Origin of the sequence: Xanthomonas albilineans, assembly GCF_002939705.1 — a bacterium.
Classification (GTDB): domain Bacteria; phylum Pseudomonadota; class Gammaproteobacteria; order Xanthomonadales; family Xanthomonadaceae; genus Xanthomonas_A; species Xanthomonas_A albilineans.
This window is the reverse complement of record NZ_MDCB01000012.1, coordinates 2,711-118,053: the sequence shown is the minus strand read 5'-3', so window position 1 is coordinate 118,053 and position 115,343 is coordinate 2,711. Positions and strand designations below refer to the sequence as shown.

At 64.2% G+C, this 115,343-nt stretch carries 99 protein-coding genes, 2 tRNA genes, 2 other RNA genes and 3 pseudogenes (1 of these 106 cut by a window edge); 64 read left to right on the top strand and 42 right to left on the bottom strand.

Annotated features, from left to right (window positions below):
* Together XalbCFBP2523_RS11865 and XalbCFBP2523_RS11860 are read left to right on the top strand one after the other, a co-directional pair.
* Positions 1–3,458, top strand: the 3' portion of a protein-coding gene (locus tag XalbCFBP2523_RS11865) for a CHASE domain-containing hybrid sensor histidine kinase/response regulator (protein WP_045765949.1). Its footprint begins 661 nt before the window's first position; 3,458 of the gene's 4,119 nt are visible here — the last part of the coding sequence; its start codon lies beyond the left edge, outside the window; its stop codon occupies positions 3,456–3,458.
* Positions 3,459–3,503: 45 nt separating this feature from the next.
* Positions 3,504–4,547 (top strand): response regulator, encoded by a 1,044-nt coding sequence (locus tag XalbCFBP2523_RS11860; RefSeq protein ID WP_012916461.1) that lies wholly within the window; start codon positions 3,504–3,506, stop codon positions 4,545–4,547.
* A 21-nt stretch (positions 4,548–4,568) separates the two neighbouring features.
* Here the strand turns inward: XalbCFBP2523_RS11860 and rlmKL are convergent, their stop codons facing one another.
* The 5 genes from rlmKL to XalbCFBP2523_RS11835 all read right to left on the bottom strand — a co-directional run bounded on the left by rlmKL (position 4,569) and on the right by XalbCFBP2523_RS11835 (position 8,713).
* On the bottom strand, positions 4,569–6,749 hold the full coding sequence (gene rlmKL, locus XalbCFBP2523_RS11855) for a bifunctional 23S rRNA (guanine(2069)-N(7))-methyltransferase RlmK/23S rRNA (guanine(2445)-N(2))-methyltransferase RlmL (RefSeq protein WP_045766755.1): 2,181 nt from the start codon (positions 6,747–6,749) through the stop codon (positions 4,569–4,571).
* A gap of 205 nt (positions 6,750–6,954) precedes the next feature.
* Positions 6,955–7,030: non-coding RNA, sX9 sRNA (locus XalbCFBP2523_RS11850), on the bottom strand.
* A gap of 149 nt (positions 7,031–7,179) precedes the next feature.
* Positions 7,180–7,701: a GNAT family N-acetyltransferase gene (locus tag XalbCFBP2523_RS11845; RefSeq protein WP_045760819.1), complete on the bottom strand. Its 522-nt coding sequence runs from the start codon at positions 7,699–7,701 to the stop codon at positions 7,180–7,182.
* On the bottom strand, positions 7,698–8,225 hold the full coding sequence (locus XalbCFBP2523_RS11840; RefSeq protein WP_012916464.1) for a YqiA/YcfP family alpha/beta fold hydrolase: 528 nt from the start codon (positions 8,223–8,225) through the stop codon (positions 7,698–7,700). Before XalbCFBP2523_RS11840 ends, XalbCFBP2523_RS11845 begins: the two co-directional genes overlap by 4 nt.
* A complete protein-coding gene (locus XalbCFBP2523_RS11835) occupies positions 8,222–8,713 on the bottom strand; it encodes an MOSC domain-containing protein (protein ID WP_045765950.1) in 492 nt (163 codons plus the stop codon). The genes XalbCFBP2523_RS11840 and XalbCFBP2523_RS11835 overlap by 4 nt, the downstream gene beginning before the upstream one ends.
* Before the next feature lie 22 nt (positions 8,714–8,735).
* On the opposite strand from XalbCFBP2523_RS11835, the gene XalbCFBP2523_RS11830 reads away from it, so the two are divergent.
* Entirely contained in the window at positions 8,736–9,314 is a 579-nt protein-coding gene (locus XalbCFBP2523_RS11830; RefSeq protein ID WP_045765951.1) for an N-acetylmuramoyl-L-alanine amidase, read from the top strand.
* 78 nt (positions 9,315–9,392) lie between these two features.
* On the opposite strand, the gene XalbCFBP2523_RS11825 is transcribed toward XalbCFBP2523_RS11830, so the two are convergent.
* From XalbCFBP2523_RS11825 to XalbCFBP2523_RS11810, 4 genes are all read right to left on the bottom strand, one after another.
* Positions 9,393–10,331, bottom strand: coding sequence for a DUF1684 domain-containing protein (locus XalbCFBP2523_RS11825; RefSeq protein WP_045765952.1), 939 nt, complete (start codon positions 10,329–10,331; stop codon positions 9,393–9,395).
* Positions 10,332–10,404: 73 nt separating this feature from the next.
* Positions 10,405–11,286 carry a sulfurtransferase gene (locus tag XalbCFBP2523_RS11820; protein ID WP_045765953.1) on the bottom strand — a complete coding sequence of 294 codons (882 nt, stop codon included), beginning with the start codon at positions 11,284–11,286 and terminating at the stop codon, positions 10,405–10,407.
* Positions 11,283–12,083: a CoA pyrophosphatase gene (locus XalbCFBP2523_RS11815; RefSeq protein WP_045765954.1), complete on the bottom strand. Its 801-nt coding sequence runs from the start codon at positions 12,081–12,083 to the stop codon at positions 11,283–11,285. Before XalbCFBP2523_RS11815 ends, XalbCFBP2523_RS11820 begins: the two co-directional genes overlap by 4 nt.
* A gap of 114 nt (positions 12,084–12,197) precedes the next feature.
* A complete protein-coding gene (locus XalbCFBP2523_RS11810; protein WP_045760824.1) occupies positions 12,198–12,899 on the bottom strand; it encodes an FKBP-type peptidyl-prolyl cis-trans isomerase N-terminal domain-containing protein in 702 nt (233 codons plus the stop codon).
* Between the two features lie 161 nt (positions 12,900–13,060).
* On the opposite strand from XalbCFBP2523_RS11810, the gene XalbCFBP2523_RS11805 reads away from it, so the two are divergent.
* Genes XalbCFBP2523_RS11805 through nth form a run of 3 tightly spaced genes read left to right on the top strand, consistent with a single transcriptional unit; the run spans position 13,061 to position 14,922 of the window.
* A complete protein-coding gene (locus XalbCFBP2523_RS11805; RefSeq protein ID WP_045766756.1) occupies positions 13,061–13,843 on the top strand; it encodes an enoyl-CoA hydratase/isomerase family protein in 783 nt (260 codons plus the stop codon).
* Positions 13,844–13,855: 12 nt separating this feature from the next.
* Positions 13,856–14,236: a hypothetical protein gene (locus tag XalbCFBP2523_RS11800; protein ID WP_045765955.1), complete on the top strand. Its 381-nt coding sequence runs from the start codon at positions 13,856–13,858 to the stop codon at positions 14,234–14,236.
* Positions 14,233–14,922, top strand: a complete 690-nt coding sequence (nth, locus tag XalbCFBP2523_RS11795; RefSeq protein WP_045758207.1) for an endonuclease III — start codon at positions 14,233–14,235, stop codon at positions 14,920–14,922. The genes XalbCFBP2523_RS11800 and nth overlap by 4 nt, the downstream gene beginning before the upstream one ends.
* Positions 14,923–15,029: 107 nt before the next feature.
* Here nth and XalbCFBP2523_RS11790 read toward each other — a convergent pair whose 3' ends face one another.
* Entirely contained in the window at positions 15,030–16,280 is a 1,251-nt protein-coding gene (locus XalbCFBP2523_RS11790; RefSeq protein WP_045765956.1) for a porin, read from the bottom strand.
* 255 nt (positions 16,281–16,535) lie between these two features.
* Between XalbCFBP2523_RS11790 and pstS (XalbCFBP2523_RS11785) the strand changes: the two genes are divergently transcribed.
* The 10 genes from pstS (XalbCFBP2523_RS11785) to rnt all read left to right on the top strand — a co-directional run bounded on the left by pstS (XalbCFBP2523_RS11785) (position 16,536) and on the right by rnt (position 25,504).
* Positions 16,536–17,549 carry a phosphate ABC transporter substrate-binding protein PstS gene (gene pstS, locus XalbCFBP2523_RS11785; protein WP_045765957.1) on the top strand — a complete coding sequence of 338 codons (1,014 nt, stop codon included), beginning with the start codon at positions 16,536–16,538 and terminating at the stop codon, positions 17,547–17,549.
* A gap of 249 nt (positions 17,550–17,798) precedes the next feature.
* Positions 17,799–18,899, top strand: coding sequence for a phosphate ABC transporter substrate-binding protein PstS (gene pstS, locus XalbCFBP2523_RS11780; RefSeq protein ID WP_045765958.1), 1,101 nt, complete (start codon positions 17,799–17,801; stop codon positions 18,897–18,899).
* 232 nt (positions 18,900–19,131) lie between these two features.
* Complete coding sequence (gene pstC, locus XalbCFBP2523_RS11775) at positions 19,132–20,106, top strand: phosphate ABC transporter permease subunit PstC (RefSeq protein ID WP_045765959.1); 975 nt, start codon at positions 19,132–19,134, stop codon at positions 20,104–20,106.
* 1 nt (position 20,107) lies between these two features.
* Entirely contained in the window at positions 20,108–20,977 is an 870-nt protein-coding gene (gene pstA / locus XalbCFBP2523_RS11770) for a phosphate ABC transporter permease PstA (protein WP_012916478.1), read from the top strand.
* A gap of 19 nt (positions 20,978–20,996) precedes the next feature.
* Positions 20,997–21,824 carry a phosphate ABC transporter ATP-binding protein PstB gene (pstB, locus tag XalbCFBP2523_RS11765; protein ID WP_045757323.1) on the top strand — a complete coding sequence of 276 codons (828 nt, stop codon included), beginning with the start codon at positions 20,997–20,999 and terminating at the stop codon, positions 21,822–21,824.
* A 124-nt stretch (positions 21,825–21,948) separates the two neighbouring features.
* A complete protein-coding gene (phoU, locus tag XalbCFBP2523_RS11760; protein ID WP_012916480.1) occupies positions 21,949–22,659 on the top strand; it encodes a phosphate signaling complex protein PhoU in 711 nt (236 codons plus the stop codon).
* 180 nt (positions 22,660–22,839) lie between these two features.
* Positions 22,840–23,181 carry an HvfA family oxazolone/thioamide-modified RiPP metallophore gene (locus XalbCFBP2523_RS11755; protein ID WP_012916481.1) on the top strand — a complete coding sequence of 114 codons (342 nt, stop codon included), beginning with the start codon at positions 22,840–22,842 and terminating at the stop codon, positions 23,179–23,181.
* Between the two features lie 4 nt (positions 23,182–23,185).
* Complete coding sequence (locus tag XalbCFBP2523_RS11750) at positions 23,186–24,037, top strand: HvfB family MNIO-type RiPP peptide maturase (RefSeq protein ID WP_196297594.1); 852 nt, start codon at positions 23,186–23,188, stop codon at positions 24,035–24,037.
* The gene (locus tag XalbCFBP2523_RS11745; RefSeq protein WP_012916483.1) at positions 24,030–24,776 is read left to right on the top strand and encodes an HvfC family RiPP maturation protein; all 747 of its coding nucleotides are present in this window, start codon (positions 24,030–24,032) and stop codon (positions 24,774–24,776) included. The genes XalbCFBP2523_RS11750 and XalbCFBP2523_RS11745 overlap by 8 nt, the downstream gene beginning before the upstream one ends.
* 74 nt (positions 24,777–24,850) lie before the next feature.
* On the top strand, positions 24,851–25,504 hold the full coding sequence (rnt, locus tag XalbCFBP2523_RS11740; RefSeq protein ID WP_045765961.1) for a ribonuclease T: 654 nt from the start codon (positions 24,851–24,853) through the stop codon (positions 25,502–25,504).
* A 160-nt stretch (positions 25,505–25,664) separates the two neighbouring features.
* Here rnt and rlmB read toward each other — a convergent pair whose 3' ends face one another.
* The 3 genes from rlmB to XalbCFBP2523_RS11725 form a co-directional block, all read right to left on the bottom strand.
* Positions 25,665–26,411: a 23S rRNA (guanosine(2251)-2'-O)-methyltransferase RlmB gene (rlmB, locus tag XalbCFBP2523_RS11735; RefSeq protein ID WP_045765962.1), complete on the bottom strand. Its 747-nt coding sequence runs from the start codon at positions 26,409–26,411 to the stop codon at positions 25,665–25,667.
* Between the two features lie 188 nt (positions 26,412–26,599).
* Positions 26,600–28,921: a ribonuclease R gene (rnr, locus tag XalbCFBP2523_RS11730; RefSeq protein WP_045758829.1), complete on the bottom strand. Its 2,322-nt coding sequence runs from the start codon at positions 28,919–28,921 to the stop codon at positions 26,600–26,602.
* 248 nt (positions 28,922–29,169) lie between these two features.
* A tRNA-Leu gene (locus tag XalbCFBP2523_RS11725) sits at positions 29,170–29,254 on the bottom strand.
* Between the two features lie 356 nt (positions 29,255–29,610).
* Between XalbCFBP2523_RS11725 and XalbCFBP2523_RS11720 the strand changes: the two genes are divergently transcribed.
* Complete coding sequence (locus XalbCFBP2523_RS11720) at positions 29,611–30,048, top strand: VirK family protein (protein ID WP_012916487.1); 438 nt, start codon at positions 29,611–29,613, stop codon at positions 30,046–30,048.
* Positions 30,049–30,137: 89 nt separating this feature from the next.
* Positions 30,138–30,222 (top strand) — tRNA-Leu (locus XalbCFBP2523_RS11715).
* Positions 30,223–30,297: 75 nt separating this feature from the next.
* Here XalbCFBP2523_RS11715 and XalbCFBP2523_RS11710 read toward each other — a convergent pair.
* The gene (locus XalbCFBP2523_RS11710; RefSeq protein ID WP_012916488.1) at positions 30,298–30,495 is read right to left on the bottom strand and encodes a hypothetical protein; all 198 of its coding nucleotides are present in this window, start codon (positions 30,493–30,495) and stop codon (positions 30,298–30,300) included.
* A 250-nt stretch (positions 30,496–30,745) separates the two neighbouring features.
* Between XalbCFBP2523_RS11710 and XalbCFBP2523_RS11705 the strand changes: the two genes are divergently transcribed.
* On the top strand, positions 30,746–31,093 hold the full coding sequence (locus tag XalbCFBP2523_RS11705; protein ID WP_012916489.1) for a helix-turn-helix transcriptional regulator: 348 nt from the start codon (positions 30,746–30,748) through the stop codon (positions 31,091–31,093).
* 186 nt (positions 31,094–31,279) lie between these two features.
* Here XalbCFBP2523_RS11705 and XalbCFBP2523_RS11700 read toward each other — a convergent pair whose 3' ends face one another.
* The 6 genes and pseudogenes from XalbCFBP2523_RS11700 to XalbCFBP2523_RS11675 all read right to left on the bottom strand — a co-directional run.
* On the bottom strand, positions 31,280–32,797 hold the full coding sequence (locus XalbCFBP2523_RS11700) for a GDSL-type esterase/lipase family protein (RefSeq protein ID WP_045765964.1): 1,518 nt from the start codon (positions 32,795–32,797) through the stop codon (positions 31,280–31,282).
* A 212-nt stretch (positions 32,798–33,009) separates the two neighbouring features.
* Positions 33,010–34,584, bottom strand: coding sequence for a DHA2 family efflux MFS transporter permease subunit (locus tag XalbCFBP2523_RS11695; protein ID WP_045765965.1), 1,575 nt, complete (start codon positions 34,582–34,584; stop codon positions 33,010–33,012).
* Between the two features lie 7 nt (positions 34,585–34,591).
* Positions 34,592–35,773 (bottom strand): HlyD/EmrA/EmrK family protein, encoded by a 1,182-nt coding sequence (locus tag XalbCFBP2523_RS11690; RefSeq protein ID WP_045760832.1) that lies wholly within the window; start codon positions 35,771–35,773, stop codon positions 34,592–34,594.
* Positions 35,774–35,783: 10 nt separating this feature from the next.
* Positions 35,784–37,268 (bottom strand): efflux transporter outer membrane subunit, encoded by a 1,485-nt coding sequence (locus XalbCFBP2523_RS11685; RefSeq protein ID WP_407070981.1) that lies wholly within the window; start codon positions 37,266–37,268, stop codon positions 35,784–35,786.
* A gap of 8 nt (positions 37,269–37,276) precedes the next feature.
* Complete coding sequence (locus XalbCFBP2523_RS11680; RefSeq protein ID WP_045765967.1) at positions 37,277–37,723, bottom strand: MarR family winged helix-turn-helix transcriptional regulator; 447 nt, start codon at positions 37,721–37,723, stop codon at positions 37,277–37,279.
* A gap of 270 nt (positions 37,724–37,993) precedes the next feature.
* Positions 37,994–38,328 (bottom strand): annotated as a pseudogene (locus tag XalbCFBP2523_RS11675) (transposase); the annotation flags it as partial.
* A gap of 252 nt (positions 38,329–38,580) precedes the next feature.
* Between XalbCFBP2523_RS11675 and XalbCFBP2523_RS11670 the strand changes: the two are divergent.
* From XalbCFBP2523_RS11670 to XalbCFBP2523_RS11660, 3 genes are all read left to right on the top strand, one after another.
* Entirely contained in the window at positions 38,581–40,986 is a 2,406-nt protein-coding gene (locus XalbCFBP2523_RS11670; RefSeq protein ID WP_230599091.1) for a penicillin acylase family protein, read from the top strand.
* A gap of 327 nt (positions 40,987–41,313) precedes the next feature.
* Positions 41,314–43,557 carry a DNA topoisomerase IV subunit A gene (gene parC / locus XalbCFBP2523_RS11665; RefSeq protein ID WP_045765968.1) on the top strand — a complete coding sequence of 748 codons (2,244 nt, stop codon included), beginning with the start codon at positions 41,314–41,316 and terminating at the stop codon, positions 43,555–43,557.
* 61 nt (positions 43,558–43,618) lie between these two features.
* Positions 43,619–43,694, top strand: a non-coding RNA gene (locus tag XalbCFBP2523_RS11660) — sX9 sRNA.
* A 97-nt stretch (positions 43,695–43,791) separates the two neighbouring features.
* On the opposite strand, the gene bfr is transcribed toward XalbCFBP2523_RS11660, so the two are convergent.
* On the bottom strand, positions 43,792–44,283 hold the full coding sequence (gene bfr, locus XalbCFBP2523_RS11655) for a bacterioferritin (RefSeq protein WP_012916497.1): 492 nt from the start codon (positions 44,281–44,283) through the stop codon (positions 43,792–43,794).
* 315 nt (positions 44,284–44,598) lie between these two features.
* On the opposite strand from bfr, the gene XalbCFBP2523_RS11650 reads away from it, so the two are divergent.
* Positions 44,599–45,642 (top strand): right-handed parallel beta-helix repeat-containing protein, encoded by a 1,044-nt coding sequence (locus XalbCFBP2523_RS11650; RefSeq protein ID WP_045764544.1) that lies wholly within the window; start codon positions 44,599–44,601, stop codon positions 45,640–45,642.
* Positions 45,643–45,975: 333 nt separating this feature from the next.
* Here XalbCFBP2523_RS11650 and asnB read toward each other — a convergent pair whose 3' ends face one another.
* From asnB to map, 6 genes are all read right to left on the bottom strand, one after another.
* Positions 45,976–47,667: an asparagine synthase B gene (gene asnB, locus XalbCFBP2523_RS11645; RefSeq protein ID WP_045765969.1), complete on the bottom strand. Its 1,692-nt coding sequence runs from the start codon at positions 47,665–47,667 to the stop codon at positions 45,976–45,978.
* A gap of 280 nt (positions 47,668–47,947) precedes the next feature.
* Positions 47,948–49,078: a succinyl-diaminopimelate desuccinylase gene (gene dapE, locus XalbCFBP2523_RS11640; RefSeq protein ID WP_045765970.1), complete on the bottom strand. Its 1,131-nt coding sequence runs from the start codon at positions 49,076–49,078 to the stop codon at positions 47,948–47,950.
* Positions 49,079–49,257: 179 nt separating this feature from the next.
* A complete protein-coding gene (locus XalbCFBP2523_RS11635; RefSeq protein WP_045765971.1) occupies positions 49,258–49,614 on the bottom strand; it encodes a Spx/MgsR family RNA polymerase-binding regulatory protein in 357 nt (118 codons plus the stop codon).
* A 136-nt stretch (positions 49,615–49,750) separates the two neighbouring features.
* Entirely contained in the window at positions 49,751–50,731 is a 981-nt protein-coding gene (gene dapD / locus XalbCFBP2523_RS11630) for a 2,3,4,5-tetrahydropyridine-2,6-dicarboxylate N-succinyltransferase (RefSeq protein ID WP_045765972.1), read from the bottom strand.
* Positions 50,731–53,337 carry a [protein-PII] uridylyltransferase gene (locus XalbCFBP2523_RS11625; RefSeq protein WP_045766758.1) on the bottom strand — a complete coding sequence of 869 codons (2,607 nt, stop codon included), beginning with the start codon at positions 53,335–53,337 and terminating at the stop codon, positions 50,731–50,733. Before XalbCFBP2523_RS11625 ends, dapD begins: the two co-directional genes overlap by 1 nt.
* Positions 53,338–53,366: 29 nt before the next feature.
* Positions 53,367–54,143, bottom strand: coding sequence for a type I methionyl aminopeptidase (map, locus tag XalbCFBP2523_RS11620; protein ID WP_045758832.1), 777 nt, complete (start codon positions 54,141–54,143; stop codon positions 53,367–53,369).
* A 227-nt stretch (positions 54,144–54,370) separates the two neighbouring features.
* Between map and XalbCFBP2523_RS11615 the strand changes: the two genes are divergently transcribed.
* The 22 genes and pseudogenes from XalbCFBP2523_RS11615 (at position 54,371) to XalbCFBP2523_RS11510 (ending at position 80,318) form a co-directional block, all read left to right on the top strand.
* Positions 54,371–54,874 carry a Csu type fimbrial protein gene (locus tag XalbCFBP2523_RS11615; protein WP_045765973.1) on the top strand — a complete coding sequence of 168 codons (504 nt, stop codon included), beginning with the start codon at positions 54,371–54,373 and terminating at the stop codon, positions 54,872–54,874.
* Between the two features lie 32 nt (positions 54,875–54,906).
* Positions 54,907–55,647 (top strand): fimbrial biogenesis chaperone, encoded by a 741-nt coding sequence (locus XalbCFBP2523_RS11610; protein ID WP_052687946.1) that lies wholly within the window; start codon positions 54,907–54,909, stop codon positions 55,645–55,647.
* Positions 55,610–57,964 (top strand): fimbria/pilus outer membrane usher protein, encoded by a 2,355-nt coding sequence (locus tag XalbCFBP2523_RS11605; RefSeq protein WP_146084077.1) that lies wholly within the window; start codon positions 55,610–55,612, stop codon positions 57,962–57,964. The genes XalbCFBP2523_RS11610 and XalbCFBP2523_RS11605 overlap by 38 nt, the downstream gene beginning before the upstream one ends.
* On the top strand, positions 57,961–58,986 hold the full coding sequence (locus tag XalbCFBP2523_RS11600) for a Csu type fimbrial protein (protein WP_045765975.1): 1,026 nt from the start codon (positions 57,961–57,963) through the stop codon (positions 58,984–58,986). The genes XalbCFBP2523_RS11605 and XalbCFBP2523_RS11600 overlap by 4 nt, the downstream gene beginning before the upstream one ends.
* A 91-nt stretch (positions 58,987–59,077) precedes the next feature.
* Positions 59,078–59,401 carry a hypothetical protein gene (locus XalbCFBP2523_RS11595; RefSeq protein ID WP_045758221.1) on the top strand — a complete coding sequence of 108 codons (324 nt, stop codon included), beginning with the start codon at positions 59,078–59,080 and terminating at the stop codon, positions 59,399–59,401.
* Positions 59,401–60,120, top strand: a complete 720-nt coding sequence (locus XalbCFBP2523_RS11590) for a fimbrial biogenesis chaperone (protein ID WP_230597169.1) — start codon at positions 59,401–59,403, stop codon at positions 60,118–60,120. The genes XalbCFBP2523_RS11595 and XalbCFBP2523_RS11590 overlap by 1 nt, the downstream gene beginning before the upstream one ends.
* 286 nt (positions 60,121–60,406) lie before the next feature.
* Positions 60,407–61,204, top strand: coding sequence for a 30S ribosomal protein S2 (rpsB, locus tag XalbCFBP2523_RS11585; protein ID WP_045765976.1), 798 nt, complete (start codon positions 60,407–60,409; stop codon positions 61,202–61,204).
* Between the two features lie 147 nt (positions 61,205–61,351).
* Positions 61,352–62,230, top strand: coding sequence for a translation elongation factor Ts (tsf, locus tag XalbCFBP2523_RS11580; protein WP_045765977.1), 879 nt, complete (start codon positions 61,352–61,354; stop codon positions 62,228–62,230).
* 530 nt (positions 62,231–62,760) lie between these two features.
* On the top strand, positions 62,761–63,483 hold the full coding sequence (gene pyrH / locus XalbCFBP2523_RS11575; RefSeq protein ID WP_012916512.1) for a UMP kinase: 723 nt from the start codon (positions 62,761–62,763) through the stop codon (positions 63,481–63,483).
* 189 nt (positions 63,484–63,672) lie between these two features.
* Positions 63,673–64,230, top strand: a complete 558-nt coding sequence (gene frr / locus XalbCFBP2523_RS11570) for a ribosome recycling factor (protein WP_012916513.1) — start codon at positions 63,673–63,675, stop codon at positions 64,228–64,230.
* Positions 64,231–64,269: 39 nt separating this feature from the next.
* Positions 64,270–65,010 carry a polyprenyl diphosphate synthase gene (gene uppS, locus XalbCFBP2523_RS11565; RefSeq protein WP_045758226.1) on the top strand — a complete coding sequence of 247 codons (741 nt, stop codon included), beginning with the start codon at positions 64,270–64,272 and terminating at the stop codon, positions 65,008–65,010.
* Positions 65,007–65,831: a phosphatidate cytidylyltransferase gene (locus XalbCFBP2523_RS11560; RefSeq protein ID WP_045765978.1), complete on the top strand. Its 825-nt coding sequence runs from the start codon at positions 65,007–65,009 to the stop codon at positions 65,829–65,831. Before uppS ends, XalbCFBP2523_RS11560 begins: the two co-directional genes overlap by 4 nt.
* A gap of 1 nt (position 65,832) precedes the next feature.
* Positions 65,833–67,020: a 1-deoxy-D-xylulose-5-phosphate reductoisomerase gene (gene dxr, locus XalbCFBP2523_RS11555; RefSeq protein ID WP_045765979.1), complete on the top strand. Its 1,188-nt coding sequence runs from the start codon at positions 65,833–65,835 to the stop codon at positions 67,018–67,020.
* A 26-nt stretch (positions 67,021–67,046) separates the two neighbouring features.
* A complete protein-coding gene (gene rseP, locus XalbCFBP2523_RS11550; RefSeq protein WP_045765980.1) occupies positions 67,047–68,405 on the top strand; it encodes an RIP metalloprotease RseP in 1,359 nt (452 codons plus the stop codon).
* Between the two features lie 82 nt (positions 68,406–68,487).
* Entirely contained in the window at positions 68,488–70,893 is a 2,406-nt protein-coding gene (gene bamA, locus XalbCFBP2523_RS11545) for an outer membrane protein assembly factor BamA (RefSeq protein ID WP_012916518.1), read from the top strand.
* A 246-nt stretch (positions 70,894–71,139) separates the two neighbouring features.
* Positions 71,140–72,162, top strand: a complete 1,023-nt coding sequence (gene lpxD, locus XalbCFBP2523_RS11540) for a UDP-3-O-(3-hydroxymyristoyl)glucosamine N-acyltransferase (protein WP_045765981.1) — start codon at positions 71,140–71,142, stop codon at positions 72,160–72,162.
* A complete protein-coding gene (gene fabZ / locus XalbCFBP2523_RS11535) occupies positions 72,159–72,611 on the top strand; it encodes a 3-hydroxyacyl-ACP dehydratase FabZ (protein ID WP_012916520.1) in 453 nt (150 codons plus the stop codon). Before lpxD ends, fabZ begins: the two co-directional genes overlap by 4 nt.
* A gap of 22 nt (positions 72,612–72,633) precedes the next feature.
* Entirely contained in the window at positions 72,634–73,425 is a 792-nt protein-coding gene (gene lpxA, locus XalbCFBP2523_RS11530; RefSeq protein WP_012916521.1) for an acyl-ACP--UDP-N-acetylglucosamine O-acyltransferase, read from the top strand.
* Positions 73,422–74,755, top strand: a pseudogene (gene lpxB / locus XalbCFBP2523_RS11525) (lipid-A-disaccharide synthase); the annotation flags it as partial. The gene lpxA and the pseudogene lpxB, both read left to right, overlap by 4 nt.
* 24 nt (positions 74,756–74,779) lie before the next feature.
* Positions 74,780–75,439, top strand: a complete 660-nt coding sequence (rnhB, locus tag XalbCFBP2523_RS11520; RefSeq protein WP_012916523.1) for a ribonuclease HII — start codon at positions 74,780–74,782, stop codon at positions 75,437–75,439.
* A 168-nt stretch (positions 75,440–75,607) separates the two neighbouring features.
* Entirely contained in the window at positions 75,608–79,204 is a 3,597-nt protein-coding gene (gene dnaE, locus XalbCFBP2523_RS11515; protein WP_045765982.1) for a DNA polymerase III subunit alpha, read from the top strand.
* A 154-nt stretch (positions 79,205–79,358) separates the two neighbouring features.
* Complete coding sequence (locus XalbCFBP2523_RS11510; protein ID WP_012916525.1) at positions 79,359–80,318, top strand: acetyl-CoA carboxylase carboxyltransferase subunit alpha; 960 nt, start codon at positions 79,359–79,361, stop codon at positions 80,316–80,318.
* A gap of 211 nt (positions 80,319–80,529) precedes the next feature.
* Here the strand turns inward: XalbCFBP2523_RS11510 and XalbCFBP2523_RS11505 are convergent, their stop codons facing one another.
* Positions 80,530–80,982: a HemJ family protein gene (locus tag XalbCFBP2523_RS11505; protein WP_045765983.1), complete on the bottom strand. Its 453-nt coding sequence runs from the start codon at positions 80,980–80,982 to the stop codon at positions 80,530–80,532.
* Positions 80,983–81,062: 80 nt separating this feature from the next.
* Between XalbCFBP2523_RS11505 and XalbCFBP2523_RS11500 the strand changes: the two genes are divergently transcribed.
* The 3 genes from XalbCFBP2523_RS11500 (at position 81,063) to XalbCFBP2523_RS11490 (ending at position 84,080) form a co-directional block, all read left to right on the top strand.
* Complete coding sequence (locus tag XalbCFBP2523_RS11500) at positions 81,063–81,668, top strand: class I SAM-dependent DNA methyltransferase (RefSeq protein ID WP_045756926.1); 606 nt, start codon at positions 81,063–81,065, stop codon at positions 81,666–81,668.
* A 63-nt stretch (positions 81,669–81,731) separates the two neighbouring features.
* Positions 81,732–83,039 carry a polyhydroxyalkanoate depolymerase gene (locus tag XalbCFBP2523_RS11495; protein WP_045765984.1) on the top strand — a complete coding sequence of 436 codons (1,308 nt, stop codon included), beginning with the start codon at positions 81,732–81,734 and terminating at the stop codon, positions 83,037–83,039.
* A gap of 117 nt (positions 83,040–83,156) precedes the next feature.
* Positions 83,157–84,080, top strand: a complete 924-nt coding sequence (locus tag XalbCFBP2523_RS11490; RefSeq protein ID WP_045765985.1) for a peptidylprolyl isomerase — start codon at positions 83,157–83,159, stop codon at positions 84,078–84,080.
* Positions 84,081–84,231: 151 nt separating this feature from the next.
* Here XalbCFBP2523_RS11490 and XalbCFBP2523_RS16385 read toward each other — a convergent pair whose 3' ends face one another.
* Positions 84,232–84,447, bottom strand: a complete 216-nt coding sequence (locus XalbCFBP2523_RS16385; RefSeq protein WP_146084076.1) for a hypothetical protein — start codon at positions 84,445–84,447, stop codon at positions 84,232–84,234.
* 224 nt (positions 84,448–84,671) lie between these two features.
* Between XalbCFBP2523_RS16385 and XalbCFBP2523_RS11485 the strand changes: the two are divergent.
* Positions 84,672–85,274, top strand: a pseudogene (locus XalbCFBP2523_RS11485) (DUF2867 domain-containing protein); the annotation flags it as partial.
* A gap of 153 nt (positions 85,275–85,427) precedes the next feature.
* On the opposite strand, the gene XalbCFBP2523_RS11480 reads toward XalbCFBP2523_RS11485, so the two are convergent.
* The gene (locus XalbCFBP2523_RS11480; RefSeq protein ID WP_249027726.1) at positions 85,428–86,996 is read right to left on the bottom strand and encodes a serine hydrolase; all 1,569 of its coding nucleotides are present in this window, start codon (positions 86,994–86,996) and stop codon (positions 85,428–85,430) included.
* Positions 86,997–87,344: 348 nt separating this feature from the next.
* Here XalbCFBP2523_RS11480 and kdgT point away from each other — a divergent pair, with 348 nt between their 5' ends.
* Together kdgT and XalbCFBP2523_RS11470 are read left to right on the top strand one after the other, a co-directional pair.
* Positions 87,345–88,319: a 2-keto-3-deoxygluconate transporter gene (gene kdgT / locus XalbCFBP2523_RS11475; RefSeq protein WP_045765986.1), complete on the top strand. Its 975-nt coding sequence runs from the start codon at positions 87,345–87,347 to the stop codon at positions 88,317–88,319.
* 54 nt (positions 88,320–88,373) lie between these two features.
* The gene (locus XalbCFBP2523_RS11470) at positions 88,374–89,321 is read left to right on the top strand and encodes a DMT family transporter (protein ID WP_045765987.1); all 948 of its coding nucleotides are present in this window, start codon (positions 88,374–88,376) and stop codon (positions 89,319–89,321) included.
* A gap of 15 nt (positions 89,322–89,336) precedes the next feature.
* Here XalbCFBP2523_RS11470 and XalbCFBP2523_RS11465 read toward each other — a convergent pair whose 3' ends face one another.
* From XalbCFBP2523_RS11465 to XalbCFBP2523_RS11455, 3 genes are all read right to left on the bottom strand, one after another.
* A complete protein-coding gene (locus XalbCFBP2523_RS11465; RefSeq protein WP_045757331.1) occupies positions 89,337–90,404 on the bottom strand; it encodes a sensor domain-containing diguanylate cyclase in 1,068 nt (355 codons plus the stop codon).
* A gap of 84 nt (positions 90,405–90,488) precedes the next feature.
* On the bottom strand, positions 90,489–91,208 hold the full coding sequence (locus XalbCFBP2523_RS11460; RefSeq protein WP_045765988.1) for a pseudouridine synthase: 720 nt from the start codon (positions 91,206–91,208) through the stop codon (positions 90,489–90,491).
* Between the two features lie 131 nt (positions 91,209–91,339).
* Entirely contained in the window at positions 91,340–93,313 is a 1,974-nt protein-coding gene (locus tag XalbCFBP2523_RS11455) for a DEAD/DEAH box helicase (protein ID WP_012916536.1), read from the bottom strand.
* 220 nt (positions 93,314–93,533) lie between these two features.
* On the opposite strand from XalbCFBP2523_RS11455, the gene XalbCFBP2523_RS11450 reads away from it, so the two are divergent.
* On the top strand, positions 93,534–93,755 hold the full coding sequence (locus XalbCFBP2523_RS11450) for an RNA-binding S4 domain-containing protein (RefSeq protein ID WP_012916537.1): 222 nt from the start codon (positions 93,534–93,536) through the stop codon (positions 93,753–93,755).
* 296 nt (positions 93,756–94,051) lie between these two features.
* On the opposite strand, the gene XalbCFBP2523_RS11445 is transcribed toward XalbCFBP2523_RS11450, so the two are convergent.
* From XalbCFBP2523_RS11445 to XalbCFBP2523_RS11435, 3 genes are all read right to left on the bottom strand, one after another.
* Positions 94,052–94,441, bottom strand: a complete 390-nt coding sequence (locus XalbCFBP2523_RS11445; RefSeq protein WP_045757332.1) for an MAPEG family protein — start codon at positions 94,439–94,441, stop codon at positions 94,052–94,054.
* A gap of 39 nt (positions 94,442–94,480) precedes the next feature.
* Positions 94,481–94,993 carry a DUF4019 domain-containing protein gene (locus tag XalbCFBP2523_RS11440; RefSeq protein WP_052687947.1) on the bottom strand — a complete coding sequence of 171 codons (513 nt, stop codon included), beginning with the start codon at positions 94,991–94,993 and terminating at the stop codon, positions 94,481–94,483.
* 62 nt (positions 94,994–95,055) lie between these two features.
* A complete protein-coding gene (locus tag XalbCFBP2523_RS11435) occupies positions 95,056–95,319 on the bottom strand; it encodes a hypothetical protein (protein ID WP_045765989.1) in 264 nt (87 codons plus the stop codon).
* Positions 95,320–95,669: 350 nt separating this feature from the next.
* Here XalbCFBP2523_RS11435 and XalbCFBP2523_RS11430 point away from each other — a divergent pair, with 350 nt between their 5' ends.
* On the top strand, positions 95,670–96,206 hold the full coding sequence (locus tag XalbCFBP2523_RS11430; protein WP_045765990.1) for a methylated-DNA--[protein]-cysteine S-methyltransferase: 537 nt from the start codon (positions 95,670–95,672) through the stop codon (positions 96,204–96,206).
* 209 nt (positions 96,207–96,415) lie between these two features.
* Entirely contained in the window at positions 96,416–97,822 is a 1,407-nt protein-coding gene (locus XalbCFBP2523_RS11425) for a chloride channel protein (protein ID WP_045765991.1), read from the top strand.
* Positions 97,823–97,983: 161 nt separating this feature from the next.
* Here the strand turns inward: XalbCFBP2523_RS11425 and XalbCFBP2523_RS11420 are convergent, their stop codons facing one another.
* The 4 genes from XalbCFBP2523_RS11420 to gltX form a co-directional block, all read right to left on the bottom strand.
* Complete coding sequence (locus XalbCFBP2523_RS11420) at positions 97,984–98,169, bottom strand: 30S ribosomal protein THX (protein ID WP_012916543.1); 186 nt, start codon at positions 98,167–98,169, stop codon at positions 97,984–97,986.
* A gap of 112 nt (positions 98,170–98,281) precedes the next feature.
* A complete protein-coding gene (locus XalbCFBP2523_RS11415) occupies positions 98,282–98,695 on the bottom strand; it encodes a MerC domain-containing protein (RefSeq protein ID WP_012916544.1) in 414 nt (137 codons plus the stop codon).
* Between the two features lie 108 nt (positions 98,696–98,803).
* Positions 98,804–99,295, bottom strand: a complete 492-nt coding sequence (locus XalbCFBP2523_RS11410; protein ID WP_012916545.1) for a transcriptional repressor — start codon at positions 99,293–99,295, stop codon at positions 98,804–98,806.
* Positions 99,296–99,311: 16 nt separating this feature from the next.
* Entirely contained in the window at positions 99,312–100,718 is a 1,407-nt protein-coding gene (gltX, locus tag XalbCFBP2523_RS11405; RefSeq protein WP_045765992.1) for a glutamate--tRNA ligase, read from the bottom strand.
* A gap of 499 nt (positions 100,719–101,217) precedes the next feature.
* Here gltX and XalbCFBP2523_RS11400 point away from each other — a divergent pair, with 499 nt between their 5' ends.
* From XalbCFBP2523_RS11400 to mfd, 4 genes are all read left to right on the top strand, one after another.
* On the top strand, positions 101,218–102,042 hold the full coding sequence (locus XalbCFBP2523_RS11400) for a C1 family peptidase (RefSeq protein WP_012916547.1): 825 nt from the start codon (positions 101,218–101,220) through the stop codon (positions 102,040–102,042).
* A gap of 138 nt (positions 102,043–102,180) precedes the next feature.
* On the top strand, positions 102,181–103,038 hold the full coding sequence (locus XalbCFBP2523_RS11395) for a 23S rRNA (adenine(2030)-N(6))-methyltransferase RlmJ (RefSeq protein WP_012916548.1): 858 nt from the start codon (positions 102,181–102,183) through the stop codon (positions 103,036–103,038).
* 255 nt (positions 103,039–103,293) lie between these two features.
* Positions 103,294–103,836, top strand: a complete 543-nt coding sequence (locus XalbCFBP2523_RS11390; RefSeq protein WP_012916549.1) for a GNAT family N-acetyltransferase — start codon at positions 103,294–103,296, stop codon at positions 103,834–103,836.
* Between the two features lie 135 nt (positions 103,837–103,971).
* Positions 103,972–107,472 (top strand): transcription-repair coupling factor, encoded by a 3,501-nt coding sequence (gene mfd, locus XalbCFBP2523_RS11385; RefSeq protein ID WP_012916550.1) that lies wholly within the window; start codon positions 103,972–103,974, stop codon positions 107,470–107,472.
* A 268-nt stretch (positions 107,473–107,740) separates the two neighbouring features.
* Here mfd and gpmA read toward each other — a convergent pair whose 3' ends face one another.
* Positions 107,741–108,490, bottom strand: coding sequence for a 2,3-diphosphoglycerate-dependent phosphoglycerate mutase (gene gpmA / locus XalbCFBP2523_RS11380; protein ID WP_045766763.1), 750 nt, complete (start codon positions 108,488–108,490; stop codon positions 107,741–107,743).
* A gap of 170 nt (positions 108,491–108,660) precedes the next feature.
* Here gpmA and nfi point away from each other — a divergent pair, with 170 nt between their 5' ends.
* Both nfi and XalbCFBP2523_RS11370 read left to right on the top strand, forming a co-directional pair.
* On the top strand, positions 108,661–109,374 hold the full coding sequence (gene nfi, locus XalbCFBP2523_RS11375) for a deoxyribonuclease V (RefSeq protein ID WP_012916552.1): 714 nt from the start codon (positions 108,661–108,663) through the stop codon (positions 109,372–109,374).
* A gap of 235 nt (positions 109,375–109,609) precedes the next feature.
* A complete protein-coding gene (locus XalbCFBP2523_RS11370; RefSeq protein WP_045765993.1) occupies positions 109,610–110,080 on the top strand; it encodes a hypothetical protein in 471 nt (156 codons plus the stop codon).
* A gap of 60 nt (positions 110,081–110,140) precedes the next feature.
* Here XalbCFBP2523_RS11370 and XalbCFBP2523_RS11365 read toward each other — a convergent pair whose 3' ends face one another.
* Positions 110,141–111,001: a pirin family protein gene (locus tag XalbCFBP2523_RS11365; RefSeq protein ID WP_045765994.1), complete on the bottom strand. Its 861-nt coding sequence runs from the start codon at positions 110,999–111,001 to the stop codon at positions 110,141–110,143.
* A gap of 228 nt (positions 111,002–111,229) precedes the next feature.
* On the opposite strand from XalbCFBP2523_RS11365, the gene XalbCFBP2523_RS11355 reads away from it, so the two are divergent.
* The 4 genes from XalbCFBP2523_RS11355 to XalbCFBP2523_RS11340 form a co-directional block, all read left to right on the top strand.
* Complete coding sequence (locus XalbCFBP2523_RS11355; RefSeq protein WP_012916555.1) at positions 111,230–113,302, top strand: carbon starvation CstA family protein; 2,073 nt, start codon at positions 111,230–111,232, stop codon at positions 113,300–113,302.
* A complete protein-coding gene (locus XalbCFBP2523_RS11350) occupies positions 113,302–113,526 on the top strand; it encodes a YbdD/YjiX family protein (RefSeq protein WP_045765996.1) in 225 nt (74 codons plus the stop codon). The genes XalbCFBP2523_RS11355 and XalbCFBP2523_RS11350 overlap by 1 nt, the downstream gene beginning before the upstream one ends.
* Positions 113,527–113,771: 245 nt before the next feature.
* Positions 113,772–114,629 (top strand): hypothetical protein, encoded by an 858-nt coding sequence (locus XalbCFBP2523_RS11345; RefSeq protein ID WP_104629961.1) that lies wholly within the window; start codon positions 113,772–113,774, stop codon positions 114,627–114,629.
* Positions 114,626–115,343: Tle-like phospholipase domain-containing protein (locus XalbCFBP2523_RS11340; RefSeq protein ID WP_430523480.1), on the top strand; the 718-nt coding region annotated here is incomplete at its 3' end. The genes XalbCFBP2523_RS11345 and XalbCFBP2523_RS11340, both read left to right, overlap by 4 nt.

Sequence of the window (115,343 nt, the reverse complement as noted above, 5' to 3'; positions counted from 1 at the left end):
AGACCCCGCAACAGCGCTGGCAAGCCACCACGGGCTGGGCCTATGCGCCATTGAACATTGCCGAGATGCTGGCCTCCTCGCCCTATCACGGCAGCGACCTGTACCTGACAGTGGCAGACAGCCAGTCGCCCGACCAGCCGTTCTATCGCGGCGACAGTAGCGGACACGCCAGCCCTGCGGTGGGCGCCACCAACCTGCGCGCAGTGCGCAGTTTGCCCGTGTATGGTCGTCAATGGCGACTAACCATGCAGGCCACGCCGAGCTTCGTGCGCTCGCTCAACCAATCCTCGCCACTGCTCGATGGCGGACTGGTCGCTGGTGTCTCCATGCTGCTGGCCGCGCTGCTGTATCTGTCCCTGACCAACCGCCACCGTCGCGACCTGTTCCTGCGCGAGCAAAGCCAATTGGCCGCACTCGTTGGCAGCACCAGCGAGGCGATCGTTGCAGAAGACCTGCAGGGCCGTGTGACCCATTGGAATCCCGCCGCCACGCGCATCTTCGGTTACACCGCGGCGCAGGCCATCGGCCAGCCGCTGCACACGCTGCTCGGCTCACACCTGCGCGATGCCAGCAACGGCGACACGCAAGTCCGCGAACTGCATCATCGCAATGGCCAAACAGTCAACGTGCTAGCCAGCGTCTCGCCCATCATCGACGTCGACGGCAACACGATCGGCCACTCGCACCTGTTGCACGATGTGACCGAACGGGTGCGCGCCGAAGCGCGCGTATTGGAGCTCAACGCCACACTGGAACAACAGGTCGCGCAGCGCACCAGCGAACTGGTCACCTACTCGGCATTACAGCGCGCGATCCTGGCCCATGCCGGCTATGCAATCATCGCCACCGACCCGGAAGGCACCATCACCCTATTCAATCCGGCCGCCGAAACCCTGCTCGGCTATACGGCGCAGGCGATGATCGGACGTAAAGCTACCGGCTTATTCCTTGATCCGGAGCAACTGGCCGAACGTGCCGAGCGCATGACCATACAGTCCGGAATCAAGGTGCAACCCGCGTTCGAATCCATCGCCGCATTGTCCACGCTGGGCCGCAGCGATACCCGCGAATGGACCTACGTGAACAAAGATGGCCTCGCGTTGCCGGTGCTGCTCACCCTGAGCACGTTGCGCGACGACGACGAGCGGGTGATCGGCTATCTGGGCATCGCCGTCGACCTCACCGAGCAAATGCGCCGCGAGCGCGAGCTGCGCCTGGCAATCGACGCGGCAGAGACCGCTAATCAATCCAAGAGCGATTTCCTGGCCAATATGAGTCACGAAATCCGTACGCCGATGAATGCGATTCTGGGCATGCTCTACCTGCTGCAAAACAGCGAGTTGCCGCAAGCAGCCAAGGACATGATCCAGAAGACCGACATCTCCGCGCGCGCATTGCTGGACATCATCAACGACATCCTCGACTTCTCCAAGATCGAATCCGGGCGTATCGATCTGGAATCGGAACCGTTCGACCTGAGCCAGTTGTTGGAAAACATCGCCACTCTGATGACCACGGCGATCAGCGCCAAACCAGTGGAGATGATCGTCGAGCCGTTGCCCAAAGGTTGCCGTTGGCTGCGTGGCGATGCGCTGCGACTCAACCAAGTACTGGTCAATCTGGTCGGCAATGCCATCAAGTTCACCGAACAGGGCGAAGTGACGCTCTCCGTGCGCGCCTTCCCCAGCCCCGAGGTGGGCAAGATCAAATTGATGTTCTCGGTGCGCGATACCGGCATCGGTATTCCTCGGGAAAAACAGAGCCTGATCTTCTCGCCGTTTCTGCAGGCGGACACCTCAACCAGCCGTCGTTACGGCGGCAGCGGCCTGGGCCTGACCATCAGCCGACGCCTGGTGGAACTGATGGGCGGGCAGCTCGAGGTGCAGAGCACTCCCGATCGTGGCAGTGATTTTTATTTCGCCATCACCTTCGCGATGCTGCCAGCGCCGACCGCCGAACCGGAACTATCCGAACCGCCCAGAGTACTGATCGCCGACGACCATGACCTGGCCCGGCGCAACCTAACCACCATTGTCAGCGGCTTCGGCTGGCAGGTGGAGGCCGTCGCCAACGGCACCGCCGCGCTCGCAAGCGCAGCCGCGCCGGAACACGAGGACTTCGATGTGCTCCTGCTGGACTGGCACATGCCCGATCTGGACGGATTTAGCGTGGCGCACCGCATACGTGCGCAGACGACCTCGGACCGGCAACCGATCATCGTCATGGTCAGCGCTTACGAACGGCGTCTGCTCGAAGAACGCAACCAAGGGGCAATCGACGTGGACGTGGATGCGCTCATGACCAAACCAGTCACCGCCCCCACCCTCTACAGAACCATTGCCACGCTACTGGCGCGCCGCCGCGGCGAAGGCCCCACTCCGTTGCTCTGTGGCGACAGCACCTTGCGCCTGGCCGGTGCGCAGCTGCTGGTGGTCGACGACAGCCAGATCAACTGCGAGGTCGCGCAACGCATCCTCGAAGGCGAAGGCGCAATAGTGGAACTGGCCCACGATGGCGAACAAGCGCTGCAGCGGCTGCGGCAAGAGCCCAGCCGCTTCCAAGTGATCCTGATGGACGTACAGATGCCGAACATGGATGGCTACGAAGCCACCCGTCAATTACGGGCAGACCCGTGTCTGGCTGCCCTGCCGGTGATTGCACTGACCGCTGGCGCTTACCGTCAACAACAGGAACTCGCTCTATCCAGCGGTATGAACGGATTCATTGCCAAGCCTTTTCAGGTCGAAAACCTGATTGCGACCATCCGCAAATTCCTCCCCATTCCCATTCCAATGCCCATGACATCGCAACCGCTCGAACCGACGCGAGCGGCTACCAGTGCCACCTGGCCAGAAGCCGATCCGGCACTGCTCGACATCGCCCAGGCGCAGCAGCTCTGGGGCGAACGCGCGCCCTACCAGCGCTACCTGCTGAAACTGCTGCAGGAACATCCAGATCCAGCGGCAAGCGTGCAAGCATTTCTGGATGATCAGATGTTAGAGCAGGCCATCTTCCACGTGCACACACTGCGCGGATCGGCTGGATCGCTGGCGTTACCGGCCTTGACCGCAGCAAGCGCAGTGCTCGAGGAGCGGCTGTACACGGACCCGGCACGGGCCAATACCGAAATCGCGGCATTGGCAACGACCATGGCAGCCACTATCGCGGAAGTGCGGCGCTTCGTCGCCGCGATCGACGCCGAGACGGCAGCAGCGGCTGCACCGGCACCACCGCCTACCACCAGCGCGCCCCCACCGCCAGCGCCGCAGGAAACCTGGCAGTTGCTGCTGCAGGCGCTGGACAGCGACGATCTGGACCGTATCGAGCGCGCGACCCAACGCCTAGCCCCCTGGCTGTCAGAGCCCAGAGCCACGGAACTGAATCAACTCTTAGAGAATTTTTCCTTCCGCGAAGCCGAGGCTAAAGTCAGGCAATGGTTGGCCGATGCTAGTTCCTGAGCTGCACTTCAGGTGCGGTCTCGTTGCGCGCCGCCAAGGAACCCCATGTTCAAGCCAACCCTACTCTGCGTCGACGACGAGGCCAGCAATCTGGCGCTGATCCGCCAGATCCTACGCGAAGACTACACGCTGGTCTTCGCCAAGAACGGCACCGATGCGCTAAGCGGCGTCGCCAAGCATCATCCTGCGTTGATCCTGCTAGACGTCGAACTGCCCGACATGGACGGCTACAGCGTCGCACGCACGCTCAAGCTAGAACCGCGTAGTGCGTCGATCCCGATCATCTTCGTCAGCGCCAAGGACAATGAAACCGACGAAAGTATCGGCTTCGACGCCGGAGGTGTCGATTACATCACAAAGCCATACTCGCCCAGCATCCTGCGCGCGCGCGTGCGCACGCACCTGTCGCTGGTCAGCGACGCCAGCCTGGCCAACAGCCACCGCGACGCGATCAAGATGCTGGGCATGGCCGGCCACTACAGCGATACGGACACCGGCAACCATATCTGGCGAATGGCCGCCTACGCGCGGGCGCTGGCACTGGCCGCCGGATGGTCGCGCGAGGATGCCGAGCTGCTCGAACAGGCCGCACCGATGCACGACACCGGCAAAATCGGCATTCCCGATGCCGTGCTGAAAAAACCCGGACCGCTGGATCCCCAGGAATGGGAGGTAATGAAACAACATCCACAGATCGGCTACGACATCCTCAGCCGTAGCAACGCACCGCTGTTCCGGCTCGCCGCCGAGATCGCGTTGTGTCACCACGAACACTGGAACGGCAGCGGCTACCCGGCCGGCCTCTCCGGCGAACATATTCCCGAATCGGCCAGGATCGTCGCGCTCGCCGACGTCTTCGATGCGCTGACCTCGCACCGCGCGTACAAGCAACCCTGGTCGCTGGACAAGGTGATGGCCCTGTTCCAAGAACGCTCCGGCAACCAATTCGAGCCGCGCCTGGTGCAGCTATTCGGCACGATCCTGCCGCAGATCATGCAAATCCAGGAGCACTGGAACGAACACAAGCCGGACACCGCCGCCGCTCCGCATCCGCTCGTCGCACCGGTAGCGCTGACTACGCCGTGCTGACACGCGGCCACGCCGCCGGATTCAACGCCGTTGCAGACGCCAGGCGCGGTGAATGCGCGGGTTGCGTTCGAAATCCGGCGCGATGGTTTGCGCGCTGATCTCCTGGCAACTGGCGAATGCGGCCAGCGCATTTTCCTCCAGCTTGAACCGGCGGAAATTGTTAGAAAAGTACAACACGCCCTCCGGCGTGAGCCGCGTCACCGCTGCGCGTAACAACCGCACATGCTCGCGCTGGATGTCGAAATCCTCCGCGCGCGCGGAGTTGGAGAAGGTCGGCGGATCGCAGAAAATCACATCGTAACGGTTCTTCTCCGCCTCCAACCAGGTCAGCGCATCGGCTTGCACAAGACGATGCTGAGCGCCCCCTTTGCCGTTGAATGCCAGGTTGTCGGCACACCACTGCAAGTAGGTGCCGGACAAGTCCACGCTGGTGGTGGAATCGGCCCCGGCCACCGCCGCCTGCACACTGGCCACACCCGTGTAGCAGAACAGATTGAGGAAACGTTTACCGCGCGCCTGCTGTGCCATGGCGCCGCGCAACGGGCGGTGATCCAGGAACAGCCCGGTATCCAGATAATCGAACAGGTTGACCCGCAGCAGCGCATCGTGTTCGCGTACCACCAGGAACTCGCCACGCTGCTCGAAGCGGCCGTACTTGCTACCGCCCTTACCGCGCTCACGCGTCTTCAGCGCCACTTGCTCGGCCGGCACCGCGAACACCTCGCGCGCGGCGGCCAGCAGTTCGTTGCGACGGCGGCGCACGTCGGCATCGGGAATATTCTCCGGCGCCGCATATTCCTGCACATGCAAGAACGTGCGCGCCTGGCCAGCGTCTTCCTGGTACACGTCGATCGCCGCCGCGTACTCGGGCAGATCCGCGTCGTATGCGCGGAAGCAACTGACCTGCTCGCGCATACGCCAACTTTTGAACTTGCGCAGGTTCTTGCGCAGACGGTTCGCCACCATCTGCGCTCCATCGCTGAGCGCGTGCGACACCTCGGCACTTGCACGCGGCGCGACCGCGATTGGATCGCAAACGATCAACGGGCACTCCAGCGCACCGTTGAACATCTGGTATTTTTTTGCCGCACGCAGGCCGGTGGCATAGGCCAGATCCGCATTGCCGCACAGCACACTGGCACGCCATTGCGGCACCGTCCGCTTCAACGCCTCGCCCAGGCGCCGATACAGCGCGGCATCGGCAACCAGGCGTTCGTCGTAGGGGGGATTGCAAACCACCGTGCCCAGCGCCGACACAGGCGCACGCAGATCGGCGACGTCGCGCACCTCGAACGTGATTGCCACGGCGACCCCGGCCGCCTGCGCGTTCTCGCGCGCGGCACGAATCGCGTGTGGATCGATATCGCCACCGTACAGCACCGGACGCAGTGCAGCACGGCCGGCGGCCTCGCGCTGTCGCGCCTCCACCAGTAATTCGTCCCATGCCGTCAGGTCGAAGCCAAGCCAGCGACTCGGCGCGGCACTGGACGCCGTGGGCACAGCATCGCCGCGGTGCGCAGCGGCCAACGCGACACGCAACAGGCCCGGGGCGACATCGGCAGCCATCAGCGCCCCTTCGATCAGCAACGTACCGCTACCGCACATCGGATCGAGTAAACCGCCGCCCTGCGCATACAACGCCGGCCATTGTCCACGCAACAATAACGCCGCAGCCAAATTCTCTTTCAGCGGCGCCTCATTCTGCGCCTGACGCCAACCGCGCCGGTGCAGCGAGCCGCCGCCCAGATCCACCGACACGGTGGCGCGCCCCTTGCGCAGCGACAGGTTCAAACGCAGATCCGGATGCTCCACGTCCACCGACGGGCGTTCCAGACCGGCATTGCGCAGCGTGTCCACCACCGCGTCCTTGACCCGCTGCGCTGCATAGCGCGCATGGGTGATTCCGGTACCGGATACATGCGCGTCCACTGCCAAGGTGTGCTCGGGCGTTAGGTGCTCGCACCATGGCACGACGGCCACGCCGGCGTACAGCGCCGCCTCGTCGGGACACTCGAAGGCGTGCAGCGGCCACAGCACACGACTGGCCAGACGCGACCACAGCACTGCGCGCTGCGCATCGCGCAACGTGCCCTCGACATTGACCCCGGACACGGTGGCCGTCGCCTGCGCCACACCGAACGCAAGCAGTTCATCGACAAGCAGGTATTCCAGGCCCTTGGCGCAGGAGACGAAAAATTTCACGGCAATGCGGACCACAGCAGACATAAGAAGGGCGCGACCGGCGTCGCCCCGCCCTGCGCATGACAACGCCGCCGGTAACGGCCGAGGACAGCGGACGGGCGAGGCGGCAATGGTCGGCCATCGCGCCGCGTATTACCAGCCCAATCGAAAAGCACCGCACTCCCTCGAGCAGATCTCAGCATGCGCTGAAGTTCGCCTTAAGAGTGGCTAACGAAACCTCGCCAGTCGCTGTCGGGTGGGGGCGGACAGCACGCAGGAACCGAAGTGTACAGGGGGTACATGAGGATTCCGAACACTGCGCGCGCCTGTCCGGCGGCAACGCAGTCGTTTTGTTAGCCAATCTTAAGTGCAGCCGCTGCGGCGGCGACAGCATGCAGCGGCCAATCCCCTCTTGCATCGCTCAGAACGGGACTACGCGCCCACGCGATGCTCAAGCATCGGCTGCAAATGCCGGGTGATACGCCACCTCGGCCACCGGCAACAAACGATCGCCGAAGCACAGCGCCTGGAAGGCCTCCACTGGCACGCCCGGCAGGATCAACCCCGGCTCCTGGCGGAAGCCGAAGCGCGCGTAGAACGCTGGTTCGCCCAGCACCACGCAACCGGCCGCGCCCAGGGACTGCAACTGTGCCAGCGCCTCGCGCACCAGTCGCGCACCCAAGCCCTGTCGCTGATGCCCCGGCCCCACCGACAGGGGCCCTAGCGCGTACCAACCGCGACTGCCATCGGACAGGGTCACCGGGGACGCCGCGATGTGGCCGACGATGTAGCCCTCGTGTTCGATCACCAACGATACGATCAGCGCGGCGTCCGCACGCAGGCGTTCGATGACTCGCTGCTCATCGTGGCGGCTGTGCGCGACACGAAAGAACGCCACCAGGGTCAGCGCCTCGATTGCCGCCGTATCGGCCGCGCGCTCGGCGCGCAGCAACAGCTCTGGCGTATCGCTCACAGACCCGCCAGCAATTCGGCGAACGCCTGCGCCGCAGTATCAACGTGATCGTTCAAACGATGCGTGTCGTCGACCAATAGCAGCCGCGCCGCGCGTGCCTTTGCCCAGCCGATGACCTCGGCGGCGGGAATCAGTTCATCGCGCCAGGCATGCACGATCGAGATCGGCACCGCTGCCGCATCCAGCGGCGGCAACGGCCCCATCCGCGTCGGCGGCACCATCAGGAACAGCGCACGCACCGGCACCTGCAACGACACCTGCGCGGCGATATAAGCGCCGAGGCTTGAACCAGCCAGCACCAACGGCCCGCGCTGCGCCGCATGCTGGGCCCGTTCGAGCAGACGCCGCAGCCGCGCCGGCACATCGCCGAGTTGGCTGACCTCGCGGCGCGCATCCAGATCGGTGTAATCCGGGCGCTCGTGGCTCCAGCCCATGCGCTGTGCGACCTCGACCAGCGCACTCGCCTTGGCCGCCTGCGGCCCACTCTCGAAACCATGCGACACGATGCAGTGACCGCGACTCACAGCGCCACCACCGCATCACCCACGCGCAAGGTGCCGCCATGGACGATCCGCGCACACAGGCCGCCATGACCGCGCATCGCGTTGTAGCCGCCCGCGCCCAATGCCTGCTCCATGCGCGAGCACGGATCGCATGGCGCGATGCCTTCCAGTTCGACCTCGCCGATGCGGAAACGGCATCCTTTCAGTGCAATCAACGCAATGCCGGAGACCACCAGATTGCGCCGCAGCGTCGCTGGCGCAACCTCGGCCTGCCCGGCCAGCGCAGCGATCACCGGCAGATGTTCGGCCTGGATGAGGGTCACGCCACGCTTGCCGTTGCGCCCAACATAGCGGTCGCCGGACAGGCCGGCCGCCGCTTGTGCAACGACCTCGTTCACCGCGCGCATCGGCACGTCACGCGCCGGACGCAAGCCAATCCATTCCACGCGTCCGGCATGCGGGAAGGTGGACAACAGGGCCGCCAGCGGGCTTTCGGAATTCAGACTCATCGGCGAATGCTAGCATCCGCGCATGCCGCAAATCCCACCACCGTCCATCCACGATACACCCCTGCCCTATGTCGAGCGACTGGAAGCGCGTGCGCTGGACGCCATCGAACTGGCGGTGATCCACTGCACCGAACTGCCGGACCTGGCCAGCGCACGGGCCTACGGCGAACGCGTGCTGTATCCCTCGGGCACCGGCAATAGCGGCCATTTCTACATCGACCGCGACGGCAGCGTGTATCGCTACGTGCCGCTACAACGCGTCGCCCATCACGTGCGCGACTACAACCGGCAATCGCTTGGCATCGAACTGGTCAACCGCGGACGCTACCCGCACTGGCTGGACTCGCGCCACCAGGCGATGGAAGACCCTTATCCAGTGGCGCAGATCCAGGCGCTAATCGCACTTCTGTGGCAACTGCAAGCGGAGTTGCCGCAGTTGCGCCACATCGCCGGACACGAAACGCTGGACCTGAGCCTGGAACCAGCCAGCGACGACCCGCGTTTGCAGGTTCGACGCAAGCGCGATCCCGGGCCGCTCTTCCCGTGGACGCAAGTTCTGGCGGCGGTGGCGTTGACACCGTATGCACCGTCTGTTCAATGATCGGCAAGCGCGGCCTGCACGCTCAAATGACGATGCGCGGCCAGCCGCGCCGAGACAGCGCTCGGCCACGAGCGTGTATCAGCGTGGGCCCATATAGTTCTTCTCGCCTGCGGTCACCGCCATATCCATAAGATTTCCGAACGGCGCCAGGGGACACACCAAATGCGGCGTGAACGCGCAAGGCGGATTTTGCGCCAAATTGAAATCCAACACGATGTGACGACCCTGCGGCAATTCGACGAATAGATAGCGCGCGCCACCGTAGCTCTCGCGGCCGCTGGTACGATCGGAGAATGGAAAGAACAGACGTTTATCGCTCTCATCGCGCAAGGCCTGCAAGCGATAACGATGCCCCTGCAGCACGAACTCGGCGCTACCGGCCAAGACCAGCGGCTCTGGAGTTCCGATCGAGGTGAGCAACACGACCGCACGCGGCGTTGGCTGCGGATGCCATTCGGCGACCACGCGCCAGTGCGCATCGATCGGGAAGTAATCGATACCGGGAAACGCGTAGCGCGCGGCGGCGTGCGGATCGCGGAAACGCCAACCGAACAGATTGCCGGTGCGTACCACATAGAATTCCTGGGCCCCCAGGTCAAGGCGGGTTTCCGTATCATGCGCCGCATCGGTGTTCAGACGTCCGGCAACGAACGGGCGCCCCGCCACACGCACCGCCGCACCATCCTCCGCCTCGAAATACACCCCGTCCTGCGGGTCCACCCTCAGCATGCCAAGGTGCGCCGGACCGCCCGGCAACTGCACATCGTTGTCGGCCGCATTGCCAACACGGTGTACGCCATCGCTCAGGCGACCGGAGCCGATATAGCTGAGCCAGCCGGAGGACGCACGCAACAACGCCACACGTTGCGTTCGACGTTGCTGCACCAACGCACGGTAATCCGCGACCGCCTGCGCGTGGGGGGAGGCGTCGGCACCGATTGCACCGGACATATCCGCTCCACCGCAGGCCACCAGCGCCGACATCATGACTAGCGCATATGCTTCACGCCAACGCATTGTTTCGTCCCACTCTCGCCTTCTCCCTTGTCCTGTTGACCGCAACCGCGCTAGCGCCTCGCCACCACCCGTGCTATCGGCTGGCGCATGGCCGTGCCGGATCGGCAATCCAGCCGCTCCAGGAACCGGCATACACGCGCGCACCGTGCAAACCGGCATGTTCCAACGCCAATAGCAGATGGCAGGCGGTCACGCCGGAACCGCACATCACCACCACCTCGCGCGGATCGCGCCCGCACAACAGCGGCTCGAGTTCCGCACGCAATTCGTGCGCCGCACGCAAGCGCCCATCGCGCAGATTTTCGCCGAGCGGTCGATTGACCGCACCTGGGACGTGTCCGGCAACGCCATCGATCGGTTCGACCTCGCCACGAAAGCGCTCACCGGCGCGCGCATCCAGCAACCAGCCCGGGGCTTCATGCAGCCGCGCAAGCACCTCCTCGGCCGCGACGATACGGCTGACATCGAAACGCTGCGGATACGGCGCGAGCGGCGACGGCGATACAACCGCATCCGTCTCCGGCAAGCCCAGCCGGCGCCATTCGGCGAGTCCGCCATCGAGCACGGCAACGCGACGGTGACCAAGCAGACCCAGCATCCACCACAGCCGCGCGGCCGCCATGCTGCCGTCGGCCGCGTCGTAGACCACCACCTGGGTGTGCGGTGCGATGCCCCATCGCCCCAAGGTGCCCGCGAACACGGCATCCTCCGGCAGCGGATGCCGCCCCAGGCCGGGGCGGCGTAGATCGGAAAGATCGGTATTGAGATCGGCGTAAACCGCGCCGGGCAGATGCGCTTGCGCATACGCCTGGCGCATCACGTCCGCGGCACTCGGATCGAGCAACGCCGCCGGCGCAAAACGCGCATCGACGATGCGCAGGTCGGGGTGATCGAGCGCGGCGGCCAACGCCGGCGCGGCCACCAGGTGCTGCCATTCGGGCAACGGTGAATTCATGCAGTTTGCTCCAGTCGTCGACGCAAATTGAGCAGGATCGCCGCCGTCGCGCCCCAAATCCGCTGCTCGGGCCAAACATATTCCAGCACAACTCTCGACTGCCCACGGTCATCGATCTCGATGCCGCGTAGGTTTTCCGGCGCCATCAGGTAAACCAGCGGCACTTCGAACACCTCCGCCACCTCGTCCGGATGCGGCTGCGGCACGAACGCCGGGTCGATCGCCGCGACCACCGGCATCACCCGGAAACCGCTGATGGTGAGGAACGGATCCAGATACCCCAACGGTTCGACCTGACTGGCAGCCAGTGCGATCTCCTCATGACTTTCACGGATCGCCGCCGCCACCGCATCGGCGTCGCCGGGGTCGATACGACCACCGGGAAAACTGACCTGTCCACCGTGGTGGCGCAGACTGTCGGTGCGCCGGGTGAGCAGCACCCGGGTGCCATCGGCGCGCGGCACCAGCCCGACCAGCACCGCGGCCTCCACCGGCACTTGGACGGGTAGCAGATCCTGCAACTCATGCTGATTCCAACCCGGCCCGAGCGGTGGACGTTGCAGCGGATGCAGCGCGCACTGCAGTTGGGCGCATTCGGCCAGACGCTGCGCCGGCGACGGCAACCAACCGCGCGCAGGCAATACATCAAACATGTAACGGCGGCGTTCGGCGTCGCTCATGTCGCGCCAGCGCGCGATCTCCTCGCCGCTGCGCAGGCAGCCCACGCAATAACCGCCTGCATCGAGGCGACACAGACCGATACACGGCGTGAGCACGGCATGGGAGACAGGATCCATCGGATTGGACACCTTACAGCCTAGCGCGATTCACCACGCCGCCGCCGTTTGTCCGACAAAAAAATTGCGCCGGCATCGCTGCCGGCGCAATCATCTTACACTGAAGCGTCGCGCTTACTTGACGCTGACCAGCTTGATTTCGAACTGCACGGCCACGTTCGGCGGGAACGGGGTGCGCGGATCGGCACCGTAGGCCTTGTCAGGCGGCAGGGTCACTTCCCACTTGGAACCGACCGGCATCTGCAGCAGCGTCTCGCGCATGGCCTGCATCTCGACTTCGCTGACCTTGATCGCCGGAATCTGCTGCGGCGGACGCGCCTGCGGCGGACGCTGACCAAACGGATACGGACCAGACACTTCCAATTGCACGGTGCTGGCTTGGGTCGGCTTGGCCCCCTTGCCGGCTTCGATCACGCGGTACTGCACGCCGCTCGGCAGCGATTGCACACCCGCCTTGGCCTTGTTCTCAGCCATGAACTTTTCGCTCTTGGTCTTGTTCTCGGCGGCGGCCTTCTCGTAGTCGCGCTTGGCCTGCTCGGCACGTGCCTTCTCGCGGCCCTGGAACGCTTCGACGGCCGGCTTCAACTGATCGGCGGTGACCGCCGGTTGCTTCTTGGCGTAGGCATCCTGCAAGCCCTTCACCACCGCATTGATATCCAGCTGCTCGCCACGGCCGGACAGTTCGGCAAGATTGTTGCCGTAGTCGTAACCGAAGTAATAGCTCAGCTTGCCCTTTTCGGACGAGGTGTCCTGGGCGAACGCATTGCCGCTCAGGGCCAGGGCCGCGACAGCGACCGCAATAGAACGCAACTTCATCAAACAATTCTCCAGGGTGGTGGCACAGGACGGCCAATGCCGCCTGAGATGACGCGCTAGGATAGCTGCCGCGGCGCATAACCGCCACCGACGACGCTGTATCAGACAGAAGCAGACGGCGCGGAGTTCCCCTAACAATTTCTTTACAACCAGGAATGCGCATGTCCGGCACACCAATCCTCGCCGATACCCAGGGGGCGATCCGCATCCTCACCGTCAACCGGGCCGACAAGCTCAACGCATTGAATCGGCAGATATTACTGGCGCTGGATACAGCCTTCGCCACAGCCGAGGACGACCCGCAGATCCGCGTGGTGGTGCTGACAGGGGCTGGCGAAAAAGCCTTCGTCGCCGGTGCCGACATCGCCGAAATGAACGCATTGACACCGATGCAGGGCCGCGATTTCTCGCAACTGGGCCAACGCCTCATGCGCCGCATCGAACGCCTGTCCAAGCCGGTGCTGGCGATGATTAATGGCTTTGCGCTCGGCGGTGGGCTGGAACTGGCGATGGCCTGCCATCTGCGGGTGGCCGCCGACAGCGTCCGGCTAGGCCAACCGGAAATCAACCTCGGGCTCATCCCCGGATTCGGCGGTACCCAGCGCCTGCTGCGGCTGGCCGGTCGCGCCGCGGCGTTGGAACTGTGCCTGCTCGGTGCGCCGATCGACGCGGCACGCGCCCTGCAACTGGGCCTGGTCAACCGCGTGGTGGCCGCCGCCGAGCTGCGCCAGACGACCTTGCAAATAGCCCAACAACTGGCCAACGCGGCACCGCTGGCCTTGCGCGGCATTCTCGATGCGATCCAGGTCGGCGGCGAAACCGCAATAGAGCAGGGACTGGAGTATGAGACCGCGCAATTCGGCCTGCTGTTCTCCAGCGCGGACATGCGCGAAGGCACCCAGGCGTTCCTGGAACGACGCGCACCGCAATTTCAAAACCGTTGAGCCCCCTGCCCGATGCCACACGCCTGCACCCCTTCTACCGCTACCGCCCCGCCACTACAGCTGCTGCGCTGGATTCTCGACGACAACCTCGATGCCGCAATCGAGGGTGGTCTGATGGACTATGTCGGCGACGATCCCGACCACGACGCCCTGGATCCTGCGCACCCACAGTTACGCGCGCAGTTGTTGGATGCACAGCAGCGGTTGCGCATCGCCTGGGCCGCACGCGCGCGCCACCGTGCGCGTACCGCGCGCTTGGCACTGCGCGCGCAAGCACGCCAGGCCCGCCGTGTCGCACCGGCAAGCGCCGCCACGGCCACCCCACCACTTCCCGCAGCCGCAGCGGCGATCCTGGCCCGCGCAAAAGCCAAAGCCACACGGAGCTCGTCGTGAGTGCGAGTACGAGCACCCGCAGCGCGCGAGGCGGACGCACGCTGCGCAAGGAGGAAATCCACGAGATGTTCTCGCGCCTGGCCGCGCTCAATCCAACGCCGACCACGGAATTGCAGTACAGCACCCCGTTCGAATTACTGATCGCGGTGATTCTGTCGGCGCAGGCCACCGATGTCGGCGTCAACAAGGCTACCCGCCGGTTGTACCCGGTCGCGAACACGCCGGCCACGATCCTGGCGCTGGGCGAGGAAGGACTGAAGCGCTACATCTCCACCATCGGTCTGTTCAACGCCAAGGCCAAGAATGTCATCGCCACCTGCCGCATCCTGGTCGAGCAATACGGGGAGCAGGTGCCGCGCGAACGCGATGCGCTGGAAGCCCTGCCCGGGGTCGGCCGTAAGACCGCCAACGTGGTGCTCAATACCGCCTTCGGCGAGCCGACCATGGCCGTGGACACGCATATTTTCCGCGTTGCCAACCGCACTGGACTTGCGCCGGGCAAGGATGTGCGTGCGGTCGAGGATGCCCTGCTCAAGCGGGTGCCGGCGCAATTCCTCTATGACGCGCACCATTGGCTGATCCTGCATGGCCGCTATGTGTGCAAGGCGCGCAAACCGGACTGTCCGCAATGCGTGATCCGCGACCTGTGTCGGTTCAAGGACAAGACACCGGCAGCCGAGCGCTGAAACGATCCCGTAGCACGATGACGTAGCGCGCCCGCATCCACAAACGAAGAAGGCGGCGCAAATGCGCCGCCTTCCGGTCGAACGGACAAACATCGGTGATCGGCGAATCAGAACGACATGTCGCCCCAGATGCCGAATTCCTTGGTCTTCACATCGATCTTGCTGATATCTTGCTGGCGCGTGTACTTGTAGACCGTCGCCAGCTTCAGGTTCTTCAGCACCGGGAACTCGACGCCGACGTTCCAGTACTTGTCGTAGAGCGAAGGGTCCAAGGTCTTGCTCAGATCGACCCTGTCGTAACGCCCGAACAAGCTGATGCCGTTGTCGCCCAGCGCGACGCTGCCCCACGTCGACCAGCCGGAGATCTTGTCGGTGGCAACGGTCAACACATTATTGAGATTCTTGGCCACGAAATATTCGCCACCCAGGCGGAATCTCGAATCCGCGTAGGCCACCAGCGCGTTGGCACGGTTGTAAGTGTGGTGAGCCTCGAGGATATCGGTTTCCTTACCCAACTTGCCCGAGTAGGCACCCAGCGCAATGGCCAGGTTCGGAATCGGCGTATAGGCGACGCGGCCTTCCACGTCCATCCCCTTGCTGCGCGCGAGGGTCTTGTAGCCAGCACCGTTGACCACCGAGAACGCATAGTTGACCTGCGTACCGAGGTCACCGAAGGCGTGCAGACCCCAGTCGGAGGAGTTGGCGGTCTTCATCCGGTCGTTCAAGGTGTTTTCGACGTAACGGTAGCCGTAGTACTTATCGATCAACGGCAGCCACGGCATATCGGCCGCACCGATACGCAAACCGAAAGCGTCGTCGAACTTGCCCTGCACATACGCCTTCTTGACAAACAGTTCGGTGCTGGAGATCGCCGAGCTGTACTGGAAATCGGTGGTCAGGTTGGCCGACCAGATGTCGTTGAAGGAGTGGTCGACAGTCAGATAAAACCGCTTGACGTCCAGACCGACACCGCTGGCGGCGGTCTTGGCACCGCTGCTGGTCCTGTCGACGTCGCTCAGATCGAAGAACATCCGCCCACCGATCTTGGTGTTGTCGACCAACTTGGCGAGCTTGTCGACCTTGCTGGCACTGGCCTGCGCCGCCTCGGTGGCCTGAGCCTGGGTGACATTCACTTCCGATTGGGCATCGGACTGCGCCTGCAACGCTTGCGATTGCGTCTGTAACTGCTGAACCTGGGTCTGCAGTGCTTCGATCTGGGCCTGCAGTTGCTGCAACTGGGCTGCGGACACTGCGGGAGGGCTGGTCTTGGTCTTGGTCTTGGCCGCAGCGAACGCCTGCGGTGCCGACATCAGACCTAGACTGACAAGGATCGCCGAAGCGAGTAGATGAGAACGCATTTGAGGATGTCTCCAGATGGGTGGTTGGACAACGATGTGATATGGAGGGGGCGAGCAACAGTCTGACCAGTTGTAAAGATTCCGTCAAATTCATTGCGCTTTTAAGTCAAATCCATGTCGAAAAAAGTTAAACGTCATGCCAGCCTGTCACCAAGATGAAGCATTTCCTTCTTCAGGCTTTCACAAAAAAGCCTTGAAATTCCACTGAATGTCGGCAGGGGTGCCGATATCTCACCCTTCTCAGGAGTTCTCCCGATGCGTTCCCTCAAGCTCCGACTGCTGGCAGCCGCCGCGGTCGTTTCGTTTTCGCTGGCGGCGCAAGCCACTGATGTCACTGGCGCAGGCTCCAGCTTCGTCTATCCGGTGCTGTCGAAGTGGTCGGCGGCCTATGCCGAGAAAAGCGGCAACCGCATCAATTATCAGTCCATCGGTTCCGGCGGCGGTATCGCCCAGATCGAGGCCGCGACGGTGGATTTCGGCGCGTCCGACAAACCGCTCAGTGCTGCGGAGCTGAGTAAGTTCGGCCTGGGTCAGTTCCCAGTCGTGATCGGCGGCATCGTCCCAGTGGTGAACGTGACCGGCGTGGCGCCTGGCGCGATGAAGTTGGACGGCACCGTGCTGGCCCACATCTTCCTGGGCAAGATCGCCAAGTGGAACGACCCGGCGATCGCCGCGCTCAATCCGGGCCTCGCCCTGCCGGACATGAAGATCACCATCGTGCATCGCTCCGACGGTTCGGGCACCAGCTTCAATTTCACCAACTACTTGTCCAAGGTCAGCCCGGAGTGGAAGAGCAAGGTCGGCGAAGGCACGGCGGTGCAGTGGCCAGCCGGCATCGGCGGTAAGGGCAACGAGGGCGTGGCCGCTTACGTCAAGCAAATCCGTGGTGGCATCGGCTATGTCGAGTATGCCTATGCACTGCAGAACAAACTCAGCTACACCGGCATGAAGAATGCCGCCGGCCGTTTCGTCATGCCGGATGACAAGGCTTTCTCCGCTGCGGCCGCGACCGCCGACTGGAAGTCCGCAAAGGACTTCAACCTGATCATGACCAACGCGCCGGGTCAGGACGCATGGCCGATCACCGCCACGACTTGGGCGATCATGTACAAAAAAGCCAAGAAGCCAGCCTCTTCCAAGGCGGCCCTGGAGTTCTTCAAGTGGTCCTTCGAGCAGGGCCAGGCGCAGGCCAAGGCGTTGGACTACGTGCCGCTACCGGAGCCACTTGTCCAGCAGATCGAAGCCTATTGGGCGCAGAACCTGAAGTAACCGGGCGCACCGCAGGCGCCGTCGCAACATACGACGGCGCCTGCGACACCCACCGACGCGGGCCGTAAGGTCCGCGTTTTCGTCTTCGCTCAACCTCCATGCGGCAGGGCGTGGGCATCCGCTTCGCGCGGGTCGAACCAGCTCCCAACCCCGCAAACGAATGTGCAAGTCACGACTTTGTAACAAAATTATCATTTCATAGCGCGCGTCTGCCGGACGCACCGGCGCTCTTCGCTAAGGAGTGAGTCGATGAAACTGCAGCAGGCGCGTGTTGCCGTCCTGTCCTCGGCGCTGATCTTTGCCATTTCTGCCTGCCAGCCCGGCAATGGCGGCACATCGCAGGGTGCAGCCGATCGCGCTGGCGGCACGCCCACCGCCGCTCCAGCTGCTGGTGCCAGGAACGCTGCGGAAATCTCCGGCGCCGGCGCATCTTTCATCTACCCACTGTTGTCAAGATGGTCGGCCGACTACAACGCGGCCACAGGCAACAAGATCAACTACCAGTCGATCGGCTCTGGCGGCGGTATCGCCCAGATCAAGGCTAGGTCCGTGGATTTCGGTTCTTCGGACAAGCCGCTGACCAACGCAGAACTGGCTGCCGCTGGCCTCGGCCAATTCCCATCGGCGATCGGCGGTGTGGTGCCGGTGGTCAATCTGGAGGGCATGGAAGCGGGCAAGTTGAAACTGACCGGCGCGCTGCTGGCCGACATTTTTCTCGGCAAGATCACCACATGGAATGCCCCGGCGATCACCGCGCTGAACCCCGGCGTGCGCCTGCCCAACGGCAAGATCAACCTGATTCACCGCTCCGACGGTTCGGGCACCAGCTTCAACTTTACTAATTATCTGTCCAAGATCAGCCAGGAGTGGAAGAGCAAAGTCGGCGAAGGCACTTCGGTGCAGTGGCCAGGCGGCATCGGTGGCAAAGGCAACGAAGGAGTGGCCTCGTATGTTCAACAGATCAAGGGAGCGATCGGCTACGTCGAACTGGCCTACGCGCTACAAAACAAAATGCCCTATGTTTCGTTGCAGAACGCCGCTGGCAACTGGGTGCAGCCCAATGCGGAGAGCTTCACTGCAGCAGCGGCTGCGGCGGACTGGTCCAGCGCCAAGGACTTCAACCTGGTCATCACCAACTCCACCGCCGCGCAAGCGTGGCCGATCACCGGCACCAATTTCATACTGATACCCAAGCAGGCCAAGGACCCAGCACGCAGCAAGGCGACCCTGGAGTTCTTCAAATGGGCGTTCGAAAAGGGGCAGCCGCAAGCCGAGTCACTGCACTACGTGCCGCTGCCTCCGGCACTGGTACAACAGATCGAAGCATACTGGAACGAGGAATTCAAATAGGCGCCGAACTGCCATACGGCGCGGTCACGCTACGACACGTTCGATGCGGCGCCCGCTCCAACCAACCACGTCTGTATATTACAAGTCCCCCGACACCGTCTGCGCACATTGTGATCTGGACTTTCCGGTTCCGATCAGCGCAGCAACCGACTCAGCCACCCGCCGCGCGCGACGCCCCCCGCCGCAGCCACCATCGGGACGTGCGCAAGCGCGTCCCGGCGAGTTTCGAGCCATGAACGCCCCTGCCATTCCCGACACAATGACGGTGCCCCGCAAACGCGATCTGCGTGACGCCCGCGCAGACCGATTGTTCCGCTGGATCCTGACCGCCACCGTCGTATTCGTCCTCGTTGCCCTGGCAAGCGCAGCACTGTCGATGCTGTGGGGTGGCCGCCAGGCGCTGCAACTACAAGGGCTGAGTTTCTTCTATTCCAGCGAGTGGAATCCGGTCGAGAACAAGTACGGCGCGCTGGCGCCGATCTACGGCACCCTGGTGACCGCACTGATCGCGATGCTGATCGCGGTGCCGGTGAGTTTCGGCATCGCCTTCTTCCTCACCGAAGTGGCACCACGCTGGCTGCGCGGCCCGGTCGGAACCGCGATCGAACTGCTGGCCGGCATCCCCTCGATCATCTACGGCATGTGGGGCCTGTTCGTGCTGGTACCGGTGATGACCGACTACGTCACGCCCTGGCTCAACGATCACCTCGGCACACTGCCGCTGATCGGGCCGATCTTCCAGGGACCGCCACTGGGCATCGGTCTGCTCACCGCCGGTATCGTCCTGGCGATCATGGTGATCCCATTCATTTCTTCGGTCATGCGCGAGGTGTTCCTGACCGTGCCGACCCGACTCAAGGAATCGGCCTACGCGCTCGGCTCCACCCGCTGGGAAGTAAGTTGGGATATCGTGCTGCCCTACACCCGTTCGGCGGTGATCGGTGGCATCTTCCTTGGCCTGGGACGCGCGCTCGGCGAAACCATGGCGGTGGCCTTCGTGGTCGGCAACACGGTGCGACTATCGCCATCGCTGCTGGAACCCGGCACCACGATCGCCGCACTGATCGCCAACGATTTCGGCGAAGCCACCGACACCTACCGCTCCGCGCTGCTGCTGTTGGGCTTCGTGTTGTTCATCGTGACCTTCATCGTGCTGGCGATCGCCCGCCTGATGCTGGCGCAGCTAGCGCGCAGGGAGGGCAACTGAAATGGCCGCCGACCTCGCGCACCGCCTGTACCAGCGCCGCCGCATGATCAACGCGGTGGCGGTCACGGTGTCCTGCCTGACCGCACTGTTCGGGCTGGCATTCCTGGCATGGATCCTGTGGACGCTCGTGGGTAAGGGCATCTCGGGCATCAATTTCGATCTGTTCACCCGCATGACCCCGCCGCCTGGCGAGGAAGCAGGCGGCTTGGCCAACGCGTTCTTCGGTAGCGCGGTGATGTGCGCCCTGGCCCTGCTGATCGGCACCCCGATCGGTGTGGCTGCCGGCACCTGGTTGGCCGAGTACGGCAATGCGCGCAAGACCGGCCAGGTGGTGCGCTTCGTCAACGACATCCTGCTGTCGGCGCCCTCGATCGTGCTCGGGCTGTTCGTCTACACCTTGTACGTGATGCAAACCGGTGGCCGCTTCTCGGCGATGGCCGGCGCGCTGTCGCTGGCTTTCATCGTGCTGCCGGTGGTCGTGCGCACCACCGACGAAATGCTGCGGCTGGTGCCGGCGCAGATGCGCGAAGCGGCGCTGTCGCTGGGCATCCCGCAATGGAAGGTCATCATGCAGGTGCTGTATCGAAGCGCCTCGGCCGGCATCGTCACCGGCATACTGTTGGCGCTGGCGCGGATCAGCGGCGAAACCGCGCCACTGCTGTTCACCGCTTTCGGCAACCAGTACTGGAACAACAACATCATGCAGCCGATGGCCAGCGTCCCGGTGGTGATGAACTCCTTCGCCGGCAGTCCGTATCCGAGCTGGCAGTTGCTGGCTTGGTCCGGCGCACTGGTACTCACCGTGTTCGTGTTGCTGGTCAGCCTCGGCGCGCGCGCCCTGCTCCTGCGCAAAAAGATTTCCAACGATTGATCCCCCTATGGAACAGGCCATGAACGATCACCACAACGCCGCACCGATGCACCGCATCGCCATGCCCACCGGGCACACCGCGCTGGCGCCCTCACCGGTCAAGATCGCCGCGCGCGGCCTGGACTTCTACTACGACAAGTACCACGCGCTGAAGGGCATCAACCTACAGGTGCCGGAGAAGCGCGTCACCGCGTTGATCGGCCCATCGGGCTGCGGTAAATCCACCCTGCTACGCGTTTTCAACCGCATCTACGCGTTGTATCCGAAGCTGGAAGCGCGCGGCGAAGTGCTGCTGGACGGCGAGAACATCCTCTCGCCGAAGTATCCGATGAACCGCCTGCGCGGCAAGGTCGGCATGGTGTTCCAGAAGCCGGTGCCGTTCCCGATGACCATTTTCGAGAACGTCGCCTACGGCATTCGCCACCACGAAACACTGTCCAAGGCGGAAATGGCCGAACGGGTGGAACATGCACTGCGCCAAGGCGCGCTGTGGGACGAGGTCAAGGACAAACTCGGGCAGAGCGCACTGGGCCTGTCGGGCGGCCAGCAACAGCGCCTGTGTATCGCCCGCGCGGTGGCGTTGCGCCCGGATGTGCTGCTGCTCGACGAACCCACCTCGGCGTTGGACCCGATCTCCACCAGCCGCATCGAGCAGCTGGTCGAAGAACTCAAGACCGACTACACCATTCTCATCGTCACCCACAACATGCAGCAGGCTGCGCGCGTGTCCGACTACACTGCCTTCATGTACCTGGGCGACTTGATCGAACACGACCGTACCGAAACCATCTTCTCGCAACCCAGCAAACAGCAGACCGAAGACTACATCACCGGCCGCTTCGGCTGAGTGCCGACGACGGCAGCCCTCTCGCCGCAACACCTCCTCCGCGCAGACAGCACCGCCACCGACGCCAGCCCCGCAACGCCTGCAATGACAGCGGCGAAACCACCGGATCAAACGGACCTACGCCATGAATACTCAGCCCAACGAGCACATCGTGAAGAGCTACAACGAAGAACAGCATCGCCTCACCACAGAAATCGTGCGCATGGGCGAAACCGCGGTGGCGCAGTTGGAAGCGGCACTGGATGTGGTCGAACGCCGCGACGACAACGCCGCGCTACGCATCGTCGTCAACGACGAGGCGATCGACGCGCTGGAGCAATCCATCAGCCACGACGTGATGCGTCTGGCGCTGCGCGGACCGATGGCGCGCGACCTGCGCGAGATCCTCGCCGGCCTGCGCATTCCCTCCGACATCGAACGCATTGGCGACTACGCCGCCAATGTCGCCAAGCGCTCGATCGCATTGAACATGTCCCCGCCGATGCCGCAGACCCTGGGCCTGCGTCAACTCGGCAAACTCGCCGCGCAACAGGTAAGGGCGGCGTTGGTCGCCTACCAGAACAACGACGCCGACATGGCACTGCATGTGCGTCAGGACGATGCGCAACTGGACGCACAGTACACCGCGCTGTTTCGCGAGCTACTGACCTACATGATGGAGGATCCGCGCAACATCACCCCATGCACCCATTTGCTGTTCATGGCCAAGAACCTGGAACGGATCGGCGACCACGCCACCAACATCGCCGAGAACGTGTGGTTCCTGGTGCATGGCGACCAACCGCTGCCGCGACGCGACAAACGCGACGAAACCAGCTCCACCAGCAGTATCTGAACGGATCCGCCCGGCTGCGGCATGCGCCGGAGCCACGACCGTGGGCACTTTTGGCTGCGTTCGCAGCGGAGTTTTTCGTAGCGCACACGCCGCCGCATGCAACCTCGCCCGGCAGCGAGTAGGCTTGGCACAGCACCGGCACGCGACGCCGGCGCCCATCCCTTCGCCAGGAGTCTGCGCATGTCCCGATCACCACGCCCATTCCCTGCCCTCGCCGGTGCGGCCCTGCTCGGCGGACTGAGCCTGTCCGCCTCTGCTCTGACGATGACCGATCTCCCCCAGGGCTACGCACTCGCTGCCCAACCGAGCACGCCACCGCAAACAGAAGACACGGCGACACCACCAACCGCTACGCCAACGCCACCCGCCACGCACGCCAAGGACACCGTCAAGGCGACCGAAGGCAAGTGCGGTGCGCACGCCGACAGCAAACAGAAAGCAAGCCACGCCACCAACAAGCACAACGGCAAGGCCATGACCGAAGGCAAATGCGGCGAGGGCAAATGCGGTGGCGGCGGCTGAAGCCATGTCGCGGCCCCTGGCCGCGGCCAGCGCCGGACTCGGACTACGCCGTGGCCTGCTGCCGGACCTGCTCCACATGCCGACGGATGCCTTCGATTTTCTCGAATGCGCGCCCGATAACTGGATCGGCGTCGGCGGCCGCCCCGGCGAGATGCTGGAGACGCTGAGCGCGCGCCATCCGCTCAGCTGCCATGGTCTGTCGCTGTCGCTCGGCGGCATCGCCCCCCTGGACGCGGTGCTGTTGCGACAGACCCGCCAATTTCTGGATCGGCACCGGGTCGCGCTGTATAGCGAACACCTCAGCTACAGCGCCGACGACGGCCAACTCTACGAACTGCTGCCGCTCCCCTTCACCGACGAAGCCGTGCGTCATGTGGCCGCGCGCATCGTCCAGGCACAGGACGCGCTCGGTCGACGCATCGCCGTGGAGAACGTCTCCTACTATGCCGCGCCAGTGCAGGTGCTGAGCGAAGCCGCATTCGTCAACGCAGTGCTGAGCGAAGCCGACTGCGACCTGCTGCTGGACGTCAACAACGTCCAGGTCAACGCTCACAACCACGATTACGACGCCCAGGCCTTCCTCGCCGCCATGCCCAGCGCGCGAATCGCCTCGTACCACGTCGCCGGACATCGCGACGATGCCGCCAGCGGCCTGAAGATCGACACCCATGCCGCAGCGGTCACCGGCCCTGTCTGGCATCTGCTGGCCGCCGCCTATCGTCTGCACGGCGTGCGCCCGACCCTGCTGGAGCGCGACGGCCAGTTCCCGCCGCTGACGGATCTACTGAGCGAAATCCAGCGCATTCGCGATCTACAGCAACACGCACTCCCATCGCGGCGCAGCGCACATGGGTGAGACGTTGCGCGCCCAGCAACTCGCACTGACCCTGCACCTGCGCGATCCGCAGCGACACGCGCCACCGGCGGACATCGAACCGCACCGCCTGGCGGTCTACCGCGCGCTGTTCTTCGACAACCTCGCGCAGCTACTGAGCGCGCAGTTCCCGGTACTGCACGCGACCCTCGGCGCAACCGACTGGGATGTACTGCTACGGGCGTTCTGTGCCGAACATCGCGCGCGCACCCCACTGTTCCCGCGCCTGGGCGGCGAACTGGTGCGGTTCCTGGAACAGCGCGCGGCGGATCCACACCGGCCCTGGCTGGCGGAGTTGGCCCACTACGAGACTGTCGAACTGGACGTCCAAATCGACGACAGCGCACTGCCGCCGCACGATCCACACGGCGACCTGCTCGATGGCGTGCCGCAACTCTCGCCCTGGCTGCGCCTGTTGCGCTACCGCTGGCCGGTGCAGCGCATCGGCCCGGCGTGGCAACCCGACACGGCACCACCCGCACCGACCTGCTTGCTGGCGCGACGCCAAGCCGACGGTCAAGTCCGCTTCGCCGAACTGGCGCCGCTCACTTATGCGGTACTGAGCGCGCTGCAAGCCGGTACGCGCAGCGGACGCGCACTGCTGCTGGAACTGGCCGGCGCGCACGACCACGACCCGGTCACCTTGCTGCGTGATGGTGCCGCCTTGCTCGAGCGCCTGCGTGCGCAGGGCAGCGTGCTCGGCACTCGCCTGCCACACTGACAGACGCTGAGCCACACCACACTCGCGCGCATCGCCGCAGCGGGCAGCGGGCTCCGCTCTGCTACCCTTGTCGCATGAACGATCCAGTCGAAACGCACTCCCAAGCTCCCGCCATTACCGCGATGTCGCGACGTTTCCGCGGCTACCTGCCGGTGGTCGTGGACGTGGAAACCGGCGGCTTCGACTGGAACCGGCACGCGCTGCTGGAGATTGCGGTGATCCCGATCGAAATGGACGCCGCCGGCAAGTTGTCCCCCGGCGACACCGCCAGTGCACACGTGGTGCCGGCCCCTGGCACCGTCATCGACCCAAAATCGCTGGAAATCACCGGCATTGTCCTGGATCACCCGTTCCGCCTCGCCAAGCCCGAACGCGAAGCACTGGAACACGTGTTCGCCCCGGTGCGAGCGGCAGTGAAGAAATACGGCTGCCAACGCGCCATCCTGGTCGGGCACAACGCGCATTTCGACCTGAACTTCCTCAACGCGACCGTGGCGCGCTGCGGCCACAAGCGCAACCCATTCCACCCCTTCAGCGTGTTCGACACCGTGACCCTGGCCGGCATCGCCTACGGGCAAACCGTGCTGGCACGTGCGGTGCAGGCTGCCGGCTTCGAGTGGAGCGCCGCCGACGCCCATAGCGCGGTGTACGACACCGAACAAACGGCGCGCCTGTTCTGCAAGATCGCCAATGCCTGGCCCGCGGCGCAGAGCGGATCGCCTGCATAACCAGCGCCGCTTCCCGATGGCCGGCACCAGCGCGACCGGCAACTTTATTGTTCGTTTCTACAGATAAAATCGGCGGCGTACTCCCACCGCCGAGTAGACCTTTACCACCTGACCCGGCATGCGGGCAGACTGCGGCAGCCCGCATGCACCGCGGTGGCACTCAGCCCATGCGCTGCCGCACCGCCTCGAACAAGGTGACACCGGCGGCCACCGACACGTTGAGGCTCTCGATCTCGCCGGGCATCGGAATCCGGACCAAACCGTCGCAATGCTCGCGGGTCAGCCGACGCAGACCGTCCGATTCGCCGCCCAGCACCAGTGCCACATTGCCACGCAGATCCTGCGCATACAGCGAGGTCTCGGCCTCGCCGGCCAGACCATAGATCCACACACCCTGCTTCTGCAGCTCGCGCAAACAACGCGCCAGATTGGTCACCGCCACGATCGGCAGGCGGTCGGCGGCGCCAGCGGAGGTCTTGCGCACGGTGGCGTTGACCGGTGCGGACTTGTCCTTGGGGATCACCACCGCAGTGACACCCGCCGCCGCCGCACTGCGCAGGCAGGCACCGAGGTTGTGCGGATCCTGCACGCCGTCCAGCACCAACAGCAGGGCGCGCCCTTGCGCGGCGGCCACCAGGCCCTCCAGCTCGCTCTCGGCCCAGGTGCGCGCCGCCGCATAACGCGCCGCCACGCCCTGGTGGCGCACCGAACCGCCGACACCGTCCAGCGCCTGGGTGTTCACCCGCCGCACCTCGATGCCCTTGCGCCGCGCGTTCTCCTCGATCTCCTGCAGCCGCGGATTCTTGCTGCCCGCTTCGACCAGCACCTCGCGCACGTTGTCGGTATCGTTCTCGATCGACGAAGCCACGGCATTAACGCCAACGATCCACTGGTTCTGCTTGCTCATGCCACCGGACTACACGAAAGGAAAGCGCGCATGGTAGGCGCTGCGGGCGCTCGCGTCACATCGTCGGCCACGCGAAACGATCGGCTGGATGCACAAACGTCCGCTCGCCGTCGCGGCCATCCTGGGCGATCGGCGAGAAGCGGCGCTGCACGGCAATCACCACGCTGCGCGTGCCGCGCCATGCGCTATCAGTACTTCTTTTTCTTGCGCTTGGCCGGCTGTCCGCGCGCGGGCAGCGGTGGCAGCTCCTCGTGCGGAGAGCCACCCTCCTCGACCAAGCGGAAGTCGATCTTGCGCTCTTCCATGCTGGCCTTCAGGACCAGGATGCGCACCCGGTCGCCAAGCCGGAATTGGCGGCCGCGACGCTCACCGGTCAAGGTCTTGCGGGTGGCATCGAACTGATAATAGTCCTGCGGCAACTGGGTCACGTGGATCAGGCCATTGACCTTGGACTGGTCCAGTTCGACGAACAGACCGAAGCTGGTGACGCCGCTGACCACGCCATCGAACTGGCCGCCGACGTGCTTTTCCATCCACGCCGCGCGATAACGCTCGTCGACTTCGCGCTCGGCCTCGTCGGCACGGCGTTCGCGCTCGGAGCATTGCAGCGCCAGCGCCGCCATCGCGCGCGGTGCATACAGGTACTTGTCCGGCGCGCCACGCGTCAACGCATACTTGATCGCACGATGCACCAGCAAGTCCGGATAGCGCCGGATCGGCGAGGTGAAGTGCGCATACGCCTCCAGCGCCAGACCGAAATGGCCGGCGTTGTCCGGCGAATACACCGCCATGCTCTGGCTGCGCAGCAACACCGACTCCAACAGCGCCGCATCCGGGCGCTCACGCACCTTCTTCAGCAGCTTGGTGAAGTCGCCCGGCACCACCTTGCTCCACGCCGGCAGGCTCAGCTTGAACTCCTTCAGGAACTCCAGCAGATCGGCATATTTGGATTCGGGTGGACGCTCGTGTACGCGGAACGGCGCCGGAATCCGCGTCTCCAGCAAGTAGCGGGCCGCGGCCACGTTGGCGGCGATCATGCATTCCTCGATCAACTTGTGCGCATCGTTGCGCATCAGCATCCCGGCCTGGGTGACCTCGCCGGTGTTGTCGAGCACGAAACGCACTTCCGAGGATTCGAACTCGATCGCGCCACGGCGCGCACGCGCCTTGGCCAGCACCTGATAGAGCTGGTGCAAACGTTCCAAGTGCGGAAGGACCGCCGCCAGCGCGCCACGCACCTGCGCATCGCGCTCGCCCACCGCCTGCCATACTTGGTCGTAGGTGAGCCGCGCATGCGAATTCATCACCGCCTCGTAGAAGCGCGCGCCGGCCACTTCGCCCTGACGATCGATCTGCATGTCGCAGACGAAGCACATGCGGTCCACTTTCGGATTCAGCGAGCAGATGCCGTTGGACAGCGTCTCCGGCAGCATCGGCACCACGAACCCGGGAAAGTACACCGAGGTCGCACGCTTAACCGCTTCGGTATCCAGCGGCGTGCCCGGACGCACGTAGTGGGAGACATCGGCAATCGCCACCACCAGGCGAAAACCGTCCGCGTTCGACTCGCAGAACACCGCGTCGTCGAAGTCCTTGGCGTCGGCGCCGTCGATAGTCACCAATGGCGTGTGGCGCAGATCCACCCGGCCCTGGATCGCCTCCGGCGCTACCGTCAACGGCACCGCCGCCGCCTCGTCCAACACCTCCTGCGGAAAGGCGTAGGGCAGCTCGTGACCATGGATCGCCGCTTCCACCAGCAACGACGGGGTCAACTTGTCGCCCAGCACCGCGATGATCTTGCCGATCGGCGGACGTCGCGCGTCGGGCGCGGAGGTGAGTTCGCACACCACCAGTTGGCCGTCGCGCGCCTCGCCGATGGCATCGGGAGGAATCTGCACGTTACGTTGGATACGCTTGTCATCCGGCACCACGTAGGCGATGCCCGCCTCCATGCTGAAACGGCCGATCAAGCGGCTCAGGCCGCGTTCGAGCACCCGCGCGATGCTGCCTTCGCGACGGCCACGGCGGTCGATGCCGGTGACGTTGGCCAAAGCGCGGTCGCCATGCAACACCTTGCGCATTTCGTAAGGCGGCAGGAACAGGTCATCGCCGCCTTCGTCCGGACGCAGGAAGCCGAAGCCATCGGGATTGGCAATCACCACGCCGGGAATCAGGTTGGTCTGCTGCAACGGCGCATAGCCGCCACGGCGGTTCTGCACCAATTGGGCCTCGCGCAGCATCGCCCCCAGACGCTTGCTCAGCGCTTCCATGCGCGAAGGCTCGGTCAAGCCGAGCTGTGCAGCCAATTCGTGCAACGTCTGCGGACCGTCGCAGCGATGCAGCAACTGCAAAATCGCCTCGCGGCTGGCGATCGGCTCGGCATAACGTTCGGCCTCGCGCGCCGCGTGAGGATCGTGGATCGGCGGAGCGCCGGCAGGGGCGGCCGCAGGGGGCTCGGGGTGCAGGGGCTGCAACGGCGGCTTGGGACCACGGCGCAGGAAACTGGGCATCCAGGCAGGCAGGCGCGATGGCTTCGGCGTGGCGGCGGGAGCATGTTTGCTGGCGGGTGCGTCGTTGGACGCGGACTTGCCGGACTTGCCGGACTTGCTTCTACGAGTTGTCATCCGCTCATGGTACTCGCATGGCGGGTGCCACCACCGGAACCGCGCAACGCGAACATCGCCCTACCGCATAAACGACGAAGCCCGCGTCAGCGGGCCGGTCGCGGCGAGAGTTCAGCGCTCTCGCGTCTTGCCTGTGGTGCCCAGGAGAGGACTCGAACCTCCACGGTTTTACCCGCTAGTACCTGAAACTAGTGCGTCTACCAATTCCGCCACCTGGGCGCTGAAGGCCGCGCATTCTGCGTGGCGGCATCGTGCTTGTCAACGCGCCCGCCGCCCGCACACGCCACGGACAAACGCATGGGCATCGCGCGCGATCTGATCGCCCAAACTGCACTGTCGCAACAGCACCTGCGCAACCACCTGCCCCAGGCTCGCCTCGCCGACCAGCCCGCGTCTTCGGCGGAAAGACGGGGTTTGCATACCGATTCGGACATAACGCGGCGGACACCACCTACCTCGAACTCAGTGTGACGGCACCGGAAAATCGCGATTTTGTCGGTTGACTCCAGCCGACAAAACGCTAGCGTGCAGCGCATGATCCGTCGCCCTCCCCCATGCTCCGGAGCTTGCACACAATGAAACCCCTGCATCTTCCACTCCTCGCCATGGTCTTGTTCGCCAGTGCAACGGCGGCCTCCGCTCACGCACCACTCAATTCGCTTGCCGACATCGAACATGCCCTGGACAGCGGTAACTCGGTCGCCGTGGCCGTCGATCTGAGTCAGTGCACCCCCACGTCCGGTGGCGCCACGCCGACCCAGACCCATGGCGGCCTGCGCATCGGTTCTTACCGCGTGACTGCCGACGGCACCCTGTCCTTCGCCGACGATCACATGACCGTCGGTCGCGACGGCAAACCGATCCAGCAGTTCCTGCGCTACCAGGTGCATCCGGACAACAGCATCGACTTCACCATGTTCATCTTCGCCCTGCCCAGCTACGAGCAAACCGGCCAGACGCTCGGCTACCGCTGCGCGATCAACCAGGGCCTGCGTTTCAACGCCAGCCACTGAGGATCCACCAGGGCGACGACGCGACCGGCCGCCGTCGCCACACCGCTTGACAGCCCCCTGCGCCACACAGACAATTGTCGTTCTGAGTTGCCCAGGTGGCGGAATTGGTAGACGCACTAGTTTCAGGTACTAGCGGGTAAAACCGTGGAGGTTCGAGTCCTCTCCTGGGCACCACGACCGACAGGTCGCATTGGATCAAACAAACCCGCTGCGGCGGGTTTTTTGTTGGCGCCGCGCGCACCATCGCGCTCAACGCTGCAATGGGCGAAACGGACCGGTCTCCACGCGGACGCCATCCACCCACACCGCCACCACATAGGCACGGTAGCCAGGGTTGCGTCGCTCGGCCGCAGATGCGGCCACGTAGGCATTGGCAGCATGCACCAACACTTGCAAAGACGGCTTGAATTGCGCAATCGGCTTGAGTTTCAGATCGTATTTGGCCATGCACCGCCCTCCCTTGTGCACACGCGCACAGCACGCTGCGCGGCTGCAGGCCACCTGACGGCGGCAATGAAACGAAAATGCGACATCTCCACTCCTGAGGCATCCGTGTCTTGCGTGCCCACGCGCATCAGCGCGCCCGCACCACCGAAGTATTGAATTTCAGAACATTCAGAGTCAAGCGTGACTGTACGACAAGTTGGCGGATGCTCCATATCTTGGTAAGCCCGTCGTCTATGCAAGGGCCACCGCGATGAAAAGCTTCGGCGACCGTTTGCGCGAAGCCAGAAAAGCCGCCGGCCTCACCCAGGAGCAACTGGGTTTTTCCCTGGGCGTGACCAAGTCGTCGATCTCGGCCTGGGAAAACGATCGCGAGACACCCAGCTTCCGGCTACTGCCGATGCTGCGCGTGGTACTGAAGCGCTCGCTGGACGACCTGGTCTGCGGGCATGTGCCGAGCGCGCGGCTACAGGAGGCCTCACCCGATTACGCCCTGCAAGCGCGCGATCCGCACGAGCAAGCCTTGCTGACCCGTTACCGCAACATGCCGGCCCGCCGTCGCGAAGCGGTGCTGGAACTGCTCAAACCCGACAAAGGCTGAGAGTCGCTGACAAAACGACCGCGGCGCCGCCGGGCGGACCCGGACAGCGCGGCGAATCCTCGTGTACCACGTTGTACACTGCGGCCCCTGTGCGGTGCCCGTGGCAACCCGACAACGATTCGCGACGTTTTATTGGCCACGCTGTGAGCCGGCGCGAGTGGCCATGCGCCACGCACCGAGGTGTGCTCAGCCGCCGACACCGACCGCGCGCAACGCATCGCCCCAAATGCGATAGCCATCCTCACTGGGATGGGTGCTGTCGGGCATCAACGCCGCCGGCAAGCTGCCATCGGGCTGCAAAAAACGCGCACCGATGTCGAGCCAGCGCACTTGCGCATCGTGCCCGAAGCGCGCGGCCAGCAAACGGTTGGTCGCCAGGATCGGCGAACGCAGCGGCCCATCGGCGGCAAAGCCGCGCGGCAGGATCGCCATCAGGACAATCTTGCTGTGCGGCAGCCGGCGCCGCACCTCGGCCACCACCGCGGCGACGCCGTCGGCGGTTTCCTGCGGCGTGTTGGTGCGCGCATGATCGGTACCCGCAAGGTTATTGGTGCCGATATTGATCACCACCCAACGCGGCGCCAGCCCGTCCAGCTCGCCCTGACGCAGACGCCACAGCACGTTCTGGGTGCGGTCCCAGCCGAATCCCAGGTTCAGCACCCGCGCGCTCCCGAAGGTCCGCCGCCAGGCTTGCGCGCCGCCGACCCGAGTCGCCAACGGCGGTCCGCCCCAGAAATGGGTGATCGAATCGCCCAGCAACACGATCTGCGGCTGCAAGCGCTGGCCCTGCGCAAGCACGGCATGGTGGCGCGCGTACCAGTCGTAGGAATCCTGCTCCAACCACGGCACCGGGATCAGCGCGGTATTGAGGTCGCTCATCGCGCTCAGCGGAATCTGCGGCGGTTCGTCGAGCAGACGCGCCAGGGTCGGCTCGATCGCTTCGGCCAGACGCTGTTGCGCCTGCGGCGTCGCGAACGGTGCCGCAGCGACCGATGTACGCAGCGACTCGGCGGCCTGCGGCGCGGACGCGGACAGCGCCGCGCCCGACAGTACCGCGCCAACATCCAGATAGGTCACGCGCGGATGCTCGCCGTAGCGCACGGCCAGCATGCGATTGACTTCGTCCACGCGCGCACGCGCCTGCGCCGACCCACTGCCGGGCAGCAGTCCAAGCAACAGGATGCGCGTCTTCGGCAAGCGTTGTTCCAGCGTGGCCAACAGCGCATCGATCCCGAGCACGGTGTCGTCGGCGCTGCGCATGTCGCGATCGTCCGCGGCAGTCCGTAGCAACAACATCGCCACCTTGGGCTGGATGCCGTCGAGTTCACCGTGTTGCAAGCGCCACAGCACATGCTCGGTGGCATCGCCATCGACACCCAGATCAAGCGCACCGCGCACCCCGTAAAACCTCTGCCAGGCCGATGCGCCCGCAGCATCCGAACCGCTGCTGCGGAAGATGGCATCGCCGATCAGCAGCAGCGGAGTCTGCGCATGCGCGCGTACCTGCGCGAGGATCTGCTGGTGGTGCTGCATCCATCCGGCGGCGTCCGCGCGATCGGTCGGCGTGGCCGCAGCGACGATGGATGCTTGCGATACGCTGGCGCCGGCAACGATGACCACGGTCAGTAACAGCACGTATGCGCAGGCGCGCCACAGCCGGACATGTTCGAAACGACAGCACAAGGCGTGCAGAAAACGCAGCATATCCGAACCTGCCAACGCATGCGAAGGGAACCGCATTCTGTTTCATCGCCCGCGGCAACGGCAAGCACAGCAGCGTGCAAAAGGGCGACTGGACACGCAACACCGCGCCTGCACGCCGGCCATCGATGCGCCATGCAGCCAAACGCCACGCCACGCCACGGCAGCGTCATCGCCAACGCAGGAGACGACGCACCGCAGCGGGGCAACCGCCCTCAGTGGCCTCCCGCCGCCGCTCCGCCCCCACCACCGAACGGCGGCTTGGCCAGCCACACCAGGAAGATGATCGCCAAGAACGCCCAGCCCAACAGATAGCAGATGTCGTTGAACCCCATCTGCGATGCCTGATGATTGATGCTGTTGTTGAGAAGCGCCGCACCGTTTTGCAGACTGCCCCCCCCCATCGCTTGTATCTGTTCCTGCGTGCTGGGCGAATATGCGGAGATATGCTCGGTCAGATGCGCGTGGTGCAACTGCGTGCGTTTGGCCCACAGGTAGGTGGTCAACGAGGCGGCGAAGCTACCGCCCAAAGTCCGCAGGAACGTCGCCAGACCGGAGCCGGCAGCGATCTCGCGCCCGTCCAGATCCGACAGCAGGATCTGCAACATCGGCATGAAGAACAGCGCCACCCCGATCCCCATCAGCAACTGGACACCGGCCACGCTTTCGAAGCTGATGCGCAGATTGAAATCCGAGCGCATGAAACTGGTGATCGCCATGACGACAAAGGAGATACTGGCAAGCAGGCGCAGATCGAAACGCGAGGCGTACTTGCCGACGAACGGGGTCATGATCACCGGCAGGATCCCGATCGGCGCGGTGGCAAGGCCGGCCCAGATCGCGGTGTAGCCCATGTCGCGCTGCAACCACTGCGGGATCAGCAGCGACACGGCAAAAAATCCCGCATAAGCCACGATCAGCGCCATGGTGCCACTGCGGAAATTGCGGTGACGGAACAGACGCAAGTTGACGATCGGATCTTTGTCGGTGAACTCCCAGATCGCGAATGTTGCCAGCGCCACCACCGAAATCGCACTCAGCACGACGATCATGGTCGAGTTGAACCAGTCCTCGTCGTTGCCCAGGTCGAGCACCACCTGCAGACATCCCACCCCGATGATCAGGGTAATCAAGCCGACATAGTCCATGCGCGGACGCTCGACCGGTTCGGGACGGTCGCGTAACTGCCCGCCGACCACCGTCGCGGCGAGGATACCCAGCGGCACGTTGATGAAGAAAATCCACTCCCAACTGTAGTTATCGGTGATCCAGCCACCGAGAATCGGCCCCGCGATGGGCGCCACGACGGTGATCATCGCCAGCAGCGCAAGCGCATGCCCGCGCTTTTCGCGCGGATACACGGAAACCAGCAGGCTCTGGGTGATCGGATACATCGGACCACAGACGAAGCCCTGCAGCGCACGCGACACCACCAGCATGCCCATGCTCTGCGCCAGGCCGCACAGCAACGAGGCCATGGTGAAGGCCAACGTGGCCCACACGAACAACTTGGTCTCGCCGAACCGGCGGCTGAGGAACCCGGTCAACGGCAGCGCGATTGCATTGCTCACCGCAAACGAGGTGATGACCCAGGTCGCCTGTTGCGAACTGGCGCCGAGATTGCCGGCGATGGTCGGCAAGGACACATTGGCGATGGTGGTGTCGAGCACCTGCATGAACGAGGCCAGGGCCAGGCCAAACGTGCACAACGCCACGCTGGCCGGGCGAAATCCGGCGACCGGTGCGCCCGGCATCCCGGGCGCGGCAGGAGCGGCAGCTTGGTTGGACATGGCGGGCTCAATTCGCCTTGGCGACAGCGGGCAGGTTGGCGCGAATGATCTGCGCGACCGCCGCGTCGGCTTGCTGCAACTGTTGCGCGTAAACATCGGTGCCCAACAGCGGGCCGGCAGCCGGCTTGATCGGCAGCACATTGCCGTTCTGCTGGTGCATGTCGACCTCGGTCTTCATCGACAGGCCGATGCGCAGCGGATGCTCCGCCAGTTGCTTGGCATCGATGGCGATGCGCACCGGCACGCGCTGCACGATCTTGATCCAATTACCGCTGGCGTTCTGCGACGGCAGCAACGAGAACGCACTGCCGGTGCCAATTCCCAGGCTCTGTACCGTGCCATGGTAGACCACCGCACTGCCGTACACGTCCGACTCCATGTCCACCGGCTGGCCCAGACGCATATGCTTGAGCTGGGTTTCCTTGAAATTGGCATCCACCCAGACCTGATTCAGCGGCACCACCGCCATCAACGTGGTACCAGGCTGCACGCGCTGGCCGACCTGCGCCGAACGCCGCGCCACGTAGCCGGAAACCGGCGCCAGAATGGCGGTACGCGCGTTGTTGAGGAAGGCTTGACGCATCTGCGCGGCAGCGGCCTGCACGTCGGGTTGTTGATCGATGCCAGTGGTGTCGATCAACGCGCTGCTGCGCGCCAAGGTTTCGCGCGAGCCGCTGACGGCCGCTTCGGCGGCGGCCAACTGGTCGCGGGCATGCGCCAGTTCTTCGGCGGAGATCGCACCGTTGGCCACCAGGCCGGTACGGCGGGCGACGTCGGCGCGGGCGCGCTGCAGAATCACCTGCTGCGCGGACAGTTCGGCCTGTGCGCCGTCGACCGAGCGGTACAAGCCGCGGACCTGACGCACAGTGCGCGCCAGATTGGCCTCGGCCTGCTGCAGCGCCACCTCGGTATCGGCCGGATCGAGCGTCACCAGCGGCTGACCGCGCTCCACGCGCATGCCATCGTCGGCGTCGATCCGCACCACGGTACCGGCGACCATGGGTGTGATCTGCACCAGATTGCCCTGCACGTAAGCATCGTCCGTGTGCTCGTACCAGCGACCAATGCAGAAATACCAGATCGCGAAGGCGATCAGCGCCAGCACCACGACGACGGCCAGGCCGCGCAGCAGCTTGCCGCGCCGGCTGGAGGCGTCAACTGAGGAAGCGGGAGTGGTTGTCTGATTCATTGCAGCGATCTCAGGAATGCGAAGAAGCGGAAGAAGACCTTGGTGCATCGGCAGCGGAAGTGGCTTCGTAACCACCGCCCAGTGCCTGATTCAGGCGCACCGAGACCAGGATTTGGTTTGTCTGCAGCGAGGCCAGACGCTGCTGCGCCTCGAACAATTGCTGCTGGACGCTGAGCACGTCCAGATAGTTGCCGATGCCGGCGTGGTAGCGCTGTTGGGCCAGATCGAAGGCGGCTTGCGCGGTGTCCACCGCCTGCGCCTGCTGCTGGGCCTGCTGCGCAAGCGAGCGCGCCGCACTGACCTGATCGGCCACTTCGCGCAGCGCTGCCACCAGCGCCTGATTGTAATTGGCCACCGCCAGGTCGTACTGCGCATCGCGTTCGGCAAGCCGACTGCGCAATCGGCCGCTATCGAACAACGGCAGGCTCACCCCAGGACTGAGAATGCCCAGCACCGACCCGCTCTTGAAGAAGTCGCTCGGGTTGCTCGAGACAAGGCCGCCCAGAAACGTGAGATTGATGCTGGGGTAGAACTGCGTCTTGGCCGCATGAATCCCCTGCGCAGCGGCATCGACCCGCCAGCGCGCGGCGACCACGTCGGGACGACGGCCGAGCAGGTCGCTCGGCAGCACCGACGGCAGCGACACCGCCTGTGGGTCGAGCAGGCGCGGGCGCTGGATCTGCAACCCGCGATCGGGACCACGGCCGAGCAAGGCAGCCAGCGCGATCCGTGCTTCGTCGATCTGCTGTTGCGCCGCCTGCTGCTGCTGGCGCGCCACCGGCACGCGCGCCTCCGCCTGACGCAGCTGCAACGTGCTGTCGATCCCGGCATCGCGCCGCTGTCGCACCAGTTTCAGGCTGCGATCGGCGCGCGCCAGTTCCGCACCGGCAAGGTCGTACAACTGCCAGGCGTAACCGAGTTGCACATACGCACGGGCGACAGCGGCGGACAGCTCCAGACGCGCGGCCTGCGCATCCACCTGCGCCGCATGCGCCTGATCCACCACCGCCTCCCACGCTGCACGTTTGCCACCCCACAAGTCGACGCCGTAGCTGAAATCCAACAGCGCCTGCTCGGCGTGGAGGTATTTGCCACCGATCTTGTCGCCGACCATGTCCTTAGGCAGTTGCAGCCCGGTGTAACCGGCCGACAGCGACAATTTGGCGCCACGATCGGCATCGGCGGCACCGGCCTGCGCCTGCGCCAGACGCAGGCGCGCGTCGGCCGCCTCCAGACTCGGCGTGCCCTGCAGGGCTTCGGCAATCAGCGCGTCGAGTTGCCGATCGCCCAACGCCTTCCACCAGTCCTGCTGCGGCCACGGCGCAGGCGCCAGGACGTCGGTATGCAAGGTCTGATCGAGATGCAACTGGCGATCGGCATCGAGCCGGTGGCCAAGGGGTTCCAGCCCACGACTGCTGGCGCATGCGGCCAGCGCCAGGGGAAGTGCCGCGACCACCAGCGAACGCAGACGAGGGGACGTGATGGATGGCTTCATGAGCATATTCATAAGGAATTGAGAGAATCGCGAACGCGGATCAACAGCGAAGTGAGGTGCTCACGCTCCTCAGCGGAAAGGTCGCCCAACGCGCTGGCGATGACCTCGTCGCCACGCAGCCTGAGTTGCTCCCACATGGCGCGGCCTTCATCATTTAGGACGATGCGCAAGGCACGCCGATCATGCGCGTGTGCTTCGCGGCGCACCCATCCAAGTTCCTCGAACTTGTCCAGCAGGCGGGTGACCGCGCTGGGGTTCTGGTCGATTGCCTGAGCCAAGGCGTTGGCACTGCACGGCGACATGTGGGCCAAAGCCTTCATGCCGATGTAATGACTGGCACCTAAACCGAGCTGTAACTCGGCCATCCCAGCATCCAAGCGACGCATCAGAGCATCGCGCACCTGCCGCAGGAGCAAGCCGAACGAGGGACGGTCAGGGGAGGAGAAGGTGCTCATAGGGTCAATTATTTTCACATAAAAATATTTGTCAAGAAAATATTGCTTCCGAAATTAAGCATTCCATGAAAGCAGACTATGCCGCCGCATGGGAGACCCATCCCGACACATGGGGGGCCGCCACGCCTGGCTCGACCCGTTTCATGGATCGCCCACAGCCGGCCACGCGGCACGCACGGCTTGGCATTACCAGCCGCATCCGGATAACCGACCAGAGCCACTGCGACGAAGGGATTGGTGCTAATGGCGCAGCCGTTTTCCTAGCGCTATCGGCTGATCGGGGGTCAAGGCAACTGAGGCGGCGTCCGAACTCGCTCGGCTCAGATCAAGTTTCTTGGCGCGACGTAGCTCGGTCAGCAACACCATGATGCAGACGATGCCACACGTCGCTGGCTTGCCGATCACGCAGCCGCCGCCAGCAGATCATGCCGCTGCCATCACCACGCGTCAGAGACGGCTCCTCCCACGCGATGCCGGTGCGCAAGACATAGACGATGCCGTTGCGGGACTGCCAATTACTGACCCGAAGTCGCACCACCTTGGGAATAAGGCTTGATTTTCCGAATCAGCGATTCAATGCGTTGCGCTTTAAAATTGGGATATATACCTCATTTGCGCTTTGATATTGACAATTTTCCATCTGAGATACAGCATTCAAAAAAGTTTTTCGCCGCTCTTGGCCTTGCCACATATTGGCAATTGCCGCCACAACACCGTGCAAGATGCTGCGAATGAGCGGCCTGTGCAACTCGCTGACATTATTTAAAGAAAGGAGCTGCAATGTCTACCTCCAGGCCCAGCCACTTTAATTTATAAATACTCACCTATGCCTTACTGATCATCGGAGATGAGTCGCTGTGAAAGTTAATAAAAAAACCACGGTGATTGGACTGGTGTTGTCGTTACTCCTGAGCACTGCACTCTCAGCGAGCCCCCTGGACTCAAGACTTTTCGAATCGGGATTGTTGGAAGGTGGCCATGCAAAGCTAGACGGCTGCCTGACGCTGCCCGGCCTATCCGCACCGGCGACCATCAGCCGTGATGCCCAGGACGTTGTCACCATCGATGCTGCTAACGAAACCGATGCCATGCGCGTGCTCGGTTACGTCCATGCGCAAGAGCGCTATTTCGACATGGATCTGCTACGCCGCTCAACAGCCGGCGAGTTGGCCGAACTCATTGGCCCCAGCCAGCTGGCTAGCGATGAACAGAGCCGTGTGCATCGCATGCGTGCACGCGCACAAGCCCAACTCAGCAACTTCGCCGGTGATCGCCTAGCACAACTGCAAGCCTACACAGATGGTGTCAACCGCGGCCTGAGCAACCTGAAGCGGCCACCATGGACCTACTTGCTACTCAAACAGGTCCCACGCGCGTGGCAGAAAGAGGATTCGCAACTGAGCGCCGCTGCGATGTACTTTTTACTACAGGACAGCCAAAACTTGGACGAACTGGCACTGGCACGGATGCAAGCCGTGCTGCCACCGGCCCTGCTGGCGCTGTTACGTCACGACGGCAGCACTTGGGACGCACCGCTGGAAGGCGCCCCGCGCGGCGACGCAGTATTGCCTGGGCCGTCAAAGGTTGACCTGCGCACACTGCCAGCACCTGACACCAGCGCAGTCGGCCATACCAGGCTTTCCAAGCCGAACGCCCCAGGCAGCAACAATTGGGCGGTCAGTGGGCACCTGACGAATGACGGTCGAGCCATTCTTGCCAACGACATGCACTTGAACCTGACCGTGCCGAACATCTGGTTCCGCGCTCGCTTGCGCTATGCGGACCCGAAGGCACCCGGTGGACGGGTCGATGTCACCGGCTTCACCTTGCCGGGTGTGCCAGCAATACTGATCGGCAGCAACAAACACATCGCCTGGGGCTTCACCAATAGTTACGCAGACACCGCCGACTGGTACCGGATCAAGCCCTGTACCTACAGCAACCCCAGCACTGCCTGCGAGCCGGTCACCACACACGTGGAGACGATCAACGTGGCCGGCGCAGCGCCAGTGACACTGAATGTACAAGACACCCGCTATGGCCCCATCCTGTACCAGAACCAGGACGGCAGCGCACTGGCGCTGCGTTGGGTCGCACAACTGCCAGGCGCGCTGAACCTGAATATCGCCAATCTCGCCCGCACCCAAGATCTTGATGAAGCATTGAAAAATGGCGAAGACATAGCAATACCCGCGCTGAACTGGATCGTGAGCGACAGCGCCGGACACATCGCCTGGCGCGTGCTCGGCCCGCTACCCGTACGCAACCACTGCTCCCAGGCCAACGAATTGGTGCATAACACCGCCAGTACCGGTAGCGCTTACGACTGCCCGCCGTGGGATATTTCCACCAGATTGTCGCCACGCCTCGTCGACCCGGTCGGCGACCGCCTTTGGACCGCCAACGCGCGTACAGTCGACGGCTCGAAACTGCGCCGGCTAGGCGACGGCGGCTATGCGCTGGGCGCACGTGCACAGCAGATCCGCAACGATCTGCTCGCCAGCGACCACTTCGTCGAAAGCGACATGCTCGGCATCCAACTCGACGACCGTGCCTTGTTCCTACGTCGCTGGTGGCAGTTGCTGCAAAGCGAAGGCGCGCGCAGCGATGCCCAGCATCCGGCATTGCAGGCACTTGCGACTGCGGCAGCCAACTGGAATGGTGCCGCATCCATCGATTCGGTCAGCTACTGGATCGTGAGCAATTGGCGCAAAGCCGTAAACAGCCGCATCGCCGATGGCCTCACTGCTCCGGCACAAGTTGCGCTGGGTAAGGACTACATCGAACCTGATCTGTCACAATTGGAAGGCGTGACGTGGCCACTGTTGCAACAACGACCGATGAATTTGCTGCCGCGGCACTATGCCAATTGGCAAGCGCTCTTGGAGGATGCGGCAATGCAGGTCCGCGATACCTTGAGAAGGCTGGGGCCACTGGATCAAAGCAGCTATAACAAGGCGGCGATCTGTCATCCGCTGGCGGCGGCGTTGCCGACCATATTGCAGCCGTTGCTGTGCATGCCTGCCAACAAGCTGCCCGGCGACACCAACATGCCGCGCGTACAGACTCCCGACTTCGGCGCGTCCGAGCGCATGGTGGTGTCACCTGGCCACGAAGAACAAGGCATCACAGAGATGCCTGGTGGCCAGAGCGGGGACCCGCTCTCGCCGTTCTGGGGCGCTGGCCACGATGCCTGGGTACTGGGCAAACCCACGCCGTTCTTGCCCGGCCCCACCGTGTACACACTGCAACTCCAACCGTAGGGCTGAACTCGGCGGCAAGCGTCAGCAAGGGAAGACCTTGCGCCCCTCACATCAGCGCCTGGGTCACCAGTGGCCTAGGCGTTTCACAGACTATGCGCCTGCCTAGCGGCAACACCAGCAGCGCCGATCTCGCGGCATGGATCCGGCTCACAACCCCGGCAATACCCACTTCGTCGCGACCATACGGCCTGCACCGGCACGCGCTCTGGCCATCAAAAACCCGCGGCAACCGCACGCACGGCTTGGCATTACCGGCCGCATCCGGATAATCGACCAGTTGCTCTGCGGCGTCCCTCGCCGCCTCCCCTTATAAGGTGTTTGCTGCGCATGACCGATCTTCCCCGCCCCGTCTTCCATGGCTTCGAACAGTTACCACTGCGCGAATACGCCGAACGCGCCTACCTGGACTACTCCATGTACGTCGTACTGGACCGCGCCCTGCCGTTTCTCGGCGACGGCCTGAAACCAGTACAGCGGCGCATCGTCTACGCGATGAGCGAGCTAGGCCTGAACGCGGCGGCCAAGCCGAAGAAGTCCGCACGCACCGTCGGCGACGTGATCGGCAAGTACCACCCGCACGGCGACAGCGCCTGCTACGAAGCGTTGGTACTGATGGCCCAGCCGTTCTCCTACCGCTATCCGCTGATCGAAGGCCAGGGCAACTTCGGCTCCACCGACGATCCGAAATCGTTCGCGGCCATGCGCTATACCGAATCCAAGTTGACCCCGATCGCCGAAGTGCTGCTCGGCGAGCTCGGCCAGGGCACGGTGGACTGGTCACCGAACTTCGACGGCACCCTGGACGAACCGACCTGGATGCCGGCGCGGCTGCCGCACCTGTTGCTCAACGGCACCACCGGCATCGCCGTGGGCATGGCCACCGACGTGCCGCCGCACAACCTCAACGAGATCGTCAGCGCGCTGATCCGCCTGCTCGACGACCCCGACGCCAGCATCGCCGAGTTGTGCGAACACGTGCGTGGACCGGACTATCCGAGCACCGCCGAGATCATCACCCCGATCGCCGACCTGCGCACGATGTACGCAACCGGGCACGGCAGCGTGCGCGCCCGCGCCACCTACCAGAAGGAAAACACCAACATCGTGGTCACCGCGCTGCCCTACCAGGTCTCCCCGTCCAAGGTGATCGAGCAGATCGCGCAACAGATGCGCGCCAAGAAGCTGCCGTGGCTGGAAGACATCCGCGACGAGTCCGACCACGCCAATCCGGTGCGCGTGGTGCTGGTGCCGCGCTCCAACCGGGTCGACGCAGAACACCTGATGGGCCACCTGTTCGCCACCACCGACCTGGAGCGCAGCTACCGCATCAATCTCAATGTGATCGGCCTGGACGGCCGCCCGCAGGTCAAGAACCTCAAGACCCTGCTGGAGGAATGGCTGCGTTTTCGCAGCGACACCGTGGTTCGCAGGCTCAATCACCGCCTGGAGAAGGTGGAACGGCGCCTGCACCTGTTGGAAGGCCTGCTGGTCGCATTCCTCAACCTGGACGAAGTGATCCGCATCATCCGCAGCGAAGACGAGCCGAAACCGGCGTTGATCGCGCGCTTCGCACTCAGCGAGGAACAGACCGACTACATCCTGGAAACCCGCCTGCGCCAGCTCGCGCGGCTGGAAGAGATGAAGATCCGCGGCGAACAGGACGCCCTGGCCAAGGAGCGCGAGCAGTTGCAGGCGGTGCTGGCCAGCAAGACCAAGCTCAAGAAGCTGATCAAGGACGAACTGATCGCCGACGCCAAGAAGTTCGGCGACGCGCGGCGCTCGCCGCTGGTGCAGCGCGAAGCAGCGCAGGCCATCGACGAAACCGAATTGGTACCGAGCGAACCGATGACCATCGTGATGTCGGAGAAGGGCTGGATTCGCGCGGCCAAGAGCCACGACGTGGACCCGGCCGGCCTCGCCTACCGCGACGGCGACAGCCTGCTGGCGGCGGTGCGCGGTCGCAGCACCCAGCAGGTGGCGTTTCTGGATTCGGAAGGCCGCGCCTATTCGACCCTGGCGCATACCCTGCCCTCGGCGCGCGGCAACGGCGAACCGTTGACCGGGCGCTTCTCGCCCGCGGCCGGCGCGGCGTTCCAAGCGCTGGCGACCGGCGAAAACGACACCCGAGTGGTGTTGGCGTCCTCGCACGGCTACGGTTTCATCACCCGCTTCGAGAACCTGACCAGCCGTAACAAGGCCGGCAAGGCCATGCTCAACCTGACCCCGAACGCCAAAGTGCTGGCTCCAGCCACGGTTGGCAATGCAGACACCGACCGCATCGTCGCGGTCACCAGCGCCGGCCATCTGCTGGCCTTCCCGGTCGCCGACCTGCCCGAGCTGGACAAGGGCAAAGGCAACAAGATCATCGACATCCCCAAGGCCAAGCTCGGCACCGAGCGAGTGGTGGCGATCGCGGCGGTGACGCCGGGCAACACCCTGCTGGTGAAGAGCGGCCAGCGCACCATGTCGCTGTCGTTCAAAGACCTGGACGCCTATCTGGGCGCGCGCGCCAGCCGCGGCGGCCTGCTGCCGCGTGGCTGGCAAAAGGTGGACGAGCTGGCGGTGGAATAAAAGTAGCTGACAAAACGACTGCGTCGCCGCCGGACGGGCGTGGGCAGTACTCGGAATCCTCATGTACCTGCTGTGTACTGCGGTTTCTGCGCGCTGTCCGCGCCCACCCGACAGCAGCTGGCGACGCTTTGTTAGTAGCGATTCGCCGGAAAGCAGGAACGCGCAAGCCAGGGCCGCGCATCGACACGATCCGGCCACATGTGCGATGCCTCCCGCGCACGGGAGGCATCGCGCTCAGGCATCGTTGCCGGAGGTGCGCGCGTCGATCTGCGCGGTCTGGTACAGCGCCAGGCCCAGGCGTTTGATCAACCCCAATTGCTGCTCCAGCCACCAGGCATGGTCCTCTTCGGTGTCGCGCAATTGCGCCAGCAGCACGTCGCGGCTGACGTAGTCGCCATGCTGCTCGCACAACTTCATAGCCGCAGCCAGATTCGCGCGCACCTCGTATTCGACCTTCAAGTCCTTTTCCAACATTTCCTCGACCGTGCGACCGGGCTCGAACGCGAGCGGACGCATGTCCGGGTCGCCCTCCAGGAACAGGATGCGCCGCAGCAACGCATCGGCATGCTCGGTCTCCTCTTCCATCTCGTGATTGATGCGCTCGTACAGCGCCAGCAGGCCCTGATCTTCGTAGCGCCGCGAGTGAATGAAATACTGGTCGCGCGCGGCTAGTTCACCGCGCAGCAATTCCTTGAGGCAGTGAACGACGTCGGGGTGTCCCTTCATGAGCGGGCTCCATGGTTTCGATTGAAGCCGCCATAATGCACGAGACGGCGCTGCCACGTTCCAATCGGAATCATTCACATCCCGACTCCATAGATGGCACTGCCGGTCTGCGCGCCATCGCATCCATACGTGATAAAGCGCACAGCCTGCGTCAACCACCACGTAAGCACGACACGCGCAGCGTCTAGACTCCACCGACGCTCCACACGCTGACATTAAGCTCACCGGCACGACAATGACGCCCTACCACCATGCCGGTAACGTAGCGTACACCGACAATCCCGCCTCTCCTACCCCACGTGGAGTCCGCACCCGATGAAGCATCGCCCCATGCTCGCCCTGCTGCTGCCGCTGGCTGCGGCCCTCGCGTCTGCCGCCCACGCTGCGCCGTCTCGCGCCGAGGCCGAGGCCGATACCGATTGCAGCGTGCGCGCAGAACCCGGCAACGATCTGCAGACCGTGATCGACCGCCTACCCAACGATGGCAAACCAGCAACGCTCTGCCTGAGCGCCGGCGAGTTCCACTTGAACAAACTGCTGTCGATCCAGCGCAACGGTCTGCGCCTGCGCGGCCAGGGCGATGCGACGGTGCTACGCATGCGCGATGGCGTGCAACAACCGACCATCGTGCTCGGCGACTATCAGCACGAACGCCCGCTGCGGCCGATCCGCGACGTCCAGATCACCCGATTGCAGATCGTCGGCGGCGACGCCCAGAAGGAATTCATGCCCGAACTCCCGTACCTGAGCAACAGCCTGGTGGTGGTACGCAACGGACAGGACATCCAGCTCACCCATCTGCGGGTGAGCAAATGCCGCAGCGCCTGCCTGCTCAGCGAATACGACAGCCACGACCTACTGATCGCCCACAACGACATCTCCGGCGCGACCTGGGACGGGGTGTCGTTCAACCGCAGCGCCAAGATCAAACTACTCGACAACACGATTCATGACAATGTCGCCGCCGGCATCACCACCGAGCACCTGGAAGACAGCGAAATCCGGAATAACCGCCTGGAGCGCAATGGCAGCCAGGGCGTGTACTTGGCAGATGCACGAGGCAACCTGTTTACCGGCAACCAATTCCTCAATAACAAGGGCGCGGGCCTCTACCTGACCTGTTCGATCCGCCATCGCACGCCAGAGATCCTGTGCTGGGACAACAGCATGAGCCAGGACAACACCTTCGAACACAACATCTTCCGCGGCAATCCGCACACCTACACGGTCGGCGTGGACCGCGCCGCCAACTGCAAAGGTACCGACTTCCACCGGAACCTATGGCGCAACAACGAAGGCGAAGCCTCCGGCGTGGACATCCAACCCGAACGCTACGGGCACTGCATGCGATTCGAATAACCGCTGGAAAGCCATGGCGATCAAGCCATTTTTGTTCCGCTATGCTTTCCGCATAACCAGGATCCTTATCGAAGGGCATTCCTCTCCAGAATCAGGGAAATCTCCGGAAACGGATGCCTCAGCGACGATGATTGAAATCGACTTGATCCTTTCCCTTGCAACTGGCCCGTAGAAACACGGCCAATCGCGGATGCATGATCGCCCAATCTGTCCGTTCCGACAAAATAATGTGCTTCCTTGTGCGATCGGCACTCTATAGGCCCTCGCGCACAATCGCGTCGGTTCGAACGGCAGGCGGGGAATACCACGGCACGGCACGCCCCGCCGCATCGATCAGGTCAGCGCCTGTTCGTGCACGCCGGCCACCGCCCGCCCGGAGGGATCGGCCATCGAAGCGAAACTCGCGTCCCAGGCAATCGCCGCTGGCGAGGAGCACGCAATCGACTTGCCGCCGGGCACGGTCTCGGCTGCCGCTGGCGTGGGGAAAGCGCGTTCGAACAGACTACGGTAGTAATAGGCTTCCTTGGTTTGCGGCGGATTCACCGAGAAGCGCTTATCGGCCGCGGCGAGTTCGCGGTCGCTGACCTGCGTGTCGGCATGCGCCTTCAACCCATCGATCCAGCCATACCCGACGCCATCGCTGAACTGCTCCTTCTGCCGCCACAGGATCGACTCCGGCAGATAGCCCTCGAACGCCTCGCGCAACACCGCCTTCTCGATGCGCTTGCTGCCATCGGCGCGGGTGCCCGCCATTTTGTGCTGGGCGTCCATGCGCATCGCCACCTCCAGAAATTCCACATCCAGAAACGGCACGCGCGGCTCCACGCCCCAGGCCATCATCGACTTGTTGGCGCGCAGGCAATCGTAGTTGTACAACGCGTCGAGTTTGCGGATCAGCTCTTCATGGAACTCGCGCGCGTTCGGTGCCTTGTGAAAATACAGATAGCCACCGAAAATTTCGTCGCTGCCCTCGCCGGACAGCACCATCTTCACTCCCATCGCCTTGATCCGCCGCGCCAGCAGGAACATCGGAGTGGAAGCGCGGATGGTGGTGACGTCGTAGGTCTCGATATGCCGAATGACCTCCGGCAGCGCATCAAGACCTTCTTCGAAGGTGTATTCGAAGCCGTGATGCACGGTGCCCAGCGCCTCGGCGGCAATCGCGGCAGCGGCCAAATCGGGCGATCCCTTTAGGCCAATCGCGAAGGAATGCAGGCGCGGCCACCAGGCCTCGGCCTGGTCGTTCTCCTCGATCCGCTTGCGCGCAAAGCGCGCAGCCACCGCCGCCACCAGCGAGGAATCCAGGCCGCCGGACAACAACACACCATAGGGCACGTCGGTCATCAATTGGCGATGCACGGCGCGCTCGAACGCCTCGCGCAATTCCTGCTTGCTCACCTCCACGCCCTGCACGGCGGCGTAATCGCGCCACGGCCTGCGGTAGTACTGCACCAACGCGCCACTGGCACTGTCGTAGTAGTGGCCTGGCGGGAATTGGGCGACGTCGGCGCAACTGTCGGCCAGCGATTTCATCTCCGAGGCTACGCGCAGGCGTCCCTGCGCGTCATGGCCCCAATACAACGGGCACACACCCATCGGATCGCGCGCAATCAGCACGCGGCCTGCGGCCTTGTCCCATAGCGCGAAGGCGAAGATACCGTTGAGCCGGTCGAGCAACGCGGCTGGTGCCTGCTCGCGGTACAGGGCGTTGATCACCTCGCAATCCGAACCGGTCTGGAACGCATAGGACTGGGTCAGTTGCTGTTTCAGTTCGCGGTGGTTGTAGATCTCACCGTTGACCGCCAAGGCCAACTGGCCGTCATCGGACAGCAAGGGCTGCGCGCCACCTGTAGGATCGACAATGGCCAGACGCTCGTGCACCAGGATCGCACCCGCGTCGACATACACGCCGCTCCAATCCGGACCGCGATGGCGCTGCCGTTGCGAGCAATCCAGCGCCTGCCGACGCAATGTCTGCAAATCGTCGCCCGGTTGTAGGCCGAAGATGCCGAAAATCGAACACATGGGAAACTCCTGATCGTGGGGCCGAGTGAGGATTGTCCCCGGCCATGGCGCACCGGGTGATTGCAAAAGGCCATGCACGCACAAAAAAACCCGCATCGACCGATGCGGGTTTTCTGAGGGCTGGGCGTGATGTTATCTGGTAACGCCTAGTCGCAGACCCGCATCGGCCACGCAGGATTATTCGCCAGCGCATGGTTGCGAGCGTTGGCGCGAATCGAGCGTAAGGCAGTCAGCGCGTTCATTCATCGAACGTAACCCGGTGCGCAAGCCAGTGCAACTGTTACGACAGCAACCGTTCGATCAAGCGCAGGTAGAGCCCCGGCAACGCTTCCAAGTCGGCCACACGCACATGTTCGTCCACCTGATGGATGCTGGCGTTGACCGGACCGACCTCGATGCACTGCGCACCCAATGGCGCGATGAAGCGCGCATCGGAGGTGCCGCCGCCGGTGCTCTCTTCCGGCGGCGCGCCGGCGAAAACGCCGAGTACTTCGCGCGCTACTTGGCGCAGGGTGCCTTCAGGGGTATAAAAAGGTTCACCGCTGCGATGCCACTGCACACTGTAGTCCAGGCCATGGCGCTCGAGCAGCGCGGCGATCTCCACTTCCAGCCGCGCTGCATCCCAATGCGGGGTGTAGCGCAGGTTGAAGGCGACCTGCAACTCGCCGGGAATCACATTATTGGCGCCGGTCCCGGCATGCACGTTGGAAATCTGCAGGCTGGTCGGCGGGAAGCTTTCGTAGCCGTCGTCCCAATGCCGCGCGACCAGTTCGGTCAGCGCCGGGGCGGCCAGATGAATCGGGTTGCGCGCCTTGTGCGGATAGGCCACATGGCCTTGTACGCCGCGCACCGTCAGCGTGCCAGACAGGCTACCGCGGCGCCCGACGCGCAACAGATCGCCGAGCCGTTCGGTGGAGGAAGGTTCGCCGGTGATGCACCAGTCGATGCGTTCGCCACGTTCCGCGAACAGGCGTGCCACGTGGCGCACGCCGTCGATCGCCGGGCCTTCCTCGTCGCTGGTCAGCAGTACCGCCAGCGTGCCAGGGTGCTGCGGATGCGCCGCGACATACTGTTCGCACGCGATCACGAATGCGGCCACGCTGCCTTTCATGTCGGCGGCACCGCGGCCGTACAGCACGCCGTCGCGCATCTGCGGCACGAATGGATCGCTGGTCCAGGCCTCGCGAGGTCCAGGCGGCACCACGTCGGTATGACCAAGCAGCACGAGGACAGGACCATCGCCACCGCGGTGGGTCGCCCACAGGTTATCGACCTGACCGCAACGCAGGCGTTCGATGGCGAAGCCGGCATGCGCCAACCGTTGTGCGATCAGTTCCTGGCAGCCGGCATCCTCCGGCGTCACCGAGGGGCGGGCGATCAGGTCGCAGGCAAGTTCAATCACATCAGACATGGTCGGTCATCACGATAAGCGCGGCGTTGCGTGGCTTTATGCCATCCGCCGCAGAGAGAGAGATGGAAACATGCAGCATCGCGGCTGCGCGCAAACGATTTGCGCATACTATGGGCAGGCAGGCGGCGCGTTGATCCAAGGCCCACTTCAGACGCCGCAACCACACGCGCATCGCGTCTTCACCCGACGCCAAAACGCTGTTTGAACGCATGATCGGAAAAGCCCTGGCTGATCCGGCCATCGGCGGTGAGCACCAGCGGCCGTCGGATCAGTTGCGGATATTCGCGCAACAGCAGCTTCCACTCGGCATCGGAACCCGGCGTTTTCTTGTTTTCCGGCAGTTGCCGCCACGTGGTCGAGGATTTGTTGACCAGCGCGTCGAAGCCGCCAACCTTGTCCGCCCACTCCAGCAGGGTGTCGGGCGTGGGGGTGTTGGCGCGGTAATCGACGAAGGTATGGGCGATGCCGAAACGCTCCAGCCACTTGATCGCCTTCTTGCAGGTGTCGCAGTTTTTCAATCCGTAGATCGTCGTCATCTCGAAATCTCACTCTTGCGCGCCGCGCTTGTTACAACACATCAGGGGCCTGGGGTGAGGACAAACGCACCGCGATACAGGTTCGCACCACGTCCACACACATCCGCTGCGACGCGCCATCGCCGAAGAGGTGGCCTCAGTCGGCTAGGCCGCGCAGCAGTTCGTTGACGCTGGTCTTGCTACGCGTCTTGGCATCGACCTGTTTGACGATCACCGCACAGTACAGGGAATGCGAACCGTCCTTGGCCGGCAACTGGCCAGACACCACAACGCTGTATGGCGGAACGTAGCCATAGGAAATCTCGCCCGTGGCGCGGTTGTAGATGCGCGTGCTCTGGCCAATGAACACGCCCATGCCGATCACGCTGTGATGGCCGACCACCACGCCCTCCACCACTTCCGAGCGCGCGCCGATGAAGCAGTGATCCTCGATGATGGTCGGGCTGGCCTGCAACGGCTCCAGCACGCCGCCGATGCCGGCGCCGCCGGACAAATGACAGTGTTTGCCGATCTGCGCGCAGGAACCGACCGTCGCCCAGGTATCGACCATGGTGCCCTCGCCCACGTGTGCGCCGATGTTGGTGAAACTGGGCATCAGCACCACGTCCTTGCCGAAGTAACTGCCGCGTCGCGCAACCGCGCCAGGCACCACGCGCACCCCGGCCTTGCGGAATTCGGCTTCGTGGTAACCGGCGAAGCGCGCTTCCACTTTGTCCCAGAACGGCGCCGGCTGCGCCTCGACCACCGCCATCTCATTGACCCGAAAGTACAGCAGCACGGCTTTCTTCAGCCACTCGTTGAGCTTCCAGCCACCATGTCCATCTGGTTCGGAGACACGGAATTCGCCTGTCTCCAAGCCATCGATGACACGATTGACCACAGGCCGGGTCGAGCCCTCGATCTCGTCCAGGGTCAACATGGCGCGACGTTCGAAGGCGCTGTCGATCATGAACTTCAGCTCATCGACACTGGGCGTCGCGACCTGCTTGGCATGCGCGATGTTAGATGCGGACTTCGACGCCGACTTGGGCGCAGCGCGCTTGGCGGCAGTGGCGCGTTTGGCCGTCTTCTTCGCGGCAACGGGCTTTTTCTTGGCAGCGGACTTCTTGGTAGCCATCAGTGGACTTCTCCAGGCGGGGTATCGGGATCCAGGCATGCCTGCAACGCGGCATGCAGCGCCTGGCGGGATGCTTCGGTTAACGGCAGGTTGTACTCGTCGGTAATGTGAAACATGTCCTCGACGCGCTCGCCGAAGGTGGCGATGCGCGCGTCATGCACGCGCAAACGCTGGTAGCGCAGCACCAACGCCACGTCCGCCAGCAAACCAGGACGGTCCGGTGCGATCAGGCTCAAACGGGTCAGGCGCTCGTCCAGACTGTCGGGAAACTCGATGCGCGGCGGAAAACGGAAATACCGCAGTTGCCGCGGCACCGCACGCCGCGCCGGACGCAACCGCGTCAGGTCGCCGGCCAGCGCTTCGCGCAGCGCCGCTTCCAGTTGCACGGTATCGCTACTGGCAAACGCATCACCCGGCACGACCTCGAAAGTGTCGAAGATCGCCCCTTGCGGTGCGTCGAGCAGGCGTGCACGGTGGATGCCGTAGCCGAGCCGGCCCAGGGTCATCACGATCCCAGCGAACAAACCGTCGCGATCGGGCGAATAAACGAATACTTCCAGCGCAGCATCGTCGGGTGTGACCGGACGCACCCGGACCAGGGTGCCGCCCAATTCCACCTCCATCAGCGAGGTGGCCTGCCAAGCCAGTTGCTCGGGACGAAAGCGCAGGAAACTCTCGTCCGGCATCCCGGCGAACTGACGCGAGATGATGGCATCGTCGTGCCCCTGAAAGTGCATCAGCGCACGCGTGGCATCGCGCGCTTCCTGTAACCGTTCCGCCACTGGCAGCGGATGCTCCAGACCCTCGCGTAACGCGCGCCGCGCGGCGAAATACAGATCCACCAGCAAGCGATCCTTCCACGCGTTCCATAGCTTGGGGCTGGTACCGGCGATGTCGGCACAGGTCAGCAGATACAGATAATCCAAGCGCTCGCGGTCGCCCACCAGAGTGGCAAAGCGATGGATCACCTGCGCGTCGGTGATGTCCTGCTTTTGTGCGGTCACCGACATGTGCAGATGCTGCTGCACCAACCAGGCGACCAGTTCGGTGTCGGCGGCAATGAGGCCGTGACAGGCGCAAAACGCACGCGCATCCACCGCCCCCAGTTCGGAATGATCGCCACCACGCCCCTTGGCGATATCGTGGAACAGACCGGCCAGCAACAGCAACTCCGGCTTGCGCAAGCGCGGCCAGACTTCGCGTGCGATCGAAAAACGCTCGTCGGCGCGCGCACTGGCGAACGTCTCGATGTTATTCAACACCATCAGCGTGTGCTGATCGACCGTGTAGACATGGAACAGGTCGAATTGCATGCGTCCGGACACCTGCGCGAACGCGGGGATCCACTGCCCAAGCACGCCCAGACGCGCCATCCGGGTCAGCGTCTGTACCGCACGTGGACCGCGCAGCAGCGCCATGAAACGCTCGCGCGCCAGCGCGCTGGCGCTGTCGTAGGACGGCAGGAACTCCAATGCCTCAGCCAAGGCGCGTGCGGTCAGCGAATGCAGGCCGCGCACCTCGCCATGCGCGGCCCAGGTTGCAAACAACGCGAACACTTGTACCGGATCGGCCTGCGGCCAGCGCTCGGCATCGGCGGCCAGATAACCACGACGCAGCGAAAATCCAACGCCGAGCGGCTGCGGCTGCGTTTCGCCGTCGAACTGTTCCTCGAAACGCTGCAGCAACCTGTCACTGATCCGGCGCACGATCGCCGCACTGCGATAGAAGCGCTGCATCATCTTCTCCACTCCCAGACTCTCGGGATCGTCGGAGAAGCCCATTCGCTGTGCCAAGGCCTTCTGATAGTCGAAGCGCAAGCGCTCTTCCGGTCGGTTGGCCAGCAGATGCAGGCCATAGCGTAGACGCGACAGTTCGCAGCGTTCGCGACGCAAGGCAGCGGCTTCGTCGCCACCGACATGGCCCAGCCCGACCAGCTGCTCCAGGTCGCGCACGCCGAAAACGCGCAACGCCATCCAACCCAAGGTGTGCAGATCGCGCAACCCGCCGGGGCCGTCCTTGATATCCGGTTCCAGATTGTCGGCGGTGTCGCCGAAACGCTGGTGGCGAGCCTGCAATTCTTCGCGCTTGGCCTGGAAAAATACGCGCGGCGGCAAGCGTGGCTGGGCCGCGATCGCTGCCGCCAACGCCGCCGTGGCGGCGGCATCGGCCAGCAACGGACGGGCTTCGATCAGCGCGGTCAGCACGGTCTGGTCCGCACAAGCCGCTGTGCATTGCACGGCCGAACGCACCGCATGGCTCACCGGCACGCCGGCATCCCAGAGCAATGGAAACAGCCGCGCCAGTGCCTGTTCATGGACCCCATGGCAAGCACATTCGCCGAACACCAGCAGGTCGATGTCCGAACGCGGGAACAGTTCGCCGCGGCCGTAGCCGCCAACCGCGAACAAGGCCAGCCCCGCCTCGGGCGGCACGCAACGCCGCCAGGCATCGCGGATGACGTGATCCAGCGCGCGCGCGCGCAGCGCCAGCAAGCGATCGATCTCCTCGCCCTGATCGAAGCGCTTGCTCAGCCGCGCATCGGCCTGCGCCAGCAATTGCCGGATCGCCAGCGCCCACGCTGCGTCGTCCACGCCGGCACCCGGCATACCGGCATCGACACCGACCGACAACAGGGTCACGGCGCGCCGAGGCCGCCTGGCGACAGGGTGAGGACTTCCACCCCATCCTCGGTGACCGCCACCATGTGCTCCCACTGCGCCGAGAGCTTGCGGTCCTTGGTCACCACGGTCCAGCCGTCAGGCAGTACCCGGGTATGGCGCGAGCCCTCGTTGATCATCGGCTCGATGGTGAAGGTCATGCCCGGCTTCAGCACCAGCCCCTCGCCGGGACGGCCGTAGTGCAACACCTGCGGCTCGTCGTGGTAGACCTTGCCGATGCCGTGGCCGCAGTATTCGCGCACCACGCTGAAACGCTGGCTTTCGACGTACTGCTGGATCGCATGGCCGATGTCGCCCAGGGTGGCGCCCGGCTTCACCGCGCGGATGCCGCGCCACATCGCCTCATAGGTGGTCTCGACCAGGCGCCGCGCCATCACCGACGGCGTGCCGGCGTAGTACATGCGGCTGGTGTCGCCATGCCAACCGTCCTTGATCACGGTGACGTCGATATTGACGATATCCCCGTCCTTCAAGACCTTGCTGTCGCTGGGAATGCCGTGGCAGATCACGTTGTTGACCGAGCTGCACACGGTCTTCGGGTAGCCACGGTAACCGACGTTGGCCGGCACCGCCTGCTGCACGTTGACGATGTGGTCGTGGCAGAGCCGATCCAGCTCGGCGGTGGTGACGCCCGGCTTGACATACGGTCCGATGAGGTCGAGCACCTCGGCAGCCAGGCGGCCGGCCACGCGCATCTTCTCGATGTCCTGGGGAGATTTCAGATTGACGGTCATGTGCCCATTATCGCTCATCCGACGCTTCCTGAACGGACAGCGGGGATCCGGCGGTTTTTCGGCACCCGCGTAGAGGGCGGCACACCCTCACAAATATAAACAGAAGAAAACGCAACTTACATCAAAACCACGATCACGATCAGTATCTAAAAACGAGCGTAATGGCGCACATTTTGCATCCTAACGGGCACCGGCGGTCATCCGTCATTTCACCAAAGAGCCGTGCCATGCAAGCCTTTCACCGTGTCCTCGCCTTCACCGTACTGTTCACCACCACCACCGGCCTGGCATCGGCGCAGACCAATTCGGTCACCTTCAACGTCAAGATCCAGATCAACAGCGCCTGCAACATCCAGACCACCCCGACCGACGTCAACTTCGGCAGCGTCAACTCGACCCAAACCTCGATCACCAGCACCGGCACCTTGAACGTGCGCTGCACCAGCGGCACCCCTTACAACATCTCGCTCAATGCCGGCACCGGCACCGGTGCGACGGTGCTCACGCGCACCATGGGCAGCGCCACTGCCAGCAACACCTCACGGGTCCCCTATGCGCTGTATCGCGACTCGGCAATGACCCAGAACTGGGGGTCGACCATCGGCCTGGATACCCAGGCAGGTACCGGCAACGGTAACGTGCAGCCCGTCACCGTCTACGGCCAAGTCGCCAGCGCGAACTATCCTGCTGATTCGTACAGTGACATCGTCACTGCCACCGTCACCTGGTAAGTACGTAGTGACTCATCGGAGCGCCTGCCTGCATGTTTTCGCCATCGCATTCCATGCTGCGCCTGCCGGCCATCGGGCTCCTGTGGCTGACGGCAACTGCCACCTGCACGGCCTCCAGCCTGCAGGTGGCGCCGACCTCGGTGACGCTGGCCGCCACGGACTCCGCTCAAGGCATTTGGCTCAGCAACAGCGGCGATACGCCGCTGCATGCGCAGGTGCGGGCATTTCGCTGGCACCAACGCAATGGCGAAGACCTGCTCGACCCCAGCGACAAGATCGCGATCAGTCCACCAATGCTCGAACTGGCACCGCATTCGCAACAGCTGGTGCGCATCATCCGCCTGGATGCTGCGCCCAACGCCACCGAGGAAACGTATCGCATCTTGGTGGACGAATTACCGACAAAGGATGCCGACACCGGCAGCAACACCGGCCTGCAATTCGTCCTGCGCTATTCGCTGCCGATCTTCGTCAAGCCGGTCGCCAGTGTCGCACCCGTGTTGCATGCGCGGCTGATCCACGATGGCGCGGCCCAGACGCTGGAAGTCGCCAACCAAGGCAACGAACACGCGCAAGTGGTAGATCTGAACTTCGTCGCCAGCGATGGCCGCCATATCGCGATCACCAATGGCCTGGCCGGTTACATCCTGCCTGGCCAGCACAAGCGCTGGCCGCTACCAGCCACGCTCGCGCACGCGAAAGGTACGTTCCAAGCAAAGATCAACGGAGCCTCCCTTGCCCAGCCGCTTCCATTGGATGCAGCGGCTCCTTGAGGTGCTGCTGGCACTGTGTGTCTGCGCCGCCGCGATCGACGTCGCCGTCGCCCAGCCCAGTAGCACCCTGCCCTCCCGGGAAACGCTGTATCTGGAAGTGACCGTGAACCAGACCCGCAAACCTGGCCTATTCCAATTTCAACGCGACGGCACGCAGCTGCGTACCAACGTCGCTACCCTGCGCCAACTCGGCCTGCGCGTGGACGCCAGCGACAGCGCGGCGACACTGTCATTGAGCGATCTGGAAGGAGTGCGCTTCCACTACGATGCTAGTCTGCAAAAACTGGCCATCGACGCACCGGTGGCCTTGCTCGACGCGCCAGTGACCCACATCGACGCGCAAGGCAACACACCCGCGCTACCGGCGACCAGTTCCCCCGGCGCCCTGCTCAACTACGACCTGTACGCCAGCCACCAAGGCGATGCCAGCAATCTCACCGCCAGTGGCGAAGTACGTGCATTCGGGCTGGGCAATGGCGTGCTCGGTCGTGGTCTGTTGCGGCAATCGTTCGTCGGCCGACTGACCCACGACCCCCAGCAAGACTGGCACAGCCAGGCGATCCGCCTGGACACGCAATGGCAATGGTCGCTCCCCGACCGCATGACCAGCGTGGTGCTAGGCGATACCCTGGGCAGCAGCACCAACTGGAGCCGCACCTTGCGACTGGGCGGGCTGCGGGTCGGCAGCGACTTCGGCCTACAGCCATACCGCGTGACCTCGCCCCTGCCGGAATTCCTGGGCGAGGTCACGGTGCCATCGAGCCTGGACCTGTACGTCAACGGCATCCGCCAATACGGCGCGCAACTGCCGGCCGGCAGATTCCAGCTATCGGCCGCACCAGGCGTGGACGGCGCCGGCAATGCGCAGGTGGTCATCACCGACGCCTACGGCCGGACGCGTTCGATTTCCTTCCCCTTCTACGCCACGCAGCAACTGCTCGCCACCGGCCTGAACGACTGGTCGGTGGCACTGGGCCGCGTCCGCCAAGGGTACGGCAGCACCAATTTCTCCTATGCCGGCGACACTGTCGGCAGCGCCAGCTGGCGCCGCGGCCTCAGCCCACACCTCACCGTCGAAGCCCACGCCGAAGCGGGCGCCGGGGTCCGCAACGTCGGCGCCGGGGCCATCTGGCTACTGCCGTGGGCCGGCGTGGTCGGCGCCTCTCTGGCGCATGGCAGCGACCCCACCAGCGACGGCATCCAGTACACGCTCAGCTACCACTGGAACAACGGGCATTTCAATGTGGGCGTGGACACTCAGCGCGCGCAGCCTGGCTACCGCGACGTCGCCTCGGAGTACGGCACGGCGCCTGCACGCATCAGCGACCGCGCCCTGCTCGGCACCACTTGGATTCCGCTAGGCAACGTCTCGCTGAGCTATGTGCGTCTGGCCTATCCCGGCAGCAGCGACGCGCGCTACGCCAGCCTGTTCTGGAGCAAGGTGCTGGCGCGGCAATCGTCGTTGACCCTCAGCGTCAATCAGAATCTGGACCAGAGCCGTGATCGCAGCATTTATCTGGGCTGGACGATCGCATTGGAAGGCAACCGCCAGGGCAGCGTGGCGCTGCAACAGGCCGGCGAGCGCGTGAGCGCGACCGCCGACCTCGGCCATTCGGCGACGGCCGATAACGTCGGCTGGCGGCTACAGGCGCGCAGCGGCCAGGACAGCGGCGGCCTGGCCGAGGCAAACTGGCGCGGCGACAGCGCGCGCTACGCCGGTGGCATCGCCAGTAACAATGGCCAAATCTACGGTTATGCCGAGGCAACCGGTGGCCTGGCCTGGATCGGCGGTGGCTGGTTCCCGCGGCGCGATCTCGATCAAGCCTTCGCCCTGGTCTCCACCGACGGCGTCGCCGGGGTGCCGGTGATGCTGGAAAACCGCCCGATCGGCACCACCGACGCACGCGGCTTCCTGCTGGTAACGCCGTTGCTGGCCTGGCAACACAATCAACTATCGATCGACCCGATGCATCTGCCAGCGCAGGCACGGCCGGAGAAGATCGACCAGATCGTGGTCCCGCGCGACCGCACTGGTGTCGTGGTGAAGTTCCCGATCCGCACCAGCGACGGCGTTCTGGTGCAACTCGAAGATACCGACGGTGCGCCACTGCCGGTCGGCAGCCGAGTCCATGGCCCGGGCATCGACACGATGGTCGGTTACGACGGCGAAGCCTATATAGAAGGCCTCAAGCACGGCCCCAACAATCTGGAAGTAGAGACCGGCACAGGCCAGTGCAAGGTCCGCATCGCCTACACTGCGCAGCACCGACCGGCACGCCTGGGGCCGCTGCGCTGTAGCGCGGAAACCACGCCATGACGCTGCGCGAAGCACGCACGTTGGCCCTGGGCATGGCCCTGTTGGCGATCGCGACGCTGACGTGCGAACGCGCCAACGCCACCACCATCTGTAGCGCGCAGGCTTCGGCCCTGAGCTTCGGCACCCTGTCCGACACCGCAACCACCGACGCGACTGCACAGATCGTCGTGACCTGCCAGACCGGCGCGATCAGCATCCTGGGCACGATTTACGTGCGTCTGTGCCTGAACATCGACGAAGGCGCACAAGGCGGCAGCCTGGGCATTGCGACGCGGCGCATGCTGAACCCACTCAATGACAGCCTCAACTTCCAACTCTACCAGGATAGCGCGCGCAGCCTGATTTGGGGCAACGCCCTGAATGGTTCCACACCACTGCAAGTGGACATGAGCTATTCATCACTCTTACTAGGAGGCAGCAGTAGCAGCACTTTCACCATTTACGGACGTGTGCCGTTGCAAAATGGACTTGCTACCGGGAACTACCAAAACAACTTCAGCGGTTTTTACACCAACCTGCAGTATCGCTACAGCGAGCCACTGATCGGCAATCCCGGGTTCATGCCGGCTTCCTGCACCAGCGGTGGCTTAGGCGGAGGCAGTTCGGTGCAGTTCCCATTCGTCGCATCTATCACGGTTCCTTCGACATGCGCCATCGGCAGTATCGCGGATCTGGATTTCGGCAGCCAATCGGGGCTGATCGACAGCGCGTTGAACTACACGACAACCCTCAACATGACCTGCCGCTATCGCACAGCGTGGCAGGTGAGCCTGGACAACGGCCAGAACGCCAACGGCGCTATCCGGCGCATGCGCAACGCCAACGGCCAGTACCTGACCTACGAACTCTACCGCGACGCTGCCCGCACGCAACGCTGGGGCAGCACCCTGAACACCGACACACAGACCGGCACCGGCACCGGCAATACGCAATCGCTGACCCTGTACGGTCAAGTTCCTGCCGTTCAGGCGCCAACCCCTGGCAGCTACAGCGATCTGGTCACGGTCACCGTCACCTACTGATTCCTGAATGGGGGACGCCCGCCCCGATCAAGTTGACCCGGCAAACGCCGTTATCTGCACTGCCTCCCCGTCATACCCGGAATCCTCTGCCATGACTGCGCCGCCGTTCCTGCGATCCTTGCTGCTCGCGAGCCTGTGCCTCGTCTGCGGCAATACGGCAGCACAACACACCGGCACGTACGGCAGCGCCGCACTCCGGATCGGCATCCGCATCCTGCACAATTGCGAGATCAGCGCCGACGGCAATGGTCAAGCCGGCACGCCGCAGATGGTGGCTTGCAGCCATCCCTTGACCTACCAGACGAACATCGACGGTCGCCCAGCGGCGAATAACGACGTTGCGCTGGCCTTGAGCCTACCCACCACCGCCACCTTGCCGAGCAACAGGGCATCCTACGCGACGGTCGCGTTCTAGTGGTCGGCCGCCCTGCCACACTGGCAAGCCGCTGGTGGCTGGCCCTGCTGCTGATGCTGGCAGGAACGGCCAGCGCGGGCGTGCGTATCAGCCCGACACTCGTGCAGATGACGCAGGACACGATGGCCACCGAAATCTGGCTGACCAATACCCAGGATCATCCCTGGCAGGCCCAGGTTCAGGTGTATCGTTGGGTGCAAACCGACGGGGTGGACCAGTTACAGGACACCGACGCGATCCAGCCCAGCCCGCAGTGGATCAACATTCCCGCACAGGGCAAGCAATTACTGCGGGTGATCCGCACCACAACCACGAACACCACGACCGAGACCGCCTATCGCCTGGTGCTGGAGGAACACGACACCGCACCGACCGCGGCAGACGCATCCCACTTGCTCCTGCGCTATTCCACTCCCATCTTCGTGAGTGCGCAGGACAGCACCGCCGCGCCCGTGCTCAGCGCCAGCCTAATCCCAGGCGCACACGGACCGGAACTGCTGATCCGCAACCGCGGCCGTGTCCACGCCCGGCTCAGCGACCTGAGCTTCATCGGCGCCGATGGCCATCGGCTGGCCTTATATGCCAACCTCTCCGGCTACGTCCTCGCCGGGGAGCAGAAACGCTGGCCGCTGCCGGCCGCCGTGGCCGCGGCGCAGGGCGGACATTTCGCCGCCCGGCTGGACGACGCATCACAACTACAGGCGCTCCCGGCCGAATGACCCACCCACCGCGCATTTGTGCTGTCGGTCGCCACAGGGTATAGTTCCGCAGCTGCGTCTCGTTCATTCGAGCGTCGCGAACCGTCCACGCCGGACGCACCGGCGAATTCACACCTGCTGCCATTGCCCGTGCCGGGGTGCTCCGCAAGGAGTTCGGCCACGGAGACAGCAGGGAGGCCCAACCCCGGAATCGTCGTGCATGCCTCCAAGGCCAGCACGTTCCTGCGCGCGCTTCACTCCAATTACACGCCCGCGCATGGCCGATTCCCCATCAGGAGTTACTTTCATGCCCCAGGTCACCATGCGTCAGATGCTGGAAGCCGGCGTCCACTTCGGCCATCAGTGCCGTTACTGGCACCCCAAGATGGCGCAGTACATCTTCGGCGCACGCGGCAAGATCCACATCATCAACCTCGAAAAGACGGTTCCGCTGTTCAACGATGCGATGAACTTCATCTCCAGCATCGCGCAGAAGCGCGGCACCATCCTGTTCCTGGGCACCAAGCGCAGCGCCCGCGATGCGGTGAAGGAAGAAGCCGAGCGTTGCGGCCAGCCGTTCATGACCCAGCGCTGGCTGGGCGGCACCCTGACCAACTTCCGCACCGTCAAACAGTCGGTGGCACGCCTGAAGGAACTGGAAGCGGCAGAGACCGACGGCACCTTCGACAAGCTGGTCAAGCATGAAGTGCTGACCATGCGCCGCGAGCGCGACAAACTGGAAGCCTCGCTGGGCGGCATCAAGGAAATGAACCGCCTGCCCGACGCCCTGTTCGTCATCGACATCGGCCATGAAGACATCGCCATCAAGGAAGCCAAGAAGCTCGGCATTCCGGTCATCGCGGTGGTCGACACCAACTACAACCCGGAACTGGTGGACTACGCCATCCCCGGCAACGACGACGCCATCCGCGCCGTGCAGCTGTACGCGCGCGCCGCCGCCGACGCCGTGCTGGAAGGCAAGGCCGCCGCCCCGCATGCCGCCAGCGTGCGCGAGGAAGAGTTCGCCGAGGCCAGCGACGACAAGGGCCGTGGCCCGCGCAAGAACGGCAAGAAGGCCGAAGAAACCGCTTCCGCTGCCGAGTAACCGGCACGCCATGTGGTTGCGCGATCATGCGCAGCCACTGCCCGGCGCGCACTGCGCGTCCGGGACCGCAGGCGCGACGAGCGCCCGCTGCCCAGAATACCGGCCGGCCGCAAGCCGGCCTTTTCCCACCTTTCGTGAGGTCATCCCGTGGAAATCACTGCTTCCCTGGTCAAGGAACTGCGCGAGCGCACCGGCGCCGGCATGATGGAGTGCAAGAAGGCGCTCACCGAGAACGCCGGCAACATCGACAACGCCGCCGAGTGGCTGCGCAAGTCGGGCCTGGCCAAGGCCGATAAGAAAGCCGATCGCGTCGCGGCGGAAGGCCGTATCGCCATGGCCCAGGCTGGCGGCAAGGCGGTACTGGTCGAAATCAACTCCGAAACCGACTTCGTCGCCAAGGACAACAACTTCCTGAGCTTCTCCGACGCCGTGGCCCAGGCCGCCCTGCACTCCAACGCCGCCGACGCCGAAGCGCTGAAGAGCGCCAAGCTGACCAGCGGCGAAACCGTCGAGGAAGCCCGCGCCGCGGTCATCGCCAAGGTCGGCGAGAACGTGCAGGTGCGCCGTCTGGCGCGTATCGACAGCGCTAACCATGTCGCCGCTTACGTACACGGCGGCCGTATCGGCGTGCTGGTGGAGGTCAAGGGCGGCGACATCGAACTGGCGCGCGGCATTGCCATGCACGTGGCGGCGATGAACCCGCCGCATGTGAAGGCATCCGACGTCCCAGCCGACTTCGTGGCCAAGGAAAAAGAAATCGAACTGGCCAAGATGTCGGAAAAGGACAAGGCCAAGCCGGCGGACATCCTCGAAAAAATCATCAGCGGCAAGATCGCCAAGATCGTCAACGAAGTCACGCTGTACGGCCAGCCCTACGTGCTGAACACCGATCAGACCGTGGAGCAAGCGGTGAAGGCCGCCGGCGCCGACGTGATCGGCTTCCAACGCCTGGCTGTGGGCGAAGGCATCGAGAAGGTGGTGGAAGACTACGCTGCCGAAGTGATGAAACAGGCTGGCCTGGCCTGATATCCCGGAATTGGGGAAGAAAAAGCCGCGCACCGTCGCGGCTTTTTTTACTGCTCGCACCCAGAGTGGATCCGGGCACAGCGTTTGCTCCACCTGCCTCTGCGCAACAGCATCCTGCTACGACGCGACTCACCATCTCGCCAAGTCGCCGCTCGCGACCAGCCCAATCTTCGAGGCGTACATCGTCCCATGGACATCGGCCGATGCGATCGCCAGCCGCACGCATGCACCGATGCGCCGCGCACCCAAGATCCAGCAAGCGCCCTGCACACGCCATTCGAATCATAGTAGCTAACCGACACCGCTGACCGCTATCGCTCTCCCGCATCGACCCCAGCGATGTCGACAAAATCGACAACGTCCATGGCAGCGCCAACCATGCCGCGTACAACTCCAAACAACGTCTCTGCAATCCGCTCACCGCGCTCGTTGCACGATCACGTCGATTGAACCGGGGTTGCGGCGCAGACGCGCTCATGCACATCGGATAGAATTTGCGGGTTTTCTCGTCATCACCCAACGAGGTCGCCATGTCTCAGCTTGCCTATCGCCGCATTCTGTTGAAACTTTCCGGCGAAGCATTGATGGGCGAAGGCGACTATGGCATCGACCCCAAGATCATCGACCGCCTCGCGCGTGAAGTGATCGAGGCGCAGCAAGCCGGCGCGGAAGTCGCGCTGGTGATCGGCGGCGGCAACATCTTCCGCGGCGCCGGACTGGCCGCCGGCGGCATGGACCGGGTCACCGGCGACCACATGGGCATGCTCGCCACCGTCATCAACGCGCTGGCGATGCAGGATGCGCTGGAGAAACTCGGCGCCAAAGTGCGCGTGATGAGCGCGATCAAGATCAACGATGTATGCGAGGACTTCATCCGTCGCCGCGCGATCCGCCATCTTGAGAAGGGCCGCATCGCGATCTTCGCCGCCGGCACCGGCAATCCCTTCTTCACCACCGACTCCGGTGCGGCGCTGCGCGCGATCGAGATCGGTGCCGACCTGCTGCTTAAGGCGACCAAGGTCGACGGCGTGTACGACAAAGACCCGAAGAAACACCCCGATGCAGTGCGCTTCGACAGCCTGACCTACGACGAAGTGATCGCCCGTAACCTCGAGGTCATGGACACCGCCGCATTCGCCCTGGCACGCGACAGCGACCTGCCCCTGCGCATTTTCAATATGAGCCAGCCCGGCGAACTGCTGAAGATCCTGCATGGTGCGGAAATCGGGACGCTGGTGAAAGGCCGGGGCTGAGGGGCCCAATAACGCAGGACGCGCACCGCAACTCACCGTTTGACTGCCCCATGCTGGCGCGACTGCGCCAGAGCGCTTAACGCCGATGCTGCAGCGCGCAATTCGCTTCGCCTCCACACGTCCCGAGTGCCGACCCTAGCCGGTTCCCGGCTATAATTGCTCGATTCAGATTCAGCACGGACACCGGCGATGCTCAACGACATCAAACAAGACGCACAGACCCGCATGGCGAAAAGCATCGACGCGCTGCGCCATACGCTCATCAAAGTGCGAACCGGACGCGCCTCGACCGCCCTGGTGGAACACTTGAAAGTCAACTATTACGGGTCGGAGATGCCGTTGAGCCAGGTCGCCAGTGTCGCCGTCGCCGACGCGCGCTCGCTGACCATTACCCCATGGGAAAAGCAGATGGTCAGCGCGGTGGAGAAGGCCATCCTAGCCTCGGACCTGGGCCTGACCCCGAATACCGCAGGCACCACCATCCGCCTCAATCTGCCTGCTCTGACCGAAGAGCGCCGCCGCGAACTGTCCAAGGTCGTACACGGCGAAGGCGAAGACACCAAGGTCGCGATCCGCAACATCCGCCGCGATGCCAACCAGCACATCAAGGATCTGCTCAAGGACAAGAAGGTCACCGAAGACGAAGCGCGCGGCAGCGAAGACGACATCCAGAAACTGACCGACAAGGCGATCAAGGACGTGGATGAGGTGGTCAAGAGCAAGGAACAGGAACTGATGGCGGTCTGAGCCTGCGCCGTCACGGCCATGCACTCCGACTCTGCATCCATGTCCCTGCCCCGCCATCTGGCTATCATCATGGATGGCAACGGACGCTGGGCGCAGCGGCGCCGTCGGCCGCGCATGATCGGCCACCGTGCCGGCGCCCGCGCGGTCAACCGCACCATCGACTTCTGCCTGGAACGCGGTATCGCCGCGCTCACGCTCTTCGCTTTCTCCAGCGAGAACTGGGGGCGCCCGCAGGACGAAGTGGACGCACTGATGAAACTGTTTCTGCACGCGCTCGATCGCGAGGTCGATGAATTGCAACGGCGCGGCGTGCGCGTGCGCTTCATCGGCGAGCGTGCGCGCTTTGCGCCGTCGCTGTGCGAGCGCATGAATCAGGCCGAAGCGCGGACACGCGATAATCAAGCACTGCACCTGTCGATCGCCGCCAGTTACGGCGGCCGCCAGGACATCGCCCAGGCCGCGCGCGCGCTGGCCGAAGACGTCGCCAGCGGACGCTTGCGTCCGGAGCAGATCGACGAAGACGCGCTCTCGGCACGCCTGGCGCTGGCCGATCTGCCACCGCCAGACCTGTTCATCCGCACCGGCGGCGACCTGCGCATCAGCAATTTTCTGTTATGGCAGATGGCCTATACCGAGTTGTGGTTCACCGAAACGCTTTGGCCGGAGTTCGACGCTCAGGTGCTGCAACACGCTCTGGACGACTACGCCCGGCGCGAACGGCGTTTCGGCCTCACCAGCTCACAGATCGCCGATGCGGCGTCGGAGAACGTTGTCGTATGACCCGTACCCGCGTCATCGCCGCGTTGATCATGGCCCCACTGGCCATCTGCGCCATCGTGCTGCTGCCGACCCAATGGCTGGCCGCGCTGACCGCGCTGATCTTTTTAATCGGCCTGTGGGAATGGCTGAAGCTGGCCGAAATCGACGACACCTTGGCGCGCACCATCCTGCTGATGCTCAACTTGCTGCTGATGGTGTTGCTGGTGTGGGCCTCGGCCGGGTCGCTGGTACTGTTCCAACTGACCACCCTCATCGGCGTCGGCTGGTGGTGCTTAGCCCTGCTGTGGCTGCGCTACTTTCACTTCGGTTCCAACCACGCCACCTACGCGCGGGTGTTCAAGCTGGCTGCCGGCACCCTGGCGATTGTCCCGGCGTGGTCCGCGTTAGGCTTGATCCACGCCAGCGAACCGAACGGCCACCGCTGGCTGCTGACCGCCTTGGCCACCGTATGGGCGGCCGATTCGGGCGCCTATTTCGCCGGCCGCCAGTTCGGCAAGCGCAAGCTGGCGCCGCGGATCAGCCCAAACAAGACCGTGGAAGGCCTGATCGGCGGGTTGCTGGCCGGCCTGGTCGTGGCCGTCGGGTTCGGCTGGCTCGCCGGGATCACCCTGCCGCACCTGCCCGGCCTGCTGATCGTGGCCGCGGCCAGCATTCTCGCATCGGTGGTCGGCGACCTGTTGGAAAGCCTGCTCAAGCGCCACATCGGGGCCAAGGATTCGGGCAACGTCATTCCTGGTCACGGCGGTGTGCTCGACCGCATCGACGGTGTACTGGCGGCATTGCCGATCTTCGCGCTGGGCAAGGACATCTTCGGGTTCTGACATGATCGAGGCGATCCGCACCATCGCTGTACTCGGCGCCACCGGCTCGATCGGGGCCTCTGCCCTGGACGTGATCGCACGCAACCCGGAGCGCCTACGCGCCAGTGTGCTGGCCGCTGGCCGCGACGTGGAAGGGCTGCTGGCGCTGTGCGCGGCGCACCGTCCGGCGCATGCGGTCATCGCCGACCCAGCCCTGTACCCCGCGCTACGCGACGGCCTGGCGGCGGCTGGTTTGCAGACCGCCGCACACACCGGCACCGCGGCACTGGATCAATTGGTCGCCAGCGACGCCTGCGACAGCGTGCTCGCCGCCATCGTCGGTGCCGCTGGCCTGGCCTCGACCCTGGCCGCCGCCCGCGCCGGCAAGCGCCTGCTACTGGCCAACAAGGAAGCCCTGGTGCTGGCCGGAGAACTGGTCACCGCCGCAGCGAGCGCAGCCGGTGCCGAGATCATCCCGATCGACAGCGAACACAACGCCATCTTCCAGTGCCTACGCTCGCGCCAGACCGGCGCCGAGGTGCGACGGGTGCTGCTGACCGCTTCCGGCGGCCCATTCCGTGGCTGGGACCGCGCCCGCCTGCAGGCGGTGACGCCGGCACAAGCGGTCGCGCACCCGAAGTGGTCGATGGGGCCGAAGATCTCGGTCGATTCGGCCACACTGATGAACAAAGGCCTGGAGGTGATCGAGGCGCACCACCTGTTCGCGCTGGCGCCTTCGCGCATCGAGGTGCTGGTGCATCCGCAGAGCCTGGTCCACTCGCTGGTCGAATTCATCGACGGCTCCACCTTGGCGCAGATGGGCCTGCCGGACATGCGTACCAGCCTCGCCGTGGGCCTGGGCTGGCCGGAACGGATCGCCTCCGGGGTCGGCGGACTGGACCTGCTGACGCATGGCCACCTGGACTTCGAGGCGCCGGACATGGATGCCTTTCCCTGCCTGCGCCTAGCTTGGCATGCGATGCAGGCCGGCGGCAGCGCACCAGCGATCCTGAATGCGGCCAACGAAGTGGCGGTTTCAGCGTTTCTTCAGGGCCGTATCGGTTTCCTATCGATTCCTGCGCTGGTCGATAACGCCCTGACCGAGCTGCCTGCGGTCGCGGCCGATTCCCTGGACGCGTTACTGGCAGCAGACGCGCAATCGCGCAAGATCACCGAACTCGCCATTGCCCACCATCCCTCCCATGCTTAATCCGCACGCTGCCATGAGCCACGCGCATGGGTAACTTCTTCGGCTCCGTCTGGTGGATGCTGGTCAGCCTCGGCGTCCTGGTCACCTTCCATGAGTTCGGACACTTCTGGGTCGCCCGCCGCTGCGGGGTGAAGGTGTTGCGCTTTTCGGTGGGCTTCGGCAAGCCACTGTGGTCGCGCCACGACCGCCACGGCACCGAATTCGCGATCGCCGCGATCCCGCTAGGCGGCTACGTCAAGATGCTCGACGAACGCGAGGGCGAGGTCGCCGCGGCCGAACAGGCACTGGCCTTCAACAACAAGTCGGTCTGGCAACGCATTGCCATCGTCGCCGCCGGGCCCATCGCCAACCTGCTGCTATGCGTGGCGCTGCTGTGGGCGATGTTCGTGATCGGCAAGCAGGACTACGCACCGATCGTCGGCCGCGCCGATGGGCTGGCACTGCAGGCCGGATTCCAGCCCGGCGAGCGCATCGTCCGGATCGGCGAGCGCGACGTGTCCAGTTGGAGCGAGGCCAGCATGCAACTGACCATCGCCGCCATGGACCACAAGGATGTGCGGGTGGAGACCGAAGACCCACAGCATGGGGCAAGCCGCGTCCACATTCTGGCGCTCTCGCAGTTGCCCGCCGGTTTCGACGAGCAACAGGTCCCCAGCCTGGTCGGTCTGACCTGGCGCTTCACCCTGCAACCGGCGGTGATTGCCACGGTCGTGCCGGGCTCGGCAGCCGACGGTGTGTTGCGCCCCGGCGACCGTGTGTTGGCCGTGGATGGCACCGCCATCATCAGTGCTGAACAAGTCGTGCCGCAGGTGCAGGCGCTGGGCCGCAACGGCGGCAGCGGTCTGATCGAGGTGGAGCGCAACGGCGAGCGCATGGCCCTGCAAGTACACCTCAAGCCAGTTGCGCAGAGCGGTGTGCCGACGTGGAAATTGGGTATTGCCATCGGCCAACAACCCCGCCCCGCCTTCGACGCCACCTTGCGCTACGGGCCGTTGCAGGCGATCCCTGCCGCCTTACGCGAGACTGCCCGGATGGCCGGCGATACCCTCGGTTTGCTGCGCCGCATGCTCACCGGCGAAGCATCGCTGCGGAACGTGTCCGGCCCGATCAGCATCGCCAAGGCCGCCAATATTTCGGCCCAGCAGGGCCCGGACTGGTTCCTGAATTTCCTGGCATTGCTGTCGCTGAGCCTGGCAATCATGAACCTGCTGCCGATCCCGATCTTGGACGGCGGGCACTTGCTGTATTACCTTATCGAGTTGGTCAAGGGCAGCCCGCTTAGCGAGCGCGCCATGGCAGCGGGGCAATTCGTGGGCCTGGCGTTGCTGGCAGGGTTGATGGGGTTGGCGTTCTACAACGACCTCTTCGGCCAGGTAATGCGATGACCCGATTGCCGTTCCACTCGACCCGCTGTCGTCTTGCGCCGGCGCCCATGCAACAACGCTATCGACCTCTACCGGACGTGATATGACGCGCTTTCCCACTCGCCGCCTGCTAGCCCTCGCCCTCGCCGCCAGCCTCAGCCTGCCGGCCCTGGCCCAGGTCGCGGAGCCCTTCACCGCCAGCGACATCCGCGTCGACGGGCTGCAACGCATTTCCGCCGGTACCGTCTTCACCTATCTGCCGGTCGAGCGCGGCGACACGGTCAACGAGGCGAAAGTCGCCGAGGCGATCCGTGCGTTGTATCGCACCGGCTTTTTCGAGGACGTGCGCGTCGATCGTCAGGGCAACATCCTGGTGGTCACGGTCAAGGAGCGCCCGGCGATCAATAAGCTGACCGTCACCGGCAACAAGGACATCAAGAGCGAGGAGCTGCTGAAGGGACTCTCCGACATCGGCCTGAGCGAGGGTGGCACCTTCGACCGGCTGAGCCTGGATCGCGTCACTCAGGAGCTCACCCGCCAGTACAACAACCGCGGCAAGTACAACGTGCAGATCACCCCGACCGTGAGTCCGCTGGACCGCAACCGCGTGGATGTGGCGATCGCGATCAAGGAAGGCAAAGCGGCCAAGATCCGTCACGTCAACCTGATCGGCACTGAGAAATTCGCCAACAAGGACATCCTGGAAAACTGGGAGTCGCGCGAACATAACTGGCTATCCTGGTACCGCCGCGACGACCAGTACTCCAAGGAAAAGCTGTCCGGCGACCTGGAAAGACTCAACTCCTGGTACCTGGATCGCGGCTATGTCGATTTCAACGTCGACTCCACCCAGGTCGCGATCAGCCCGAACAAGCGCGACATGTACCTGACCGCTGGCGTCAGCGAAGGCGAGCAGTACAAGATCTCCGAGATCAAGGTCACCGGCGACACCGTCCTGCCGCAGGAACAGATCGAGAAGCTGGTGATCCCCAAGGCCGGCGATACCTTCTCCCGCGCGCTGCTGGAATACAGCTCCGACGCCATCACCAACACACTCAGCAACATCGGTTACGCCTTCGCCAAGGCCACCCCGATCCCGACCGTGGACCGCGAAAAGCGCACCGTGGCAATCAACCTGCAGGTGGTGCCGGGTCCACGCGTGTTGGTGCGCCGCATCGTGTTCCGTGGCAACACGCGCACCTCCGACGAAATCATGCGCCGCGAAATGCGCCAGTTCGAGGACACATGGTATTCGCAGGCAGCGATCGACCGCTCCAAGATCCGCCTGCAGCGACTGGGTTACTTCGAGTCGGTCAACGTGGAAACGCCACCGGTGCCGGGCAGCAACGACAAGGTCGACGTAGTCTATAACGTCAAGGAAACCACCTCCGGCAGCTTCACCTTCGGCGTGGGCTATTCGCAGACCTACGGCGTGACCACCTCGGTGCAACTGTCGCAGAACAACTTCCTCGGCGGCGGCAACCGCGTCGCGGTGGACGCCTCGCGCAGCAGCTACCAGAAGCGCTACGCGTTCTCCTACACCAATCCGTTCTTCACCGACGACGGCGTGTCGCTGGGCTACAACCTGTCCTGGCGCAAGCTGGATTACTCCAACTTCGGCACCGCGCAATACAACAGCACCAACGGCGCGGCACAGACGATCTTCGGCATCCCGATCACCGAAACCGACACCGTGTCGCTGATGTTCGGCGTGGACAGCAACCAGATCACCGCCTACCCCGGCTTCACGCCGCAGGCAATCGTCAACTACATGGACGCGGTCGGGACACACACCTTCCACGCCTGGCGTACCGAACTGGGCTGGGCGCGCGACACCCGCAACGACTATTTCATGCCGACCAGCGGCATGTACCAGCGCATCGGCGTGGAAACCACCCTGCCCGGCTCCACCGTCGAATACTGGAAGCTGAATTACCAGATCTCTAAATACTGGCCGATCATTCCGGCGCTGGTGCTCAACACTCGCGCCGAGTTCGGCTACGGCGACAGCTATGGCAACGATGTCTCGCGCGACATCTGCGGCACCGTACAGGGCACCACCTATACGCCGCAGGCGTGCGACGGCACCAACCTGATCCGCCACGTCACTGCCTCGGGCCTGCCGTTCTACGAGAACTTCTATGCCGGCGGCACCAACTCGGTGCGCGGCTTCCAGGACAACACCCTCGGCCCGCGCTCGGAAGTGACCTCTGCGTACCGGCGCGGCCAACCGCTGGGCGGTTCGTTCAAGACCGTGGGGTCTGCGGAAATGTATTTCCCGAAGCTGTTCGATAGCCCATCGGCGCGCATCTCCGCCTTCGTCGACGTCGGCAACGTGTTCAACGGCGTGGATAACTTCAAGGCCAACGCGCTCCGCGCCTCCGCCGGTGTGGCGCTGTTGTGGCGCGCCCCGGTCGGCCCGATCTCGATCAGTTATGCGATCCCGCTGAAAAGGGAAGACAACGACGAAATCGAGCGTCTGCAATTCACGTTCGGTGGGCAGTTCTAGCAGACTGTCCGCTGCCAGAGCCGTAGCCCCGGTAGCTTCCGACTCCCTGCGGCGCCCTGCCCTGCGGCTTCGCCGCTTCAATTGCCACGCCTGTCGCTGCGGCCGTCTTTAAGCGGAATAGGGAGAGGGCCGTTTTCCACTGACTTGATCACGGGCGGGTCGCAACACCCAGTGTTCCACTGGATGGCATCGCATTGTCTGCAAGAGCGTCATGACCGTGCCAATGGCACGCGGTAGAATCTCCAAGTGAATATTCAGACCTATACCGCTCACCAGATCGCCGAGCGCTTCGGCCTGCAAGTGCAAGGCGACGGCGACGTTGCGGTGTACGGCGTGGCCACGCTGGCGCGGGCCGGTGTCGGGCAGCTCAGTTTCCTGTCAAACCCGCGCTATCGCGCACAACTGGCCGACAGCGCCGCGGCGATCGTGGTACTGCGCGCCGAGGATGCCGACACGGCGCCAGGCACGGCGCTGATCGCGCGCGATCCGTATGTGGCCTTCGCCAAGATCGCGGCACTGTTCGAGACACTGCCGGTGCGTCCGGCCGGCGTCGATCCCAGTGCCAGCATCGACCCCAGCGCGCAGATCGCGCCGAGCGCACACATCGGCGCCTTCGTCAGCATCGGCGCGCGTAGCGTGGTTGGCGCGGGCTGCGTGATCGGTCCGGGCTGCGTGATCGGCGAGGACTGTCAGGTCGGCGCCGGCAGCGAGCTGATCGCTCGGGTCACCCTGGTGACCCGGGTCCGAATGGGCCAGCGCGTGCGCGTGCATCCTGGCGCAGTCCTCGGTGCCGACGGATTTGGCCTGGCCATGGACGCTGGCCGCTGGATCAAGGTGCCGCAACTCGGTGGCGTCAGCATTGGCGACGACTGTGAGATCGGCGCCAACACCTGCGTGGACCGCGGCGCACTGGAAGACACCACACTCGAAGAAGACGTACGCCTGGACAATCTGGTGCAAATCGCACACAACGTGCACATCGGCGCGCACAGCGCCATCGCCGGCTGCACCGGCATTGCAGGTAGCAGCAAGATCGGCCGCTACTGCATGCTCGGCGGCTCGGTCGGCGTGGTCGGCCACCTGGAGATCTGCGACAAGGTCGTCATCACCGGCAGGTCGGTCGTGCGCAATTCCATCCACACGCCGGGCGAGTATTCGTCCGGCACCCCGTTAACCGACAACCGCACGTGGCGCAAGAACGCCGCGCGCTTCAAACAGCTCGATGCCCTGGCCCGTCGCATCCTGTCTGTCAGCAAGGAGAATGCATGAGCCACGATCACACTCTGCCGGACATCAACAAGATCATGGCGTTGATGCCGCACCGCTACCCGTTCCTGATGTTGGACAAGGTCATCTCGCTCGATTTCGAGAACCGCAAAATCGTCGCGCATAAGAACGTCACCATCAACGAGCCGTTCTTCCAAGGTCACTTTCCGAACCTGCCGATCATGCCAGGCGTGCTGATCATCGAAGCGATCGCCCAGGTCGGCGGCCTGCTGATCCAACTGATGGCAGGCCCCGACGCGGATTCCACGCCATTCTTCATGGTCAAGGTCAACAATGTGCGCTTCAACACCCCGGTCGTGCCCGGCGACGTGCTGGAGCTGCATGTGGAAATCAAGCGCATCATCCGCAACATGGCGTTGTACTGCGGCGAAGCCAAGGTCAACGGCAAGGTGGTGGCCTACGCCGAAGTGATGTGCGCCCAAGGGCAGTGATGCCCCTGGCAGGAGATCTGCGATGAGTGCCAACGCTGCTGTGATCCATCCATCTGCGGTCATCGATCCGACGGCGACACTGGCCGCCGACGTGCACGTCGGCGCTTTCACCGTGATCGGCGCCGAGGTGGACATCGGCCCAGGCTGCGTGATCGGCTCGCATTGCAGCATCCTCGGCCCGACCCGCATCGGCCGCGACAACCGCCTGATCGGCCACGTTGCGCTCGGCGGCGAGCCACAGGACAAGAAGTTCGCCGGCGAGCGCACCGAACTGGTGATCGGCGAGCGCAATGTGATCCGCGAGTTCGTCACCATCAGCCGTGGCACCGGCAACGGCGGCGGCATCACCCGGATCGGCAACGACAACTGGTTTCTGGCCTATACCCACATCGCCCACGACTGCATCGTCGGCAATCATTGCGTGTTCTCCAACAACACCACGCTGGCCGGGCATGTGGAAGTCGGCGACCACGTCATCATCAGCGGCTTTGCTGGCGCACACCAATTCTGCCGCATCGGCGATCACGCCTTCCTGGGCATGGGCGCGCTGATCAACGGCGACGTCCCACCATTCATCATGGTCGGCGGCAATTCGCTCGGTCGTCCGCGCGGCATCAACAGCGAAGGTCTCAAACGTCGCGGTTTCGATGCCGAACGCGTAGCCGCGATCAAGCGCGCCTACCGCGCCCTGTACGTGGCCGGGCTCCCCCTGACCGAAGCCAAGCAGCAGTTGCTGGCACTGGCCGAAGGCAGCGAGGACGTGCGCGCAATGCTGGAATTCATCGAATCCAGCGAACGGCCATTGCTGCGATGAACGCCAATGCCGGGACGCGGGACCCGGAACCCGGGACGCGTCATGGCGTGGCCTGCTCCACACCACCTGCGCAAGACCCTGCGGCGGCGTCACCCCTGCCGAATTCGGAGTTGCCCGTCGCCGGTTTCTCCCCCCTGATCGCCAGTTCCGGGGTCGCGCGATCGCGCCGCATTGCCCTGGTGGCGGGCGAAGCCTCCGGCGATCTTCTGGGTGCCGGGCTGATCGAGGCACTGCGTGCGCGCTATCCGGATGCGCAATTCGCAGGCGTCGGTGGCGAGGCAATGCGGCAGGCAGGCTGCCACACCTGGTTCGACGCCAGCGAACTGGCCGTCATGGGGCTGATGGAAGTGCTGCGGCATCTGCCGCGCTTGCTGAAGCTGCGCCGCGTGCTGCGCGAACGCGTGCTGGACTGGCGCCCGGACGTGTTCGTCGGCATCGACGCACCCGACTTCAATCTCGGCGTGGAACGCTGGCTCAAGCAGCGTGGCATCCGCACCGTGCACTACGTCAGTCCATCGGTCTGGGCCTGGCGCGAGCAACGCGCGGCCAAGATCGGCGCCAGCGCCGAACGGGTGCTGTGCCTGTTCCCGATGGAACCACCGATCTATGCCAGGCACAGCGTGGATGCGCGCTTCGTCGGCCACCCGATGGCCGATGCGATCGCCCTGCACAGCGAACGCGACGCTGCCCGCATCGAACTGGGTGTGCTGCCCAGCGCATCAGTGCTGGCCGTGCTGCCGGGCAGCCGGTTGGGCGAAATCGGTCGGCTCGGCGACACCTTCTTCGCCGCCGCCGCGCAGGTGCTGCAACAATTACCCGGCACGCAGGTGCTGGTGCCGGCTGCCAATCCAGCCTGCAAGGCGCTGATCACCGAACAAGTTGCGCGTTCGGCTTTGCCCCCAGCTTCATTACATGTTTTGGATGGACAGGCGCGCACCGCACTGATCGCTGCTGACGCCGTGTTGCTGGCATCCGGCACCGCCACCCTGGAAGCCATGCTGGTGAAGCGGCCGATGGTGGTGGGCTACAAGCTCGCACCGCTGACCTACCGCATCATCAAGGCGCTGGGACTGTTGAAAGTGGACCGCTATGCTTTGCCCAACATTCTCGCTGGACACGACCTCGCCCCGGAACTGATGCAGGATGCCTGTACCCCGGACGCGCTGGCCGCGGCGCTGCTGCACTGGTTACGCCATCCGCAGGCGGTCGCCGCGCTGCAACCGGAGTACGAGCGCCTGCACCGTCTGCTGCGCCAGGACGCATCCGCGCGCGCCGCGGATGCGGTGACGGAACTGTTGCAAGGCCCGACCAAGGCCCCGGAACCCGCGACGGCAGACGCGACACACTCCGCCCCGTGAACAGGCAACCACCCGACCTGGCGCTTTTCCCCGAGCCGCTGCCGCCGGATCCCGACTCACGACTTTATGCCGGGGTCGACGAAGCCGGGCGCGGACCGCTGGCCGGGCCGGTCGCGGTCGCGGCGGTGGTGTTCGATCCGAACCAGCCCCGCATCAACGGACTCGATGACTCCAAGCAACTGACCGCCGCACGGCGCGAGACACTGTACCCACGCATCATCGAGCGCGCCCTGGCCTGGCAGGTCGTGCTGATCGAAGCCGAGGAGATCGACCGCCTCAATATCTACCAAGCGACCATGCTCGGCATGCGTCGCGCCGTCGAAGGCGTGGCCCATGTCGCCGGCTTCGCTCGCATCGATGGCAACCGCGTGCCCAAGGGCCTGCCCTGCCCCGCCGAAGCGCTGATCGGTGGCGACGCGCTCGATCGCGCCATCATGGCCGCCTCGATCATCGCCAAAGTCACCCGCGACCGAATCATGCAACATCTGCACGCAGAGCACCCGCATTACGGTTTCGACCTGCATAAAGGCTATGCCACGCCAGCGCACCTGGCCGCACTGGCCGCGCATGGTCCCTGCCCACAGCACCGACGCAGCTTCGCGCCGGTGCGCAAGGCAATGGAAGACCGGGATGCAGGACCGAGGACGCGAGACTAGGTGCTGCCGCATACATCTCGCATCAGCGCATCCGCCGCGGGTGCTGGCCGCGACGGGAGATGATCGACGCCCGCGTGAGACCTGTCCCGAATCCCGGCGCTTGCCCTGTCAAGCCTTGCCCCCTCCCGCCCCCGCCGCTACCCTGCATGGGCATCGCTCTGGTTCCGCATGTCCACTTCCCGTTTCGCTCACCTGCACATCCACACCGAGTTCTCGCTGGCGGATTCGACCATCCGTGTGCCCGAGAAACCGGATCAGGCCGACCCGAAGAAAGCCAAGCAAGCCAATCTACTCAGCCGCGCGGTGGAACTCGATCTGCCTGCGCTGGCGGTCACCGATCTCAACAACCTGTTCGCGCTGGTCAAGTTCTACAAAGCCGCCGAGGGCGTGGGCATCAAGGCGATCGCTGGCGCCGACCTGCTGATCGCCGACGGCAGCCAGGCGCCATGGCGGCTGACCGTGCTGTGTCGCAACCGCGACGGCTACCTGAGCCTGTCGCGACTACTGACCCGTGCCTGGCTGGAAGGCCATCGCAGCGAAGGTGGCGTGGCACTGCGCCCAGAATGGCTGCAAAGCGGCAGCGACAACCTGTTCGCACTGGCCGGGCGCAACAGCCTGGCCGGGCGTCTGGCCAGCGAAGGTCGCCACGATCTGGCCGAACAGCAACTGGCCGACTGGCAACGCATCTTCGGCGACGGCCTGCACTTGGAACTGACCCGCACCGGCCGCGATGGCGAGGAAGCGTTCAACCAGTTCGCCCTGCATGCCGCCGGCATGCGCGGCCTGCCCGTGGTGGCCAGCAACGACGTGCGCTTCCTGTACGCCAGCGATTTCGCCGCGCACGAAGCGCGCGTGTGCATCTCCTCCGGCCGCGTGCTCGACGACCCCAAGCGTCCACGCGAGTACAGCGATCAGCAGTACCTCAAATCGGCCGAGGAGATGGCCGCGTTGTTCGCCGACATTCCCGACGCGCTCGACAACACCCTGGCACTGGCGCAACGCTGCAACCTCCAGATGCAGTTGGGCACCTACTTCCTGCCCGCCTACCCGGTGCCCGACGACGAGACCCTGGACAGCTGGATCCGCAGCCAATCCCGCGACGGCCTGGCCGCACGCCTGGAGAAACATCCACTGGCCCCCGGCAAGACCCGCCAGGACTACGTGGAGCGGCTCGAATTCGAGTTGGACACCATCATCAAGATGGGCTTTCCCGGCTACTTCCTGATCGTGGCTGACTTCATCCAATGGGGCAAGCAGCAGGGTATTCCGATCGGCCCGGGCCGCGGTTCCGGCGCCGGTTCGCTGGTGGCCTGGGCGTTGCAGATCACCGACCTGGACCCACTGCCGTACAACCTGCTGTTCGAGCGCTTCCTCAACCCCGAACGCGTGTCGATGCCCGACTTCGACATCGACTTCTGCATGGACCGCCGCGACGAGGTAATCGACTACGTGGCGCGCAAATATGGGCGCGACCGGGTCAGCCAGATCATCACCTACGGCACCATGGCGGCGAAGGCGGTGGTGCGCGACTGCGGCCGCGTGCTCGGCTTCCCTTATGGTCTGGTCGATGGGGTGGCCAAGCTGATCCCCAACATCCTCGGCATCACCCTCAAGGATGCGATGGGCGAAGGCAAGGACAGCGAAATGGCCGCGCCGGAATTGATCCAGCGCTACCAGAGCGAGGAAGACGTCCGCGACCTGATCGATCTGGCGCGACAACTCGAAGACCTCACCCGCAACGCCGGCAAGCACGCTGGCGGCGTGGTGATCGCACCGACACCGCTGTCGGACTTCTGCCCGCTGTTCGCCGAACACGACGTCGATCACCTGGGCAAGAATCCCGTCACCCAGTTCGACAAGGACGATGTCGAGCAGGTCGGCCTGGTCAAGTTCGACTTCCTCGGCCTGCGCACGCTGACCATCATCGACTGGGCGGTGAAAGCGATCAACGTGCGCCACGCACGCGCCGGCATCCCGGCGGTGGAGATCACCGCGATTCCGCTCGACGATGTGCCGACCTACAAAGACATCTTCGCCTCGGGCAGCACCGGCGCGGTGTTCCAGTTCGAATCCTCGGGCATGCGCCGCCTGCTCAAGGACGCCAAGCCGGACCGCTTCGAGGACCTGATCGCGCTGGTGTCGCTGTACCGCCCCGGCCCGATGGACCTGATTCCGGACTTCAACGCTCGCAAGCACGGCCAGCAGGCGATCCTCTACCCCGATCCACGCACCGAAGCCATCCTGAAAGACACCTACGGCATCATGGTGTACCAGGAGCAGGTCATGCAGATGGCGCAGATCGTCGGCGACTACTCGCTGGGCGGCGCGGACTTGCTGCGCCGCGCGATGGGCAAGAAGGTGCCGGCGGAGATGGCCAAACATCGCGAAATCTTCCGCGAAGGCGCAGCCAAGGGCGGTGTCGGCGAGGCCAAGGCCGACGAAATCTTCGACCTGATGGAGAAGTTCGCCGGCTACGGTTTCAACAAATCGCACGCCGCCGCCTACGCACTGGTCAGCTATCAGACCGCCTGGCTGAAACGCCACTATCCAGCCGAATTCATGGCCGCGACCCTGTCCTCGGACATGGACAACACCGACAAGGTCGTGGGCTTCCTCGACGAAGTCCGCAACCTCGGACTGACCGTGCGGCCCCCGCGGATCAACGCCTCGGCTTACATGTTCGAAGCGGCCACACCCGACACCATCCAGTATGGCCTGGGCGCGATCAAGGGCGTGGGTCGCGGCGCCTGCGAGGCGATCGTGGCCGAACGCGAGCGCGGCGGCACCTACATCTCGCTGATGGATTTCTGCACACGTGTGGAATCGGCCAAGCTCAACAAGCGCACGCTGGAAGCGCTGATCCACGCAGGCGCGATGGACGGGCTGGACAGCAACCGCGCCACGCTGATGCTGCAACTGCCGGAGGTGATGAAGGCCACCGAGCAGATGGCACGCGAGCGCGCCTCCGGGCAGAACTCGCTGTTCGGCAACGCCGACACCAGCGCACCGGCACTGCACTTGAGCCTGCCGGAAAGCAAGGAATGGCCGCTCGGCCAGTTGCTGGCCGGCGAGCGCGAGACGCTCGGCTTTTACCTCAGCGGGCATCCGTTCGATCCATACCGCGACGAAGTCCGCGAACTGGTCGGCTGCGACCTCGGAGCACTGGAAAAAATCTGCGCGCAATCCAACGGTGGACGTGGACGCAGTGGCGAGGGCGATGGCGAAAAGCGCGCTTGGCGTCCGGAAGTCAGCGCAATTCTGGCCGGCCTGGTGGTCGGCGTGCGCCGCAAGGGCGACAGCCAGGTGTTCGTGCAACTGGAGGACGGCCGCGGTCGCATCGAATGCAGCGCGTTCTCCGATGCCCTCGCCGAGTTCGGCCACCTGCTCACCCGCGACCGTCTGCTGATCGTCAAGGGCGGCGTGCGCGAGGACGAATTCAACGGCGGCTATGCCATGCGCATCCGCCAATGCTGGGACTACGAACAAATCTGCACCCACCACGCGCAGCGGCTGTCCTTGCGGCTGGATTTGCGCCAACGCAGCGCCTGGCCGCGCATCGACGGCTTGCTCGCCCGCCACCGCCCGGGCAAGACGCCACTGCGTCTGGACCTGTTACTGCAATCCGCGCAAGGCAGCGTGGCCGGCATGCTCGACCTCAACGGCAATCATTCGGTGCGCGTGGATCCGCACCTGCTGGACGCGCTGCGCGGCGATCCGGCGGTGCGCGCGGTGAAAGTCAAATACACGCCGCCGTGGGCGAACTGATCCGCGAGGCCGCTACCACGGTGCCTCTATTGTCGCTTCGCATGCACCGGCCAATGACACTAACCTTCGCCCAACCACGCCACCGAACGGCCGCGTACGGGGTGATCGCCGGCATTCGGCTAAACTGCGCACCTCACGCTCACCACCGCTTCCAATGAACCCGAACTACCTCGACTTCGAGCAACCCATTGCCGATCTGGAAGCCAAGATCCAGGAACTGCGTAGCGCCAGCACCGGCACGGCGGTCAACGTCGACACCGAAGTGGAGGCGCTACAGGACAAACTCCGGGCACGCACCGCGCAGATCTTCCGCGATCTATCGGCCTGGCAGATCTCGCAGTTGGCGCGGCATCCGCAGCGCCCGTACACGCTGGATTACATCAACGTGCTGTGCGACGAATTCCAGGAACTGGCAGGCGACCGCGCGTTTTCCGACGACAAGGCCATCGTCGGCGGCATCGGTCGCATCGATGGCCGCTCCGTGGTCATCATCGGCCACCAAAAGGGACGCGATACCAAGAGCAAGATCGCGCGCAACTTCGGCATGCCGCGCCCAGAAGGCTACCGCAAGGCGCTGCGCCTGATGAAACTGGCCGAGCGTTTCAAACTGCCGCTGCTGACCTTCATCGACACCCCGGGCGCCTACCCGGGCATCGGCGCCGAAGAGCGCGGCCAGAGCGAGGCGATCGCGCGCAACCTGCTGGAAATGGCCGAATTGAAGGTACCGGTGATCTGTACCGTGATCGGCGAAGGCGGCTCCGGCGGCGCGCTGGCAATCGGTGTGGGCGACCGGACCTTGATGCTGCAGTACGGCACCTACTCGGTGATTTCGCCGGAAGGCTGCGCCTCGATCCTATGGAAGGATGCCAGCAAGGCCAGGGACGCCGCCGAGCAACTGGGCCTGACCGCCAATCGGCTGTCCGCGCTCGGCCTGGTCGACAAGGTGATCCGCGAACCGATCGGTGGCGCGCATCGCAATCCCATGCAGATGGGCAAGCGCCTGAAAGCCGTGTTGCTCAACGAGCTGGAGGCGTTGGAACGGCAGCCAATCGCGCAACTGCTGCAAAAGCGCTACGAGCGCCTGCGCAGCTATGGCGCCTACGAGGCCGCCTGACCCTCCCTCACCTACGCACAGTGTTGCGCTGCATCGCTCCCCCTTGCCGATGTGCTGTCGACACTAGTTGCAATCGAGCCGCCGCGTGCATGTCGCGCGCAGCGGTCGATCACAGCACGGGATTTCATGATGGACGACAGGTGTGCGCATCGGCGCTTGCATATGCCACGAGAGAATCGACTGCCAGGATTTGCCTAGTCGCCGGGCCTGCTCAAAACGGCTTCGCCAACACCAGCCAGATCACCACCAGCAACACCAGCACCGGCAGCTCGTTGAACAGGCGCAGCGCGCGCGAGGACGGCAGCGCCTGCTGCCCCACCCGCTTGAGCCAGCGCCCGGTGAACACGTAGTAGGCCAGCATCAGCGCCACCAGACCCAGCTTGGCATGCAGCCAGCCGCTGTGGTCAGGCACGACCATGGTCGGGAAATCCGGCAGCACCTTGTCACCCAGCCACAGGATCAATCCCAGCAACAACGCCAGACCGAACATGCTGTGGCCGAAACGGTACAGACGCCGCCCCATCAGTACCAGCCGCTCCTGCACCTGCGGCTGGCCCGCGCTCTCGGCGATGTTGACCAGGATGCGCGGCAGATAGAACACGGCCGCCATCCAGGCGATCACGAACAGCAGATGCAGGGACTTGATCCACAGATAGAGTTGCATGCGCTGGCTCCAGACCACTGGCGTAGGATGTCGTGCCATTTTGTCCCATTCGTCCCGCGACCGCACGGACCAATACACGCATGCAGAAACAGTACGACGCCGACTACTTCCAGCGCTGGTACCGCCGCGACGGCATCGGCAATGCCGCGCGTCTGGCACGCAAGGTCGCCCTCGCCATCGCGCAGGCCGAGTACTACCTGGAACGCCCGATCCGCAGCGTACTCGACATCGGCTGCGGCGAAGGTGCCTGGCGCGCGCCGCTGCTGAAACGACGCCCCAAACTCCACTACCTCGGTTTCGACAGCAGCGACTATGCGGTCGCCCGCTATGGCCGCCAGCGCAACCTGCACCCGGCGCGCTTCGGCGATTTCGCCTGGCTGCGACCGTGCGCCCCGGTGGACCTGCTGGTGTGTTCGGATGTCCTTCACTACGTGCCCAGCCGCGAACTACGCCAAGGTCTGCCGGGGCTGGCCGAGCTGTGCGGCGGGCTCGCATTCCTAGAGACGTTCACCGCCCAGGACGACTTCGACGGCGACCATGCCGAGTTCCAGCCACGTGCAGCACGCTGGTACCGACGCCAATTCGGTGCAGTCGGCTTACGCGCGGTGGGCAGTCACTGCTGGTTGAGCCCAGCACTGGCGGGCGATGCGGCGGCGCTGGAGACGACGGATCTGGCGACCCATTAAGGTGCGGCCGGCGGCAATGGGTTATGCTGCATGGCAGCATATGCTCAGGATGGGGACACCGGCATGCTCTACCAATTGCACGAACTGACCCGCAACCTGCTCGCACCTTGGGTCCACCAAGCCGAGGCCAACGCCAAGATCTTCTCCGACGCCAACAGCGTGTGGTCGATGATGCCGGGAGCCGATCGTCTCGCCGCCAGCAACGAACTGCTGCATCGCCTGGGCAAGGACTACGAAAAACCGGCCTGGGCGCTGAGCCATGTCGAGGTCGACGGGCACGCGCTGCCGATCGTCGAACAGGAGGTGCTGCACAAGCCGTTCTGTCGCCTGCTGCGCTTCAAGCGCTTCAGCGACGACACCACGATCGTGGACAGACTCAAGCAGCAACCCGCGGTGCTGGTGGTGGCGCCGCTGTCCGGCCACCATGCCACGCTGCTGCGCGATACCGTGCGTACCCTGCTGCGCGACCACAAGGTCTACGTCACCGACTGGATCGATGCGCGCATGGTGCCGCAGAGCGAAGGCGACTTCGGCCTGGACGACTATGTCGACTACGTGCAGGAGTTTATCCGCCACATCGGCGCCCCATCGCTGCACGTGATGAGCGTATGCCAGCCGACCGTGCCGGTACTGGCGGCGGTGTCGCTGATGGCCGCGCGCGGCGAAGACACGCCGCGCTCGCTGGTGATGATGGGCGGGCCGATCGATGCCCGACACAGCCCCACCGAGGTCAACAACCTGGCGACACGTAACTCGCTGTCCTGGTTCGAACATAACCTCATCCACAGCGTCCCATCAGGGTATCCCGGTCACGGGCGCCAGGTGTATCCGGGCTTTCTGCAGCACATCGGCTTCCTGGCGATGAACCCGAGCCGGCATTTCATGTCGCACTGGGATTTCTACGCCAACCTGATCAAGGGCGACCTGCAGGACGCCGAGGCGCACCGCCGCTTCTACGACGAATACAACGCGGTGCTGGACATGCCGGCCACCTACTACCTGGACACGATCCGGGTCGTGTTCCAGGAGTTCCTGCTGCCGCGCGGGGAATGGGCGGTCCGCGACGAGCGCGTCGATCCATCCGCGATACGCGACACCGCACTGCTCAGTATCGAAGGCGAACTGGACGACATTTCCGGCCTTGGCCAGACCGCGGCGGTACACGACCTGTGCACCGGCATCGCCACGCAGCGCCGCCAGCATCTAGAAGTGAAAGGCGCCGGCCATTACGGCATCTTCAGCGGCCGCCGCTGGCGCGAGATCGTCTATCCGCAGGTCCGCACCTTCATCGCCGCCAATGCCGTTGCCGCCAAGGTACCCGCCGGCAACGTCACCCCACTCAAGCACCGCGGCAACGGCAAGACGCGCTGAACGCCGCCGTGGCATGAGGGACCGGCACTGACGCGGCGAAACCCGCCGCGTCGCCAACGCATTGGCAGCGCCCGGCGCTTCGGTGAAAATCGAACGACCTCCGACCGGACATCCCCCATGTCGCTGCGCTCGCCTCTGCTCATCCTCGCGCTGTTTTGCTCAACCACGTTGAGCAACGCAGCAGCGGCCGAAGCCAAGAAACCACCGTACCGTAGCCCACAGGAAATTCTCGACGCTTCCAAGCCCAGCGATTGGCGCACCCTGGACCCGGCCAATACACTCTACTTGGAATTGGATAAGGGACGGGTCGTCATCGAACTCGCCCCTGCGTTTGCGCCGCAGCACGTCGGCAATATCCGCACCCTCGCCCACGAGCACTTCTGGGACGGGCTGAGCATCTACCGATCGCAGGACAATTTCGTGGTGCAGTTCGGCGACCCCGATGCCGACAGCGTCGGCAAGGCCAAGTCGCTGGGCAGCGCCAAGACCCACCTCCCCGCCGAATTTCAGCGCCCAGCCGCCGGGCTGGCGTTCCAGCCGCTACCCGATCGCGACGGCTGGGCGCCGCAAGTCGGCTTCGTCGACGGCTTCCCCGTCGCACGCGATCCCAAAGCCGGCACCGCATGGCTGGCGCATTGCTACGGCACCCTCGGCGCCGGCCGCAGCAACGACGAGGACAGCAGCATCGGCGCAGAACTGTATGTGGTCACCGGGCAGTCGCCGCGACAACTGGACCGTAACATCACCGTGGTCGGTCGCGTAGTCAAGGGCATGGAACTGCTCAGCGTCATCCCCCGCGGCCCGGACCCGATGGGCTTTTACGAGAATCCCGAACAACGCACCCCCATCCGCGCGATCCGTCTCGCCAGCGACGTGCCGGCGGCCGGGCGCACTGCGCTGCAGTTACTGCGTACCGATACCCAGACGTTCCGCGACGTGGTCGAAGCACGGCGCAACCGTCATGACAATTTCTACAAGCGCCCAGCCGGGCATATCGACTTGTGCAACGTGCCGCTACCGGTACGTACGCCACCGCAGTAATGTCAGGCTAGTTCGCGCTCTGCGTGAGGATCCACTGGTGCTATTGCACGTATTGCACCAGACACTCAGACCGACGCCGCGCCGCGGCGCATCGGGTCAGACAGACGCATCATGGCGTCGCGTGCATGACCATACACAACCACGATCGCTTCTAACGCCTGCGTTCGGTGCCGACCGCAGCTGTTTGACAAAACTGCAACGCATGCACTGCATCAATCCATCGATCAATGAGCGCGTCGGCAATCTCGCAAAACGCATCGACACTGCAAGCAACGACCATGGTGGCAGGAAAACGCTGTGACCAACCGCTGTCGTGTCGCCGCTTCACATCGGATGATTTGTTAGACACGCTCAGCTTGTTAGACACGCTCGCGGCATCGTATTAGAAATATGTCCCAATGCAGGCATGCTCGGCGCGAAGGCGCCGCATCATTAGGTCAGAAAATCCATGTAGCGTTTCCTCCGCCACGACAACACAACAGGACTCCGCTAATGCCCACCGCAGTCCCACTCCGCGAACACCCTGCCGTGCAAGCCGGTTTCCCCTCTGTCCACCTCCCCTCCTACAGCGGCGGATTACCTGTGGAAGTCATCCTGATCGCCCAACTCGGCGCTGGTGCCGGCGATCGACTGATCGCTCAGACATCCGCACGCCAGAGCACACATCCGCAGTTCCGCGATGAACTGGACGAACCATCGGCACGCCTGGCCAGCACGGATTTCGCCAACGGCGAATCGACCGCACTGTTCTCCTTCGTGGTCGGCAATACCGGACATCCGTTCCACCGCCACACCGGGCACCGCATGTTCACTGCGATCACCGGCAGCGGTGGCACGCTGTTGCGGTTCAGCACCGCATCGCCGATGCAGATCGCACAAGACCCAGCGCATTTCCTGACTGCCTTGCGCCATGTCGAATTGCCTGGTGACTGTTTTTTCACGGTGCGCTTCGGAGGCGGCACCTGGCACCAATTCGCACCACTACGCATGCAGGCCGGACACCCTACACTGTTCGCCCTGTCGTGCCATAGCAACGAAGCCGGCGGCGAATTGACGGAAGCATTGCGCACGCAGGTACTGGCCGGCGAGGCCGATATTCCGGCGCTGACCGAATTACTACCAGAACCGGTGGCCACGTTAATGGCCTCGCCACAAACGCAGACACGGCACATACCGACCGTACGCCTGTCGCTGTAAGCATGCCTGGCCCGGCGCAATCAGGCCCGTACCGGCCTGCGAGCGCGCAAAGCGCGCTTGCGATTGATCAGCCACTGACCATCGGGAGCATGCAGCGGCTGCAACCAACGCGCAGCCGCACCGGATTTGCGAACATCCCGAAACCCACACTCACTGCACTGGGGTCAACACCAAATCCTGGAAATCGAAGCTAAAATCGGTCAAAGGCGAAATTGCCTGCATGCGCGCCTCGCGCACCTTGCCGTCGGCGTTAAGAGCAAAGGTCAGGAAAGCATCGGCGTTGAGCGAGCGATCGCGCCAGCGCACAATGAAGGTATCGTGCTGCCAATGCTCCAGGCTGCCGACCAACTGTGCGGTCTTGCTGAAACGCAACTCCAACCTTTTACCATTTAGGCGCACCATCACCTCGCCATACCAGGGGTCGCGGTAAGTGCCGGCATAACCGACCAATGGCAGCGAGGGTTTGGACTCGGTATCGCGCGCGGCCACATGCTTGGCCCAGTCCGCGTCGGCACCGGCATCGGCCTTGGCCACCGCTGCGGCATACGCCGCAGTCCAATCGCTCGCCGGCGCGCCGAGGTAGGCATCGAGCACTTGCAGCGTGATCGCATTGAAGGCAGCACCGACCTCTTGGTTGGTCAGCACGATCACACCGAGCTTGCGCTCGGGCACCAGCGTCAGCCGCGACACCATGCCTGGCCAGCCACCGGTATGCCAGACCAGCTTGGTGCCACGGTAGTCGCTCAGGCTCCAACCCTCGCCATAGCCGGCGAAGTTCGGCTTGGCCGGCAACAATTCCGGCACGCTCGGCTCGGATATTGCTATCGGAGTGATGACCTGCCACATCTCCTGCTGGCGCTGCGCACTGAACAAGCGCCGTTCCTGCCCGTCGACCGAGGGCAAGCGACCGCCATCGAGTTGCACCAGCATCCACTTGGCCATGTCGTGCACATTGGCATAGATGCCGCCAGCACCGGAATTATTGGACCAGGTCAACGGCGCCACCGTGCGCAACTGGCGAAAGTCGAACTTGGCATGACCGATTGCCGCCTGATCGCCAAACTGTAAGTGGTCGCTATTGATGCGTGCGCCCTGCATGCCCACAGGCACGAAGATGCGCTGATGCACGAACGCGGCGTAGCTCTGCCCGGAGACCTGTTCGATCAACTTCTGCGCCACGGCATACAGAATATTGTCGTAGGCGTAGCGGTCGCGGAAACCGCTTTTCAGCGGCACATGTGCCAACCGTCGCACCACCTCCTCGTTGCTGTAGCTGGTGGCGGGCCAAAACAGCAGATCGCCAGCGCCCAGGCTCAATCCGCTCCGGTGCGCGAGCAGATCGCGCACACGCATCTCGCGCGTCACGTAGGGATCGGACATCTGGAACCATGGCAAATGCTCGATGACGCGATCGTCGAGACTCAGCTTGCCCTCATCGGCCAAGATCGACAGTGACGCAGCGGTAAACGCCTTGGTATTGGAGGCGATCGCAAATAGGGTGTGCGCATCCACCGGCTCAGGCTTACCCAATTCACGCACACCGTAGCCACGCTCCAGCACCACCTGCCCGTCCTTGACGATGGCGATGGCAATACCAGGCACGTCGAACTGTTTGCGGACACGCTCCACGCGCGCATCCAGATCCTGCAACGACGGCGGCAGTGCGGGGGCCTGCGCCTGCGCGGTGACACTCATCGCCAACAGCAGGCCGCAGCCCATCGACATACTTTTCAAATCCATCGCTCCTGAAGGGAACCCACACATGGTCGCGGACGCATCAACAGCCCCTCCCACAACAGATACACAACGCAGTGTAGGCCAGGACACGGAACCAGGGCAGCGCCAGAGAGTGAAGTCACCCGCATCGTGGACGCGAACCGCAGCACAACATCGGTTCGGCAGCTGACCGATTCGCCCGCGCCGGGCTGAACGCGTGCGGACAACCTCCTGCCGGTGCCATCCACACGTCGCGACGATGCGGTAAAACGCTCAAATAATCGCGACGCGGTGATCGCGACACCCGACGCGGTGGCGGCTTCTCCCTCACTTTCCCACTGGACCCACGCAATGCAGATCAAGCAGACCGTAGAACGCATTCCCGGCGGCATGATGCTCATCCCCTTGTTCCTTGGCGCAACCCTGCATAGCGTATGGCCGCAGGTGGGCACATGGTTCGGCGGATTCACCCAGGGGTTGGTCACGGGCATCGTGCCGATTCTGGCGGTCTGGTTTTTCTGCATGGGCGCGTCGATCCAGCTGCGCGCTGGCGGTCGGGTGCTGCGCAAATCCGGGGTCCTGTTGCTGACCAAGATCGGGGTGGCATGGCTGGTGGCGGTCGTCGGCGCACATCTGCTGCCGCCGGACGGGATCGAGGCGGGCTTGTGGAAGGGCCTATCGGTGCTAGCCCTGGTCGCCGCAATGGACATGACCAACGGCGGCTTGTTCGCCTCGGTCATGCAACAGTACGGCGCCCCCGGCGAAGCTGGCGCGGTGGTGTTGATGTCGCTGGAGTCGGGACCGCTGGTCACCATGCTCATCCTGGGCAGCGCCGGCATCGCCACGTTCGAACCGCGCTTGCTGCTAGGCGCGGTGCTGCCACTGCTGGTGGGTTTCGGACTGGGCAATCTGGATCCGCAACTGCGCACCCTGTTCAGTCGCGCGGTGCCGGCGCTGATTCCGTTCTTCGCCTTCGCCCTGGGCAATACGTTAGATCTGCATGCCATCGTCGAAGGTGGTCCGGCGGGGATCCTGCTCGGCCTGCTGGTCGTCGTCGTCACCGGCATCCCACTGCTGCTGGCCGACCGCCTGTTGGGCGGTGGCAGCGGCAGCGCCGGCATCGCCGCCTCCGGGACCGCCGGCGCAGCCGTGGCCACACCGGCGTTGATCGCGGCAATGGCCCCGCAATTCCAGGCGACGGCCCCGGCTGCCACCGTCCTGGTGGCGACCTCGGTGATCGTGACTTCGCTGCTGGTACCGCCGCTCACTGCGCTGTACGCGCGCAGGATCGCACCGACGCCTGCCGAGCAGGACACCAGCCACTGACCCCAAGCCAGCCAACCACAGCGCCGATGCAACGCTTTACGCGACAATAGCGGGATGTCAGCACACCCCACCAGCAAAGCCCAGTTGCAAATTCATTTGTGCGTGTTGCTCTGGGGCATGACCGCAATCGTCGGCAAATTGATCACCCTGCCCGCGCTGCCGCTGGTGTGGTGGCGGATGCTGATTGTCGTGGTGGCATTGGCGTTGGTGCCACGTGTATGGCGTGGGCTGGCCGCGCTGAGCGCAAAGCTGGCGCTGGGCTACGCCGTGGTTGGCATCCTGGTTGGCCTGCACTGGCTGACCTTCTACGGCGCGATCAAACTAGCCAATGCCTCGGTCGCGGCGACCTGCATCGCGCTGGCGCCGGTGTTCACCGCAGTGATCGAGCCGTGGGTGGCCAGGCGTCCGTTCCGCCCCAGCGAACTGGTGGTCGGCCTGGCGATGCTGCCGGGAGTGGCACTGGTGGTCGGCGGTGTGCCGCATGGGATGCGTGCCGGGGTCGTGGTAGGCGCGACATCGGCCCTTTTGGTGGCAGCCTTCGGTTCGCTCAACAAGCGCCTGGTCGACCATGCCGATCCGCTCACGGTCACCGCAGTGGAATTGGGCGCAGGCGCTCTCACCCTGACCGTGCTGGCACCGCTACTGCCGTTGGTACTACCAGCGTTGAGCGGGCCGCTGCTATTGCTGCCGAGCCTGCACGACACCTTGTTGCTGCTGGCGCTGGCGCTGCTATGCACGCTGTTGCCGTTCGCGCTGGCGCTGGTGGCACTGCGCCGACTCAGCGCCTACGCGGTGCAGTTGATCACCAACCTGGAACCGGTCTACGCGATCCTCTTTGCGATCGTGCTGCTGGACGAACAAAAACAACTCACAGGGCTGTTCTACCTGGGCGTGACGGTGATCCTGGGCACCGTGTTCCTGCACCCGCTGCTGACCCGTACCAGACGGGTGCAACATCCCGAATTGCTAGCCACCAGCGAAGCGAAGAACGCACTGGACTGAGTCCCACCCCGGCGTTCATTCGGCGAGACACACGCAATCGCGGCCGGCGCGCTTGGCTTGATACAACGCTTGATCGGCCCGTTTGAGCAACTGCTCGGCGCTCTCCGGGGCGCGCAAGGTGGCCACACCGATACTCGCGGTGAGCGGCACGCCGAGACGTAGCAGGCCCGTTTCCTCGCGCAGCATTTCGCATGTGTGCACCGCCTGTTCCGTCTGCATCCACGGCAACAGGATCGCGAATTCCTCGCCGCCGTAGCGCGCCACGAGGCAGTCAGGCGGCGCATGCACGCGCAGCATCTGCGCCAACGCCAACAGCACCTCGTCGCCCTTGTCGTGACCATGCAGATCGTTGATGCTCTTGAAGTAATCCAGATCCAGAATGGCCACACTGAGCGCTGCGGCATTCACTTGCGCCGACTCGACCTCGACCATCAATGCGGTGGCGTAGGCGCGTCGGTTGAGCAAACCCGTGAGCGGATCGGTACGCGCCTGTTCGAGCAGGTCGGCATTGAGCGTCTCCAGCGACGATTGGTATCGCAACAACTGCTGTTCGTACCACTCGCGCTCGCGCAGTTGCAGCGACAGCGCATGGCTGGTGCGGCGCAGCTCGATCAACTGCATCACCTGCCGCGACAGCGCCTGTAGCGCCGCCACCTGGCTCAAATCCAACGTGCGCGGGCGGTTATCCAGCACGCACAACGTGCCGACCGCCAAGCCCTCGCTGGTCAACAGCGGGGCGCCGGCATAGAAACGGACACCGCCCTCGGTCACCAACCGGTTGAACTTGAAACGCGGATCCTCGGCGGCATCGGGAACGATCATGACCTGCTGTGGCAACAGAATGGTATGTCCGCAGAAGGATTCGTCGCGTGATGTACTCAGCAGATTGACATTCCGCTGCGATTTCAGCCATTGACGCTCCTCGTCCACCAACGAGATCAGCGCCGAAGGGGTATCGCAGAGGCTGGCGGCAATGCCGACGAGATCCTCGTAAGCGGCTTCCGGCTCGGTATCCAGGATATTCAGGGCGTGTAGGGCACGCAGACGCGCGGCTTCGTTGTCGGACTTGCAAGGCTTGATCACGGTGTACAGAGAGACGGGGGCAGATGTCGTTGCCCAGTATCGCCCAATCTGCGGCCGTTGCCAGCCCCAACGCCGGCTGGCCCGCTACCACTGCTGACGCTGCGGCAGGAGCCCGCGTAGTTCCTGTTCGGTGAGATTGCGCCACTGCCCCGGCTTGAGTGCGCCGAGCTTGATGTTGTCGATGCGCACGCGACGCAACTGGGTGACGCGGTAATCGAACGCCGCCGCCATCAAACGGATCTGCCGGTTCAACCCCTGCTCCAGCACGATACGGAAGCCGAACTTGGCGATCCGCGCAGTGCGGCACGGCAGGGTCATCTGGTCGTGCACGCGCACGCCGCGGGCCATGCCACGCAGGAACTCATCGGTGACCGGCTTGTTCACCGCGACTAGGTATTCCTTCTGGTGGCGGTTCTCCGCGCGCAGAATTTCGTTGACGATGTCGCCGTTACTGGTCATCAGGATCAGCCCCTCCGAGTCCTTGTCCAGGCGCCCGATCGGGAAAATGCGCTGTTCATGGCCGACGAAATCAACGATGTTGCCCTTGACCTCGCGCTCTGTGGTGCAGGTCACGCCGACCGGTTTGTTCAACGCGATATAGACGTGATGGCGGCCGCCTTTGTGCTTGGCGCGTGCGCGCAGCGGCTGACCATCGACCTTGACCTCATCGCCCTCGCCCACCACCGAACCGACCCCACCAGGCAGATCATTGACGGTGACGCGGCGTGCAGCGATCAGCCGATCGGCCTCGCGGCGCGAGCAAAATCCGCTCTCGGCGATGTGTTTATTGAGACGAGTGGACATGGTGCCGGGGCTGGGAACGGTGAACTCGGGACGAGGCACGGCGGGCGATCACGCGCAGCGGCGATGAAAGCGCCGGATGGCCTGCACTCCCTGTCGCGCAGGGGAGTGCACTGAGCGGCGCCCCCGGCGCATCAACGCTTGGGCGGCCCCTTGCGCGGCGGACGCTCGCCAGGACGGTCGCCGAAGCGCCCCGGTGGACGCGCGGCGGCGGCGTTGGGCTTGCCACCGGGCTTGCCGCCACGCGCGAACTTCGGCTTGAACGGCGCACCGCCGGACGTAGCGTCGTCGAGCTTGCGCATCTGCAGTTGCTGGCCAGAGACCCACACCTTCTTCAGGTGCGCCAACAGCTCGCGCGGCATCTCCACCGGCAGGTCCAGGATCGAGTGATCGTCGTGGATATCGATGCGACCGATGTACTTGCTTTCCAGTCCGGCCTCGTTGGCGATGGCACCGACGATGTTGGCTGGCTTCACCCCATGCTGGTGACCGACTTCGATGCGGTAGGTCTCCATACCCACATCCGGTGCGCCACGCGGCGCTTTCGGCGCTTTGTCGCGGCGCGGCGCCTCGAAACTGCCGACATCGCGGTGGTAATCGAAATCGCCGCCCTGGGCCGGGGCAGGACGCGGCGCACGTTCGCCCTCGTCGCGACGGGATGGCCGGGCCTCGCGTTCGAATTTCTGCTCGAACTTTGCACGTTCCGGACGCTCACCGCGCTCGCGACGCTCGCCGCCAGGTCGTTCGAAACGCTCGCCCTGCGGCGCCGCGCGCGGACGGTCCGGGGCCAGCAACAGCGGCGTGTCGCCCTGCAGCAGGCGTGCCAGCGCGGCGGCCACCTCCACCATCGGGATGTTCTTCTCGGCCTCGAAGCGCTGCAGCAATTCGCGGTAGCTGTCGATGCCACCGGCCGCGATGGTCTCGCTGATCCGCTCCATGAAGCGGCTCACACGCTGATCGTTGACCGCGTCCACGCTCGGCAATTGCATCTCTTCGATCGGCTGGCGGGTGGCGCGCTCGATCGCACGCAACATGCCGCGCTCGCGCGGGCTGACGAACAGGATCGCCTCGCCGCTGCGCCCGGCGCGGCCGGTGCGGCCGATGCGGTGCACGTAGCTTTCGGTGTCGTAAGGGATATCGTAGTTCAACACATGGCTGATGCGCTCCACATCCAGGCCACGCGCGGCCACGTCGGTGGCGACCAGGATGTCGAGCTTGCCATCCTTGAGTTGCTGGATCACCCGCTCGCGCTGCGCCTGCTGGATGTCGCCGTTGATCGCCGCCGCCGCCAGACCGCGTGCCTGCAGCTTTTGCGCCAGTTCGTCAGTACCGGCCTTGGTGCGCGCGAAGATGATCATCGCGTCGAACGGCTCCACCTCCAGAATCCGGGTCAGCGCATCGAGCTTGTGCAACCCGCTCACCGCCCAGTAGCGCTGGCGAATGTTCGCAGAGGTGGTGGTCTTGGAGGCAATGATGACTTCGGCCGGATCGTTGAGATACGTCTGCGCGATCCGCTTGATCGCCGCCGGCATGGTCGCCGAGAACAGCGCTACCTGACGCGATTGCGGCAGCTTCTTCAACACCGCTTCGACGTCGTCGATGAAGCCCATGCGAAGCATTTCGTCAGCCTCGTCGAGGACCAGCGTCTTCAACTCGGACAGGTCCAGGGTGCCGCGGTCGAGATGGTCGATGACCCGTCCCGGGGTCCCCACCACCACATGCACGCCACGCTTGAGCGCCGACAACTGCTGCACATAGGGCTGGCCGCCGTACACCGGCAATACCTGGAAGCCGGGAATGGCCGCAGCGTAGCGGTGAAACGCCTCGGCGACCTGGATTGCCAGTTCCCGCGTGGGCGCCAGCACCAGTGCCTGCGGCTTGCGCTGGGCGAAGTCCAGCCGCGACAGGATCGGCAGCGCGAATGCGGCGGTTTTGCCGGTGCCCGTCTGGGCCTGGCCGAGCAGGTCGCGCCCGGTCAGCAGGGCCGGGATGGTGGCCGCCTGGATCGGCGAGGGCGACTCGTAACCGATCTCGGCGACCGCCTTCATCACAGCAGAACAGAGGCCGAGATCTGCGAACAGCAGCGGCGCGGGGATATCTTGGGACATGGGAGACTCCGGAGGCGCCGCAGAGAACCGGCAAGCGCAAAGGAGTCCATTGTGCGCTTTGACAGCTCACATGTCGAAAGCAGATGAAGGCAGCCGTTCAGGCGCGACGACATCGATGCTGCACCGTGGCGTGCCAGCGGCACACTCGCCGTGACACCGACAACCTACACGTTCGGCTCGCGAATGATCGACAATAGGTATCGATTTCCGAGCCCCAATCATGCAAACCATCGATCTCCAATTAGAAAGCGACTACGTTGAACTCAAACACTTATTGAAACTGACCGGCCTGTGCGACAGCGGCGGCGCCGCCAAAGCCGTGATCAGCGAAGGCCAGGTGCGCGTGGACGGCGAGGTCGAACTGCGCAAGGCATGCAAGGTGCGCGCAGGTCAAAAAGTGCAGCTTGGCGACGTGCACGTGCAGGTGCTGGGCAAGGTCTGAACACACGCCGCTCGCCCCCGGCATCGCGAGAACCGTAACGATTTGCGCCACGGACCGAGCCGTGGCCGCTCTCGGCGCAAGGACACGATGACGCGCTGAACCAAGTGCGCGGTGAAACGCGCGCTTGCATGAACCGCCTCGCCCGGCCACGCACAGCGCGCGGGGGATGATCGAAGTGGTCCCGGCAACGCGCTAAACGCGCGTCAAGGCGATTTGCTATCCAGCGCAAACAGGCTAGCTGGACCGGGATGGCACGCGACGGCAGTTGCGATCGGCGTCATCGCGACCAAATGCGCTCAGAACAGCGCCCATACCAGTTGCAGAATCGACCATAGCGATACCACCCAGGCCAGGCTGCGCAGATACGGCACACCCACCGCGTACAACGGCACATAAACTAACCTCGCCCACACATACAACTGTGCCGCCAGCGCGGTATGCGCACTACCCTTGCCCAGCGCCGTCACCGCCAGCACACCTGCGGCAAAGAACGGAAACGTCTCCAGAAAATTGCGCAAGGCGCGTTCCAGGCGTCCGGCCACGCCGGCTGGCGGCGGCTGTGGGGTGTCGCGTGGGCCAGCGTTCCACTTCAAGCCGCGTTGCGCGGTGACGAACGCAGCGGCAAGCAGCAATTGCGCGATCCCAAGCAGGATCGCCCAGGCGAGCATGCGGATTTCGAAACTCATCATCGGAACCTCCGGCGGGAACGGGCAACAGCTCGCGACTCAATCGGGCTGCCCGACATGGTAGCCGGCCAGACGCCAGGTTTTGTCCTCGTCCAGACGCAGCGACACCAACTCGCGCACCGGTTGCGGCGCATTGGCGAAGCGGCTGGGAAAACTGATATTGACGTAAGTCCCCGGAGGCACCTGCGAGCCTGCGGCGTACTGCACCCGGGCCACGCTGGCGACACCACGCCCGAGCAACGCGCCCAGCCGCGCACGGGCGGTATCCACATTGCGCACGAACGCCTCGCGCGTCACCGCCTTTTTGGCGAGTGCCGAGGCGCCATCCCATAATTCGCCGCTGCGGCCAGCATCGACCAGTTGCGCGGCGCGCAGGCCGGCCTGGGCCATTTGCGCATCCTGCTTGGACAGCGGCCCCGGCGCGGGCACAGCCGCGACGGCGTGCTTGGACGGGGCCGGCGGCTTGGACGGGACGGTTTGCGCGGACACGGGCAGCACCACAAGCCAAAGCAACAGCGCAAACAGACGATGCGACAGCACGGATATCGGCATGGACAACGCTCGCACGCAACGATCACGGGACCCGCAGTCTACGTTGCTGCAGGCCGCGCCGCTCAGGGCATCTCCTCTCCTGGCGCTGCCTGGATAGGAGCCACGACATAGCGTTGCCGATGCCAAGCACGCCAACTGCCCCATAACGCCCACACCGTCGCGCCAAGCAGGGCCCCCAGGCTCAGCAGCGAGGCGCTGCGCGCCAGCCACGTCGCATGCTTGCCAGTGGCGAAATGCAGCAGCACTTCGGCGATCAGGAAACCGCCCAAGGCTAACAGCGCCGGCGGCAGATACAAACGCATTATGAGCTTGGTGCCGGGGGACATATCTGCACTCCGGAGATGAATACCGAGAACCCTAGCGCCGCGCGAATGCCCACAACATGAATGGGCGGCGACGCCCCGTGCCCAGGCGCAGCCACCGTTCAGGCCCCGGGCGATGCCAGCGACAGCGTCGCCACGTCGTGCTTCGATGGCAGTCTTTCCACCGCGCAGACCTGATCCGGAAAGCCGAAGCGCCGCTGCCCGGTCGGTACCGATGCGCAGGGCATCCCAATTGGCGGCGACCAACGCGGGCCGACACCAGCAGGGCCGCCGGCAGGGCTGTCCGAGAACGCTCAGTCCCTGTGGTCAGAACGTACTAGACTGGCCGGCGATCCTCCAGTGGGAACTGTCGCATGAACCGCTGCACGCTGTACTACGACCGCTTTACCACGCCGATTGGCGAACTCACCGTCGCCGTCGGGCACGACGAGAGCATGCGCCATCTGCTGTTCCCGGAAAATCGCTACGACGCGCCGGATCGCGCCGACTGGATCCGCGACCCGGCACCAGTACGCGAAGCACGCACGCAATTGCAGGCCTATTTCGCTGGCGAACGCACTCGCTTCGAACTGCCATTGGCACCGCACGGCACCGCCTTCCAGCGCCGCGTGTGGGAGGCACTGCTCGATATTCCATACGGCACGACCTGGAGCTATGCGCAGTTGGCGCAGCACCTCGGACAACCGCGTGCAGTGCGCGCGGTCGGCGCGGCAAACGGCCGCAACCCGCTCCCGATCCTGGTGCCCTGCCACCGCGTGATCGGCGCCAACGGCACGCTCACCGGCTTCGGCGGCGGCTTACCCACCAAGGCCGCACTACTGGAATTGGAGCGCCGCACCAACGTTGACACCCACACGCATCGCGGCACGACCACGGCGCTATTCGGCTAAGGGCCACGGCGGGGCTCACCGCCATCGACGGCAACACCGACCCGTGTCACGGGGCCGATCCTGTCTACCGGGATCGACAGCCTGCGCACGCGCGGCATCACGCCTCGCCCGAGCCCCAGATGGCCGGCGACGCGCAACACCGCTCATACGCGCGCTGATCGCCTCACCAGAGACAACCGTCGCAACGCAGTGCATGCGACAATCCGTGCATGCACTCGTCCGATCCCGCGCAACCGCCCCGACTGCGCCATCGCTTACGGCCGCTGCTCTCGCAGGAAAGCTGGAAACAACGCATCGTGCTATGGGGCGGGGCGGTGGCGGTGGCCTTGGTCGCGCTCGTCTTTGCCAAAGCCAGCGACGCCGCCTTCCACCTGTTCCAACGCATCACCGCGCATTCGCGCTGGTGGGCCTTGCTACTCACACCTGGCATCTTTGCACTGCTCGCCTGGCTGACCAACGGCGCACTGCGGCCCACCCGCGGCAGCGGCATTCCGCAGGTCATCGCCGCGCTGGAACGCAGCGACCATGCGTTCCGGCAAGCCAACCTGTCGCTGCGCGTGTCCGCCGGCAAGCTGCTGCTGACCACGCTGGCGCTGCTCGGCGGCGCCTCGATCGGCCGCGAAGGTCCAACCGTCCACGTCGGCGCCAGCCTCATGTACGTGTTCGGACGCTGGTTCGGCTTCCGCGACTCGCGCCATGCCAGCCACTTCCTGCTCGCCGGCGGCGCCGCCGGCATCGCCGCCGCATTCAACACGCCGCTGGCCGGCGTGGTATTCGCCATCGAAGAACTCAGCGGACGTTTCGAGCATCACTTCTCTGGCACCTTGCTCACCGCCGTGATCGTTGGCGGCGTGATCTCGCTGGGTCTGCTCGGCAACTACACCTATTTCGGCAAGGTCGCCACGGCGGGGCTGCCACTTGGCGAGGCGTGGCTGGCGATCCTGCTGTGCGGCGTGGTCGCCGGCCTGCTCGGCGGCGGGTTCGCACGCATGGTCCTGGCGACCGTCGGCGGCAAGCCGCATTGGCTGGGCGCGTTGCGCGGCCAGCATCCGGTGCTGCTGGCCGCGCTGTGCGGTCTGACGCTGGTCGTGCTGGGCCTGGTGTTCGGCGCAGGGGCATTCGGGACCGGCTATGAGCAGGCTCGCAGTTTGGTGCAAGGACATGCCAGCGTCGGCCACGAATTCGGTCTAATGAAACTCCTGGCGAATCTGGTGTCCTACGTCGCCGGCATTCCCGGCGGCCTGTTCTCGCCGGCGCTGGCGGTGGGCGCCGGGCTCGGTCACAACCTGGCAGTACTGATGCCAGGGGTGGATCCGCGCACGTTCGTGTTGCTGGGCATGTGCGCCTACCTGACCGGTGTCACCCAGGCCCCCCTGACTTCGGCGGTCATCTCGCTGGAACTGACCGACAGCAGTAACATGCTGCTGCCGATCCTGGCGACAGTCATGATCGCGCGCGGCGCCTCGGCGCTGGTCTGCCGCACGCCGATCTACAGGGGACTGGCCGAATTGTTACTGGTGGCACCGCCACCGCCTCCCGCGCCTGCAACAGAGGAAAAAACGTCCCTGGTCGCTGATCTGGCCGGAGACCAGGCCGAGGACGCGCCCCCGCACTGAGCGCTGCACAGCCACCGTGTCCGTGCAATCTCCCCCAACCGGAATGTGCTGATCCCGCGCACGCGGCACGGCATGGCACGAAACGCGCCGCAGCCTCGCAGACTGCGCAAAGAAAACGCGGCGCAAGCGCCGCGTTTTCCACTGCAAGCGGTGACCTGAACTCAGCCGGCTTTGGCGACCGTCTTCTTGGTCACAGCCTTCTTCACCGCCGGCGCCTTGACCACCGACTTCTTCGCGACCGGCGCAGCAGCGCCCACAGCCACCTTGCTCACGCTATGCGAGCGCGCATTGCCGTAGCTGGCGTTGTAGCGCTTGCCTTTGGCGGTCTTGCGATCACCCTTACCCATGCTCATCGACTCCTGAATGTATTTACAAAAAATCCCCGCACGCGTCGCAGGGTTTGGCGAGGGCAACGCGTTGGCGATCCTCGGACAAGATCGGCAAGCCTAACACGCGCGCTCAATGGGCGCAGCTGGCGTCGTGCACATGGCTGTGATTCAGGCGCAGATTGAGCAGATGGGCAAGTCCGACGAGAGTGCCACCGAACGTCATGATCGCCGCATGCACCACCGCGGCGTGGTGCAACGCAGGCACCAGTATCCCGGCCCACACCGACAACAGGCCCAATATCAACAATCCCAGCGCCTGCCAAGCGCGATGCCGACGGTAACCGAGCAGCAGACTGAACAGGCCAAGACAGGTGACGAACACCACCATACTCCGCTCCACTCCTTCGCCCAGCCATATCGACAGACCCAATGACGGCAACAACGCCAGGGCCAGCGGCAGCACCGCGCAATGCACAGCGCACAACAACGAACCTGTGGCGCCAAGACGGTCGAGCAAGGCACGTAGATTGAGCGGAGTGGGCATTGCCATGAACATCCACGCGGAAACCGCTACAGAATAGCGTGACATCATACTATCGATGCCTCATTGCCTGTTTGATCCGGGGCGTACGCGCACGCTCGACGATGGCGCCTAACCGTTCGCGCAGCGTGCGCACAGGCCGTGCACTTCCAAGGTCTGTGCCTGTGGCTGGAAACCCAGCGCCTTGGCCCGCTGCTCCAGTTGTTCGACCACATCGCGGTCTTCCAATTCGACCGCGCTGTGGCAGCGATCGCAGATCAGGAACGGCACCGAGTGCAGGGCACTGCTGGGATGGTGACAGGCGACAAAGGCATTGACCGATTCGAGCTTGTGCACGAAACCGTTGGCCATCAAGAAATCCAGCGCACGGTACACGGTGGGTGGCGCGTTGGCGCCCACGCTCCTGCCTTCGCGCACCCACTCCAGCAACTCGTAGGCTTTGACCGGGCGCGCCGCCTCGACAATCAACCGCAGCAGGTTGGCGCGAATCGGGGTCAGACGCAGACCGCGCTCACAACTCACTCGTTCGGCCACTGTGACGAAATCGGCCGGATCGTGGACATGGTGCTGCGGATCGATGCAGGCGTGCTTCTTACTGGGCATAGCGGTCTCCGGGGAATCAGCTTCCCACTGGGATCTTGATGAGCGCGGCATCGATGCGTTTCAATGCCTCGTCGCGGCCGGCCAGGTAGACAGTCTGGGAGATATCCGGGCTGACCTGGGTGCCGGTGATGGCCACCCGTAGCGGTTGCGCCACCTTGCCCATGCCGATTTCCAGCGCGGCGGCGGTGTCGTGCAACGCGGCGGCGACGCTCTCCAGGCTCCACTGCGGCAACGCGGCCAGCAACGCACGCGCCTTGCCCAGCGCCTGCTCGGCGCCTGGCTTGAGGTGCTTGGCTACTGCCGAGGCGTCGTAACTGTCCAGCGGCCGGTACCAGACCAGCGCCTTCTCGGCCATGTCTTTGAGCGTCTGCACGCGCTCGCGCAACGCCACCACCACCTCGACCACGGCCGGACCGGTGGCCGGGTCGATGCCGAGGCCCACGAGCTGGGAATGCAGATGCGGCGCGATCGATTCGGGTGCATCGGTCTTGAGGTAATGCTGATTGACCCAGCCGAGCTTGGCCATGTCCAAACGCGCCGCCTTGGAGTTGACGTCCTTGACGTCGAACAACTCGATCAATTCCTGGCGCGCGAACAGTTCCTGATCGCCATGCGACCAGCCCAACCGCGCCAGATAATTGATCAGCGCATGCGGCAGGTAACCGGCATCCTTGTACTGCATCACGTCGGCGGCGCCGGTGCGCTTGGACAGCTTGGCGCCCTGCTCGTCCAGGATCATCGGCATGTGCGCGAACTTCGGCACCGGCGCACCCAGCGCCTGGTAGATATTGATCTGGCGCGGGGTGTTATTGATGTGGTCATCGCCGCGGATCACTTCGGTGATGCCCATGTCCCAATCGTCGACCACCACCGCGAAGTTGTAGGTCGGGTAGCCGTCGGGACGCAAAATCACCATGTCGTCCAGTTCGCTGTTGGCGATCTCGATGCGCCCCTTGATCAGATCCTCGAACGCCACCACGCCTTCGGTCGGGTTCTTGAAGCGGATCACCCGGTTCGGATCGTCGCGATACGGCAGGCGCTGCTCGCGCGCGGCACCGTTGTAGCGCGGCTTCTCCTGCCGGGCCATCGCCGCTTCGCGCATCGCGTCCAGTTCCTCGCGAGTCTCGTAGGCATAATAGGCCTTGTCCTCGGCCAACAACTGCGCGGCGACTTCGCGATAGCGCTCCAGGCGCTGCGTCTGGTAGACCGGACCTGCGTCGTAGTCTAGGCCCAGCCAGTCCATCGCTTCCAGGATCGCGTCGATCGCCGCCTGCGTACTGCGCTCGCGGTCGGTGTCCTCGATGCGCAGCACGAATTGCCCGCCACGGTGGCGCGCTTCCAACCAGCAGTACAACGCGGTGCGGGCTCCGCCGATATGCAGGTAACCGGTTGGACTGGGGGCGAAACGGGTGCGGCAGACCATGGAGCGCTCGAAGCAATGGGCAAGCGGACGATTTTACCCCGCCCAGCGTGGCACTGTCTGGCCACCTCCGGTGGCAGCTCCGGCACAGCAGGTCGGCGACCGTTGCGCGGCGGCTCGAACGGCGGTGTACAGACCAGCCCGTTGACACGTTATACGCATGTCCACGCCGCTGTCGCCGCTGCAAGCGGATGTTGTAGCGCTTGCAGTGCAACAAGACATCCTCTGCCACTGGCGTGTTCCCTACCCACCGCCAATCTACCGACTACCCTGCATTGACCGATCTGTGACAGAAACACATCAAGTGCTTGCGTTTTGATGGCATAACGCGGGTTCATCGCCACGGATTCCGGGTGCATTGCGTACCATGGATCTGCGGACCATGAATAAATGCGTTAACTGTAGTTTCCCCATCGCAAAGTGCGCGAATGCGTTCGACATTACCTGACCGCATCATGGCAGTCGCATGTCAGCATGAGCCACCTACTCAAGGAACCTCGCCATGTACCATACTCGCCCGATGGCCTCGTTGATCGGACTGCTCGCACTGTCCGCATTCTCGGTCGCACATGCACAACCGCATGGCATGGGCCTGAAACCCTCCCCCCTGACACAACCGCTGGTAAAGCTCTTTGAAGTCGATAAAGTGACCGATGCAAAGCCTCCCGAAAACGCCGACCTGACCCAATGGGCAATCAAACCCAGCGACCAGAAGCAGCTGGGTGCCTGTGCCTCCTTTGCCACCGCACGCACGCTGGCAGGCTGGTATGCCAATTTCACCAAGCAATCGGTCAATCTGTTCGCGCCGATGTACCTGTATACCCAAGTCAACGACGGACAGGATAACGGCTCCACGATGGAAGCGCCGCTGGATGTCGCTTTAAAGCAAGGCATCGATACCAAGGCGGATTACTTCCAAGGGGACTACGACTGGAGGACAAAGCCGACCAAGCATGAGCGCGCCAATGCACGCAATTACAAGCAGCCCTTCCATTACCAAATGATCTACAACAACTGGGGCGATAACAGCCCTGTCGATAGCCAGGCGCTCATCGAGCAGATCAAGCTGGCGATCGCCAATGGCACCCCGGTCGTGATCGGCTTCAATGTCCGTGCTGGCTTCGACTCGCTGAACCAGGACCACGATATCGATTACGACAACCATAGTAAGATTTTGGACGGCCACGAAGTCATCGCTCTTGGTTACGACAAAGACGGCTTGTTGATCGAGAACAGCTGGGGAACCGATTGGGGCAAACATGGTTTCGGCAGATTGGCCTGGTCGGTGGTGGCCAAGGACGTGCACCAGGCGGCGGTCGCCTACTGACCGAATGCGCCGCGGCGATCCCATGGTCGCCGCAGCGTTTGCCACTTACACGCCATGGATGGTGTGACATGCACAGCCTCAGCCGACACCGCGACGGGCTCCATGGCCGTGCGCGGTGTCGGCCCGTACACTGCGTCGATGAACTATCGTCACGCTTACCACGCCGGCAACCATGCCGACGTCCTCAAACATACCGTGCTGCTGGCATTGCTCGATGCGCTCAAGCGCAAGGACAGCGCCTTCTTCGTACTCGACACCCACGCCGGCCGTGGCCGTTACCAGTTCGCCGCCAACGAGGCACGCAAGACCGGCGAGGCCGCCGCCGGCGTGCTGCGCTTGATGTGCCACCCCACCCTTCCGGAGGGAGTGGAACGCTACCTACGCGCGGTGCAAGCCGACAACCCCGTCGGCACGTTGCTCAGCTACCCAGGCTCGCCGCTGCTGGTGGCGCAAGCGCTGCGTGCGCAGGACCGGCTCGCCGCATGCGAACTGCAAACCGAGGAAGCCGCCGAACTGAAAACACTATTCGCCCACGACCGCCGCGTGCAGGTGCATGCCGGTGACGGCTACGCGGCGATCAAGGCATTCCTGCCACCAAAATCCGGCAACGCCAGGATCAGACGCGGCTTGGTGCTGATCGACCCACCCTACGAAGCCCAGGCTGCGGAATACCCGCTGATCGTCGCCGCATTGCGCGAAACGCTGACGCGCTGGCCGCAGGCGATCTGCGCCGTGTGGTATCCGATCAAGCAACGGCGCAGCTTGCAACCATTCTTGCGCAAGGCGACAGCACTGCCGGTGCCGTCGATGCTGCTTGCCGAATTGCAGGTCCGCCCCGACGATTCGCCGCTACGACTCAACGGCAGCGGCATGCTATTGCTCAACCCACCCTGGCAGTTCGAACAGACGCTGGCCGAAACGCTGCCGATCCTGCAAACGCATCTGGGCGAAACCGGCGCCAAGACCCGCCTGGAGTGGCTCAAGCGCGAAGCCTGAGCCGCACGGCACATCGTCGGACCGAGCACACAGCGGGGCATGCGCCGCGCGAGGACCCCTCCCCCTCGACTGCGCACCGCTATCGCACTACGACACCATAAACCCACGCAACGGCCTGCGCGAAACGGCGCGTCTCGGCGGCCACTACACCGCACTCCCACTACCAGCGGCAACGCAAGCAAGACAGCATGCATTCACAGACGACGGCCTGGTGATAATGCGAGAATCGCGAGCCTGATCGAGGACAAGACGGCCATGGCGACCCGCAACCGCATGCCTCCTTGGCATGAAACCTTCACCCTACCCAGCGGACGCGAGCTGCTGATACGGCCGATCCGGCCTGAAGATAGCGCACCGTTGCAAGGTGCCTTCGGCTTGCTCGGGCCGAGCGAAATCCGCACGCGCTTTCTGCATTCGGCACAGGAATTGAACGAAGAAATGGCGCAACGGCTCACCCATCCCAACCCGAAGGCGGAACTGATCCTGGTGGCCGCCGAACCACTGCCGCCCGGCGAAGCGGTGGTCGGCGCCGTCGCCCGCGCCACGATCACGCCGGGCACCCGTGAGGCCCAATGCGCGATTTTGCTCAGCAACTTCGTCGCCGGCCAGGGCCTGGGCCGGCAACTGATGCGCAAGCTGGTCAAGTGGGCGCGACGCAAATATCTGGACCGACTCTACGGTGAGGTCCTCGAACACAATGTGCCGATGTTGCAACTGACCGAATCGCTCGGTTTCCAGAAGATGCCGCATCCTGACACATCGGGCCTGGTGCGCGTGATACTGGAATTAGGCAACTGAAACCAGCGCACACGCCACTCGCATAGACCATTCCTTGGTTCTCTGCGGCATCCACCGCCGCCGCCTCAGGCGGCTGCGTTTCTCCGGGCCAAAGCCACCGGCTCTCGCCCATGGCTTTGCTAAACTCGACAGTCGATGCCGTCTATTTCCTTCCCCGTTCCGCCGCTGCCCAAGTCCGGTCAGCTCCGCGCGCACTGGCGCGCACCCGCCTCCTCCACCGCGCTGGCCTGGCACATCGCCTGCGCCGCCGCCGCGCATCGCGGACCATTACTGGTGATCGCGCGCGACAACCACAGTGCACACCAGATCGAGGGCGACCTGCATACCCTGCTAGGCGGCGACACGCCTCTGCCAGTGGTGCCATTTCCCGACTGGGAGACCCTGCCCTACGACCAGTTCAGCCCGCATCCGGACATCGTCAGCCAACGCCTGGCGGCGCTGCAACGATTGCCGACCCTGCAACAGGGCATCGTCGTGGTGCCGGTACAGACGCTGATGCAGCGGGTGGCGCCACTGCGCTACATCGTCGGCGGCAGTTTCGACCTGCGCGTGGGCCAACGCCTGGATCTGGACGCGGAAAAGCGACGACTTGAAAGCGCCAGCTATCGCCACGTGCCGCAGGTCATGGATCCGGGCGACTTCGCCGTGCGCGGCGGTTTGCTCGACGTCTACCCGATGGGCGCCGACGCACCGCTGCGCATCGAACTGCTGGACGATGACATCGATTCGATCCGCGCATTCGACCCGGAATCGCAGCGCTCCCTAGACCACGTGGATACGGTGCAGATCTTGCCCGGGCGCGAAGTACCGATGGACGATGCCAGCGTGGAGCGGGTGCTGACCACGCTACGCGAGCGTTTCGATGTGGACACCCGGCGCAGCGCACTCTACCAAGACCTGAAAGCGCGGCTGGCACCGTCGGGCATCGAATACTACCTGCCGCTGTTCTTCCAGGAATCGCGCGGCACCGGCGCAAGCGCACGCGATACCACCGCCACCCTGTTCGACTACCTGGGCGAGCGCGTGCTGCCGTTGATTGCACCAGGAGTGGGTGCCGCTGCCGATGCATTCTGGGCGCAGACCCAGGCACGCTACGAACAACGCCGCCACGACGTGGAACGGCCACTCCTTGTCCCCGAGGAGCTGTACCAGACGCCGGACACACTGCGCGAACGGCTCAACACGCTGGCGCGCATCGAGGTGCGCGCGGCAGACCATCCGCGCATCGACGAGGCGCAGACGCTGGGCGACCAACCGCTACCGCCGCTGCCGGTGGCCGCCAAAGACGCCGCGCCGGCCGCAGCGCTGAAGCAGTTCCTCGAACATTACCAAGGGCGCGTGCTGATCGCCGCCGATTCGCCCGGCCGACGCGAAGCGCTGCTGGAAGTGCTGGCCGCCGCTGATCTAAAGCCGCAGGTGCTGGCCGACTTCGCCGCGTTCGCCGCCACGACCGGCCCCGCCTTCGCCATCGCAGTGGCACCGCTGGACGGCGGCTTCGCGCTGGAGCAGCCGCGCATCGCGGTCCTGACCGAACGCCAACTCTTCCCCGAGCGCGCCAGCCAACCGCGGCGCAGCCGCCGTGTCGGCCGCGAGCCGGAAGCGATCATCCGCGACCTCGGCGAGCTGTCCGAAGGCGCACCGATCGTGCACGAGGACCACGGCGTCGGTCGCTACCGTGGGCTGATCGTGCTCGACGCCGGCGGCATGCCCGGCGAGTTTCTGGAAATCGAATACGCCAAGGGCGACCGGCTGTACGTGCCGGTGGCCCAGCTGCATCTGATCAGTCGCTACTCCGGCGCCTCGGCCGAGACCGCGCCGTTGCATTCGCTGGGCGGCGAGCAGTGGGCCAAAGCCAAACGCAAAGCCGCCGAAAAGGTCCGCGACGTCGCCGCCGAACTGCTGGAAATCCAGGCGCGGCGCCAAGCCCGCGCAGGTCTGGCACTACAAGTGGACCGCGCGATGTACGAGCCGTTCGCCGCCGGCTTCCCATTCGAAGAAACCCCCGACCAGTTGGCCGCCATCGAAGCCACTCTGCGCGACCTGGCCAGCAGCCAGCCGATGGACCGCGTGGTCTGCGGCGACGTCGGCTTCGGCAAGACCGAGGTCGCGGTGCGTGCCGCTTTCGCTGCGGCCAGCGCCGGCAAACAGGTCGCGGTACTGGTGCCGACCACACTGCTCGCCGAACAGCATTACCGCAACTTTCGCGACCGTTTTGCTGACTATCCACTCAAGGTCGAAGTGCTGTCGCGCTTCAAGAGCACTAAAGAAATCAAGGCCGAGTTGGAGAAAGTCGCCGCCGGCACCATCGACGTGATCGTCGGCACCCATCGCCTGTTGCAAGCGGACGTCAGGTTCAAGGATCTAGGCCTGGTCATCGTCGATGAAGAGCAACGCTTCGGCGTGCGCCAGAAGGAAGCGCTGAAGGCACTACGCGCCAACGTACACCTGCTGACCCTGACTGCCACGCCAATCCCGCGCACACTGAACATGGCCATGGCCGGCCTGCGCGATCTATCGATCATCGCCACCCCGCCGCTGAACCGGCTAGCGGTGCAGACCTTCGTCACCCAGTGGGACAACGCGCTGCTGCGCGAAGCCTTCCAGCGCGAGTTGGCGCGCGGCGGCCAGTTGTACTTCCTGCACAACGACGTGGAAAGCATCGGGCGCATGCAGCGCGAATTGAGCGTGCTGGTGCCGGAGGCGCGCATCGGTATCGCCCACGGGCAGATGCCCGAACGCGAACTGGAAACCGTCATGCTGGACTTCCAGAAACAGCGCTTCAACGTGTTGTTGTCGACCACCATCATCGAATCGGGCATCGACATCCCCAACGCCAACACCATCGTCATCAACCGCGCCGACCGTTTCGGCCTGGCGCAATTGCACCAATTGCGCGGTCGCGTCGGTCGCTCGCACCATCGCGCCTACGCCTACCTGCTGGTGCCAGATCAACGCAGCATCACTGCCGATGCACAAAAGCGCTTGGACGCGATCGCCTCGATGGACGAACTCGGCGCCGGTTTCACCCTGGCCACCCACGACCTGGAAATCCGTGGCGCCGGCGAATTGCTCGGCGAAGACCAGAGCGGGCAGATGGCCGAAGTCGGCTTCAGCCTGTACACCGAACTGCTGGAACGCGCGGTGCGCAGCATCCGCCAGGGCAAGCTGCCGGATCTGGACAGCGGTGAGAACACACGCGGCGCCGAAGTGGAACTGCACGTGCCGGCATTGATCCCGGACGACTACCTGCCCGACGTACACACCCGCCTGACCCTGTACAAGCGCATCTCCAGCGCCCGCGATGGCGATGGCCTGCGCGAACTACAGGTGGAAATGATCGACCGCTTCGGCCTGTTACCAGAGCCGGTGAAGCACCTGTTCGCGATCGCCGAACTGAAACTGCAAGCCAATGCGCTGGGCATCCGCAAACTGGAATTGGGCGAACACGGTGGGCGGCTGGTGTTCGAGAGCAAGCCCAACATCGACCCGATGACCATCCTGCAAATGATCCAGAAACAGCCCAAGCTGTACGCGATGGACGGCCCGGACAAGTTGAAACTCAAGCTGCCATTACCGGAGTCGAGCGAGCGCTTCAATGCCGCGCGCGGCTTGCTGACGGCACTGTCGCCGCGCTGATTGCGCGGCGACTCGGCCGAGAAGATGATCGCCGCAGTGGTGAAAAGCGTCGCCCACGTCCACGTCACAAGCCAACGTCAAACGCCTCTGCTCGCCGCCGCTGGGCGCGCAGGTCAAACACACACCAACGCGATCCTATCAGCACAAACCAGTACAAAAAGGCCAGATGCGGGTGTGGGTGGACGCCGCCAGCAAGGCTGAGGCCGGCGACCAGCGCGCGAAGCGCTCGCCGCCGGCACCTGTGCACGTGGACACGACGGCTTGGTTGTTACTTCGCCTTGCCCTGATTAGCCACCGCCTCGGCGGCCCGCTTCGCCGCTTCCGGGTCGCCTAGATAGCGGTAGGAGCGCACTTGCAAGGCGTCGTCCAGTTCGAACAACAGCGGGATGCCAGTGGGGATGTTGAGTTCGAGAATCTCCTCGCGCGACACCGCGTTCAAATACTTGTACAGCGCGCGCAGCGAGTTGCCGTGCGCAGTGACCAGCACCGTCTGTCCAGCCTTGAGTTGCGGCGCGATGGCATCGTGCCAGTACGGCAGCACGCGATCGAGCGTGCTCGCCAGCGACTCGGTGGCCGGCAGCGCATTGCGGTCGAGCGTGGCATAACGGCGGTCGTGCAGCGGGTGGCCCGGATCGGCGGCATCCATCGGCGGCGGCGGGATATCGTAGGAACGGCGCCAGATCTTGACCTGTTCCTCGCCGTGTTTGGCGGCGGTTTCGGCCTTGTCCAGGCCTTGCAAGCCGCCATAGTGACGCTCGTTGAGGCGCCAGCTCTTGTGCACAGGCAACCAATCCTGCTCCAGCGCATTCAGCGCCCCCTGCAAGGTGTGAATAGCGCGCTTGAGCACCGAGGTATGCGCCACATCGAATTGCAGCCCCTCCTCGCGCATCAGCCGACCGGCGGCCACGGCTTCCTGACGGCCTTGCTCGGTGAGGTCCACGTCCACCCAGCCGGTGAAACGGTTATCCAGGTTCCACTGGCTCTGGCCATGGCGCAACAGTACGAGTTTACGGGTCACTACGACGGTCTCCGTGAGAGGAAAAGACAGGACATTGCCCACGGATTGTAACGGCATGATGCAAGCCGGTGTCGTCACCATGGCGCTGCACCCATAACGCCCCCACAAGCCGCGTCCCAGGCGCATCCACAGCGCGGCAACGCCCACGCTGTCAGTATGTGAATATGCAAATGTCTGGAAACTCTGCGGTATTCGGCGACTGGGATGGCAGCATCGCGCAGGCGCGCGCCATGCAAACGACACTGGCACGGCAGGTGCGGCTGCACGACGAGGTCACCGATCCACCGCGCTGGTTGGCCGGCGTCGATGTCGGTTTCGAAGACGAGGGCCGCATCACCCGCGCCGCCGCCGTGCTGCTCGACGCACACACGCTACAACCACGACAGACCGAGATCGCCCGTGTGCCCACCACGATGGCCTACATCCCCGGCCTGCTGAGCTTCCGCGAATTGCCAGCGCTACTGGCCGCGCTGGCATTGCTGCGACAGCGTCCGGATCTTGTCTTCGTCGACGGCCAGGGCATCGCCCATCCGCGCCGGCTCGGCATCGCCGCGCATTTCGGTGTGGTCACCGGGCTACCCAGCATCGGCGTGGCGAAAAAATCGCTGGCCGGCCATTTCGACGCACCCGGTGCGCAAGCCGGCGACTGCAGCCCGATCCTGCATCGCGGCGAGGTGGTCGGCTGGGCGCTGCGCAGCAAGGCGCGCTGCAATCCCTTGATCGTTTCGCCCGGACATCGCGTGAGCGTAGACAGCGCCTTGCACTGGACCCAGCGTTATCTGCGCGGCTACCGCCTACCGGAACCGACCCGGCTGGCCGACCGGCTGGCCTCGCGCCGTGGCGAGGTCACCGTGCATACCGGGACAGCCGGGAGCTTGTTCTGAGGCAGACGCACGTATGTTCACCTTGTTACGTCGCATGCGAATCGTCAGCCAGCGCCGCCTGGGCTATCGTGCACTACACTGGCGCCAAGCGGGGGCCGCGCACCGGAACATGCACCGCGCCAACGGGGGGATACACAGCAATCGCGTATCGCATGGGGAAACCCTGTAAGCGAGCGTGATTGGCGTGCACGCAAAAACCGGAACCGTCGCACCAAGACCCATGGGGACATCGCAAATGAAGCTTGCAATCGTGTGCAACGTGTTTCTGACGGTGGCCGTCGCGCTGCAAGCGACCACCGTGCTGGCGCAACAGGCCCAGAACTGCCCGCAACTGCCGCCGCAGGCCAGCCTGCAGTGGAACGAGCGCAGCGACAAAGGCCTCATCGTCTGTCGGGCGGCGACCGCCGATGGCCGCCAGGTGCTGGGCATCATGCTCACCGCGCACGACCCGCACATTCCGCTGTCGCGCACGCTACGCGAGGAAAAAGGCAGCATCGGCGGCGAGATGCTCCAATGGTACCGACCCGACGTGGGCGGTGCCGAGATACCCGGCCTGGCCTCGCGCCGGATCGCCATTATTGAACTGAAAAAAGGCCAGTTCGCACAGGTATGGATCGATGCCGGCGATGCGCAGGAACTACAGAAACTGCAAGGGCTGGTGCAAGCACTGGACATGCATCAGGCCAGCCTAGCACTGGAGCACTGAGGACAGCGGCCAAGCGGATCGGCCTGGCGCTGCGGTAAAGCGACAACGCGGATCCTGCGCTCAGAAGCGCCCTTCCTGGAAATCCACGAAGGCCTGCATCAACTCCTGGCGCGTGTTCATCACGAACGGCCCATGCCGTGCCACCGGCTCGCGCAAGGGCCGTCCTGCCACCAGGATCAGACGCGCTCCCTGCTCGCCAGCCTGGAGCTGTAATAGATCGCCACCGCCAAGCACCGCCAAGGTCTGCGCCGACAGTGGCCGTGTCTCCGCTCCCGCACCCAGTACCGCAGCGCCTTCGAACATATACGCGAAGACGTTGTGCCCGGATGGCAGCAGGTACGACCAGCGCGCATCGGCCTCCAACGCGATGTCCAGATACAACGGATCGGTGGCTGGCTGTGCAATCGGCCCATGTACCTCGCCGATTTGGCCGACGATGACCTTGATCGTCACGCCCGCGGCCGGCTGGATCAGCGGAATGCGCTCCGGCGCGAACTCCTGATAACGCGGCGCGGTCATTTTCTCGCGCGCAGGCAGATTCACCCACAATTGGAAACCGCGCATCCGCCCGGACTCCTGTTCCGGCATCTCCGAATGCACCAGGCCGCGACCGGCGGTCATCCACTGCACGCTACCCGGGGTCAACAGACCCTCGTTGCCGTGGTTGTCCTTATGCCGCATGCGCCCATCGAGCATGTAGGTGACCGTCTCAAAACCACGATGCGGATGGCTGGGAAAGCCGCCGATATAGTCCTCGGCGCGGTCGGTGCCGAATTCGTCCAATAACAGGAACGGATCCAGCTCGGGCAGTTCGGCGCCACCGATCACGCGGGTCAGCTTGACCCCATCGCCATCGGCGGTGGCATGGCCGCGAATCGTGCGCAGGATGCGCGCCGGTTCGGCAGTGGAAGTGTCGGTCATGGCAGGCGATCTCGCTGGGGAAGTCACCACTATGGGAGCGACCACCGCACCGGCCAACTGCGATCGGCGCAACCCATCGTTCCATCGCGCAGATGCCGACACGGCCAGTGCCGGTCGGCGTGACCGTATCGCGGCCGCATACAGGTGCGCGCGAAATACCAACTGCCGGCCTTGACCGCGCGCAGCATCGCGGCGACGCTTGCCGCATCCTCGAGGAGCATACGCCGCATGAAAACGGTTTCCAAACTGGCCTGGGCCGCACTCGCCGTGCTAGCGGCGTTCTGTCTCGGCACGCTCGCCCTGCGCCGCGGCGAACCCATCAACGCACTGTGGATCGTGGTCGCCGCCGTCTCGATCTACCTGATCGCCTACCGCTTCTACAGCCGCTTCATCGCCGACACGGTCATGCGGCTCGACCCTACCCGCGCCACGCCCGCTGTGCTCAAAAACGATGGCCTGGACTACGTGCCAACCAACAAGCACGTGCTGTTCGGCCACCACTTCGCCGCCATCGCCGGTGCCGGGCCGCTGGTCGGGCCGGTGCTGGCCGCGCAGATGGGCTACCTACCGGGCCTGTTGTGGCTGGTGGTGGGCGTGGTGCTGGCCGGCGCGGTGCAGGATTTCATGGTGCTGTTCCTGTCCAGCCGCCGCGACGGTCGCTCGCTCGGGGATCTGGTACGCGAGGAAATGGGCCAGATTCCAGGCACCATCGCACTGTTCGGTGCCTTCCTGATCATGATCATCATCCTGGCGGTGCTGGCGATGGTGGTGGTCAAGGCGCTGGCGCAAAGCCCATGGGGCATGTTCACGGTGATCGCGACCATGCCCATCGCGCTGCTGATGGGCGTGTACATGCGCTACCTGCGCCCAGGCAAGATCGGCGAGATTTCGGTGGTCGGGCTGATCCTGTTGCTGGCGGCGATCTGGTTCGGCGGTCGCATCGCCGCCGACCCGGTCTGGAGCGTGGCCTTCTCCTTCACCGACATGCAGGTCACCTGGCTGCTGATCGGCTACGGCTTCGTCGCCTCGGTGCTACCGGTGTGGCTGCTGCTAGCGCCGCGCGACTATCTGTCCACCTTCCTCAAGATCGGCACCATCCTCGCCCTGGCCATCGGCATCGTGGTGGTGATGCCCGCGCTGAAGATGCCGGCGACGACCGCCTACGCGCACACCGGCATGGGCCCGGTATGGGCCGGTGGCCTGTTCCCGTTCCTGTTCATCACCATCGCCTGTGGCGCGGTGTCCGGCTTTCATGCGTTGATCGCCTCCGGCACCACGCCCAAGCTGCTCGCCAACGAAAACCACATGCGCTACATCGGCTACGGCGGCATGCTGATGGAATCGTTCGTCGCGGTGATGGCGCTGGTCGCCGCCTCGATCATCGAGCCCGGCGTGTACTTCGCGATGAACGCGCCGGCCTCGATGGTCGGCCACGACACCATCGCGGTCGCGGCCAAGGTCTCCGAGTGGGGCTTCAGCATCACCCCGGACGTCCTTCAGGCCACCGCGCACGACATCGGCGAAAGCAGCATCCTGGCCCGTGCCGGCGGCGCGCCGACCTTGGCGGTGGGCATCGCGCAGATCCTGCACCGGTTGCTGCCGGGGGAGAACATGATGGGTTTCTGGTACCACTTCGCGATTTTGTTCGAAGCGCTGTTCATCCTCACGGCAGTCGACGCTGGTACCCGCGCCGGCCGCTTCATGCTGCAAGACCTGCTCGGCAACTTCGTACCGGCGCTGCGCCGAACCGAATCGTGGGGAGCCAATATACTCGCCACCGCCGGCTGCGTGGCGCTGTGGGGCTATCTGCTGTACACCGGGGTCAAGGATCCGTATGGCGGCATTCGCACACTGTGGCCGCTCTTCGGCATTTCCAATCAAATGCTGGCCGGTATCGCGCTGATGCTGGGCACGGTGGTGCTCTTCAAACTCAAGCGCGACCGCTACGCCTGGGTCACCCTGATCCCGGCACTATGGCTGCTGCTGTGCACTACCTGCGCCGGGCTGATCAAACTCTTCGACGCCGACCCCACGCAAGGCTTTCTGACGCAAGCGCACAAATTCCGCGACGCCATTGCCAGCGGTACCCTCACCGCACCGGCCACATCGATGGCGCAGATGCAGCAGATCGTCACCAACGCCTACGTCAATGCCGGGCTGACGGTGCTGTTTCTGTGCGTGGTGTTCGCGATCCTGATTTACTCGATCAAGACCATCCTCGCCGCACGCCGCAACCCGCAGCGCAGCGACCGCGAAACTCCCTACGTTGCACTACAACCACACCAAATGGCGGATATGTGATGCGTACCGATCTAGTTCCCGTCGGCCACTACCAAGCACACCGCCGACTGTGGCGGCGACTGGTGCAGACCGCACGACTGTGCTGCGGCATTCCCGACTACGACAATTACGTGCGGCACATGCTGGAGAAACATCCAGAGCAGCAACCGATGGATTACAAGAGCTTCTTTCGCGAGCGCCAGGAAGCGCGCTACGGCGGCAAGAACGGGTTTCGTTGTTGCTGAGTCGTCCGTACCGTGCAGGCCATGCACGAGCGCATGGCCTCGGCGGCGCAGCGGGCGGGCGCCGTAGTTGCGCTCATGAACCCTGTCGCGCCACTGGCCGGGAGGGCGCCAGACCATGAGTGCCGCCTGCCATGGCCTCGCCGACCCCATGGGCAGGTCAGGCCGTGGCGGCATCGGCCCTGTGGCGTAAGATCGCAAGTGCAGTGGGGAGGCTTGGTCAAAATCAAAAGGAAAGGTCACGCGCGATGAGCCAGGACACCGACGATCAAGACGATCACAGCGACAATCCCTATCGCCCGCGCAAACTCAAGGTGCGCGATCCGCTGCACGATCTGCAGCTGCTGCGCGATATGGCGATCATCAATGCGCGGGTGCGCGCCGAGCTGGGGCCGCTGCCACCCGGCGGATTGCCGGTGGAGCCCAAGCGTAAACCTGCGCGGCCACCGTACCTGCCTGCCGCCGTATCCGCGACCCATCCCCCCGAGGACGACCCGATGAAACTGCACCACATGGCCGCCGCCACCCTCATGCCGCTGGCCCTGACCGCTGCGGGGTGCTCCAAAGGCATCGATGTCGGCAATGACGGCGCCACCAGTCACCTCAACCCGCACCCGGTCAAACGCTACGAAGTGATTGCCACCTCACATGCGCCGGGGCCATGGGATTCGATCAAGGGCTATATTCACTACGACGTCATCAATACGAAATGCGTGCCGATGATCCCGTTCCTTGGTGTGCAGCACACGCCAAATACAGGACTCGACATTCCCATGACCCGTGTGGACGATCACACGTGGAAGGGCTATTTTTATCGCGACGCATTGCTGGATGAGGACTACTTCAAGCTTGGGGTATGCCACTGGGATGTCACCAGTGTGGGTGTCAGCGCGACGGGACAAGGCGTAAAGTTCGGATGGGGCAGTATATTGCAAGAACTCCTGCGAGAAAATCAGGAGACCTATTACTTCAAGAAGAGCGCATATGGGGATCAGCATCTCGTTGAATATGGTGCTCAAACCCTCGCGGGAGACGACGATGAGGCGCTTCAGCATCCAGATGCTCACTTCCAAGTCACCATCTCTGTCAAGGAAGCCAGGCCATGAAGCCTACTGATCAAGCGCGTGCTGACGCTGCTGTTAATTCGTATATCAATCGTTCGAAGAGCGATGTCGACAGTCAAGATTATATATATCTAAGTAATGCGAAATATACCGTCTTCGGCTACGCGAACGATCCTATCAGCGGTTTCCACGCGACGGCATATCAGACTGCGGAGAAGCCATATCGGATCATCATCGCCTATCGCGGCACCGACCCAGGTCTATTTTCAGGCGAGACCAAGGCGGAAAAAGCGCAGCATGCGCTCACCACCCTCCAGGACATCGCTGTCGATGCCACGATGGTGCGCGACGCCGTCAATCCGCAAAAAGCTGCCGCCGATGCGTTCACCGCGCAGATGCTTGCCAAGGCCGCTGCACGAGGTATCCCCAAAGACCACGTGACCGTCGCTGGCCACTCCCTCGGCGGCGCACTGGCGCAGATCGAGGCGGCCAAATACGGTCTGGCCGGCTCCACCTACAACGCCTACGGCGCGAGGGCGCTGACCGATGGCGCGCCGCAGCCCGGCTGCCAGGTCACCAATTACCGCATGGCCGGCGATGTGGTGAGCGCGGCCAGTCCTCACGTCGGCAGCATGGTCTCGTTGGCCAGTCATGACGATGTGCAGAGCCTGCGCGCTAGCCGGTATCTGGATGCGCCCGTCGGCGCGCCGCCACCGAATGTCCTGCTGGCGATGCGATTGGGCGATCACGGTGCCG

Coding starts and splice junctions, on each gene's coding strand:
- XalbCFBP2523_RS11860 (WP_012916461.1), top strand. CDS start 3,504: ATGTTCAAGCCAACCCTACTCTGCGTCGACGACGAGGCCAGCAATCTG.
- XalbCFBP2523_RS11835 (WP_045765950.1), bottom strand. CDS start 8,713: ATGAGTCTGAATTCCGAAAGCCCGCTGGCGGCCCTGTTGTCCACCTTC.
- XalbCFBP2523_RS11830 (WP_045765951.1), top strand. CDS start 8,736: ATGCCGCAAATCCCACCACCGTCCATCCACGATACACCCCTGCCCTAT.
- XalbCFBP2523_RS11825 (WP_045765952.1), bottom strand. CDS start 10,331: ATGCGTTGGCGTGAAGCATATGCGCTAGTCATGATGTCGGCGCTGGTG.
- XalbCFBP2523_RS11820 (WP_045765953.1), bottom strand. CDS start 11,286: ATGAATTCACCGTTGCCCGAATGGCAGCACCTGGTGGCCGCGCCGGCG.
- XalbCFBP2523_RS11815 (WP_045765954.1), bottom strand. CDS start 12,083: ATGGATCCTGTCTCCCATGCCGTGCTCACGCCGTGTATCGGTCTGTGT.
- XalbCFBP2523_RS11810 (WP_045760824.1), bottom strand. CDS start 12,899: ATGAAGTTGCGTTCTATTGCGGTCGCTGTCGCGGCCCTGGCCCTGAGC.
- XalbCFBP2523_RS11805 (WP_045766756.1), top strand. CDS start 13,061: ATGTCCGGCACACCAATCCTCGCCGATACCCAGGGGGCGATCCGCATC.
- XalbCFBP2523_RS11800 (WP_045765955.1), top strand. CDS start 13,856: ATGCCACACGCCTGCACCCCTTCTACCGCTACCGCCCCGCCACTACAG.
- XalbCFBP2523_RS11790 (WP_045765956.1), bottom strand. CDS start 16,280: ATGCGTTCTCATCTACTCGCTTCGGCGATCCTTGTCAGTCTAGGTCTG.
- pstS (WP_045765957.1), top strand. CDS start 16,536: ATGCGTTCCCTCAAGCTCCGACTGCTGGCAGCCGCCGCGGTCGTTTCG.
- pstS (WP_045765958.1), top strand. CDS start 17,799: ATGAAACTGCAGCAGGCGCGTGTTGCCGTCCTGTCCTCGGCGCTGATC.
- pstC (WP_045765959.1), top strand. CDS start 19,132: ATGAACGCCCCTGCCATTCCCGACACAATGACGGTGCCCCGCAAACGC.
- pstA (WP_012916478.1), top strand. CDS start 20,108: ATGGCCGCCGACCTCGCGCACCGCCTGTACCAGCGCCGCCGCATGATC.
- pstB (WP_045757323.1), top strand. CDS start 20,997: ATGAACGATCACCACAACGCCGCACCGATGCACCGCATCGCCATGCCC.
- phoU (WP_012916480.1), top strand. CDS start 21,949: ATGAATACTCAGCCCAACGAGCACATCGTGAAGAGCTACAACGAAGAA.
- XalbCFBP2523_RS11755 (WP_012916481.1), top strand. CDS start 22,840: ATGTCCCGATCACCACGCCCATTCCCTGCCCTCGCCGGTGCGGCCCTG.
- XalbCFBP2523_RS11750 (WP_196297594.1), top strand. CDS start 23,186: ATGTCGCGGCCCCTGGCCGCGGCCAGCGCCGGACTCGGACTACGCCGT.
- XalbCFBP2523_RS11745 (WP_012916483.1), top strand. CDS start 24,030: ATGGGTGAGACGTTGCGCGCCCAGCAACTCGCACTGACCCTGCACCTG.
- rnt (WP_045765961.1), top strand. CDS start 24,851: ATGAACGATCCAGTCGAAACGCACTCCCAAGCTCCCGCCATTACCGCG.
- rlmB (WP_045765962.1), bottom strand. CDS start 26,411: ATGAGCAAGCAGAACCAGTGGATCGTTGGCGTTAATGCCGTGGCTTCG.
- rnr (WP_045758829.1), bottom strand. CDS start 28,921: ATGCCCAGTTTCCTGCGCCGTGGTCCCAAGCCGCCGTTGCAGCCCCTG.
- XalbCFBP2523_RS11720 (WP_012916487.1), top strand. CDS start 29,611: ATGAAACCCCTGCATCTTCCACTCCTCGCCATGGTCTTGTTCGCCAGT.
- XalbCFBP2523_RS11710 (WP_012916488.1), bottom strand. CDS start 30,495: ATGGCCAAATACGATCTGAAACTCAAGCCGATTGCGCAATTCAAGCCG.
- XalbCFBP2523_RS11705 (WP_012916489.1), top strand. CDS start 30,746: ATGAAAAGCTTCGGCGACCGTTTGCGCGAAGCCAGAAAAGCCGCCGGC.
- XalbCFBP2523_RS11700 (WP_045765964.1), bottom strand. CDS start 32,797: ATGCTGCGTTTTCTGCACGCCTTGTGCTGTCGTTTCGAACATGTCCGG.
- XalbCFBP2523_RS11695 (WP_045765965.1), bottom strand. CDS start 34,584: ATGTCCAACCAAGCTGCCGCTCCTGCCGCGCCCGGGATGCCGGGCGCA.
- XalbCFBP2523_RS11690 (WP_045760832.1), bottom strand. CDS start 35,773: ATGAATCAGACAACCACTCCCGCTTCCTCAGTTGACGCCTCCAGCCGG.
- XalbCFBP2523_RS11685 (WP_407070981.1), bottom strand. CDS start 37,268: ATGAAGCCATCCATCACGTCCCCTCGTCTGCGTTCGCTGGTGGTCGCG.
- XalbCFBP2523_RS11680 (WP_045765967.1), bottom strand. CDS start 37,723: ATGAGCACCTTCTCCTCCCCTGACCGTCCCTCGTTCGGCTTGCTCCTG.
- parC (WP_045765968.1), top strand. CDS start 41,314: ATGACCGATCTTCCCCGCCCCGTCTTCCATGGCTTCGAACAGTTACCA.
- bfr (WP_012916497.1), bottom strand. CDS start 44,283: ATGAAGGGACACCCCGACGTCGTTCACTGCCTCAAGGAATTGCTGCGC.
- XalbCFBP2523_RS11650 (WP_045764544.1), top strand. CDS start 44,599: ATGAAGCATCGCCCCATGCTCGCCCTGCTGCTGCCGCTGGCTGCGGCC.
- asnB (WP_045765969.1), bottom strand. CDS start 47,667: ATGTGTTCGATTTTCGGCATCTTCGGCCTACAACCGGGCGACGATTTG.
- dapE (WP_045765970.1), bottom strand. CDS start 49,078: ATGTCTGATGTGATTGAACTTGCCTGCGACCTGATCGCCCGCCCCTCG.
- XalbCFBP2523_RS11635 (WP_045765971.1), bottom strand. CDS start 49,614: ATGACGACGATCTACGGATTGAAAAACTGCGACACCTGCAAGAAGGCG.
- dapD (WP_045765972.1), bottom strand. CDS start 50,731: ATGGCTACCAAGAAGTCCGCTGCCAAGAAAAAGCCCGTTGCCGCGAAG.
- XalbCFBP2523_RS11625 (WP_045766758.1), bottom strand. CDS start 53,337: ATGCCGGGTGCCGGCGTGGACGACGCAGCGTGGGCGCTGGCGATCCGG.
- map (WP_045758832.1), bottom strand. CDS start 54,143: ATGACCGTCAATCTGAAATCTCCCCAGGACATCGAGAAGATGCGCGTG.
- XalbCFBP2523_RS11615 (WP_045765973.1), top strand. CDS start 54,371: ATGCAAGCCTTTCACCGTGTCCTCGCCTTCACCGTACTGTTCACCACC.
- XalbCFBP2523_RS11610 (WP_052687946.1), top strand. CDS start 54,907: ATGTTTTCGCCATCGCATTCCATGCTGCGCCTGCCGGCCATCGGGCTC.
- XalbCFBP2523_RS11600 (WP_045765975.1), top strand. CDS start 57,961: ATGACGCTGCGCGAAGCACGCACGTTGGCCCTGGGCATGGCCCTGTTG.
- XalbCFBP2523_RS11595 (WP_045758221.1), top strand. CDS start 59,078: ATGACTGCGCCGCCGTTCCTGCGATCCTTGCTGCTCGCGAGCCTGTGC.
- rpsB (WP_045765976.1), top strand. CDS start 60,407: ATGCCCCAGGTCACCATGCGTCAGATGCTGGAAGCCGGCGTCCACTTC.
- pyrH (WP_012916512.1), top strand. CDS start 62,761: ATGTCTCAGCTTGCCTATCGCCGCATTCTGTTGAAACTTTCCGGCGAA.
- frr (WP_012916513.1), top strand. CDS start 63,673: ATGCTCAACGACATCAAACAAGACGCACAGACCCGCATGGCGAAAAGC.
- uppS (WP_045758226.1), top strand. CDS start 64,270: ATGTCCCTGCCCCGCCATCTGGCTATCATCATGGATGGCAACGGACGC.
- XalbCFBP2523_RS11560 (WP_045765978.1), top strand. CDS start 65,007: ATGACCCGTACCCGCGTCATCGCCGCGTTGATCATGGCCCCACTGGCC.
- dxr (WP_045765979.1), top strand. CDS start 65,833: ATGATCGAGGCGATCCGCACCATCGCTGTACTCGGCGCCACCGGCTCG.
- rseP (WP_045765980.1), top strand. CDS start 67,047: ATGGGTAACTTCTTCGGCTCCGTCTGGTGGATGCTGGTCAGCCTCGGC.
- bamA (WP_012916518.1), top strand. CDS start 68,488: ATGACGCGCTTTCCCACTCGCCGCCTGCTAGCCCTCGCCCTCGCCGCC.
- fabZ (WP_012916520.1), top strand. CDS start 72,159: ATGAGCCACGATCACACTCTGCCGGACATCAACAAGATCATGGCGTTG.
- lpxA (WP_012916521.1), top strand. CDS start 72,634: ATGAGTGCCAACGCTGCTGTGATCCATCCATCTGCGGTCATCGATCCG.
- dnaE (WP_045765982.1), top strand. CDS start 75,608: ATGTCCACTTCCCGTTTCGCTCACCTGCACATCCACACCGAGTTCTCG.
- XalbCFBP2523_RS11510 (WP_012916525.1), top strand. CDS start 79,359: ATGAACCCGAACTACCTCGACTTCGAGCAACCCATTGCCGATCTGGAA.
- XalbCFBP2523_RS11505 (WP_045765983.1), bottom strand. CDS start 80,982: ATGCAACTCTATCTGTGGATCAAGTCCCTGCATCTGCTGTTCGTGATC.
- XalbCFBP2523_RS11500 (WP_045756926.1), top strand. CDS start 81,063: ATGCAGAAACAGTACGACGCCGACTACTTCCAGCGCTGGTACCGCCGC.
- XalbCFBP2523_RS11495 (WP_045765984.1), top strand. CDS start 81,732: ATGCTCTACCAATTGCACGAACTGACCCGCAACCTGCTCGCACCTTGG.
- XalbCFBP2523_RS11490 (WP_045765985.1), top strand. CDS start 83,157: ATGTCGCTGCGCTCGCCTCTGCTCATCCTCGCGCTGTTTTGCTCAACC.
- XalbCFBP2523_RS11480 (WP_249027726.1), bottom strand. CDS start 86,996: ATGGGCTGCGGCCTGCTGTTGGCGATGAGTGTCACCGCGCAGGCGCAG.
- kdgT (WP_045765986.1), top strand. CDS start 87,345: ATGCAGATCAAGCAGACCGTAGAACGCATTCCCGGCGGCATGATGCTC.
- XalbCFBP2523_RS11470 (WP_045765987.1), top strand. CDS start 88,374: ATGTCAGCACACCCCACCAGCAAAGCCCAGTTGCAAATTCATTTGTGC.
- XalbCFBP2523_RS11460 (WP_045765988.1), bottom strand. CDS start 91,208: ATGTCCACTCGTCTCAATAAACACATCGCCGAGAGCGGATTTTGCTCG.
- XalbCFBP2523_RS11455 (WP_012916536.1), bottom strand. CDS start 93,313: ATGTCCCAAGATATCCCCGCGCCGCTGCTGTTCGCAGATCTCGGCCTC.
- XalbCFBP2523_RS11450 (WP_012916537.1), top strand. CDS start 93,534: ATGCAAACCATCGATCTCCAATTAGAAAGCGACTACGTTGAACTCAAA.
- XalbCFBP2523_RS11445 (WP_045757332.1), bottom strand. CDS start 94,441: ATGAGTTTCGAAATCCGCATGCTCGCCTGGGCGATCCTGCTTGGGATC.
- XalbCFBP2523_RS11440 (WP_052687947.1), bottom strand. CDS start 94,993: ATGCCGATATCCGTGCTGTCGCATCGTCTGTTTGCGCTGTTGCTTTGG.
- XalbCFBP2523_RS11435 (WP_045765989.1), bottom strand. CDS start 95,319: ATGTCCCCCGGCACCAAGCTCATAATGCGTTTGTATCTGCCGCCGGCG.
- XalbCFBP2523_RS11430 (WP_045765990.1), top strand. CDS start 95,670: ATGAACCGCTGCACGCTGTACTACGACCGCTTTACCACGCCGATTGGC.
- XalbCFBP2523_RS11425 (WP_045765991.1), top strand. CDS start 96,416: ATGCACTCGTCCGATCCCGCGCAACCGCCCCGACTGCGCCATCGCTTA.
- XalbCFBP2523_RS11420 (WP_012916543.1), bottom strand. CDS start 98,169: ATGGGTAAGGGTGATCGCAAGACCGCCAAAGGCAAGCGCTACAACGCC.
- XalbCFBP2523_RS11415 (WP_012916544.1), bottom strand. CDS start 98,695: ATGCCCACTCCGCTCAATCTACGTGCCTTGCTCGACCGTCTTGGCGCC.
- XalbCFBP2523_RS11410 (WP_012916545.1), bottom strand. CDS start 99,295: ATGCCCAGTAAGAAGCACGCCTGCATCGATCCGCAGCACCATGTCCAC.
- gltX (WP_045765992.1), bottom strand. CDS start 100,718: ATGGTCTGCCGCACCCGTTTCGCCCCCAGTCCAACCGGTTACCTGCAT.
- XalbCFBP2523_RS11400 (WP_012916547.1), top strand. CDS start 101,218: ATGTACCATACTCGCCCGATGGCCTCGTTGATCGGACTGCTCGCACTG.
- XalbCFBP2523_RS11395 (WP_012916548.1), top strand. CDS start 102,181: ATGAACTATCGTCACGCTTACCACGCCGGCAACCATGCCGACGTCCTC.
- XalbCFBP2523_RS11390 (WP_012916549.1), top strand. CDS start 103,294: ATGGCGACCCGCAACCGCATGCCTCCTTGGCATGAAACCTTCACCCTA.
- mfd (WP_012916550.1), top strand. CDS start 103,972: ATGCCGTCTATTTCCTTCCCCGTTCCGCCGCTGCCCAAGTCCGGTCAG.
- nfi (WP_012916552.1), top strand. CDS start 108,661: ATGTCTGGAAACTCTGCGGTATTCGGCGACTGGGATGGCAGCATCGCG.
- XalbCFBP2523_RS11370 (WP_045765993.1), top strand. CDS start 109,610: ATGAAGCTTGCAATCGTGTGCAACGTGTTTCTGACGGTGGCCGTCGCG.
- XalbCFBP2523_RS11365 (WP_045765994.1), bottom strand. CDS start 111,001: ATGACCGACACTTCCACTGCCGAACCGGCGCGCATCCTGCGCACGATT.
- XalbCFBP2523_RS11355 (WP_012916555.1), top strand. CDS start 111,230: ATGAAAACGGTTTCCAAACTGGCCTGGGCCGCACTCGCCGTGCTAGCG.
- XalbCFBP2523_RS11350 (WP_045765996.1), top strand. CDS start 113,302: ATGCGTACCGATCTAGTTCCCGTCGGCCACTACCAAGCACACCGCCGA.
- XalbCFBP2523_RS11345 (WP_104629961.1), top strand. CDS start 113,772: ATGAGCCAGGACACCGACGATCAAGACGATCACAGCGACAATCCCTAT.